Annotated in this window: 83 protein-coding genes and 1 tRNA gene (1 of these 84 cut by a window edge); 46 read left to right on the forward strand and 38 right to left on the reverse strand. The window is 62.1% G+C overall.

The window, feature by feature from the left end:
* From rfbD to ACE3PP_RS20455, 7 genes are all read left to right on the forward strand, one after another.
* Nucleotides 1–573, forward strand: partial view of a dTDP-4-dehydrorhamnose reductase gene (rfbD, locus tag ACE3PP_RS20425; protein ID WP_374385142.1) — the 3' portion only. It extends 321 nt beyond the left edge of the window; the window shows 573 of its 894 coding nt (coding positions 322–894); its start codon lies off the left edge, out of view; it ends in the stop codon at nt 571–573.
* A complete protein-coding gene (gene rfbA, locus ACE3PP_RS20430; RefSeq protein ID WP_374385143.1) occupies nt 570–1,487 on the forward strand; it encodes a glucose-1-phosphate thymidylyltransferase RfbA in 918 nt (305 codons plus the stop codon). Before rfbD ends, rfbA begins: the two co-directional genes overlap by 4 nt.
* Nucleotides 1,488–1,687: 200 nt before the next feature.
* Nucleotides 1,688–3,220 (forward strand): DUF6212 domain-containing protein, encoded by a 1,533-nt coding sequence (locus ACE3PP_RS20435; protein ID WP_374385144.1) that lies wholly within the window; start codon nt 1,688–1,690, stop codon nt 3,218–3,220.
* Complete coding sequence (locus ACE3PP_RS20440) at nt 3,220–5,946, forward strand: glycosyltransferase (RefSeq protein WP_374385145.1); 2,727 nt, start codon at nt 3,220–3,222, stop codon at nt 5,944–5,946. Before ACE3PP_RS20435 ends, ACE3PP_RS20440 begins: the two co-directional genes overlap by 1 nt.
* Nucleotides 5,943–7,064, forward strand: coding sequence for a hypothetical protein (locus tag ACE3PP_RS20445; RefSeq protein WP_374385146.1), 1,122 nt, complete (start codon nt 5,943–5,945; stop codon nt 7,062–7,064). The genes ACE3PP_RS20440 and ACE3PP_RS20445 overlap by 4 nt, the downstream gene beginning before the upstream one ends.
* A gap of 60 nt (nt 7,065–7,124) precedes the next feature.
* The gene (locus ACE3PP_RS20450; protein ID WP_374385147.1) at nt 7,125–8,330 is read left to right on the forward strand and encodes a polysaccharide pyruvyl transferase family protein; all 1,206 of its coding nucleotides are present in this window, start codon (nt 7,125–7,127) and stop codon (nt 8,328–8,330) included.
* Nucleotides 8,331–8,332: 2 nt separating this feature from the next.
* The gene (locus ACE3PP_RS20455; protein WP_374385148.1) at nt 8,333–9,487 is read left to right on the forward strand and encodes an SGNH/GDSL hydrolase family protein; all 1,155 of its coding nucleotides are present in this window, start codon (nt 8,333–8,335) and stop codon (nt 9,485–9,487) included.
* Nucleotides 9,488–9,595: 108 nt separating this feature from the next.
* On the opposite strand, the gene ACE3PP_RS20460 is transcribed toward ACE3PP_RS20455, so the two are convergent.
* Complete coding sequence (locus ACE3PP_RS20460) at nt 9,596–11,596, reverse strand: sensor histidine kinase (RefSeq protein WP_374385149.1); 2,001 nt, start codon at nt 11,594–11,596, stop codon at nt 9,596–9,598.
* Between the two features lie 108 nt (nt 11,597–11,704).
* The gene (locus ACE3PP_RS20465) at nt 11,705–12,256 is read right to left on the reverse strand and encodes a regulatory protein RecX (RefSeq protein WP_374385150.1); all 552 of its coding nucleotides are present in this window, start codon (nt 12,254–12,256) and stop codon (nt 11,705–11,707) included.
* A gap of 143 nt (nt 12,257–12,399) precedes the next feature.
* On the opposite strand from ACE3PP_RS20465, the gene ACE3PP_RS20470 reads away from it, so the two are divergent.
* Nucleotides 12,400–13,698, forward strand: a complete 1,299-nt coding sequence (locus tag ACE3PP_RS20470; protein WP_374385151.1) for an NAD(P)/FAD-dependent oxidoreductase — start codon at nt 12,400–12,402, stop codon at nt 13,696–13,698.
* On the opposite strand, the gene ACE3PP_RS20475 is transcribed toward ACE3PP_RS20470, so the two are convergent.
* Nucleotides 13,695–14,165 carry a nucleoside deaminase gene (locus ACE3PP_RS20475; protein WP_374385152.1) on the reverse strand — a complete coding sequence of 157 codons (471 nt, stop codon included), beginning with the start codon at nt 14,163–14,165 and terminating at the stop codon, nt 13,695–13,697. The genes ACE3PP_RS20470 and ACE3PP_RS20475 overlap by 4 nt on opposite strands.
* A gap of 149 nt (nt 14,166–14,314) precedes the next feature.
* On the opposite strand from ACE3PP_RS20475, the gene ACE3PP_RS20480 reads away from it, so the two are divergent.
* The 3 genes from ACE3PP_RS20480 to rsmD are packed head-to-tail and all read left to right on the forward strand — an operon-like array spanning nt 14,315 to nt 16,989.
* Entirely contained in the window at nt 14,315–15,031 is a 717-nt protein-coding gene (locus ACE3PP_RS20480) for a gamma-glutamyl-gamma-aminobutyrate hydrolase family protein (RefSeq protein WP_374385153.1), read from the forward strand.
* A gap of 4 nt (nt 15,032–15,035) precedes the next feature.
* A complete protein-coding gene (locus ACE3PP_RS20485; RefSeq protein ID WP_374385154.1) occupies nt 15,036–16,445 on the forward strand; it encodes a pseudouridine synthase in 1,410 nt (469 codons plus the stop codon).
* A complete protein-coding gene (gene rsmD / locus ACE3PP_RS20490) occupies nt 16,426–16,989 on the forward strand; it encodes a 16S rRNA (guanine(966)-N(2))-methyltransferase RsmD (protein ID WP_374385155.1) in 564 nt (187 codons plus the stop codon). Before ACE3PP_RS20485 ends, rsmD begins: the two co-directional genes overlap by 20 nt.
* On the opposite strand, the gene ACE3PP_RS20495 is transcribed toward rsmD, so the two are convergent.
* Both ACE3PP_RS20495 and mutL read right to left on the reverse strand, forming a co-directional pair.
* A complete protein-coding gene (locus ACE3PP_RS20495) occupies nt 16,986–18,140 on the reverse strand; it encodes an MFS transporter (protein WP_374385156.1) in 1,155 nt (384 codons plus the stop codon). The two genes, rsmD and ACE3PP_RS20495, sit on opposite strands and share 4 nt — an antisense overlap.
* A gap of 24 nt (nt 18,141–18,164) precedes the next feature.
* Nucleotides 18,165–19,979 carry a DNA mismatch repair endonuclease MutL gene (gene mutL / locus ACE3PP_RS20500; RefSeq protein WP_374385157.1) on the reverse strand — a complete coding sequence of 605 codons (1,815 nt, stop codon included), beginning with the start codon at nt 19,977–19,979 and terminating at the stop codon, nt 18,165–18,167.
* Nucleotides 19,980–20,092: 113 nt separating this feature from the next.
* On the opposite strand from mutL, the gene ACE3PP_RS20505 reads away from it, so the two are divergent.
* Nucleotides 20,093–20,551 carry a VOC family protein gene (locus ACE3PP_RS20505; RefSeq protein ID WP_374385158.1) on the forward strand — a complete coding sequence of 153 codons (459 nt, stop codon included), beginning with the start codon at nt 20,093–20,095 and terminating at the stop codon, nt 20,549–20,551.
* Here ACE3PP_RS20505 and ACE3PP_RS20510 read toward each other — a convergent pair.
* Both ACE3PP_RS20510 and ACE3PP_RS20515 read right to left on the reverse strand, forming a co-directional pair.
* Nucleotides 20,548–21,528 carry an NAD-dependent epimerase/dehydratase family protein gene (locus ACE3PP_RS20510; RefSeq protein ID WP_374385159.1) on the reverse strand — a complete coding sequence of 327 codons (981 nt, stop codon included), beginning with the start codon at nt 21,526–21,528 and terminating at the stop codon, nt 20,548–20,550. The genes ACE3PP_RS20505 and ACE3PP_RS20510 overlap by 4 nt on opposite strands.
* Nucleotides 21,529–21,534: 6 nt before the next feature.
* A complete protein-coding gene (locus ACE3PP_RS20515; RefSeq protein ID WP_374385160.1) occupies nt 21,535–22,896 on the reverse strand; it encodes a nucleotide sugar dehydrogenase in 1,362 nt (453 codons plus the stop codon).
* Nucleotides 22,897–23,031: 135 nt separating this feature from the next.
* Between ACE3PP_RS20515 and ACE3PP_RS20520 the strand changes: the two genes are divergently transcribed.
* Together ACE3PP_RS20520 and cueR are read left to right on the forward strand one after the other, a co-directional pair.
* Nucleotides 23,032–25,182 carry a heavy metal translocating P-type ATPase gene (locus ACE3PP_RS20520; RefSeq protein WP_374385161.1) on the forward strand — a complete coding sequence of 717 codons (2,151 nt, stop codon included), beginning with the start codon at nt 23,032–23,034 and terminating at the stop codon, nt 25,180–25,182.
* Nucleotides 25,179–25,604: a Cu(I)-responsive transcriptional regulator gene (cueR, locus tag ACE3PP_RS20525; protein ID WP_374385162.1), complete on the forward strand. Its 426-nt coding sequence runs from the start codon at nt 25,179–25,181 to the stop codon at nt 25,602–25,604. Before ACE3PP_RS20520 ends, cueR begins: the two co-directional genes overlap by 4 nt.
* Before the next feature lie 6 nt (nt 25,605–25,610).
* On the opposite strand, the gene ACE3PP_RS20530 is transcribed toward cueR, so the two are convergent.
* Nucleotides 25,611–26,300, reverse strand: coding sequence for a hypothetical protein (locus tag ACE3PP_RS20530; RefSeq protein WP_374385163.1), 690 nt, complete (start codon nt 26,298–26,300; stop codon nt 25,611–25,613).
* Nucleotides 26,301–26,636: 336 nt separating this feature from the next.
* On the opposite strand from ACE3PP_RS20530, the gene ACE3PP_RS20535 reads away from it, so the two are divergent.
* The 6 genes from ACE3PP_RS20535 (at nt 26,637) to ACE3PP_RS20560 (ending at nt 32,392) form a co-directional block, all read left to right on the forward strand.
* On the forward strand, nt 26,637–27,746 hold the full coding sequence (locus tag ACE3PP_RS20535) for a PotD/PotF family extracellular solute-binding protein (RefSeq protein WP_374385164.1): 1,110 nt from the start codon (nt 26,637–26,639) through the stop codon (nt 27,744–27,746).
* 71 nt (nt 27,747–27,817) lie between these two features.
* A complete protein-coding gene (locus ACE3PP_RS20540; RefSeq protein WP_374385165.1) occupies nt 27,818–28,729 on the forward strand; it encodes an ABC transporter permease in 912 nt (303 codons plus the stop codon).
* 5 nt (nt 28,730–28,734) lie between these two features.
* A complete protein-coding gene (locus ACE3PP_RS20545; protein WP_374385166.1) occupies nt 28,735–29,547 on the forward strand; it encodes an ABC transporter permease in 813 nt (270 codons plus the stop codon).
* 18 nt (nt 29,548–29,565) lie between these two features.
* Entirely contained in the window at nt 29,566–30,660 is a 1,095-nt protein-coding gene (locus ACE3PP_RS20550; protein WP_374385167.1) for an ABC transporter ATP-binding protein, read from the forward strand.
* 56 nt (nt 30,661–30,716) lie between these two features.
* A complete protein-coding gene (locus tag ACE3PP_RS20555; RefSeq protein WP_374385168.1) occupies nt 30,717–31,946 on the forward strand; it encodes a polyhydroxyalkanoate depolymerase in 1,230 nt (409 codons plus the stop codon).
* The gene (locus ACE3PP_RS20560) at nt 31,943–32,392 is read left to right on the forward strand and encodes a YcgN family cysteine cluster protein (RefSeq protein ID WP_374385169.1); all 450 of its coding nucleotides are present in this window, start codon (nt 31,943–31,945) and stop codon (nt 32,390–32,392) included. Before ACE3PP_RS20555 ends, ACE3PP_RS20560 begins: the two co-directional genes overlap by 4 nt.
* Before the next feature lie 21 nt (nt 32,393–32,413).
* On the opposite strand, the gene ACE3PP_RS20565 is transcribed toward ACE3PP_RS20560, so the two are convergent.
* On the reverse strand, nt 32,414–32,836 hold the full coding sequence (locus tag ACE3PP_RS20565) for a DUF1178 family protein (RefSeq protein ID WP_374385170.1): 423 nt from the start codon (nt 32,834–32,836) through the stop codon (nt 32,414–32,416).
* A 240-nt stretch (nt 32,837–33,076) separates the two neighbouring features.
* Here ACE3PP_RS20565 and ACE3PP_RS20570 point away from each other — a divergent pair, with 240 nt between their 5' ends.
* Nucleotides 33,077–33,490, forward strand: a complete 414-nt coding sequence (locus ACE3PP_RS20570) for an SAM-dependent methyltransferase (RefSeq protein ID WP_374385171.1) — start codon at nt 33,077–33,079, stop codon at nt 33,488–33,490.
* Here the strand turns inward: ACE3PP_RS20570 and ACE3PP_RS20575 are convergent.
* Together ACE3PP_RS20575 and ACE3PP_RS20580 are read right to left on the reverse strand one after the other, a co-directional pair.
* Nucleotides 33,477–33,770 carry a SemiSWEET family sugar transporter gene (locus tag ACE3PP_RS20575; protein ID WP_374385172.1) on the reverse strand — a complete coding sequence of 98 codons (294 nt, stop codon included), beginning with the start codon at nt 33,768–33,770 and terminating at the stop codon, nt 33,477–33,479. The two genes, ACE3PP_RS20570 and ACE3PP_RS20575, sit on opposite strands and share 14 nt — an antisense overlap.
* Before the next feature lie 7 nt (nt 33,771–33,777).
* Nucleotides 33,778–34,188 (reverse strand): DUF4170 domain-containing protein, encoded by a 411-nt coding sequence (locus ACE3PP_RS20580; RefSeq protein ID WP_374385173.1) that lies wholly within the window; start codon nt 34,186–34,188, stop codon nt 33,778–33,780.
* A 153-nt stretch (nt 34,189–34,341) separates the two neighbouring features.
* On the opposite strand from ACE3PP_RS20580, the gene ACE3PP_RS20585 reads away from it, so the two are divergent.
* From ACE3PP_RS20585 to ACE3PP_RS20615, 7 genes are all read left to right on the forward strand, one after another.
* Nucleotides 34,342–35,079 (forward strand): hypothetical protein, encoded by a 738-nt coding sequence (locus ACE3PP_RS20585; protein ID WP_374385174.1) that lies wholly within the window; start codon nt 34,342–34,344, stop codon nt 35,077–35,079.
* A 6-nt stretch (nt 35,080–35,085) separates the two neighbouring features.
* Complete coding sequence (locus ACE3PP_RS20590; RefSeq protein ID WP_374385175.1) at nt 35,086–35,580, forward strand: DinB family protein; 495 nt, start codon at nt 35,086–35,088, stop codon at nt 35,578–35,580.
* 88 nt (nt 35,581–35,668) lie between these two features.
* Complete coding sequence (locus ACE3PP_RS20595) at nt 35,669–37,654, forward strand: FAD-dependent oxidoreductase (RefSeq protein WP_374385176.1); 1,986 nt, start codon at nt 35,669–35,671, stop codon at nt 37,652–37,654.
* Between the two features lie 9 nt (nt 37,655–37,663).
* Nucleotides 37,664–38,605: an ornithine cyclodeaminase family protein gene (locus ACE3PP_RS20600; RefSeq protein WP_374385177.1), complete on the forward strand. Its 942-nt coding sequence runs from the start codon at nt 37,664–37,666 to the stop codon at nt 38,603–38,605.
* A 180-nt stretch (nt 38,606–38,785) separates the two neighbouring features.
* Complete coding sequence (locus ACE3PP_RS20605; protein ID WP_374385178.1) at nt 38,786–39,727, forward strand: ABC transporter permease; 942 nt, start codon at nt 38,786–38,788, stop codon at nt 39,725–39,727.
* Between the two features lie 12 nt (nt 39,728–39,739).
* A complete protein-coding gene (locus ACE3PP_RS20610) occupies nt 39,740–40,588 on the forward strand; it encodes an ABC transporter permease (RefSeq protein WP_374385179.1) in 849 nt (282 codons plus the stop codon).
* A 68-nt stretch (nt 40,589–40,656) separates the two neighbouring features.
* Nucleotides 40,657–42,750, forward strand: a complete 2,094-nt coding sequence (locus ACE3PP_RS20615) for a dipeptide ABC transporter ATP-binding protein (protein ID WP_374385180.1) — start codon at nt 40,657–40,659, stop codon at nt 42,748–42,750.
* Between the two features lie 138 nt (nt 42,751–42,888).
* Here ACE3PP_RS20615 and putA read toward each other — a convergent pair whose 3' ends face one another.
* The gene (putA, locus tag ACE3PP_RS20620) at nt 42,889–46,047 is read right to left on the reverse strand and encodes a bifunctional proline dehydrogenase/L-glutamate gamma-semialdehyde dehydrogenase PutA (RefSeq protein ID WP_374385181.1); all 3,159 of its coding nucleotides are present in this window, start codon (nt 46,045–46,047) and stop codon (nt 42,889–42,891) included.
* Between the two features lie 167 nt (nt 46,048–46,214).
* On the opposite strand from putA, the gene ACE3PP_RS20625 reads away from it, so the two are divergent.
* Nucleotides 46,215–47,090, forward strand: a complete 876-nt coding sequence (locus ACE3PP_RS20625; protein ID WP_374385182.1) for an alpha/beta fold hydrolase — start codon at nt 46,215–46,217, stop codon at nt 47,088–47,090.
* 12 nt (nt 47,091–47,102) lie between these two features.
* Here the strand turns inward: ACE3PP_RS20625 and ACE3PP_RS20630 are convergent, their stop codons facing one another.
* From ACE3PP_RS20630 to ACE3PP_RS20675, 10 genes are all read right to left on the reverse strand, one after another.
* Nucleotides 47,103–47,456, reverse strand: coding sequence for a hypothetical protein (locus ACE3PP_RS20630; RefSeq protein WP_374385183.1), 354 nt, complete (start codon nt 47,454–47,456; stop codon nt 47,103–47,105).
* Nucleotides 47,453–47,863, reverse strand: coding sequence for a hypothetical protein (locus ACE3PP_RS20635; protein WP_374385184.1), 411 nt, complete (start codon nt 47,861–47,863; stop codon nt 47,453–47,455). The genes ACE3PP_RS20630 and ACE3PP_RS20635 overlap by 4 nt, the downstream gene beginning before the upstream one ends.
* Nucleotides 47,864–47,960: 97 nt before the next feature.
* Nucleotides 47,961–48,773, reverse strand: a complete 813-nt coding sequence (locus ACE3PP_RS20640) for a creatininase family protein (protein ID WP_374385185.1) — start codon at nt 48,771–48,773, stop codon at nt 47,961–47,963.
* Nucleotides 48,770–49,780 (reverse strand): sterol desaturase family protein, encoded by a 1,011-nt coding sequence (locus tag ACE3PP_RS20645; protein WP_374385186.1) that lies wholly within the window; start codon nt 49,778–49,780, stop codon nt 48,770–48,772. The genes ACE3PP_RS20640 and ACE3PP_RS20645 overlap by 4 nt, the downstream gene beginning before the upstream one ends.
* Nucleotides 49,781–49,877: 97 nt before the next feature.
* Nucleotides 49,878–50,894 (reverse strand): hypothetical protein, encoded by a 1,017-nt coding sequence (locus tag ACE3PP_RS20650; RefSeq protein ID WP_374385187.1) that lies wholly within the window; start codon nt 50,892–50,894, stop codon nt 49,878–49,880.
* 124 nt (nt 50,895–51,018) lie between these two features.
* Nucleotides 51,019–52,482, reverse strand: a complete 1,464-nt coding sequence (gene gatB / locus ACE3PP_RS20655; RefSeq protein WP_374385188.1) for an Asp-tRNA(Asn)/Glu-tRNA(Gln) amidotransferase subunit GatB — start codon at nt 52,480–52,482, stop codon at nt 51,019–51,021.
* Between the two features lie 4 nt (nt 52,483–52,486).
* Nucleotides 52,487–53,959: an Asp-tRNA(Asn)/Glu-tRNA(Gln) amidotransferase subunit GatA gene (gene gatA / locus ACE3PP_RS20660; protein WP_374385189.1), complete on the reverse strand. Its 1,473-nt coding sequence runs from the start codon at nt 53,957–53,959 to the stop codon at nt 52,487–52,489.
* Nucleotides 53,960–53,970: 11 nt separating this feature from the next.
* Nucleotides 53,971–54,258, reverse strand: a complete 288-nt coding sequence (gene gatC, locus ACE3PP_RS20665) for an Asp-tRNA(Asn)/Glu-tRNA(Gln) amidotransferase subunit GatC (protein WP_374385190.1) — start codon at nt 54,256–54,258, stop codon at nt 53,971–53,973.
* 97 nt (nt 54,259–54,355) lie between these two features.
* Nucleotides 54,356–55,024, reverse strand: coding sequence for a LysE family translocator (locus ACE3PP_RS20670; RefSeq protein WP_374385191.1), 669 nt, complete (start codon nt 55,022–55,024; stop codon nt 54,356–54,358).
* 2 nt (nt 55,025–55,026) lie between these two features.
* A complete protein-coding gene (locus tag ACE3PP_RS20675) occupies nt 55,027–55,497 on the reverse strand; it encodes an Lrp/AsnC family transcriptional regulator (protein WP_374385192.1) in 471 nt (156 codons plus the stop codon).
* A 172-nt stretch (nt 55,498–55,669) separates the two neighbouring features.
* On the opposite strand from ACE3PP_RS20675, the gene ACE3PP_RS20680 reads away from it, so the two are divergent.
* Both ACE3PP_RS20680 and ACE3PP_RS20685 read left to right on the forward strand, forming a co-directional pair.
* Complete coding sequence (locus ACE3PP_RS20680) at nt 55,670–56,191, forward strand: hypothetical protein (RefSeq protein ID WP_374385193.1); 522 nt, start codon at nt 55,670–55,672, stop codon at nt 56,189–56,191.
* Between the two features lie 237 nt (nt 56,192–56,428).
* Nucleotides 56,429–59,461 carry a PAS domain-containing protein gene (locus tag ACE3PP_RS20685; protein ID WP_374385194.1) on the forward strand — a complete coding sequence of 1,011 codons (3,033 nt, stop codon included), beginning with the start codon at nt 56,429–56,431 and terminating at the stop codon, nt 59,459–59,461.
* On the opposite strand, the gene ftsH is transcribed toward ACE3PP_RS20685, so the two are convergent.
* From ftsH to glmU, 3 genes are all read right to left on the reverse strand, one after another.
* Nucleotides 59,458–61,275 carry an ATP-dependent zinc metalloprotease FtsH gene (ftsH, locus tag ACE3PP_RS20690; RefSeq protein ID WP_374385195.1) on the reverse strand — a complete coding sequence of 606 codons (1,818 nt, stop codon included), beginning with the start codon at nt 61,273–61,275 and terminating at the stop codon, nt 59,458–59,460. The two genes, ACE3PP_RS20685 and ftsH, sit on opposite strands and share 4 nt — an antisense overlap.
* Before the next feature lie 78 nt (nt 61,276–61,353).
* Nucleotides 61,354–63,174 carry a glutamine--fructose-6-phosphate transaminase (isomerizing) gene (gene glmS / locus ACE3PP_RS20695; protein ID WP_374385196.1) on the reverse strand — a complete coding sequence of 607 codons (1,821 nt, stop codon included), beginning with the start codon at nt 63,172–63,174 and terminating at the stop codon, nt 61,354–61,356.
* A 26-nt stretch (nt 63,175–63,200) separates the two neighbouring features.
* On the reverse strand, nt 63,201–64,565 hold the full coding sequence (gene glmU / locus ACE3PP_RS20700; protein ID WP_374385197.1) for a bifunctional UDP-N-acetylglucosamine diphosphorylase/glucosamine-1-phosphate N-acetyltransferase GlmU: 1,365 nt from the start codon (nt 64,563–64,565) through the stop codon (nt 63,201–63,203).
* A 168-nt stretch (nt 64,566–64,733) separates the two neighbouring features.
* Here glmU and gph point away from each other — a divergent pair, with 168 nt between their 5' ends.
* Nucleotides 64,734–65,390 carry a phosphoglycolate phosphatase gene (gene gph / locus ACE3PP_RS20705; RefSeq protein WP_374385198.1) on the forward strand — a complete coding sequence of 219 codons (657 nt, stop codon included), beginning with the start codon at nt 64,734–64,736 and terminating at the stop codon, nt 65,388–65,390.
* Here the strand turns inward: gph and ACE3PP_RS20710 are convergent.
* The gene (locus ACE3PP_RS20710; RefSeq protein ID WP_374385199.1) at nt 65,381–66,166 is read right to left on the reverse strand and encodes a DUF3108 domain-containing protein; all 786 of its coding nucleotides are present in this window, start codon (nt 66,164–66,166) and stop codon (nt 65,381–65,383) included. The two genes, gph and ACE3PP_RS20710, sit on opposite strands and share 10 nt — an antisense overlap.
* Nucleotides 66,167–66,425: 259 nt before the next feature.
* Between ACE3PP_RS20710 and ACE3PP_RS20715 the strand changes: the two genes are divergently transcribed.
* Nucleotides 66,426–66,500 (forward strand) — tRNA-Val (locus ACE3PP_RS20715).
* 160 nt (nt 66,501–66,660) lie between these two features.
* On the opposite strand, the gene ACE3PP_RS20720 is transcribed toward ACE3PP_RS20715, so the two are convergent.
* Nucleotides 66,661–70,011, reverse strand: a complete 3,351-nt coding sequence (locus ACE3PP_RS20720) for an Ig-like domain-containing protein (protein ID WP_374385200.1) — start codon at nt 70,009–70,011, stop codon at nt 66,661–66,663.
* Nucleotides 70,012–70,344: 333 nt separating this feature from the next.
* Here ACE3PP_RS20720 and ACE3PP_RS20725 point away from each other — a divergent pair, with 333 nt between their 5' ends.
* Nucleotides 70,345–71,205 (forward strand): LysR family transcriptional regulator, encoded by an 861-nt coding sequence (locus tag ACE3PP_RS20725; RefSeq protein ID WP_374385201.1) that lies wholly within the window; start codon nt 70,345–70,347, stop codon nt 71,203–71,205.
* Nucleotides 71,206–71,379: 174 nt separating this feature from the next.
* On the opposite strand, the gene ACE3PP_RS20730 is transcribed toward ACE3PP_RS20725, so the two are convergent.
* Entirely contained in the window at nt 71,380–71,595 is a 216-nt protein-coding gene (locus ACE3PP_RS20730; RefSeq protein WP_374385202.1) for a CsbD family protein, read from the reverse strand.
* A gap of 60 nt (nt 71,596–71,655) precedes the next feature.
* Nucleotides 71,656–72,225, reverse strand: coding sequence for a Dps family protein (locus ACE3PP_RS20735; protein WP_374385203.1), 570 nt, complete (start codon nt 72,223–72,225; stop codon nt 71,656–71,658).
* 286 nt (nt 72,226–72,511) lie between these two features.
* Here ACE3PP_RS20735 and zwf point away from each other — a divergent pair, with 286 nt between their 5' ends.
* The 6 genes from zwf to ACE3PP_RS20765 are packed head-to-tail and all read left to right on the forward strand — an operon-like array spanning nt 72,512 to nt 78,643.
* The gene (gene zwf / locus ACE3PP_RS20740) at nt 72,512–74,005 is read left to right on the forward strand and encodes a glucose-6-phosphate dehydrogenase (RefSeq protein WP_374385204.1); all 1,494 of its coding nucleotides are present in this window, start codon (nt 72,512–72,514) and stop codon (nt 74,003–74,005) included.
* Nucleotides 74,005–74,703, forward strand: coding sequence for a 6-phosphogluconolactonase (gene pgl / locus ACE3PP_RS20745; RefSeq protein ID WP_374385206.1), 699 nt, complete (start codon nt 74,005–74,007; stop codon nt 74,701–74,703). Before zwf ends, pgl begins: the two co-directional genes overlap by 1 nt.
* An 8-nt stretch (nt 74,704–74,711) precedes the next feature.
* Nucleotides 74,712–76,526, forward strand: coding sequence for a phosphogluconate dehydratase (edd, locus tag ACE3PP_RS20750; protein ID WP_374385208.1), 1,815 nt, complete (start codon nt 74,712–74,714; stop codon nt 76,524–76,526).
* Complete coding sequence (gene glk / locus ACE3PP_RS20755) at nt 76,523–77,485, forward strand: glucokinase (RefSeq protein ID WP_374385210.1); 963 nt, start codon at nt 76,523–76,525, stop codon at nt 77,483–77,485. The genes edd and glk overlap by 4 nt, the downstream gene beginning before the upstream one ends.
* Nucleotides 77,482–78,114, forward strand: coding sequence for a bifunctional 4-hydroxy-2-oxoglutarate aldolase/2-dehydro-3-deoxy-phosphogluconate aldolase (eda, locus tag ACE3PP_RS20760; RefSeq protein ID WP_374385211.1), 633 nt, complete (start codon nt 77,482–77,484; stop codon nt 78,112–78,114). The genes glk and eda overlap by 4 nt, the downstream gene beginning before the upstream one ends.
* A 49-nt stretch (nt 78,115–78,163) precedes the next feature.
* Nucleotides 78,164–78,643: a PAS domain-containing protein gene (locus ACE3PP_RS20765; protein WP_374385212.1), complete on the forward strand. Its 480-nt coding sequence runs from the start codon at nt 78,164–78,166 to the stop codon at nt 78,641–78,643.
* A gap of 8 nt (nt 78,644–78,651) precedes the next feature.
* On the opposite strand, the gene ACE3PP_RS20770 is transcribed toward ACE3PP_RS20765, so the two are convergent.
* Genes ACE3PP_RS20770 through ACE3PP_RS20780 form a run of 3 tightly spaced genes read right to left on the reverse strand, consistent with a single transcriptional unit; the run spans nt 78,652 to nt 83,051 of the window.
* Nucleotides 78,652–79,302 carry an outer membrane lipoprotein carrier protein LolA gene (locus tag ACE3PP_RS20770; RefSeq protein WP_374385213.1) on the reverse strand — a complete coding sequence of 217 codons (651 nt, stop codon included), beginning with the start codon at nt 79,300–79,302 and terminating at the stop codon, nt 78,652–78,654.
* 18 nt (nt 79,303–79,320) lie between these two features.
* The gene (locus ACE3PP_RS20775) at nt 79,321–81,807 is read right to left on the reverse strand and encodes a DNA translocase FtsK 4TM domain-containing protein (protein ID WP_374385214.1); all 2,487 of its coding nucleotides are present in this window, start codon (nt 81,805–81,807) and stop codon (nt 79,321–79,323) included.
* Between the two features lie 2 nt (nt 81,808–81,809).
* The gene (locus ACE3PP_RS20780; protein ID WP_374385215.1) at nt 81,810–83,051 is read right to left on the reverse strand and encodes an aminotransferase class I/II-fold pyridoxal phosphate-dependent enzyme; all 1,242 of its coding nucleotides are present in this window, start codon (nt 83,049–83,051) and stop codon (nt 81,810–81,812) included.
* Nucleotides 83,052–83,376: 325 nt separating this feature from the next.
* On the opposite strand from ACE3PP_RS20780, the gene ACE3PP_RS20785 reads away from it, so the two are divergent.
* Together ACE3PP_RS20785 and ACE3PP_RS20790 are read left to right on the forward strand one after the other, a co-directional pair.
* Complete coding sequence (locus tag ACE3PP_RS20785) at nt 83,377–84,300, forward strand: sugar kinase (RefSeq protein ID WP_374385216.1); 924 nt, start codon at nt 83,377–83,379, stop codon at nt 84,298–84,300.
* A 64-nt stretch (nt 84,301–84,364) separates the two neighbouring features.
* Nucleotides 84,365–85,213, forward strand: a complete 849-nt coding sequence (locus ACE3PP_RS20790; RefSeq protein ID WP_374385217.1) for a lysophospholipid acyltransferase family protein — start codon at nt 84,365–84,367, stop codon at nt 85,211–85,213.
* A gap of 13 nt (nt 85,214–85,226) precedes the next feature.
* Here ACE3PP_RS20790 and ACE3PP_RS20795 read toward each other — a convergent pair whose 3' ends face one another.
* The 6 genes from ACE3PP_RS20795 to recA form a co-directional block, all read right to left on the reverse strand.
* The gene (locus tag ACE3PP_RS20795; RefSeq protein ID WP_374385218.1) at nt 85,227–86,513 is read right to left on the reverse strand and encodes an FAD-dependent oxidoreductase; all 1,287 of its coding nucleotides are present in this window, start codon (nt 86,511–86,513) and stop codon (nt 85,227–85,229) included.
* Nucleotides 86,510–87,439 carry a 3-hydroxyacyl-CoA dehydrogenase family protein gene (locus ACE3PP_RS20800; protein WP_374385219.1) on the reverse strand — a complete coding sequence of 310 codons (930 nt, stop codon included), beginning with the start codon at nt 87,437–87,439 and terminating at the stop codon, nt 86,510–86,512. The genes ACE3PP_RS20795 and ACE3PP_RS20800 overlap by 4 nt, the downstream gene beginning before the upstream one ends.
* 71 nt (nt 87,440–87,510) lie before the next feature.
* On the reverse strand, nt 87,511–89,700 hold the full coding sequence (locus ACE3PP_RS20805) for a methyl-accepting chemotaxis protein (RefSeq protein WP_374385220.1): 2,190 nt from the start codon (nt 89,698–89,700) through the stop codon (nt 87,511–87,513).
* A 123-nt stretch (nt 89,701–89,823) separates the two neighbouring features.
* Nucleotides 89,824–91,206, reverse strand: coding sequence for a hypothetical protein (locus ACE3PP_RS20810; protein WP_374385222.1), 1,383 nt, complete (start codon nt 91,204–91,206; stop codon nt 89,824–89,826).
* Nucleotides 91,207–91,247: 41 nt separating this feature from the next.
* Nucleotides 91,248–91,910, reverse strand: coding sequence for a molybdenum cofactor guanylyltransferase MobA (gene mobA, locus ACE3PP_RS20815; RefSeq protein WP_374385223.1), 663 nt, complete (start codon nt 91,908–91,910; stop codon nt 91,248–91,250).
* Nucleotides 91,911–92,068: 158 nt separating this feature from the next.
* Entirely contained in the window at nt 92,069–93,151 is a 1,083-nt protein-coding gene (recA, locus tag ACE3PP_RS20820; RefSeq protein ID WP_374385225.1) for a recombinase RecA, read from the reverse strand.
* 384 nt (nt 93,152–93,535) lie between these two features.
* Between recA and efp the strand changes: the two genes are divergently transcribed.
* From efp to ACE3PP_RS20840, 4 genes are all read left to right on the forward strand, one after another.
* Nucleotides 93,536–94,102 (forward strand): elongation factor P, encoded by a 567-nt coding sequence (gene efp / locus ACE3PP_RS20825; protein ID WP_374385226.1) that lies wholly within the window; start codon nt 93,536–93,538, stop codon nt 94,100–94,102.
* Between the two features lie 8 nt (nt 94,103–94,110).
* Entirely contained in the window at nt 94,111–94,899 is a 789-nt protein-coding gene (locus tag ACE3PP_RS20830) for an inositol monophosphatase family protein (RefSeq protein ID WP_374385227.1), read from the forward strand.
* Between the two features lie 141 nt (nt 94,900–95,040).
* Entirely contained in the window at nt 95,041–96,291 is a 1,251-nt protein-coding gene (locus ACE3PP_RS20835; RefSeq protein WP_374385229.1) for an OmpA family protein, read from the forward strand.
* Nucleotides 96,292–96,347: 56 nt separating this feature from the next.
* Nucleotides 96,348–97,358: MotA/TolQ/ExbB proton channel family protein (locus tag ACE3PP_RS20840; protein WP_374385230.1), on the forward strand; the 1,011-nt coding region annotated here is incomplete at its 3' end.

Consider the following 97,358-nt stretch of genomic DNA (forward strand, 5'->3'; position numbering starts at 1 on the left):
GGCGCGGCCGGCCGGCCCTACCGAGAGGATGATGAGACGGCGCCTTTGTCGGTCTATGGCCAGACGAAGATGGCGGGTGAGCGCGCCGTGGCGGCCAGCGGCGCCCGTGCCGTCACCGTACGGAGTGCCAGCCTGTTCGGCCGGCACGGCCAGAACTTCCTCAAAGCGATTTTGGCGAAGGCCGCCGTGCCCGGCACCGAAATACACATGGTGGCGGATCAAGTCTGCTCGCCGACACCGGCTGCCGATCTTGCGCGCCTGATTGCGGCCGTTGCCCTGGATCTCACCGCCGGTCGCCGCTTGCCGGCCTGTCTTCACGTCGCCGGCGGCCCAGCGGTGAGCTGGTTCGACTTCACCGGCGCCATCCTTGATGTTGGTCAAGACCTGGGCATGCACCTGCGGCCAGCGCTGACGCCAGCGAAGCTTGCCGATCTGTCGCGTCCGGCGCCGCGTCCGCTCAACAGCGCGCTGGATTGCAGGTTTGCCGCCAGTTTGGGCTACCTGGCTCCAGATTGGCGAGCGGCCCTTCCTGGCCTCGTCAACGCACTTCGCAACCGAAGGGAAGCCGCATGAAAGGCATCATTCTCGCGGGCGGCACCGGTTCCCGTCTTTATCCGATGACGGCATCGGTGACGAAGCAACTGCTGCCGATCCACGACAAGCCGATGATCTATTATCCGCTGGCAACCCTCATGCTGGCCGGCATCCGCGATATAATGCTGATATCGACCCCCCGCGACATCGATCGCTATGTCGATATGTTTGGGGACGGGCATCGCTGGGGATTGAATATCACCTATGCCCTGCAACCTCGCCCGGAAGGCATTGCCCAGGCGTTCCTGATCGGCAAGCAGTTCCTGAACGGTGAACCATCGGCACTCATCCTCGGCGATAACCTCTATTTCGGCAGCGGCCTCAGCGAGCGTCTGCAACGCGCCGCAGAGCTAACCCACGGCGCACATATCTTTGCGTGCCGTGTCGACGATCCGCAGCGCTATGGCGTCGTTGAATTGGACGCGGAACAGCGTCCTCTTTCCATCGTGGAGAAGCCGCGCCGGCCCAAATCCAATTGGGCGGTTACGGGTCTCTACTTCTACGATGGGCGCGTGAGCGACATCGCCGCCGAACTGACGCCGTCCGCGCGCGGCGAGCTGGAGATCACCGACATCAATGCCCGCTATCTATCGGCAGGGACACTTGCCGTCGAACGACTCGGTCGTGGCTTTGCCTGGCTCGACACGGGTACGCCGGAGACGCTGATGGCCGCAACGCAGTTCGTTTGCGCATTGGAAAGCCGTCAGGGCATCAAGATCGCATGCCTTGAGGAAATCGCGCTGACCCAAGGCTTCATCGACGCCAACAGTTTTGCAAAGCTCGCGGCAACAGCCCCCGACAGCGCCTATGGCCGGTACCTCAAGACCTTGTTGAGCGAACTGCAGATCGATGTTGCGCCTGCACAGCTGCGGGTCGTCGGCGCTCGGAGATAATCGATAATATTTCTGGGACATTTTCTCAAAGTGATCACAATACAATCACGTTTATATTTGATTTTAAACAATAGTAATCACGACTCACGGTCTTTTTTACTTATGCTTTTCTTGATCGCATCTTCGATCGCTGGTAATATTGCACCGCAAGATCGATCTGGCCGATGCACAACTGAAACTTTCCGGGAAAGGGCGCGCGCGTGATCAGTGCTGCCACCGTTCGCAATCAGGACGTCCATTTCATCGACCAAGCCAAGCGAGGCTATCTACGGCGCCCGACCATCCTGTTCTGCGGACAAGCGAGTGAAGCCGTCCGCGCGATGGTCGGCGAAAATTATGCCCTGCTGAAGATCAAGCGGGTGGCCGACGATCATCTGCTGCTGCGCGATCCTGCAGGCGCCGATTTGCGCATCAGCGAAGCCCCTGCCCTGGTTGTCGCCATCATCGCCTTCGCGCCGAGCGACATTGAAATGGCGACGCGGGCCGTGGAATGGCTGACCAAGCGCAGCCACGCCAGCATACCGGAGATTTTCCAGACCAGCGCAGAAGACGTCGTGGCCGTTGCCGGGCATCTGCTTGCGCAGGCCGAGCAGCTTGCCAACCGGCACGCCACGATGACGACATCGCTCTTTCGGCAATTGGCCGATGCGCGTCAAGCCAATGAAGATCTGCAGAATCGGTTCGCCGCCTTGGAAGCCTTCATCGATCGCGCCGGGCTGCAGCCGTTCGATCTAGCCTTCATCAACCCGCCATTGGATGACGAAGCGGAGCCGAATGTCCTCGGGACAGCCGGCGCCGGTGGCGTGAGCCAGATTCTGCCCGTTGCCAGCACCGGTGTGAGCGCCATTGGCCTGCACGTGGCCCGGGCCGCGCCGCGCAGCGACGGCATTCTGCATGCCGCCTTGCAGACGGTCGAAGACGGACGGCTTGTCGAGACCTGGTCGCTGCCGATCGCCGAAATCGGTGTCGGCTGGTTGACACTGGGCCTGCAAAAATCGCTGGCAGGGCTGCGGCGAACGCTGCGCCTCATCATCTCGGTCGACGATCCGCGTGCCAACCTTCCGTCCTTTTCCCTGGGCAATGCACAGCCCTTGCCGCTGTTCCGGGTCCAGGACGCGGATCTCCGGCAATCCATCTCCAGCGCCAGTTTGGCGATGCAGGTTTATGTCGGCTTGCCGGGCGTGGTGCCGCCGGGTCAGGGCGCCTTTGCTGGCGGCAAGGGGCAGGAGAAAGGCGAACCGGGCCTGCGCGAATTCGCCCTGCCGGCGGGCCTTCTCGGCACGACGCGGCAGGTCAATCTGGATTCGGAATCGAGCGGCTTCGAAGGCGTCTCCTATCTCGATGGCGAAAGAATCGTTTCGTGCCACCCACCCGCCTTCGGCAGCACGATTGCGAAGATTGCCGGCGGTTGCCCGGAAGGTGCGGTCCGGGTATCCGCCAATCTGCTGGTCGCTCATGAAAAGGCCCGCGACGTCGAGTTCGCCTTGGTCGTGAGCCGCGATGAAGGGCGTGTCGTCAATCTTCTGGCCGGCGCCGCGGATCCGCAGCCGGGCGAAGGCTTCTCCGGCTGGGTGCGTGTCCCGGCGCAGCAACCGCGCTTCGCAAGCCTTTTCCTTGATGCGCCCGCGCGCGAGAAGGGCGACCTCTACCTCGTCACCCGCATGGTGACGCCGGGCAACCATGATTTCGCCTGGGCGCGTTTCCTCAATCTTCATGCCTTGGTGCAGGGCTGATGTCAGTCAGGTCGCGCAAGATGCAGCGGATTGCGAATGTACCGGGCGAAGCTGTTCCGGCAGCGGCGCCCGTGCCGGGCGAGCCGCGCATCGCCATCGTCATTCCAGTCTACAAGCATTCGATCCTGCTGACCGAGGCGATCGAATCGGCCCTCGCACAGCAAGCTGATTTCGGCATTGCGATCATTGTCGTCGATGATGGTTGCCCCTTCCCCGAAACGGAGTTGATCGGCGCCGCCTATGCCTCGGCTCACGCCAATGTCTATTATGTGCGCAAGACCAATGGCGGCCTGAGCTCGGCCCGCAATTACGGTGTGGCGTTCGCGCTCGACCTCTTCCCCGCCCTTGAAGCTGTCTACTTCCTTGATGCCGACAACCGCATCACACCTACGGCGATGCAGGACGTGTTCGACTTCCTGCTTAGCCGGCCGGAGATAGCCTGGGTCTATCCCAACATCGATAAATTCGGCATCGCCTGGAACGGTTCCTACCAAGCACCCTATTCGCGCCTGCTGCACCTCACCTTCGACAATATCTGCGAAGCCGGTTCCATGGTGGCGCGGCGCGTCTTCGATGCCGGCATCCGTTTCGACGAGAGCATGAAGGCGGGTTTCGAGGATTGGGACTTCTGGCTGCAGTGCATTTCCAACGGCTTTACCGGCGCCAACTACCCCTTCTTCGGGTTCGACTATCGTCAGCGCGCCGAAAGCATGTTGCGCGATTCGCATCGCACCAAGGCCGCGATCATGTCGTATATCCGGGAGAAGCATAAGAAGCTCTTCCAGCCGGACACCTTGCTGCAATGGGAGCATGCCGAGGCACCGCGCTATGCAGCGATTGCGCCCGGCACCTACGCCGTCTCGCTCTTCACCGATCCAGTGGCGCCGCATGGACGGATCGACCTCGAGACCTATATCGATCGCTATTGGGCCTCGCTCGCCGAGCCGGACGCACACGGTATCCCGCCCTTCATGATGTGGATGGCACCAGCTCATCTGGAGGCCCTGCGCAAGCTGGGCGTCCTCCACAATGTGCTGTGGCATGCCGAGCGGCTGGCGGAGAAGCATCATCTGGTTGCCATCCGATTGGAGCACGATGCCGGCCGGGTGGAACTGAAACAGCTTGAGGCCGGGGCCCCGGACTATATGGCGCGCAAGCCATTGGCCTGGATGTGCTCTGTCGATCTCTTCAAGGCCTGCGTCGAGGATATCTCCGACGAATGGATCAGCTCGATCCGCTCGCGCCGGCCATCACCGGATACGGTCGAACTGGTCATTCGCGGCCCCTTCCGCGCCTTCGACCTCGACCGCACCGTCCTGTCGGCGACAAACGGCCTTCTCTCGACGCTGGGCGTCTTCAGGGACTCCGCCTATCGCCGCGCCGCGAGCCAGCGCTGGACCTGGCGCGGCGGCTATTTCCCACCGATCCGGTCGCATTACCGGTTGCTGCGGGAGGCCCTGGGGGCGACCCCGGTGACGCCGCGCATCGCGCAAGCGGACCAGGCCCCGCGCATCGGGTTCCTGTTGCCGATCGCCTCCTTCGGCGGGGTCGAAAAGGTCGCCTATGCCATGGCGCGCGAGCTTTCACGGCTCGGCTACGAAACGCATCTTTATGTCCTCGGCAAACCCGCCTGCGAACTGGTCTTCGACCCGGCGGATTTCGCCAGCATCAATTTCCTCATGGACGACTATCCTCTCTGGGGCGGACCGCATCACTTCGCCGGCCATGACATCATGATGGCGCAGGATGACGGTGCGCGCATCGACCGGCTGGTCGGTCTGCTCTCGGGCCTCGACGTCGTCGTCAATTGCCAGGTTGCGCCGGTCAATGCGATCCTCGGCGAACTGCGCCGACGCGGCGTCAAGATTCTCGACCATGTCCACGTCCTCGATCAGACACGTTCGGGTCGGGCGGCAGGGCATCCCTATGTCGCCCTCGCCTACGAGCATATCTACGACCTCATCCTCACCTGCTCGCAGCAGATGGTCGATTGGTTCCACGGCATGGGCGTGCCGCAGGCCAAGCTGATGCATATCCGCAACGCGCCCAGTTTCGAGATGCGCGATGCCGAGGTGCGGACGATCCTGCGCCAGCGTCAGCGGCGCGGCCTGGGAGAGCGGCTGAAGGCACTTTTCATCGGCCGGTTGGATTCGCAGAAAGGGATCGAGCGCCTCTATGCTGCCGCCCGTTTGATCAAGCGCCGGAACCTGCCGATCGATATCCGCCTGGTCGGTGGCGAAGTCCTCAATGAACAGGGGCGCGGCGCCTGGACGGAACGTTTTGCCGAACTCGGCATCAAGCTCGAGCCGGCCATCTATTCCTCGAAAGGGCTGGCCGATGCCTTTGCCGAGGCTGACGTCCTGCTGCTGACTTCCCGCTGGGAAGGCGCGCCGCTCACCATTCTCGAAGCGCAGCGCGTCGGCTGCGTGCCTGTTTCCACCGCCGTCGGCGCCGTTGCCGAACTCATCGAGCATGATGCAGACGGTATTTTGATCGATGCCACGGACGATACCGCCGTGGCGCAAGAACTGGTGAGTGCTCTCGAGCGGCTGGCCGCCGATCCTCACCTGCACAACCGGCTCTCGACACGTGGCGCGGAAATCGTCGCCGCGCGTTCCTGGGCCGCAAACCTGTCGCCGCTCATCCAACGGCTCGAGGCTTGGTTTCCATTCAGGTCGGAGGAAATCGAGCTACGCCGAACCGTAACCTCGGGTCCGGGTCGATGAGCGGCGGCAACCCTATTCCGGGCTGGTACTTTCCCGGCTGGCGTCATGCCCTGCTAGCGGCAATCTGCATGGTGGCTGCTGGCGCGGTCCAAGCGAGCGAAGCGCAACCCAGGGGTACCGAAATCGGCATCGCCACGGCCAACATCGCCTGGACGCCTCCCAGCGACATGGCGGCGACCTTTGAGGAGATTCGGCAAAGCGGCTTTACCAGCGTCCGCATCGGATTGAAGGAACCGCGGGCGCGCGCCTATGCTGCCTTCGCCGCCGCCAAGCAGGCGGGGCTCGGCATTGTCGTGACTGTGCCGCTCATCGATGGCGCGGTCGCAACAAAGGATGCCACACCACGCGCGAAGGCCGGATCATTCTTCCCGGCCTATGGACTTTCGCAGATCGACCTCGAGCGCCTCCGCGCGCGCATTGACGATCTCTTGGCCTATGCCGCGGACGCGCAAATCGATCTTCTCGGCATCGAACTGGGGAACGAAATCAATTGGTCCGGCTACAACGGCGATCTGCCGCTTGTGGCCGGCGGCAATGTGATCGAGCGCGCAGACGGTCTCCCGAATCGTTTCATTGCCGGGCTCGACCTTTATGGCCGTGCGATATCCCTGGTGCGCGAACGCCTCGCCGCCGACGCAGCTTTCAAAAATGTCACACTGGTCACAGCGGGCCTGGCAGACATCAATGCCGGGTTCATCAAGCACAGCAACGCGACCTATATCGCCCCGGACGTCATGGAAGAAGCCCTGGCCGCACGCGGCATCTATCAGGCCGCCGGTGCCGTCGGCATCCATCTCTATGAACCGTTGCGGCGCGCCAATAAAGGCGACCGGCGGACCTTGATCGAGCAGCAGCTTGATTCGTGTGGCGCACCGGCGTTTGCGGGCCGCCCCTGCTGGATCACGGAATTTGGCAGCGCGCTGGCACCGACTGCCTGCCCCGTGACGGATCCGCGCGACGATCTGTTGCAGCCTTTGCTTGCCCACTTGGCGCGCGCCGGCGATGCCGTTCCCCGCGCCTACTACTATGACTGGAACGCCGACAAAGGCTTCGCACTGGAACGCTGCGGCAAGCTCAGCGATCTCGTTCACGATTTGGCACCGACCACCTTGCAGTAAAGACCACCCTGAGACCGACACTCAGGTCGATTCAACTCGTTCGGGAGAAGGAATATTGTGATGAAAAGACTTTGCTTTGGCCGACAGCCGGCGGACACGCGCTATCGCTATCATCCGGGCATGCCCTTCTCGGAAGGTTTGCCGCGCTCGAACAGCGCCACCTTCAGCACCATGTCGCGCAATTTCTATCTGACCTCGAACAAGGGCAATATGCTGATCGGCGAGGGTTCCGCGCGCATTTTCGAATATGACCGGAACTACTCGTGCATGTTGTCCGTCCATGTCCTCTACGATGCCTACAAAGGCTCGAAGGAGGCGATGGATTTGCTCAACAACAATTTCGACGCCCTCGTCCTGCCGATGGCCAACGAAATCCGCCCCAACCTCAATCACGCCTCGCTGCTCAAAGTTCTCGAGCAGATCAAGATTCCCGTCGTCGTGCTCGGCATGGGCATGCAGAACGACATTGAGGATCTGAGCGGACTGGAACCGGCCACCGTCGACCTGCTGCGCTGGATCGACGAACGCGCGCTCGTCTTCGGCGTGCGCGGCACCTATACCGAGGCGTGGCTGAAGAAGATGGGCTTCAAGAACCCCACCGCGCTCGGCTGCCCCAGCATGATGCTCTATCCGGAGAACATCCTGGGCATCAAGGCACCGACGAAGAAGCCGGAGGATTACCGCTTCGCGACCGCCGGCTATCTGCAGAAGAAGTCCGTTCGCGGACGTCAGCTTGCCGACTTTTTCAAGGGACAGAAATGCTCCTATGTCTTCCAGGATGAGATCTTCCTCTTCAAGGATGAGCTCCAGGGACGTCATTTCTTCGACGACGCGCGCAACCAGCTGCTGCAGAACGTGATCGGGCCGCTGGTCAACGAGGCGATCGGCACCGAGGCGCCATTCGATCGCTATTTCTACTTCGATAGCGTCGATGCCTGGCGCCAATGCTATGGCTGGCACGACGTCTTCATCGGCGATCGCTTCCACGGCGGCGTTGCGGCTCTCCAGGTCGGCCTGCCGACTGCCATTCTCTTCAAGGACCTACGCGTCCGCGAACTGGCCGAGTTTTTCGGTGTGCCGCACACGACCGTCGACAAAGCCGCCACCATGGGCATCGAAGCCTTCATGGCCGAATTCCTGTCTCAGGCGCGCATCGATGCGTTCCTCGATACTTATCGCCTGCGCCTGCGCAACTTCCACCGCCACCTCACCGAGGCTGGCCTCAACATGACGGAGAATTACCAGACCATGCTGCAGGCCGCCTGAACATGGCAGTGAGCCTCAGGACGACGATCATCGGCGGCTCCAACACGGTGATGGAGCCGGGCTATCTTGGCCAGATGCTCGCCGCCACCAGTGCCCGCGGGGTCGAACTCGACATCGTCGAGAATCTGGCCGTCGGAGGAACAACCAGCGCCTATGGGTTGTTTCGGCTCAAGGCGACTGATGCCCTCGACCGATCGGACCTGCTCATCATCGAGTATGCGCTCAATGACGCGTTCATCTATGGTGACGAACGTCGCCAGTTCCGCCATTGGGCGCGGCTCTATGAGGGCATTCTCCGCTATGCCCTAGCGCGCAATCCGGCGCTGAAAATCTGTACCCTGGTCTTCGGAGCGCGAAACGGTTCGTGGCTGACCAGTGTACCCGCCATCGATTCCGGTATCCGCTATCTCAGCGATTGGTATGGGACCGGCATCGTCGACATCTCCCGTTCCTTGATGCGTCGGTTTGGCCGTCAGGTCGTCAGTGACCCGGCCTTCTATGTCGATCAGGGTCATTATGCGCGGCCGATTGCCACCGCCATGGTGGCGGACCTGGCGGCCGAGGGGCTCATAGACTGCCTCAACGCGCAAAAAGCGGCATCGATTCCCGTGCCGGTCGATCCGGATCATTTCGGGGATGCCGAGATTATAGACAGCACGGAGATATTCACTCAGGCCGACAGCGTTCCTTTGGCGGAATTCCATAACCGCCGCTTTGCCTTCAGCGCCGCCGATCTTGCCGGACACAAACTGTCCCTCGATATCGTGGGCGGGAAGCTGCTGGCGGTCTTCCATATGAGTTCACCCGATGTGGCGACTCTTGCCCTTCGCAGGAACGACACCCTTCATCATTGTTCGTTGCTGAAGGGCGGTGTCCGTGACGGGAAGTTCAAGTTCCTGGGCGCCATGTTGCCGTGCGAGTTCCTTTATGGCGCCGATCTGCTGACGCCAACTGCGAACGAGCACTACGAATTGTCTCGCGCAGTCACCGATCCCTCGGCCAAGATCCATTTGGCCAAGGACAATGTCGCCACGGGCACGCCATCGCCAACTGAACATCTGCCCATTCTCGGCCTGCTGCATACCGGCACGCGCCGATCTTTCCGTGTCGAGAACGTCACGCCCGCACCCCGCCTACGCGCGGCGAATTCCGCCTGACACGCAGTGAACGCGGCCTCGAGGTCTGCTGCCGGCGGATAGATTTGTTTCTTGTGATCTCCGACCGGATCGCCTTGCTCCGCTGACAAGCAGGGAACGAGGACGATGTCAGGTCGCGTTGCTTTCTTTTTGGCGGCCGACGCTCAAAGGTATGACCAGACGCACCGTCGTCCCAACATTCTCTTTGCTTTCCAAATAGATGGAAAGGTGCAGTCGATCGCACAGCATCTTGGTGATGGGCAGGCCGAGACCTACGCCGCTATTGGCGGCGACATAGGGGTTCCGCAGCGAGCGCGAGAAGGGAACGAAGGCATTGCGCAATTCGTCGGGATCCATGCCAATCCCCGTATCCGTGACGACAATCTCCGTCGATCCGTCTTCGAGTAAGCCTGCGGCCACCTGAATGCTGCCCTTGGGCCGCGTGTATTTCACCGCATTGGTCAGGAGATTGGTCAATATCTGACGCAGGGCCGTTTCGTCGACCCGCACCTCAAGAGCCGGTGGCACCGCGCTTTGCCAGCTGATCTGCTTGCTGGCGCATTGCTGGGCGAGAAGCCGGCGAATACCATCGGCAATGGCATGGACGCTGACAGGTGGAGCTTCGCTGCCCTGCCCGGATCCCTCGAGGCGCGCGAACTCCAGCACCTGTTCGATCAGGTGCTGCAGATGCCGGCCAAGCCCAATGACATCGGCGAGATAGGAGCGTTCCCGCTCGCTCAGCTTTTCCGCCACGTTCATTTCAAGAAGTTCGGAGAAGCCGATGATGCCGTTGAGTGGTGTGCGCAACTCATGGCTCATATGCGCCAGGAACTCCGATTTGATCTGACCGGCCCTGATCGCTTCGTCGAGTGCCAGTTGCGTCGCCTGCATCTGTGATTCGAGATTGTGCGCCATATCAATCAGCGCGATCTCGGTCTCACGAATCTCACGCAGGCCCGCGACGGGCGCCACGAGTTGCCCAAAATCACCACCACGCAGTTTGACAGCATTCCGCTCCAGCCGCTTCAAGCCGGAGACGATCGGTTGCGACAAGGCCATTGCCGACAGGATGGTCACCAGGGCGATACCGAGAACCATCCAGACCACAGCATCGCGCACGCCGACGAACCAGCCGAGCGGGCCTGAGCGCGGCACAGCCACGCCGACCAGCCAGGAAAGTCCGTGAAAATCGATCGGCGCCAGCTCAGCAAGGTATTCTTGATGATCGTAGGAGAGCGCCCTGAAGCCGATTGGATGGGTTCCGGCCGGCGACATGGCAGCCTTCCAGACGGCATCCAAAAGCGACGATCCGATCTCTCCCACCTCCGGCAGGGCCCGCGCGCGATTGCGCATCAGCTTGCGGCTAACTTCCCCGCCCGTCATTTCGGAAGCGGCGATGACTCGCCCCCGATCCGTCAGCAAAAATGCGCGACCGCCGATCTCATGTTCCAGGGTGCCAAAGAACTGGGAGAGGTCAGCCAGGGTTATATCGACGCCGACGACACAAGTTGCGGCGGCGCATTTGGCTGCTCGCGCCACACTGATGCCGGGCTGCTTTGTCGTCCAGAAAATATACGGTTCAGTCCAGCCATCATTGAGACGCCGCTGTGCCGCCGTGTACCAGGGGCGCAAACGTGGGTCAAAACCATCGATCATGCCGGCTTCCGGAATGATCACCTGATAGTAGGCATCGCGCCAAGTCACGGTGGTGTCTCTAGCACGGCGCTGCACATCGATCGTCTTGAACATGAATTGATCGCCGGCGATGGTGCCGATGCGCATGACGTAGGTGAAGCTGCCATCCTCATAGCCGACATACATGCCGGAGAGGCTGGGCCTGGCCATCAACTGCTGCCACATATAGCGCACCAGGGTCGGCCGATCCTGCGGCAGCGTTCCATCGCTGATAAGCTGCGCGGTCACTTCGGCCGCGCGCTCCGCCTCGGTTAGAAATCCGGTCGTCCGGGAAATGATATGCCCATTGGCGCTGCGCATCAGCACGCGCGCAGCGGAATCGCTGCCACGCTGTGCGATCAGGATACCGCCAGCCATGATGGCCAGAGCGGACAGCCCCACCAGCAACGGCAAGGCGACGAGCAGCGCCTTGCGAACAGACCAGAACGGTCGCATTTTGAGGACAATGCTCCTCAAAGCCTGAAATGATCGGATAAACTCCCCGACGCGACCTTACATGAGCCAGTTACGCCTGCAACCATAAAGCAGGTGGAAAGAAGCTTGTCAGTCTGCTTCGATGTCGAGTTCGGCGCCTAGCACGCGCCGAGCGAGGTCGAAGCCGAAGCCGGCACGCGCCATTGCGGCCAGATCTCGCTTTTCCTGTTCCGTCCGCTGTGCACCGGCTATGTGCCGTGCACGATAGGGGCCGAGGCGCCGGCGTTTAGCATATGCAATAGCGGCAGCCTCCTCGGCATTGCCGAACTCGTCAGCCAATCCCCCCAGCGCTTTGCTGCGATCATCCGGATTGATGCCGAGGTGAGCGAGTTTTGCCGCCACCTTCTGGCGCGACGTCCCTCGTCGCGTGAGACTTGCAGCTTTCATACCCGCAAAGGAAGCATCATCCAAAAAACGCTGCCGCTGCAGCTTGGCGATGATTTCGGGAATGGCGGCCAACAGCGGCGCCGGGTCGTCGCCGTGGAAATGCGCAGATTTGCGGATACGCCGTGTCAGCATATCTTCGACACGCTTCCGGCTTGTGGCGAAGCGCGCGAGATAGTCGAGGGCGATCTGATCGAGATCACCGACCGCAAGGCGGCGGGGTCGCCTATCGCTCATTCCAATGGCCGTGGCTCTTGTCATTCCTTCACGCCACCATTGCAGATTCCGCTGGGCTAGACAAATTGCCCGCCCTGGAAAGCGGCGCCGATACCGTCTATCAATTTGCGCCTGCAGGGGTGCGCTTTGGGGGAACAATCGATATGACCGAGTCTATTTTTGCCGCCGGCTATAAGAATGAGTCCTTCTGGTGGGAGGATGCACCCCGGCCGGAGCGCCGTGCCCAGACGCTGCCGGCCAAGGTGGATGTGCTGGTGATTGGTTCCGGCTATACCGGCCTGATGGCGGCACGCGAAACGGCCAAAGGCGGTCGTTCGACCTTGGTTCTCGATGCCGAAGCGGCCGGATTCGGCTGCTCCAGCCGCAATGGCGGCCAGGTATCGACCAGCATCAAGCCCACCTTCGGCGAACTTTCCGGCCGCCACAATGAGCAGATCGCCCACGGCATCCGCCGCGAAGGCCTCAACGCCCTTGGCTATATCGGCGACCTCATCACCAGCGAGAAGCTGGATTGCGATTGGGCCGTGAGCGGCCGCTTCCATGCAGCGCACAATCCGAAACAATATGAGGCGCTTGGGAAAAGCCTGGCCGGCCAACCCAAGGACCTTGCCAGCCCCTATTTCATGGTGCCGAAGGCGGAACAGGCCAAGGAGATCGACAGCCCATTCTATCATGGCGGCGCGGTCTATCCGACGCACGGCGCGCTGCATCCCGGCAAGTATCATCTGGAACTGCTGCGCTTGGCCGAGGCTGCCGGCGCCCAGGTGGTGGCCTATTGCCCGGTCAAAGGTCTTGAGAAGGACGGCGGCGGCTTCACCGTCAGCACAGCGCTGGGTAAGGTGCAGGCGCGCGATGTGATCGTTGCCACCAATGGCTATACCGGGCCACTGACGCCGTGGCACCGCCGCCGGGTCATTCCGATCGGTTCCTATATCATCGCGACCGAGGAGCTACCGCTCGATGTGACGGCCCGCCTCATGCCGACGAACCGCATGATCTCGGACACGCGCAAGCTCGTCTTCTATTACCGCCTGTCACCGGACAAGAAGCGCATCCTGTTCGGTGGTCGTGTCGCCTATAAAGAGAACGACCCGAAGGTGAGCGCGCCGCGCCTCCACTATTGGATGTCGCTGATCTTCCCGGAACTGCAATCGGTCAAGGTCACACACAGCTGGATGGGTTATGTCGCCTACACGTTCGACACGCTGCCGCATATCGGCCGGCAGGACGGGCTGTGGTATGCGATGGGCTATTGCGGCTCCGGCGTGTCGCTGGCGACCTATTTCGGCATGAAGATCGGCCAGCAGGTCCTGGGCAAGGCAGAAGGCCAGAGCCCGCTCGACAATGTGCGCTTCCAGACCCGACCGCTCTACGAGGGCAATCCCTGGTTCCTGGCGCCGTCGATCTTCTATTACCGGATCAAGGATTCGCTGCCGATCTAACGGCGCGCCCGGAAGAAGCGCCGCAACAGGTCGGCACTCCGTTCTTCGCCACTGCCGCCCACCACTTGTGGGCGGTGATGGCAAGTCGGAAGCGTGTAGAGCCTGGGGCCGCTGTCGATACCACCGCCCTTCGGATCCGGCGCGCCATAAATCACCCGGCGCAGACGCGCGAACGAGATCGCGGTCGCACACATCGGGCAGGGTTCCAGCGTCACATAGAGATCGGCGAAGGGCAGCCGCTTCTCGCGCCGGCTGGTGGCGACGGCCTGGATCACCAGCATTTCGGCATGTGCGGTCGGGTCATGCCGTTCCTCGACCCGGTTATGGTCGGCGGCCAAGACCTCGCCGCTGGTCGGATCGACCAGCACGGCGCCAATCGGCACTTCCCCGCGCTCGAATGCCGCTTCGGCCTGGCGGAAGGCCAGATCCATGAAATTGATGGGGGGATGGGGGTGGATTTCAGTCATGGGCGGAGTGTCCCCGCCCCACCCCTGGCGGTCAAGCATAACGGCGCGGCTGAACGGCTATGCGGTAGCCGCTCTTGTTTCGCCCCAGCGAGTGTGAAATAGCTCTTCCTGCCGCCGAGAGGCGCCACCAGCCATTTTCCGGAGATCCCATGACTGCCCCCCTGATCGGTTTGACCCTTGATGTGGACGCGCCCCGCGGCCTTGCCAAGGCACCGCACTACTCCTTGCGCGCAACCTATACCCAGGCGGTCAGCAACGCGGGCGGCTTGCCCATCTGCCTGCCGCATCAGCCGGAGATGATCGACGCCTATGCCGACACGATCGCCGGCCTCGTCGTCACGGGCGGCGGCTTCGACGTCAATCCTGCCCTTTACGGTGAAAACACCAAGCACGAAACGGTGACGACCAAGGAAGGGCGCACCCATTTCGAGCTCGGCATCGTCAAGGCCATGCTGAAGCGCAACAAGCCGGTTCTCGGCATCTGCGGCGGCCAGCAGCTGATCAATGTCATCCTCGGCGGGACCCTCATCCAGCATATCGAGGACGAGGTCACGAATTCCCTGCTCCACGAGCAACCGAACCCGCGGACGGAACCCGGCCACAAGGTCAAGCTGACAGCCGGCTCACTGCTGCAGCGGATCGTCGGCGGCAACGAACTGCCGGTGAACAGCGCACATCACCAGGCGGTGAAGTCGGTCGGTGCCGGTGTCGTCGTCAATGCGGTCGCAGCCGATGGCGTCATCGAGGGTATCGAGGATCCACGCTACAAATTCTGTCTTGGCGTACAGTGGCACCCGGAACTGCATGTCAGCGACGGCGACGGCCGGATCATCAGTGCCTTTGTCGATGCGGCAAAGGCGGCCTGACATCATGGAAAAGAAAAAAGACGATACCGGCGGCGAGCGAATTGCCAAGGTGATGGCGCGCGCCGGTCTCTGCTCGCGCCGCGATGCCGAGGCCTGGATCGAAAACGGCCGGGTCAGCGTCAACGGCAAGATACTGACCAGTGCCGCGATCAATGTGTCGCGCAAGGATACTATCCTGGTCGACGGCAAGCCGCTGCCTGAAAAGCAACTGACGCGCGTCTGGCTCTATTACAAGCCCAAGGGGCTGATGACGACGGCATACGATCCGGAAGGCCGTGCCACGGTGTTCGACAATCTGCCGGTCGACATGCCGCGCGTCATTTCCGTGGGCCGTCTCGACTTGAATTCCGAAGGGTTGCTGCTGCTCACCAATGACGGTGAACTGGCGCGCAAGCTCGAATTGCCGGCGACGGCCTGGATCCGCCGCTACCGCGTACGCGTCAACGGCCGCTTCGATCCCAAATTGCTCGATGGCCTGAAGAACGGCATCGAGATCGACGGCGTGCGCTATGGCTCGATCGACGCTGCGTTTGAGCGCCAACAGGGGGCCAATGCCTGGCTGACCATGGCACTGACCGAAGGCAAGAACCGCGAAATCCGCCGTATCTGCCAGCATTTCGGCTGGCCGGTGAGCCGCCTCATCCGTGTCGGGTATGGTCCCTTCCAGCTCGGCGAGATGGAACCGGGGCAGGTGCAGGAAGTGAAGGGCAAGCTGCTGCAGACGCAGTTGCGCTTCGGCAATGACTGGCGCCCCGACAAAGCCGCTGAAGTGGACGAAGCCCCTTCTCGCCCCGTCTTCAACCGCGGGCCGGACAAGCGCACGCGCGACAAGATGCGCGACGAGCGACCCAAGGCCGAGGCAAGGCCCGGCAAGCCGGATCGCCGCCCGGCACGGCCACTCGAAGAAGAAGATGCGCAGCGTCCGCGCCGCCTGCAGCGCGCCGACCTGCCGCGTTGGTCCGAGCGGTCACGCGGCGAGGAAGCGACGCAAGATGAGCGCCCGCAGCACCGCAAACCCGACACCAAGGCAAAGACCCGCCCGGAGCAGCGCCGACCCGAGAAGACCCGGCGTGACAGTGAGGGCGAGCGCTCCGAGAAATCCGGCTTCAAGTCCGGCTGGGCCAAGAACAAACCCAAGAAGGCGCAGCCGGGCAGCCATCATGGCTTCAAACATCAGCACCGCGACACGGAAGACGGCGGTGAAGAGCGTCGGCGCAAGCCCAAGGCGGCGGCCAGGTACGAACCGCAACCGCGCGACAACGCCCCGTCGCGTGAATCAGGCAAGCCTCAGAGCCCAGGCAAGCCGCAGGGCAATGCCAAGCCGCGTGGGCGCGATGACAAACGCGGGCCGGATGGGCCGCGGGACAAGCCGCGCGGCAAGCCGGGTTCGGGTCATGCGCGTCGATTCCGGTAGTCATCGCGGCACCAAGCTCGTGGTGCCCGAAGGCAAGGATGTGCGCCCGACCTCCGACCGGGCGCGGCAGGCGATCTTCAACATCCTGGTTCATGGCCATGACGCCGTGTCGGATGCCAAGGTGCTGGATGTTTTTGCCGGCTCCGGCGCCTTGGGCCTCGAAGCCCTGTCGCGCGGCGCGCAATCGCTGGCCGCCTTCGAAAAAGACCGCGCTGCTGCCGATTGCATCAAGCGCAACGCCGCAGCGTGTCACGAGACCGAACGCACGGCGATCGTCCTCGGCGATATCATGAGCGCGCCGGATGCGCATCGCTACAAGCGCTTCTCGCCGGCCGACCTCGTCTTCCTAGATCCGCCCTACGGGCAGGACCTCGTTGCCCCGGCTCTCACCGCTCTCGACGGTCGCGGGTGGATCGCCGGCAATGCCCTCATCGTTGCCGAGATGGCGCACAACGACCCCTTCACGCCTCCGCCCGGCTTCGTGCCGGTCGACGAACGACGCTACGGCAAGGCGCGGATCGTGATGCTGCGCAAAGGCGACTAGACTTTTCGCGGCAGCAGAAAAAGAACGAGCCCCAGCACGTTGACAGCCGCGGCCAGAGCGAACGCAATGCCGGCACCCAGCTGATCCCAGGCATAACCCATCGCCGCCGAACCGACGAAGATGGCGATGCCGGCCGACAGATTGAACACACCGAACGCCGTGCCGCGGAGGTGCGCCGGTGCATGATCGGCGACGAGGGCCGAGAAGATGCCTTGGGTGAGCGCCAGATGCACACCCCAGATCGCGGCTCCCACCCAAACCAAAGCCGGCCCCGCCGCCAAGGCCATCGCGACATGGGATGCGATCAATAGCAGGAAGCCAAGCCCGATCACCTTGTTGCGCCCAACCTTGTCAGACCAGCTCCCCGCGAGCGGCGTCAGCGGCACGGAAACAAGGTTCATAACGACCAGCGCCATCGGCGCCCAGGCGGCACTGACACCCACATCCTGCGCGCGCAGGATCTGGAAGGCTTCGGAAAAACGCGGCAGCAGCAGGATGAACAGGAAGCCCATCGCCAGCCAGAACGCCCGGCCAAGCTGCTTCAATTCACTAAGACGCAGCGGAAAGGGGCGTTTGACACGCGCCTCATGCGTCTGCGCTTCCTCGACACCGATCATCATCACCGAGACGGAAAGCAGCGCCGGCACCACGGCCCACCACAGGACCGGCGTCACGTCACCGGCATAAAGCTGCAGCAGCAGGATGGCGAGCAAGGGGCCGATGACGGCTCCCATATTGTCCATCGACTGGCGGACGCCATAGGCATAGCCGCGATGTTCCGGCGCCACCCAATCGGCGACCAGCGCATCGCGCGGTGCCCCGCGAATCCCTTTCCCCAGACGGTCCGCAAAGCGGCCGAAAAAGACCGCAAGCGGCGTGGCAGCGATCGGAAAAAGTGCCTTTGAGCAGGCGGAAAGCGCATAACCGAAAGCAGCGATCCATTTACGGCTCTGCCAATGATCGCTTACGGCACCGGAGAATATTTTGGTGATGGAGGCGGTGGCTTCCGCAAGACCGTCGATGATCCCGACCAGAAAAATGCTGCTGCCGAGACCATTGACCAGCAGCAGCGGCAGCACGGCATGGACGATCTCGCTCGATCCGTCCATCAACAGACTGGTGAGGCCGAGCATCCAGATGGTTCGGGGCAACTTTGGGCGCATATCTTTTCAGACCTAGCGGCGCCCGAACAGACGTTCGATATCGGAGAGCTTCAGCTCCACATAAGTGGGCCGACCGTGGTTGCATTGACCGGAATGCGGTGTCGCCTCCATCTGGCGCAGCAATGCATCCATCTCGGCAGGCAGCAATTGGCGGCCGGCACGCACCGATCCGTGGCAGGCCATCGTGCCGCAAATGTCTTCCAGTTTTTCCTTGAGGCTGAAGGCGGCCCCCAATTCGAAGATCTCTTCCGCAAGGTCGCGGACCAGACCTTTGACATCGCTCTGCCCCAGCATTGCCGGAACTTCCCGCACCGCCACCGCATCATTGCCGAAGGGCTCAATGGCAAGGCCGAGTTCTTCAAGCTCCTGGGCACGAGCCAGCAAGGCGCCCACGAGGCGCGCCGGCAATTCGACAATCTCCGGGATCAGCAAAGCCTGGCGTTTGACACCCGTGCCGGCCAGCGATTCCTTCATCCGCTCCAACACCAGCCGCTCATGGGCGGCATGCTGGTCGACGATGACCATACCGTCCTTGGTCTGGGCGACGATATAGGTACCGAAGATCTGTGCCCGCGCGACACCCAGCGGATAATCCTGGACTGGGGTCTCCGATATCGGTGCCGGAGCGACTCCGCTCGGCCGCGCCAGCTCGCTCGATAGCGGCGCAAAGGCCGCCATCGCCTGCTGAACGACCCCAGCATTGAAGGATCGCGACGGCATCGCCTGATAGACGGACGGACCTGCCGGTGCCGCCAACCCGCTCATGCCCCCAAAGGAAGCCAGAGCGGCGCCTGCGACCGTGGTCGATGCGCGGTGCCCTGCTGCATCGAGGGCACGCCGAATGGCACCGACGATCAAGCCACGCACCAAGGCGGGATCCTGGAAGCGTACTTCAGCCTTGGCCGGATGGACGTTGACGTCGACCAGTTCCGGCGGGCTTTCCAGGAACAGGGCCACCAGCGGATGCCGATCACGGGCCAGAAAATCCTGATAGGCGCCACGAATGGCACCCTGCAAAAGGCGGTCGCGCACTGGGCGACCGTTGACAAAGAGATATTGCGCGGAAGCCGTCGCCCGGTTGAGGGTCGGCAGGCCCGCAAACCCGGTGAGCAGGATGCCCTCGCGCTCGACCGACAGAGCCACGGCATTGTCCGCAAAATCACGTCCCATGACATCGCCCAAGCGCTTCAGGCGGGCCGCATCGGGACTGTCCATCAATCCGGCCTGGGCCGCATCCAGACGCAGGACGTTCCGTCCATCGTCCGAAAGCGAGATTGCGACCTCGGGGTGCGCCATGGCGATGCGCTCCAGCACCTCGACCACGGCATTCTGCTCGGACCGCGCGGTCTTCAGAAATTTGAGGCGTGCAGGAACGGCAAAGAAGAGGTCGCGCAATTCGACCCGGGTCCCCTGCCCCAGTGCAGCTGGCTCTGGTCCGGCCCTCTCGCCGCCTTCGACCCGTATCTGCCAAGCCTGGTCCGCATCCCGCGCACGGCTGGTGATGCTCAGTCGGCCGACCGCGCCGATGGATGGCAGTGCCTCGCCGCGAAAGCCGAAGAAGCCGATATGAACCAGATCGTCATCCGGCAGCTTTGACGTGGCGTGCCGCTCGATGGCGAGCAGCAATTCGTCCCGTGACATACCCTTGCCGTCGTCGGTGACGCTGATGAAGCTCTTGCCACCTTCGCGCAGTTCGACGACGACGCGGCTCGCGCCGGCATCGATGCTGTTCTCGACCAATTCCTTGACCACCGAGGCAGGTCGTTCGATGACCTCGCCGGCGGCGATCTGGTTGACAAGATTAGGGGGCAGGAGACGAATCGACATGGGGGCTAGTCTAGCACTCCTCCGGCACCCAATTGTACGGGGACAAGCCCCCGCTTGCGGCAGGGTCTGGCCGGTGTTTGAATGGCGCCGGATCAACACGTTAAGGGTCGAAAATGAGCGGCGGCGAGCGCGATTTCCCCAGTGGCGAGGATTATGGCCGGTCCCTCAAAGGGTTCGGGCTCAACCTGCTGGTACGTGACGTTCTGCGGACGGTGGACTTTTCCCGTGACATCCTGCGCGCCGAGGTCGCGACGGCCGACAAGGATTTTGCCGTTCTGCGGCACCGCGTGAATGGCCAAGTGCTGGCCGAATGGATGCTTCACGCCGACGGCACCTATCACAGCAACCCGTTGCCGAGCCTCATACCGGCCGACCATCCACGTGGCGCTGGTGCGGAGTTGCGGCTCTATCATGTAGATCCGGATGCAGCGGTCGAACGCGCCCGACAATCGGGCTACGTGGTCCTTGCCGACGCCGCCGACAAGCCGCATGGCATGCGCGAAGCCTATATCCTGGATCCAGACGGCTATTGCTGGGTGGTCAGCCTGCCGCTGCCAAAGAATACGGCCTAGTTGCTCTTATAGGCACGATACCAGGCGACGAATTTCTCGATCCCTTCGGCCAATGACGTTTTTGGCTCATAGCCGAGATCGGCCTTGCTGAGACTGAGATCAGCCCAGGTCGCCTTCACATCGCCCGCCGCGGGTGGGAAGATATTGCGTTCCGCCTTCTTCCCGCACGCTTTTTCCACCAGGTCGATCAAATGATTGAGGCTGACCGGCCGGTCGCTACCGAGATTGTAGAGCCGGTGCGGCATCGCCTGGTCCGTCGCGGGAGGGCGGTCGAGCGCCGCGATCACACCGTCGACAATATCGTCGATATAGGTGAAATCGCGTTCGACACTGCCGTCGCCGAAGACTTCGATCTTCTCACCGGCCAGGATCGCCTCGGTAAAGCGGTAATAGGCCATATCCGGGCGACCCCAGGGGCCGAAAACGGTAAAGAATCGGAGCCCCGTGAGCGGCAGCTTGTAGAGCTGCGCGTAGGAGATGCTCATCAACTCATCCGCCCGCTTGGTCGCGGCATAAAGCGAGGTCGGCGTATCGACGGGATCGTCGATGGCGAACGGAATACGCCGACTGTTGCCATAGACGGAGCTGGAACTGGCATAAACCATATGCTTCAGCTGCGGTGCGTGCCGGCCGACTTCCAAGATATTGAGGTGGCCTGAAAGATTGGGACCGACATAATCGGTCGGATGATCGATCGAATGCCGCACACCCGCTTGGGCCGCCAGATGGATGATCCCGGTCAGGTCACCCAGCCGCTTATGGACAGCAGCGTTCAGCGCCTGGGCGCGGCCGAGATCGGCAAAGACATAGGCGAAATGTGGATGCCGCTCCAGTCGATGCAATCGTGATTGCTTCAGCTTCGTGTCGTAATAGCTGTTCATGTTGTCGATGCCCAGCACGCGTTCGCCGCGTGCCAGCAGCGCCTCGGCAACATGGTAACCGATAAAACCGGCTACACCGGTTACAAGGATGGTCATGGACGATCAGGCCTTGATGACGTTGCGGCCGCGCCAGCCGGCGCGCGCCATCTTGTTGCGGGTATCGATGATGAGCTTCGCGTTCCTGCCGATTTCCTTGAAATCGATCGCATCGTGATCGGTCACGATGAGAACGGCATCGGCGCGCTTCAGATTGGCGGCAGAGAGTTTGACGGAGCGGCGTCCGGCAAGGTGCGGGTGTTCCCGCGACGGCTTGATCGCCGCGATGATCGGATCGTGATAGTCGACTTTGGCGCCCTGCGCTTCCAGAAGGTCGATCAAGGTCAATGCCGGGCTTTCGCGCATGTCATCGACATTCTTCTTATAGGCAAGGCCGATGATCAAAATGCGCGCGCCCTTGAGCGCCTTGCCGGCCCGCTCACTGAGCGCCGTCACCAGCCGGTCGATGACATAGCGCGGCATCGCCGTGTTGATTTCGCCCGCCAGTTCGATGAAGCGGGTTGCAATCCCGAACTCCCGCGCCTTCCAGGTGAGATAAAAGGGGTCGATCGGGATGCAATGTCCACCCAGGCCGGGACCTGGATAAAAGGGCATGAAACCGAAGGGTTTGGTTTTCGCGGCGTCGATCACCTCCCAGACATCGATCCCCATCGCGTCGAAGATGACCTTGAGCTCGTTGACCAAGGCAATATTCACCGAACGGAAGATGTTTTCGGTCAGCTTGACCGCCTCGGCGGTGGCCGGGCTCGTTGCGGGTACGGTCTTTACGACGACTGAATCATAGAGCGCCAGCGCCAGATCGCGCGCCGCCTCGCCATCGCCACCGACCACTTTCGGGATCGCCGCCGTACCATAGGTCTCATTGCCCGGGTCCTCGCGCTCGGGCGAATAGGCCAGAAAGAAGTCGCGCCGGCTGCGGAGCTTCCCGGCCTCCAGCGCCGGTCGCACCACTTCGTCTGTGGTGCCCGGATAGGTCGAGGATTCGAGCACGACCAATTGTCCGGTCTTCAAGTGCCGCGCGATCTCGATCGCCGTGTCGGCGACAAAGCTCAGATCCGGCTCGCGCTGCTTCGAGAGCGGCGTCGGCACGCAGATGATGATGCAATCCATCGCTTTGAGGCGGCGGAAATCGGCGCTGGCCACGAGCTTGCCGGCATTGACCAGGGGCGCGATGCGCCGCCCGGGAATGTGCCGGATGTAGGAGCGGCCGGCGTTGAGCTTGTCGGTCTTGCCCGCATCGACATCGAAGCCGGTGACGGCGAACCCCTTTTCGGCAAAGAGGCACGCGAGCGGCAGGCCGACATAGCCCAGCCCGATAATGCCGATTTTCGCCTTCCGCGCTGCGATGCGCGCCATCAAGAGTTTGGCCGACTTGCTGGTGACGGTCGAATTTCGTTTCTGTGCCATGACGTTAGCTGCTTCCCATTGATCGCCGGCACCCTAGCAAAGCACGCATTTGACGTCACATCTTGTTTCGCCTTGACCTTCCCATGATTGGAAGGACCATATCTCAGTGGCATCCAGAATCGTCCGGAGCCGAAAATGACTGCCAGCACCACCGAATATCGCTTGGGAATCAGCGGGATGACCTGCGCCGCCTGCGCAACCCGCATCGAGAAGGTGCTGCGCAGACTGCCCGGCGTGACCACGGCGGATGTCAACCTCGCCAGTGAGGAAGCGGTCGTGACAGGCAGTGACGCCGTCACCCGCACTGCGATCCAGCAGGCCGTCGAGAAAGCCGGCTACGGCATCCGCGCCGAGGCCGGCAAACAGGAAGTCGACCGGGAGGCTTGGTGGTTGCTTCTCGGTGCGGCCCTCACCCTGCCGCTGCTGGTGCCGATGGTGCTGGAAGTGACGATGGGCGGCATGTGGATGATCGACCCGCGCCTGCAGCTTGCCCTGGCGCTGCCTGTCCAATTTGGGCTCGGTCTCCCCTTCTATATTGGTGCCTGGCGCGCCCTGCGCGGTTTCAGCGGAAACATGGATTTGCTGGTCGCGATCGGCACCAGCGCCGCCTTCGGTCTCAGCCTGTTCATGATGTGGAGCAATCCGCACCATCTCTATTTCGAATCCGCGGCCGTCATCATCGTCCTGGTGCGGCTCGGCAAGTGGCTGGAGAAGCGCGCCAAGAAGCGGACCCTCTCGGCGCTGAGCGCCCTCAACGCCTTGTGGCCGGCCAAGGCGCGGGTGCGCCGTGACGGTATGGAGAGCGAAATTCCGTTGCAGCAACTGACGGCCGGCGATGTCGTCATCGTCCGGGCAGGCGAGCGCATTCCGGCGGACGGCAAAATCCTGGTCGGGGAAAGCGAGATTGACGAGGCGCTCATCACTGGTGAAAGCCGCCCGCGCCCCGTCTCCATCGGTGACAAGGCGATCGGCGGCTCGGTCAATGGCATGGGCGCGCTGGAGATCGCCATTTCCGCCGTCGGTGCAGAAACAATGCTGGCCCGTATCATTCGCATGGTGACGGCGGCCCAAGGCGCCAAAGCGCCGATTCAGCGCCTCGCCGATCAGGTTTCAGCCGTCTTCGTGCCCGTAGTCCTGGCCATCGCGGCGATAACGCTTGCCGGCTGGCTGCTGGCCGGCGCCGGCATCGAAGCCGCGCTCATCAATGCAGTCGCCGTTCTGGTCATCGCCTGCCCCTGCGCCCTGGGGCTCGCGACGCCGGCAGCAATCATGGTCGGCGTCGGTACCGGCGCTCGGCGCGGCATTCTCATCCGCGATGCGGCGGCACTTGAAACAGCCGGCGACATCACTTTGGTCGCCTTCGACAAGACCGGTACCCTGACCGAAGGCAAACCGCGCGTCAGCCATGTCCGCACGATGCCGGGCTGGAGCGAGCGGGATGTCATCGCGATTGCGGCGGCCCTGCAGGCCGGCAGCACCCATGCCCTGGCGGACGCTCTCCGCCAGGCCGCGACCGGCATCGACCTGCCGACCGCACGCGAAGCCTGGGTCATTGCCGGGCGCGGTGTCGCCGCCGAGATCAGCGGCACCCGCTTCATCCTGGGCACGCCGAAGATGATCGAGGAACATGGCATCCCATCGGCACCGCTGGCCGAACCGGCGGCACAATTCGCCGCCGAAGGGGCCAGCGTCTCCTATCTTGCCGAAATTGCCCCGCAGCCTCGGTTGCTCGCCATCTTTGGCTTTGCCGACCGCCTGAAGGAGAGCGCCGCCCCGGCCATCAAGGCCCTGCACGGGCTCGGCATCCGTTCCGTCATGCTGACCGGCGACAACAAGGGTGCCGCGACGAAGATCGGCGCGGAACTCGGTCTTGACGATATCCGCGCCGAATTGCTGCCGGATGACAAGACACGCATCGTCGACGAACTGCAGGCGGGCGGCGCCAAGATTGCGATGGTGGGCGATGGCGTCAACGATGCGCCGGCATTGGCTGCGGCGGATCTGGGCTTGGCCATGGCGACCGGCACCGACGTCGCCATCGAAACCGCCGGCATCGCGCTGATGCGCGGCGACCCGGGCCTGGTGCCGCAGGCGATCGCCCTGGCGCGCGCCACCAAGCGCAAGATCAAGGAAAACCTGGCCTGGGCCTTCGTCTTCAACCTGCTCGGCATTCCGTTGGCGGCTCTCGGCTATTTGAGCCCGATCATTGCCGGCGGGGCTATGGCGCTCTCCTCCGTTGCCGTCATCACCAATGCCCTTACCCTCAACCGCTGGAGGTTCCGGTGAATCAAACACTCAGCATCGGTGCTGCGGCCAAGGCAAGCGGCGTCTCCGCCAAGATGATCCGCCACTATGAGAGCATCGGCCTGCTGCCGATGGCCGAGCGCAGCAACGGCAATTACCGACTTTACGGTCAGCAGGACGTGCACAATCTGCGCTTCATTCAGCGTGCGCGATCGCTCGGCTTTCCCTTGGAGACCATTCGGGAACTGCTGGCCCTCTGGCGCAATCGCCAGCGATCAAGCGCCCAGGTGAAGAAGCTGGCGATGAGCCATGTGACGACGCTGGAAGCGAAGATCGCCGAGATGCAGGAAATGGCCGGCGCGTTGCGGCACTTGGCCGAACATTGCCACGGGGATGACCGGCCCGACTGCCCAATCCTGGATGGTCTGGCGAGCGGCAATCCCGCTGCGGGCCACTGCCATTGAGATCCGCTAGCTCGCCAGGCGGATGATGCGTTTGAGGAGCTTCAGCGGCGCGTCGGTCGCATCCTTGCCGATACGGAAGATGACCTTCCTGCCGTCGGCCGAAACCTCGTAGACACCGCCGGCATCAAGCGGCTTTTGTCCAACGCCGAGTTCGGCAACCCCGTCCTTCAGCCGCACCGACCATCTGCGTTCCGGATGACGCAGATCGACAATCTGGGCGACAGCGATCCCGGGCGCCACCAGCAAGGGCCGGCGCGTATCCATCATGAAGGCGGCCCGCTCCGCGATCGGATCACCCGCTATCTTGTCGGGTTGGCGAAAGACGATCGCGGCACTTTGGTTAGCCTGTTCCGGGCTGAGCGCCAGAGCCACGGGATCGCACGCCAATTGCTCGCGCACGATCTCCCCGTTGTCGACAGTCGATTGCTCCGTACCGATCGTGATCGTCCCGCCGCGAATATTCTCACGCCGGCAGGAATCGAGATAGGAGACGATCATGGTCGCCTTGGGTGGCAGCACAATCTTGCGACCGGCACGCAGCAGATCCAAGGCCGCCACCCCCGGCACGGAACCATTTGTGTCTTCAACAATCGCCACTGGCTTGTCGCCAGCCATCGCCGGCGCTGCGCAAGGCAGGATGAGGACGATCGCCAGGCAAACGGCCACGTGTCGCGGGAGAATTAGGTAGCTCAACATGGGATATTGCACCCGATAGTCGCTGAGAAAGTATGACTGCAACCACTCCATCTAGACGAGAGCGGGAGAAATGCGAAGTGACGACGCTCACCAGCCACGCCATCAGTCGAACCCTGACCGTCCGGATAGACTTGTCGCTACAGCATCATTTCAACGACTTGTGAACAACAGATCGATCCAGCTCAGCAGAAGATTAGCGCAATTCATCAATTCGCGGCGATGGAGAGTTGCGGGGCGTGAGGAGCGATGGCAAGATTACCTGTACACAGGAATAATAAGCAGCCGCGCAAGACGGCGCCAATAACGATAACGAATGCACAGGGACAGGAGGAAGACGTGACGGAAGCTCGGGATTTTCAGAACGCGCTCAAATCGGGCCGCATGTCGCGGCGCGACATTCTTCAGGTGTTGGCGGCGGCCGGCCTGACCATGACCATGCTGCCGGTCGGTCGCGCCAAGGCCACCGACGGAGAAGTCATCTATTTCACTTGGGAAGGCTATAACGATCCCGGTTTCCATCCGGGCTATACGGCCAAGTACAATGCCGAGCCCGAAGGTCCCGTCTTCGGCGATGTTGAGGAAGCGCTGACCAAGGTGCGGAGCGGCTTCAAGGTCGATATCGTGCATCCCTGCAACCTCGACCTGAAGCGCTGGCGCGAGGCCGATGTCCTGCAGCCGATCGACACCAGCCGTCTCAAGAATTTTGCCGACCTCTTCCCCGGCCTTACCAAGCTGCCCTATGCCCAGGGCGACAATGGCGAACAATTCTTTATCCCGGTGGATTGGGGCAATACCTCGATCCTCTATCGGCCGGACCTCTTCGATGTGAAGGAAGAATCCTGGTCCATGCTGTGGGATGAGCGCTATGCCGGCCAGATTTCGATGTCCGCAGATGCGACCGAAGCCGTTTCGATTGCCGGCATCGTCGCCGGCGCCAAAGATCCGTTCAATATGACCGACGAAGAATTGGCCAAGGCCAAGGAACTGCTGGTCAAGCAGAAGCCACTCATTCGATTCTACTGGGATAGCAATTCCGCAGTGGAGCAGGCGCTGGCATCCGGCGAACTCATCGCCTCGACGGGCTGGAACAGCTCCGTCGTCGCTCTCTCCGGCCAGGGCGTCAACATCAAGTTCGCCAATCCCAAGGAAGGCATCATGAGCTATTGCTGCGGCCTTGTCCTCACCAAGGACGCGCCGCATGTCGACAAGGCCTATGACCTCATCGATGCCATGACGGCACCGGAAGGCGGTAAATGGCTGATCGAAGCAATGGGTTATGGCCATTCGAACAAGAAGACGTTCGATCTGGTTGACGACAAGACCTTGGCCGATCGCGGCCTGCCGAGAGATCCGACCGTCTTCTTCTCAAAGGGCATCATCCAGCAGCCGATCAACGATACCGAGCGGGTGCAGAAGCTGTTTGAAGAAGTAAAGGCCGGCGCCTAATCAGCGATTCGGATAGCGGCGGCTGGTCGCATAGGCCAGCCGCCGCCTTCTTTCTTCCGAGTGAAAAACTAATGACCGCGCAGGCCGCTACCAGCACGCGACACGATCTTGCCACAGCCAAGCCGGAATGGCTGGATGGCCTTTGGCTGATTTTGCCCACCTTGCTGATCGTCCTCGGCATGATGGTGGTGCCGCTCATCGGCATCATCGTCGTCAGTTTCTGGACACAGACCGGATTCGACATCAACGCCGATTGGAACCTCGACAATTACCGGATCCTCTTTACAGAGGAAGGTAAGCTCTATCGCATTCTCGTCGCCAAATCATTGTGGATGTCTTTTTCGGCGACCGTCGCCGTGGTCCTGCTTGCCTACCCGATGGCCTATTTCATGGCCTTCCGCATCGAGAAATCGAAGCTGGTTTGGATCATTCTTCTGACCGTCCCCTTCTGGACCAGCTACCTGCTGCGCATCTTTGCCTGGAAGGTCATCCTCGGATTCAACGGTGTCATCAATTCCGGTCTTAAGGTCGTTGGAATCATCGACAAGCCGCTGGAATTCCTGCTCTACAACCCGGTGGCCGTCACGATTACACTAGCCCATGCTTGGGCAGCCTATGCCGTCCTGCCCATTTATGTGAGCCTCGAAAAGATCGACCGATCCTATCTGGAAGCGGCGCAGGATCTTGGCGATACCAGATGGAAACGATTCTGGCGCATCACCTTCCCGCTGTCGCTGCCGGGGACGATCGCCGCGACATTGCTCGTCTTCATCCCGACGGTGGGCGATTACATCACGCCGACACTTGTCGGCGGCACGTCCGGCATCATGATCGGCAATTCGATCGTCACCCAATTCGGCAAGGCGAACAACGCGCCCCTGGGGGCGGCCCTATCCTGCGTCATGATGCTGGCCATCACTCTCGCGGTCTGCGCTTTTCTTGCCGTCATCGGGCGCAAACGCCTGAAGGCCGCGGACCTTTGACCATCATGGAAACGATCCGCAAGCATCTCAATCTGTTATCGCTGTTCGCAGTCTGCTACCTCGCCTTCCTCTATGTCCCGGTTCTGCTGCTGCCGCTCTTCTCATTCAACGACAATATCTACGTGACCCTTCCCTTCAAGGGCTTCACCTTGAAATGGTATCAGAACCTCGCTGCCAACTCGGCGTTGCAAGATGCGCTCTGGGCCAGCGTCAAGGTCGGCATCGGTGTCGCCTTCCTCAGCACATTCCTCGGCCTCCTCGCCGCCCGCGCGATGACGCGCTATCGTTTGCCGTTCCGCCGCTCCATCTACGCCCTGATCATGCTGCCGCTGGTCATCCCTTATATGGTGATCGGCGTTTCCACCCTGGTCATCCTGCGGCGCGGCCTCGATCTCGACCTGTCGCTCTGGACGGTCGGCGCCTCGCACATTCTCATTACCGTGCCGCTTGCCATGCTGGTCCTGATGGCGCGCATGGAGGGCTTCGACCGCAGCCTTGAAGAAGCATCACGCGATCTTGGCGACAGCGCCTGGCGCAGCTTCCGGCGCGTGACATTGCCCCTGGTCATGCCCGGCATCGTTTCCAGCTTGTTGCTGTGCTTCATCACCTCATTCGACGAATATTTGCTGGCCTTCTTCTTGGCCGGCAGTCAATCCACCCTGCCCGTCTTCATCTTCAGCAGCCTGCGCTTCCCGTCCAAAATCCCGGACGTTCTCGCGCTGGGCTCGCTTATCTTGATGGTGTCCATCGTTCTCGTCGTCTTTGCCGAATGGCTGCGGCGGCGCGGCGTTTCGGGCAGCGATTCATCTGTTATCTGAAGGACCAAGGCCGTTTCGATGACCCAACCGATGATTTCCCTGCGCTCGGTAAGCAAACGGTTCGGCACCTTTGCCGCCGTCGATGCCGCAACCTTCGACATCGCGCCAGGCGAGTTCTTTTCGCTGCTGGGGCCATCCGGCTGCGGCAAGACCACCTTGCTGCGCATGATCGGCGGTTTCGAGCGGCAGACGGAAGGCGATATCCTCATCGATGGCGAGCCGATGGGTGTTCGCCCACCCAATCTTCGCCCCACCAACATGGTGTTTCAAAGTTACGCGATCTTCCCGCATCTCGACATCGCCGAGAACATCGCCTACGGGCTCATCAATCGCGGTCTCGACAAGACCAGCATCGCGAAGAAGGTCGATCAGGCGCTTGAGATGGTGCGCCTGACCGGCCTCGGCGGGCGGCGTGCCAATCAACTGTCCGGCGGTCAGCGCCAGCGCGTGGCCCTGGCACGCGCCATCGTCTGCGAACCAAAGGTCCTGCTCCTCGACGAGCCGCTTGGCGCACTCGATAAGAAGTTGCGCGAGGAAATGCAGATCGAGTTGCGGCAGTTGCAGAAATCGCTCGGCATCACCTTCATCTTCGTGACCCACGACCAGGAGGAGGCCTTGTCGCTCTCCGACCGTATTGCCGTCATGGCGCGGGGCAAGGTGCTGCAGATCGATACCGCGACGGCGCTCTACGAGCGGCCCAATTGCCGCGAGGTCGCGGGCTTCATCGGCAACATGAACTTCTTCGAAGGCCGGATCAGCAGCATCGCCGGCGGTACTGCCGCCATCGAGATCGCCCCCGGCCAGCATGTCCGGGTCTCAGCGACCGAAGGCGCGGCCCCCGGTCAGGCGGCCATCGTGGCCGTCCGGCCCGAGAAGATAGACGTGGCCACTGCGTCCCCTTCCGGTATGCAGAATGCAATCAAGGCGCGCCCCCTTGCTGGCTCCTACCTCGGCGACAGAAGCCTTCTTCTGGCTGAGTGGCGCGAGGGAACTCCGCCGATTTCGGTCTCGCTTCAAAACCGAACGACCGCGATTGGCCCCGAAACCTTTGGCAGCGGCTCATCTTTATGGTTAACATGGCCGGTCGAGGCTGGTGTGCTTCTTCACAGTTAAGACATCTTTTCCGGCTTATGGTTGCTTTATGTCGCACCGCACCGTAAAGAAGTAATATGCTTTACCATGCCATCGAGGCCCAATACCTTGCGCTGACACCCTTCCGGATTGCGGCCGACACATGGCGCAATCTTCTGGCGCATCCCCATAATCCGCTGTCTGAAACCACCTTGCTTCGGGCAGGTGCGGCAGCTTGCGAAATCCTGGGGCGCGCGACGCGACGCCACGGCCGGCCGGAGTTCGGCATTAATGCCGTGACCGTCGATGGCGAAAAGGTCGAGGTGCGGGAGAAGATCATCCACGGCGAAGCCTTCTGCCGCCTGATCCAGTTTGAACGCGTGCTGACCAAGCCGCGCAATGATCCGAAGATCCTCCTCGTCGCCCCGCTTTCGGGTCATTTCGCGACTCTCGTGCGCGATACGATCGAAACCCTGCTCTCCTCCCACGACGTCTACGTGACCGATTGGCAGGATGCGCGTGAAGTGCCGTTGAGCGAAGGCCGGTTCGGCTTCGACGATTATGTCGATGTGCTGCATCGCTGCCTCCGCCATATCGGCCCGGGGGCCAACGTGTTGGCAATCTGCCAGCCAGCGCCGGCATCGATCGTCGCGACATCGCTGCTCGCCGAGGCCAAGGACCCGGTAACGCCGCGCAATCTCATCATCATGGGCGGCCCGGTCGATACGCGCGTCGGCACGACAGAAGTGACCCGCCTTGCACAATCGCATTCGATCTCGACCTTCGAGGCGGCTGCCGTTCACAATGTGCCCCCGATGCACCCCGGCAGTGGTCGCCGCGTCTACCCGGGCCTGCTGCAGCTTACCGGCTTCATGTCGCTCAATCCGGATCGGCACCTGAAGGCGCATCTCGATTTCCTCTGGGCTCACGCCAAGGGCGACGACCAGTTCGCGCGCGCGCATCGCCGCTTCTACGAGGAATATCTGGCCGTCATGGATCTCGATGCGCAATTCTACCTCGACACCGTCAGCATCGTGTTCCAGGAACATGCGCTGATGAAGGGGCGCCTCAAGCATCGCGGCCAGTTGGTCAATCCGAAGGCGATCCGCAATGTCGGCCTGATGACTGTCGAAGGCGGTCGCGACGATATTACCGGCGCGGGCCAATGCCACGCGGCGCAAGCTCTTTGCTCCAGCATTCCGGACAAGCTGCGCCGCGAAGTGACCGAGGCCAAGGTTGGGCACTACGGCCTCTTCAGCGGCCGTTCCTGGCGTGAGCGCATCAGCCCGGCCATTGCCGACTTCATTCGCGGGAACAAGGTTTCGTGACGAAGGCTGCCAACAAGCAGCCCTTCTGGAAAACGACGCCCCTATCCAAGATGACGCCGTCGCAATGGGAAAGCCTGTGCGATGGCTGCGGCAAGTGTTGCTTGGTCAAGCTGCGCGACGCCGACACCAACCAGGTGATCTTCACCAACGTCGCCTGCAAGCAACTCGACCTTCGCTCCTGCCAGTGCAAGGACTATAAGAACCGCAAGCAGATCGTGCCCGACTGCGTTCAGCTTGGCCCACGTAATATCGGCCGCATCGACTGGCTGCCGGAAACGTGCGCCTACAAGCTGGTACATCGCGGAGCGGATCTGCCTTGGTGGCATCCGCTGATCTCAGGCGATCCCCGCACGGTTCATCAGGCGGGTATCTCGGTGCGCAAGAAAGCTATCTCGGAAACGAAGGCCGGAGAGCCGGAAGAACACATCGTCGATTGGATTTCCTGACAGATCGGCTTTCGTCAGGGCTCAGGCGTCGTCGCGCGGCAGCCAGGGAACGCGCGCAACCTCGATCCCCTCTTCGCTCAATTCCTTATGCTGTTCTTCGCTCGCCTCGCCGAATATGCCGCGGGCATCCGTCTCGCCGTAATGGATCTTCCGCGCTTCCTCGGCAAACTTGTCGCCAACGTAATCGCAATTGGCCTCGATCTGGCGCCGCACCTCGACCAACTGCTCACGCATCTGCTTGGCCATGACCGTCATGCTCGCAGCCGGACTCTTTTCCGATTTTGAGGAAATCCGAGGTGCCATCAGGGCCTTCGCCACCTTTCGGTCACCGCAATCGGGACATTCCACCAAGCCACGCGCCAATTGGCGGTCGGCGCTGGCGCCGTCCTTGAACCAAATGTCGAAGTTGTGGCCCTTGCCACAATTGAGCTGAAAAACGATCATTCCCGAGCTGCTCACCACGATAACGATCCTTCGAGGATCGCCGAATTGAGTTAAGAATATAGGGGCCATCGGTGAAAATGCCAGCTTCCAGCGTCTTCCCATGACGCCTCTTTGACAAAAGCGTGTGATTTGACGGATTCCTCACCTCCCTCACCCTGGGTCGTAGCACACGCCCCTCTAATTGCGCCGGGCGGACTGGTCCTGGATCTCGCGGCCGGGGGCGGACGGCATACCCATTTCTTGGCTGGCTCCGGACATCCCGTTGTCGCCCTGGATCGCGATGTGACGGCGCTCAAGCAGAGGGAGTGGCGCGGCAAGGTCGAGATTTGTCCCGCCGATCTGGAAGACGGCTCACCCTGGCCGCTTCCTGGGCGCCGATTTGCCGGAATCGTGGTCACGAACTATCTCCACCGTCCGCTCTTTCCGCGCCTCATTGAGAGTTTGGTGCCAGGAGGGACGCTGATCTACGAAACCTTCGGGCTCGGCAACGAGCGCTTCGGCCGGCCGAGCAATCCCGATTTTCTGCTGCGCCCCGGGGAATTGCTGGCCTTGGCCGAAACGGCAGGGCTCACGGTATATGGCTATTTCTGCGGTGAGGTTGGCCAGCCGAGGCCGGCCGTGGTGCAAAAACTCGCTGCCGTCAGTCGGCTTTGACAGCGGCAACGCGGACGTCGCGCAGTTTCAGCAGCAGCACCGAGCCCACCAGGACAAGCGCGCTCACATTGGAGAAGATGAGCGAGGCGGAGCCGATGACAGCCCCATAAGTCAGCCACATGACCTGGCCGACGAACATCATCAGATACATGGTGAGCGAGACGTCACGCGCCGAGCCGAGGCGCCAGATGCGCAGGGCCTGCGGCAGGAAGCTCAGGGTCGTCAGACAGGCGGCTATGATGCCGATCGTCTCGACCCAGAAGTCGCCGGGACTACCCATGGGCCGGTCAGTGCGACTTGCCGGATTTGGGATGTTCGCCCTTCACCAGCTTTTCGATGCGGTAGCGGCACATGGCGTCGTCGACGGTCGACCAGGCATGGCGCGACCATGCGGTCTTGGCTTCGTCGTAGGTATCAAAGGGGCCGAACCATTGCTCGCCGCCGCCCGGCGCCGGTTCGCTGAAGGTCGTGTCACAATAGGGGCCGCCGACCACCCAGAAACAGATTTCTCCGCCCTCTTCCTCGATCCGGTAGCGGGCATTGGCTTGGTCGACCGTCTCCCAGGCGCGCTTTTGCCACGCGGCCTTCGCTTCCTCGTAGCTGGAAAAAGGGCCGATCCGCTCTTCCTTGCCGCCGCCTTGTATGCGGTCGAAATTCGTGTCGGCATAGGCTCCGCCGATCACCCAGAAACGCGTCATGATGGCTTCGTTTTCCTCGCTCGCAGAAAGGGTCCGGAGCCGCTGCAAGATCGGCCCTAACTTGCTCATTCTTAACTGGATTTCGAGTCGGCGGCAAAGCATAAATCATGGTGAACACGACGTTAGCGACTCGATTCTCGAAAGCAGGGCGACATGACCGGGGATATGCGACCGACCGATTTCAAGAAGGTCTATGACCGTTTCCAGGCGAACGTGTCCCGCTTCGATTGCGGCCGCTTCTGTTCGCCGCTCAATAACGGCCAGCCGGTCTGCTGCGACACCAACCACGCCATTCCCGTGGTCGACAAGCCGGAATTCGAGCTCTTGAAGAGCCGCACCGATCTGTGGCGCCGCTTCAAACCCTATGACTTCACCTCGAAGAAGATCGTGGCCGAGCTGCACAAGGGCTGTGTCGCGGTCGAATGCAAGGGCGCCCGCTTTTGCGAGCGCGACAACCGCACCCTCGCCTGCCGGGCCTTCCCTTTCTACCCCTATTTCAACCGAGAAGGCGAACTCCTCGGCCTCAGCACCTATTGGATCTTCGCCGACCGCTGCTGGCTCATTTCCAACATGCAGGTGGTGGAGCGCGACTTCATCGATGAGTTCGTCGCGGCCTACGAATACGTGTTCGAACGCGATGAGGAGGAGCGGGATGCGATGAAGCGCCATTCCGCCAGCCACCGGCGCCTGGCCACGCGCACCAACCAGCCGATTCTTCTCATCGGCCGCAAGGGCGGCTTCCTCAAGATCATGCCGCGCACCCATGAAGTCCGCCCGGCGACGGCGAAGGATCTGGTCAAGACCGGCCCCTACAAGAACCCGCGGGCCTATGCCCGTGCGGTCAAGGAAGCGGAAGGCGAAATGCCGGCGCAATCTCCCTTCATCGACTGACCGGTCATGGATCTGCTGCCGCACAATCTCAACGCGCTGCGCAGCTTCCCGGACGCGTTGCGCGACCTCATGTCCGGCATTCCGGATGCGGCCCTGGATTGGCGTCCGGCCAGTTGGGAGGGCATCCCCAGCGAAAGCCTCACCATCCGGCAGCAGATCTGCCATCTGCGCGACATCGAGGCCGACGGCTACACACTCCGCATCCAGCGCCTCCTCACCGAAAGCAACCCGTTCCTCGAATCGATCGACGGCTATGCGCTGGTCGAGGCGCGCGAATATGACCGCACGACACCGTCGAATGCCCTCGATGCCTTTGCCACCGCGCGCGAGCGCACCATGGCGCTCCTCGACCGGGCCAATGCCGCGGCGCTGGCGCGGCGCGGCACTTTCGAGGGGTACGGGCCGGTGACGGTGCGCGGCCTCATCCACTTCCTGTGCAGCCACGACCAGCAGCATCTCGCCGGCATCCAATGGCTGCTTGGCATGAGGGAAGCGAGCTGAACCATTCCTTCCGCGCGGGTTGACACGGGGGCGCGCGGCCAATCACTCTCAGCGGCGTCGTTCCAGCCAGCCGATGGTGAGCCAGCCGATGTCGCAAGCCTTCCCGCACCTCTTCCAGCCGCTCACCCTGCGCCACAAGACGCTCAAGAACCGCATCGTCTTCGGCGCACATACCGCGAATATGAGCGAGGGCGGCTGGCCCGGCGAACGGCATCTCGGCTATTACCGCGAGCGCGCCCGGGGTGGCGCTGCGATGATCGTCGTCGAGCCCGTGCCGGTGAACGCCCAGGCGGTGCTGACGCGCGGCAATTTCCGCTGGGGCGACGATGCCGTCATTCCGCACTTCCGCCGCATCACCGATGCCTGCCACGAGCACGGCACCGTCATGATTCAGCAGATGTACCATGTCGGCGCCCACGGCGACTGGGACAATTCCTTCGAGGCGAGCCATTCGCCTTCCGGCCAGGCCTCGATGCACGATACCGATGGCAGCCACCGCATGACGGTGGGCGAGATCGAGAGCACCATCGACGCCTTCGTGGCAGCAGCCGTGCGCGCCAAGGCCGCCGGCTATGACGGTGTCGAGATGATGGCCGCCTATAACGCCATCATCGAGCAATTCTGGTCGCCACTCGCCAACCGGCGCGACGATTCCTACGGCGGAACGTTCGAAAAGCGCATGAAATTTTCGCACGATCTTCTCGCCGCGATGCGGCGCAAAGTGGGCGAGGATTTCATCATCGGCATGGCGATCAGCCTCGATCCCGGCAGCCCCGCCGCCCTCACCATCGAGCAACAGATCGAGATCGCCCAGTGGCACGAGAAACTCGGCCTCTACGACTACACGACGCTCGGCACCGGCAGCTATTTCGACTTCACCAAGATCATCCCGCCCTTCGTCTATGAGGACAAGATGGGCGCCCCCTTCGCCGAGGCGATGAAGGCGGCCCTGAAACATATCCGCGTCCAGGCGGAAAGCCATATCCGCACGCCGGAGAATGCCGATTACGTCATCGCCTCCGGCCAGGCGGATACAGTCAGCATCGTGCGCGGCCAGATCGCCGATCCGCATTTGGCCAACAAGGCCAAGGCCGGCCGGCCTGAGGATGTACGCGGCTGCATCTCGTGCAACCAGATGTGCTGGGGCCGGCGCTCGCGCGACTATTGGATCTCGTGCCTCATCAATCCCTCGTCGGGCCGCGAGTTCGAGTGGGGCGGCGACACCTTCACCCCGGCAACCAAGCCGAAGAAGGTGCTGGTCGTCGGCGGTGGTCCCGCCGGTCTCGAAGCGGCCCGCGTCGCCGCCGAACGCGGCCATCATGTGATTCTCGCCGAGGCGACGGGCGAGCTTGGCGGTCAGTTCCGCTTGGCCGGCTTGCAGCCGCGCCGCGGCCAGATCACCGACCTCATCGCCTGGTATGAAGGCCAGCTTACCAAGCTGCAGGTCGAAATCCGGACCAACACCTATCTCGAAAAGGCCGATATCGACGCGATCGGCGCGGACGAAATCGTGCTCGCGACCGGCTCGCAGCCCGGCATGACCGGCTGGCAGCGCGTGCTGGCGCATCGCGACAGCCTGCCCGGCATCGACCGGCCGAACGTCTGGTCGGTCGAGGATGTGATGCGCCGCGAAGCACGGCTCGGCAAGCGCGTGCTGCTGCTCGACGATGCCGGCAATTGGCGCGGCCCCGGCACCGCTTGGCATCTGGCCGAGAAGGAACATCAGGTGACATTGCTGACCGGCGACGCCTATGTCGGGCGCGATCTCGCGCGCACCGCCGCCGATTTCCCGATGCGCTCGCGCCTGAAGCGCCTCGGCGTCACCTTCATCACCGATTCCGCGCTCATCGAATGGCACGGCGATGCCGCCACCATCCGCGATCTCTCGACGGGGGAGGAGCAGCGCGCGCCCTTCGATTCCCTCGTCCTCGCCATGACCAATGTCGCCGATGCCGCCTTGCAGGATGACATGCAGGCAGCCGGCACGCCCTATCACGCGATCGGCGATTGCCTGGCGCCGCGACAGGCAGCCGCCGCCATCTTCGAGGGCCGCCGCCTCGGCCTCACGCTTTAGGACCCGCACATGCTGCATCTCGACGCCGACCAGATTCACGGGCTGACCAGCTATCCCGGCCTCGTCGACACGCTGTGCCGCATGAACCGCCAGGGCGTCGATCGCATCGACCGCATGCTATTGAGCCAGCCCACCGCTGCCGACGCGCAGAATGACTGGCTGTTGCTGCCGGCCTGGAGTTTCGGCAGCTATTTCGGCATCAAGCTGGTGAGCGTCTTTCCGGAAAATCCCCGCCGCGACCTGCCTGCCGTCCAGGGCCTCTATGCCCTGTTTGAAGGCAAGACCGGCGCCGCCATTGCGACACTCGATGGCGCCGCCCTGACACTCGTCAAGACGGCCGCCAATTCGGCGATGGCATCGCACCTGTTGAGTCGTGCCGATTCCAGCACGCTGCTCGTCTGTGGCGGTGGCGCGCTGGCGCCGCATCTTATCGCCGCGCATTGCGCCGTCAGGCCCATCCGGCGCGTCCTCTGGTGGAACCGCCGTCCCGATGCGATCGACCCGGCGCCGTTGCAGGCTCTTGGCCTGCCGGTCGAGATCACGCATGACCTTGCCGGCGCCTGCCGCGGTGCCGATATCGTTTCCACGGCGACACGCGCCACGGTGCCGATCATCGAGGGTGCCTGGCTCAAGCCCGGCGCCCATCTCGATCTGGTCGGCGGCTATCTGCCGGAGATGCGCGAGGCCGATGATGAAGCGTTCCGCCGTGCGGCACGCCATTATGTCGATGCGCGCCTCACCACCGTCGGGGTCGCGGGCGATGTCTGCGCACCGCTCGCAGCGGGCCTTATCGAGGAAAATGAACTTATCGATATGTTCCAGCTAAACCGCGGCGAACGACCTGGGCGCGGCAACGATGCGGAGATCACCTGGTTCAAATCCGGTGGCGGCGGCCATGAGGATTTGGCCGTGGCACAGTACCTTTACGAACGGCACCGTGACGCAAATTGAAGGTTTTGGCCGCTTTTCGTCTATTCCGGCATTGCAGGCCTGTTATGCTGTTATTAGATAAAGGTGACTGGCAAGAGCACGAGAATGTGCTTTAGTGAGCGCTATTGAGCCACTTGCACCCGGCATGAACCGGACCGGCGTTTTTGACCGGAGTGGCTCCAGGGATGGCTGAGGGGGACAATGCTGGCATTTCTGTCCAAGCGAATAGCTTTGCTTGCCTTCACGATGCTCGTGGTGTCGGCGCTGGTCTTCGCGGCGTTCGAATTCACGCCCGGCCAGGTGGCGCGCAAGGTATTGGGTCCCTTCGCGACCCAGGATCAGGTCGACCGCCTCAACGAGGAAATGGGCCTCAACCGCCCCGTCGTCGTGCGCTATGGGGAATGGCTCGGCAAGACGCTGAGCGGCGACCTCGGCTATTCGACGCTCTATAAAACCAACGTCAACGACATCATCTGGGACCGTCTCGGCAATACGCTGCTCCTCGCCGGCGTCGCCTTCGCCATCATCGTGCCGCTCTCCATCATCCTCGGCATCAGTGCCGGCATGCGGGAAGGCTCCATCCTCGACCGAAGTATCTCGGTGGCGAGTATCGTCACCACCTCCGTGCCCGAATTTGCCTCCGGCGTGTTCCTCGCCAGCATCTTCGTCATCTGGCTGGGCTGGCTGCCGGGCACGTCACCGCTCGAAAGCGGGACCGAATGGTCGATCTGGCAGCAATTGGTTCTGCCGGTTTCGGTGATGGTGCTCTACGACCTCGGCTATGTCGTGCGCATGGTGCGTGCCTCGATGGTCGAGGTGATGACCAGGCCCTATATCCGCACGGCCATCCTGAAGGGGATGAGCTTCAAGGCCGTGATCCTGAAGCACGCGCTGCGCAATGCGATGATCGCGCCGTTCACCGTCATCCTGCTGCAGATCAACTACCTCGTGACCGGGGTCGTCGTGGTCGAGGCGGTCTTCGCCTATCCCGGCTTCGGCCGCATGCTGCTCGAGGCGGCCCTGGCACAGGATGTCGCCGTGGTCGAAGCCGGCGCCCTCTTCGCCGTCCTCATCTCGGTCGGCACGCAGATTGCCGGCGACCTCGGCTACATGATGCTCAACCCGCGCATTCGTTTCTCCTGAGGCAGGATCGACATGTCGAACGATGGCGTCTTTGCCCTGACCTGGAACCGGATCCGACTGCTGAAGGAATCGCCCGTCGGCATGGTGGGCGCGTTCCTGGTGCTGTTCTGGATCTTCGTGGCGATCCTGGCGCCCTGGCTCGCGCCCTATGATCCCAATGCCAATGACATGGAAGCCCTGATGTCGCCGCCGACGGTGGCACATTGGCTGGGGACCGACAATTCCGGCCGCGACATTCTCTCGCGCATCATGTGGGGTTCGCGCACGGTGTTCAAGGTCGCCCCCTTCGCCGTCTTCTGCGCCTACGTGATCGGCTGCCTGTTGGGGTTGATGGCCGGCTATTATCGCGGCTGGGTCGACAGTCTGGTGAACCGCGTCGCCGATGTCTTGCTCTCCTTCCCGGCCATCGTCCTCTACATCATCGTCATCATGCGCCTCGGCGCCTCGGCCACCAACATCGTCTTTGCCGTCATCTTCATCTCTTCGCCGCAGATCATCCGCATCGTGCGCGGCATGACGCTGGAACTGCGCGAACGCGAATATGTGGCGGCGGCCAAGATGCGCGGCGAATCCGCCCTCTACATCATGCTGGTCGAAATTCTGCCCAACGCGCGTGGACCGCTCATCGTCGATGCCTGCCTGCGCATGGGCTACACCACCATCGCCATCGGCGTCCTCGGCTTCTTGGGGCTGGGCCTGCCGCCGCCCGATCCCGATTGGGGCGGCATGGTGAAGGAAACCTATGCCATGATGTCGGTATTCCCGCACATGTCGCTGTTCCCGGCAATCGCCATCTCGTCGCTGGTCGTGGGCCTCAGCCTGCTCGCCGACGGTATGCGCGAGATCAGCCTGCGCGACTGACGGAACGACGGCACCCAGGCCAACAGGACGGGCCAACAGGACGGGCCAACAGGAAAGGTGACAGTGAGATGAGCAGCGCCGCGACATTGGAACGCTCCGCCGCCACGGCCGAGACCAGGAAGCCCATCCTGGAACTCCGCAATGTCTCCATCTCCTATTTCGTCCGCGCCGGCGAACTCAAGGTCGTCCCCAATATCAGCCTGACCCTCTATGAGGGCGAAGCTCTGGGGCTGGTCGGCGAGTCCGGCTGCGGCAAGTCGACGGTCGCCTTCGCCATCATGAAGTATCTGGGTGGCGCCGGTCGCGTCACTGGCGGCGAGATCCTCTTCGAGGGCCGCGACATGACCAAGATGACCGAGGCCGAGCTCCGCGACATTCGCGGCAGCCGCATGGCGATGGTCTATCAAGACCCGATGAGCAGCCTCAACCCGGTCATCCCGGTCGGCAGGCAGCTGATGGAAGTGCCGCTCATCCATTCCAATGCCGGCCAGAAGGAAGCCTATGACCGCGCCGTGCAGATGCTGCGCGAGGTCAATCTGCCGGACCCCGAGCGCATCATGACGCGCTATCCGCACCAATTGTCGGGCGGCCAGCAGCAACGCGTCGTCATCGCTATGGCGCTGATGTCGGAACCCTCGCTCCTCGTGATGGACGAGCCCACGACCGGCCTTGATGTGACCGTCGAGGCCGCGGTTCTCGACCTCGTGGCGCAACTCCGGAAGAAGCACAACAGCGCCATCGTCTTCATCAGCCACAATCTGGGCACCGTCGTGCGCATCTGCGACCGCATCGGCGTCATGTATGCCGGTGAGCTGGTCGAGGAAGGCCCGATCGGCGAGGTCTTCCGCGACCCGCGCCATCCCTACACGCGCGGTTTGCTCAACTGCATCCCGACCCTCAATGCCGACAAGCGCTCGCGCCCCCTCTCGGCCATTCCGGGCCAGGTGCCGCCGATCCTCAACCGGCCCAAGGGCTGCATCTTCGCCCCGCGTTGTCCGCATGTGGTGGCCGAGCGGTGTACAAGTGCCGCCGTGCCGACGCTGATTCACGGCGAGACCGGCTTGCACCGGGTGAAATGCGTGCGCCTTGAGGAGCTGCCGAAGCACGAACGGCCGGGCGCCGGCCAAGTGCCGAACCTCAACGCCGCCAATGACCGGGCCGAAGCAGTCCTCACCCTCGACGGCCTCAAGAAGACCTATCACCAGGCGATCGGCATGTTCGGCAGCACTGGCTATGATGTTCATGCCGTCGACAATATCGACCTTGCGGCCGAGCGCGCCGAGACCCTCGCTATCGTCGGCGAATCCGGTTGCGGCAAGTCCACGCTCGCCAAGGTTCTGACCGGCATCGAGCAGGCAACTGGCGGCAAGGTGACGCTGGCCGGCGCCGACATTGGCGACACGCCGGTCGAAAAGCGCGCCGCCGACACCAAGCGCGCCATCCAGATGGTGTTCCAGAACCCGGAAAGCACGCTCAATCCCAGCCATTCGATCGGCTACATCATGGAGCGCGCGATCTCCAAGCTGAAGCGGATCGGCGGCCGCGAGGCCCGCGCCCAAGTCAACGAATTGTTGTCCACGGTCAACCTGCCGGTTGAGTTCGCCAATCGGAAGTCGCGCCAGCTCTCGGGCGGCCAGAAGCAGCGCGTCGCCATCGCCCGCGCCCTTGCCGGCGAGCCGGAACTGATCCTCGCCGACGAGCCCGTCTCGGCACTCGACGTCTCCGTGCAGGCGGCGATCATCAACCTGCTGGTCGATATCCAGAGGAAGCGCGGCTCGACGCTGCTCTTCATCAGCCATGATTTGTCGGTCGTGCGCTATCTCGCCGACCATGTCGCCGTCATGTATCTCGGCAAGATCATGGAATATGGCTCGGTGACCGACGTCTACGCGCCGCCCTATCATCCCTATACCGAAGCCCTGATGTCGGCGGTGCCGATCGCCGATCCGGATGTGCATCAGACGCGCATCATCCTCGAAGGCAATGTGCCGAGCCCGCAGAACCGGCCCAAGGGCTGCCCCTTCGCCACCCGCTGCCCGCGCAAAGTCGGCAGCATCTGCGACGACACCCCGCCGCCCGAACAGGTGTCGGCGAGCGGCCACCGCATCGCCTGCCACATCCCGATGGATGAACTGGCCAAGGCAACGCAGGTGGTGTTCTAGGGACGAGACGCCAACCTTTCTGTCATGGCCCGCGCAGGCGGGCCATCCACGAATTCGACCGCGACTGAAAGATGGTAGGTCGTGGATCCCCCGCCTGAAGCGGGGGATGACAAATGTTCCGGGCGGACTAACTCAATCTCACTCTTCTTCCAAGCTGAGCAGGCTGGCATTGCCGCCGGCCGCCGTCGTGTCGATGGTGAGCGTGCGTTCCGTCGCGAAGCGGTGCAGGTAATGCGGACCGCCGGCCTTGGGACCGGTGCCGGAGAGGCCTTCGCCGCCGAAGGGCTGCACGCCGACAACGGCACCGATCATGTTGCGATTGACATAGGTGTTGCCGACCCGCAGCCGCTCGGCAATGTACTTCACCTTGCCGTCGATGCGGCTGTGGATGCCCAGCGTCAGGCCATAGCCGGTATCGTTCACCGCAGTCAGGACGTCGTCGAGCTTGTCAGCGGCGTAATGGATCACGTGCAGGACAGGGCCGAAGACTTCGCGTTGCAGTCGGTTGAGGCCGTCGATCCGGTAGGCGACGGGGGCGAAGAAATGGCCGCGCGATGCCGTCCCGTTGAGCGGCGTGCGGTAGATCAGCTTGCCTTCGCGGTCCATGCGCTGGACATGCGCCTCGAGCACCGATTTCGCCTCGGCATCGATCACCGGGCCGATATCGTTCTTGAGCTCCGCCGGGTTGCCAATCTTCAGTTCCGCCATGGCACCGGACAGCATCTCCTCAAGCTTCGCGCCGATATCCTGCTGCACGAAGAGGACGCGCAGGGCCGAGCAGCGCTGCCCGGCACTCTGGAACGAGGAGATAAGCACATCGCGCACCACCTGTTCGGGAAGCGCCGATGAATCGACGATCATCGCATTCTGCCCACCGGTCTCGGCGATGAGCGGGACAATCGGCCCGTCCTTGGCGGCAAGCGTGCGATTGATGAGGCGCGCCGTCTCGGTGGAGCCCGTGAACGCAACGCCGGCAATGCGCGGGTCGCGCGTCAAGGGCGCGCCGACAGTCGGCCCGTCGCCCGGCAGCAGATGCAGGACATCGCCGGGGATCCCTGCCTGATGCAGGATCTTGACCGCGGCGGCGGCAATGAGCGGCGTCTGCTCGGCGGGCTTGGCGATGACACAATTGCCGGCGACAAGGGCGGCACTCACCTGCCCCATGAAGATCGCCAGCGGAAAGTTCCAGGGGCTGATGCAGGCGAAGACGCCACGACCCTGCATGATCAGCTGATTGCGCTCGCCGGTCGGGCCGGGAAGCGGCAGCGGGGCAGAAAAATCGGCCCGGGCGCGCGCCGCGTAATAGCGGCAGAAATCCACCGCCTCGCGCAGTTCGGCGACCGCATCGCCGATCGTTTTGCCGGCTTCACGGATGCAGAGCCCCAGCAATTCGCCGCGCCTTGCTTCCATGAGGTCCGCCGCCTTGTCGAGACAGGCAGCGCGGCTTGCGGCCGGGGTCGCGGCCCAGGCGGCGAAAGCACGGCTCGCGCGCGAGATGGCTTCATCGACGTCGGCCTGGGTGGCGAGCACGACGCGCCCCACCGTCTCGGCGATGTCGGCGGGATTGCGGATATCCTCGGCCTTTCCGCTCTTCTCAACACCACCGATGATGGGGCCCGCCTGCACGGCACCGGACGCGGCACCGATCTCAGCCGACAGTTTCTGCATCCCTTCGGCATCGGTCAAATCGATCCCGGCCGAATTCTGGCGTTCGGCGCCATAGAGGTTGCGCGGCAACGGGATACCCGGATGCGGCTTCGTCTTCAGCTTGCGGACCTGGATCATGGGGTCGGCGACGATCGCGTCGAGCGGCGCTTTCTCGTCGACGATGCGATTGACGAACGACGTGTTGGCGCCATTCTCGAGCAGGCGCCGCACCAGATAGGCGAGCAGATCCTCATGGCTGCCGACCGGGGCATAGACGCGGCAGGGAATGCCCATCGCATCGGTGGGCGTCACCTGATCGTAGAGCGGCTCGCCCATGCCGTGCAGGCGCTGGAATTCCAGCTTCTCGCGCGCCGCTGCCTCGCCGCCCGCCATCTCGATAACGGCGGCCAGCGTGTGCGCGTTGTGTGTCGCAAACATCGGGAAGAAGGCCTGCCCGTCGGAAAGGAGGCGCCGCGCGCAGGCGAGATAAGAGACGTCGGTCGAAACCTTGCGCGTGAAGACCGGATAGTCGGGCAAGCCCCGCTCCTGGCTCCATTTCACCTCGCTGTCCCAATAGGCACCCTTTACCAGGCGCACCATCAGGCGGCGGCGGTTGCGGCGCGCACAATCGGCCAGCCAATCGATGAGCGGCAGGCAGCGCTTCTGATAGGCCTGGATGGCGAGGCCCAGCCCGTCCCAATCCTTCAAGGACGGATCGGCCGCCACCGCTTCGATGATGTCGAGCGAGATGTCGAGGCGTTCGGCCTCCTCCGCATCGATCGTGCAGCCGATACCGGCCTGCTTCGACGCCTGAGCGAGCGCGATCACCTGCGGGACCAGTTCCTTCATCACCCGTTCGCTCTGGGCGAACTCATAGCGCGGATGAAGGGCCGACAGTTTGATCGAGATACCGGGGCCGGCGATGACGCCCTTCCCCTTCGACGCCTTGCCGATCACCCGGATCGCGTTCTGGTACGAGGCGAAATAGCGCTCGGCATCCTTCATGGTGCGGGCGGCTTCGCCCAGCATGTCGTAGGAATAGCGATAGCCGCGCTTCTCGGCGGCTTCGGCGCGGTCGACCGCCTCATCGATATCGCGGCCCATGACGAACTGGCGCCCCAGGATCTTCATCGCTTGCGTCACGGCTTGGCGAATGACCGGCTCGCCGCTCCGTGCCACCAGGCGCTTCAAGACGCCCTTCAAATCGCTGCTCGACTTATCGAGCTGCATGATGCGGCCGGTCAGCATCAACGCCCAGGTCGAGGCGTTGACGAACATCGAATCCGATTCACCCAGATGCTGGCCGAAATCGGCATCCTTCAGCTTGTCGCGGATGAGCTGGTTGGCCGTCTCGCTGTCCGGAATGCGCAGCAGGGCCTCGGCGAGGCACATCAGCACGACACCTTCCTTCGAGGACAGCTCATAGGCATGCATGAAGGCGTCGATGCCGCCTTGGCCCACCCGGTTGCGCCGCACTTCCTCGACCAGCTTGCGCGCCCGTGCCGCAATCCGGTCCTGCATCTCCGCCGGCAGGTCCGCCTGCCCCAGCAGCATTTCGACGATGCCGGTTTCGTCGGCGCGGTAGTGGGTCCGCAGGCGTTGGCGCAAGGAGGTGGGTTCGCTGGGGGACGAGGGCAGGATGAGCGTCATGGTGTTTGGCTAAAGCCTTGAAAGAGCCCAGAAAAACCAATCTGTGACAGAGGTCCTGGGAGGGGTTGACCGAGAATCGCGGGGCACAGTCTAATCCCTCCGGAATCGCCCTGAAAAGCGGCCTTTGGACTACCGAAAACACCCGTTTCCAAGGGGAGTGGATAGAGATGTTCGACGGCTTCAGCCGCTGGCAGGTCCAACTCAACGACCTCAGCTTCAAAGTGATCAAGGGTGGCGAAGGCACCCCGGTCGTGCTTCTCCACGGCTATCCCCAGACCCATATCATCTGGCGGCACATCGCGCCGCTCCTCGCCCGCTCGATGTCGGTGGTCTGCCTCGACCTCAAAGGCTATGGCGACAGTGCGGCCCCTGCGCCGCTGCCCGATTCCAGTAACTATTCCAAGCGGCAGCTGGCGGCTGAAGTCGTTGAAATCATGAAGATGCTGGGCCATGAGCGCTTTTCGGTCATCGGCCACGACCGCGGTGCCCGCGTCGCCTATCGCCTGGCGCTCGACTATCCGGACCGGGTCAACCGCCTGGTGCCGCTCGATATTGTCCCGACGGCTACCTATTGGGAGCAGGCCGACAAGAAATTCGCCATCGGCACCTTCCACTGGGGATTCCTCGCCCAGCCCGGCGGCCTGCCGGAACGCATGATCGGCGCCGATCCGGATTACTGGCTGGAATGGATCATCCGCCACTGGGCCGGCGATATGGCGGCCTTCCCCGACGACATCATGGCGGAATACAAGCGCTGCTTCCGCCGCCCGGAAGTCATCGCCGCGACCTGCGCCGATTACCGCGCCGGGGCCACGATCGATGACAGTCACGATCAAGCGGACCTGAAGCAGGGACGGATGATCGAATGCCCGACGCTGGCGCTCTATTCGGGGACTTTCGTCGATGAGAAGCGCGACCCGCAGAAGCAATGGCAGCGCTGGTGCAAGAAGGTGACGGCCGAGCGCGTCCAGTCGGGGCATTTCATCCCCGAAGAAATACCGGATCAGGTCGTTGGCAAGGTACGGCAGTTCCTGCTGTCGTAAGCAGGCTGCGGCTCAGCAACCCTTCTTGTCGGCCAGTTCGATGAGCCGTGCATTGCGGGCGCGCAGCACGTGCATCTCCTTCTCCGGCTGATCGCGGAGATCAAGGGTCAGCATCGCGGGCGGGAACATCACGCCATCGACGACGGTATAATGGATATTGCGCCGATGCACCTGATCGTCGCGATCGACGAGGCGGGCGATCGCCAGATCGTTTTCACCGGTTTCGCGCAGCAGGTCCATGCAGCTCATGTCGCTATCGGTCGGCCGGATCACCTGGACCAGTTGCGGCACCTCGCCACCACAGGCCGAGACGGCGAGCCCGGCAAGAAGAGTGAGGCGGGAGAGCATGTTCATCGGCGCGCTCACGAGGCAGGGCTCCAGACGGACGGATCAGGCCAGCAGCCCTGATCCTTGGCGATGGCTATGATGTGGCGATTGCGGGCACCGAGCGCCAGCGTTTCACGTTCCTGCGGCGCCTCCGGGAAATCGCCCTCAACCGTCTGATCGACGGCGAACCAGCCGGGCGGGAAGGCCAGCGACAGACCCATGATCATGTCGTTCTTTTCCTTGGCCCAGGCTTCCTCGCGCGCGAGGCTCGACTGCTCTGCGTAATTCGCGGCGACTTCCTTGCGGATGTCGTCGCAGCTCATATAGCGGTCATAGATGGAGACTTCCGGTGTCGGATTGGCCATGCGCCCGCCGCAGCCGGCCAATAGGCCCAGCCCGACACACGCGATGACGCGCACGATTCCAGTCGGCACGAGATGGTGCATGGTGTGTCCCCTTCCCCGGAAAGAACGAACGGGGATATCGTTAATTCCCCATTCTACGCCAGAAATTAGTTAACACAACCTTATCAAGGCTTCGCAATCAAGGCGTTATGGCCATTAGCTGACGGATCTGACGCAGGGCCGCGTCGATTTTGAGCTCAAGCAGGGCCCGCCCCCGCTCGGCACTGGCATGGTCCGGCCGTCCGCTGGCTCCGAGGCCCGCCCAATCCGTGCCGGGCGCCAGCATGTCCGATCGGACGGTATCCGGGGCGATCGCCAGCAGTTCGGAGGTTTCCCGAATGCCGGCATGGGTGCCGATATCCGCCTCGGTCTCGCCGGCCTGCGCCAGCCATTCGACCTGGCCATTGGCCGCGTAATAGGCATCAACCGCAAAGACGTGAACGCCCTTGGGGGCGAATTCGGCATCGAGCCTGGCTGCCGTGTCGGCCTGCATCGCCTGATTGCCGCCGGAATCGCCGATGAGGAGCACGGTCTTGAACCCTTCGGCGATGAAGCTGCGCGCGGCGGATTCAAGCACGGCACCAAAAATCGGCTCGGGCAGGCTGATGGTGCCGGGATAGCGCATATGACCCTGCGGCGGGTCGATCTCACCTTCCGGGACATAGGCGATGACCGGCGCCACCAAAGTCGAACCAAGGCGGCGCGCGATCTCGGCACTGGTGTAGCGGACGATGATGTTGTGCTTGCCCAGGACCAACTGCGGACCGTTCTGCTCGGTTCCACCGGTCGGAATGATGATGGTCGTATATCCCTCCGCCAGCAGGTCGCGCACCTCAGGGCTGGTCAATTGCTCAAGCTCGACCGATGTGGGTGCGGCCAGCGCCACGCTGCCCAGCAACAACAACCCGGCCAGTGCGAATGACGCCAGAAGAACGCGCTGACGACCCATCATGAGTGCTTGCTGGGCCCCGCCGACGACACCGGGCGAGCGAAGCGCGCAGCGATGTTGCGGAACGGGCGCACATAGAGGGCGATCGCCGAATGGAAACGCGGCGCCTCGCCGGTATCGAGGCCGATCGCAAAGGTCTCGCCGGGCTTCGGAACGTAGAGCGTCCCGAACATCCAGTCCCAGAATGCGAAGATGAAGCCCATATTCTTGTCGAGGTGCCGCTTTTCGCGGGAATGATGCACTTGGTGCATCCAGGGGCTGACGAGAATGTGGCTGAGACCCGGCGGATAAGCCATCGGCACATGCGAATGGCGCAAGGTGAAGCCGAACACCAGGAAGACGAAAGTGATGATGTCGACGCCGAGTACTGAGAGGACTGCGTAGGAATCCATCGTCAGATAGCGGAACAGGCCGAACACAATCCCGCTCGCGAAGCCGGTGAGGTTGTAATTGATGATGATCTCCACCGGGTGCATGCGGTAGGCGGTGATCGGCGTCATCACTTCGGCCGAATGGTGGACTTTGTGGAACTCCCACAGAACCGGGATCCGATGATGCAGCAGATGAACCAACCACAGGGTGAAATCAATCGCGAGGGCAGAGACGATGGTGATAACAAGATTCGTGGTTAGGCCCGGCGACATGATTGCCGATGTCGGGGTGCCGAAGGCCCAGGTGAGCAACGCAAAGACAGGCTGCGCCACGGCCGGAACGAGAATGATGAAATAAGGCAGGAACAGGAAGGAGAGAACCCGGTCGATCAGGAAGAAGCGATAGTCGGCCTTGGCCGAGGGGTGCAGATAGATGCTCTTTGGAAAGAGGTACTTCAAGAAGCCGCGCGGTGCATGGGCTGGATCGCGACGCAGGGCCAACAGAAAGACAAAGAGCGCGCAGACAAGACCGCTCACCAGGTAAAGGACGAAGAGCCGCTCGGTCGGATCGACAAAGTAGCGCAAGGGCTCGAAGACGGAGCGCCGGATGTTGTCTATGAAGCCCTGAGGTTCGTTCATGGGCCCAGATTAGGCCAGCGCCGTGAATAAAGTGCAAACGGCGATTTGCCGCGAATTCCTCAAATTGTAGAGATAGTTGACGTCGCCGATCCGGGTGTCAGACGACCATTTGCATGCCGGTTTCGGTATAGATCGACGCGCTGACGCTGATTTCGAGGGAGATATCGACCTCGCTGATCGAACTGATCAGTTCGCCCTCGCTGCCCTCCGCTGGGGCCAGCAATTGGCCCAATGCTTCGCGCTGGCCGGCATCGACATCATGCAGGGCGCCGTCGGCGATCTCCTGCAGATTGCGGAAATAGCGATCATCGTCATCGTCCTGGCCACGGCGGCGCGAACGCGCGATCTGGGCCGCCAGCGAGATGATGCCCTTGGCCTGAATAATCGCGTTGCGGGCATCGCTGGTCAGTTCATGCAGCGCCTTGAAGGATTGTGACCGCTCATCGCCCGCCTGCGCGTCGCTCGCCAGCGGCGACGAGGCGGCAACGGGGGCCGCGTTTGGAGTTGCTGCCGGTGTGCTTCCACTGTCGGCCGTGGCATTGCCGGCCGGAACCGGGTCACTTCCTGATGTACTGTTGGCGGCGGCATTCGCCGCACTGGCCGTGGCTTGCGCGCTGGCCGCGTCGCCCGACGTCGTTGCGCCAGAGCCACTAGAGCCGCTGCCGATACCTTGCGCCAGTGACCGCGCCGCAGCGCCGATCTCTCGCGCCAATTGTGCCGCTTCCGACGCGATGCGGCGCAGTTGTTTCACGTCGCCGGTCGCCGCCAGCATCTGCAATTGCCGGCGCAGCCCTTCGAGCTTCGACTTCGCCTGACGCATCTTTTCGGCGGTGATATCGCTGTTGTTGCCATCGGCGAGCTTTTCGAGCCGCTTCACGATATCGACAGTCGGCGCGTTCTTGGCGGCACTTTCCGGGGCCAAGCGCCAGAAGGCCGCCACGGCACTTTCGTTCTTCCGGAGCGTCCAGGAAGTCGGGTTAAGGCCGGCACTGTCGTCTGCCGCACTCTTCTGGATCAGCGATTTCTGGGTTTGGGTGACGCGCAGGGTCGCGCTCGCCGTCACACTGAGTTGACTGCGCTGGATGATGTTGAAGATGCCACCTGCGACACCCATCGATCCCGCCCGCAAGACGTGTAGCAATGATTAGAAATGTCTCACGGAAGGATATGCCGGGTAAATCGGCAAGATTTACCCGGCACCCGGCAATAATTGCCCAGACAGCACCGTTTTCGGGGATTTAGGCGGAAAGTTTTGCCTTGAGGCGCTCGTTCAGCATGGCCGGGTTGGCCTTGCCGCCCATGGCGCGCATGACCTGACCGACGAAGAAGCCGAACAGCTTGTCCTTGCCGGACCGGTATTCCGCGACCTTGTCGGCATTGGCCGCCATGATCTTGTCGATCTCGGCATCGATGGCGCCGGTATCGAGGACCTGGCGCAGCCCCTTGGCCTCAACGATCTCGCCCGCCGACTTGCCGGTTTCGAACATCTCGGTGAAGACGTCCTTGGCGATACGGCCGGAGATCGTGTTGTCGGAGATGAGACCGACGAGCTCGCCCAGCGCCTTCGCCGAAACCGGGCTCTCCGTGATCGACTTGCCGGCGGCATTGAGCTTGCCGAAGAGTTCCGAGGTCAGCCAGTTGGCGACGAGCTTCGCATCGCGGCCATTGGCGGCTTCTTCGTAGAAATCGGCCGATTCCTTTTCCGCCACCAGCACGCCGGCATCGTAATCGGAAAGGCCCAGCTTCTCGGTGAAGCGCTTGCGCTTGGCATCGGGGAGTTCCGGCAGACCCGCCTTCAACCCTTCGACCCATTTCGGATCGAGGTTGAGCGGCAACAGGTCAGGGTCGGGGAAATAGCGGTAATCGTGCGCATGCTCCTTGGAGCGCATCGAGCGCGTCACACCCTTGCCCGGATCCCAGAGGCGCGTTTCCTGGCGGATCGTGCCGCCCTCCTCGATCACTTCGATCTGGCGGCGCGCTTCATATTCAATGGCCTGCGCGACGTAGCGGATCGAGTTCACATTCTTGATCTCGCAGCGCGTGCCAAGGGGATCGCCAGGCTTACGGACTGAGACGTTGACGTCGCAGCGCATGGAACCTTCATCCATGTTGCCGTCGCAGGTCTCGAGATAGCGCAGGATCGAACGCAGCTTCTTGAGATATGCGGCAGCTTCGTCGGACGAGCGCATATCCGGCTCGGAGACGATCTCCATCAGCGCCACGCCAGCGCGGTTGAGATCGACATAGGTCTTGGTCGGATGCTGGTCATGGAGGCTCTTGCCCGCGTCCTGCTCCAAGTGCAGGCGCGTGATGCCGACCTCGCGGTGCGACCCATCGGGCAGGTCGAGCACGATCGTGCCCTTGCCGACGATCGGCTGGGTGAACTGGCTGATCTGATAGCCGTTCGGCAGATCGGCGTAGAAATAGTTCTTCCGGTCGAAGACGGATTTCAGGTTGATCTCGGCCTGCAAGCCAAGACCGGTCTTTACCGCCTGCTCGACGCAGACCTGGTTGATGACGGGCAGCATGCCGGGAAAGCCGGCATCGACCAGACTCACCTGCGTGTTGGGTTCCGCACCGAACGCGGTGGCGGCCCCTGAAAACAGTTTCGACTTGGAAATGACCTGGGCGTGGACTTCGAGCCCGAGGATCACTTCCCACTTGCCGGTACGGCCTTCGATCAGATTCTTTTCGTCAGTCATCGTCTTACACTCCCGCCGGCAGGGCGGTGAAATTGGCGGCACCTTCGAGCGCCTGGGCCGAGCGCAGCAGCGTCTCCTCGTCGAAAGCGCGGCCGATCAGCTGCAGGCCCAAGGGCAGGCCCTTGGCATCGAGACCGGCGGGCACCGAGATGCCCGGCAGCCCGGCGAGGTTCACGGTCACGGTGAACACGTCCTGCAGATACATCTGCACCGGATCGCCCTCATTCTCGTGGAAGCCGAAGGCCGCCGACGGGGTCGAGGGGGTGAGGATCACATCGACATCCTTGAAGGCGTCGGTGAAGTCCTTGAGGATCAGCGCCCTCACCTTCTGCGCTTGCAGGTAATAGGCATCGTAATAACCGGCCGAGAGGACGTAGGTGCCGATCAGGATGCGGCGCTTCACTTCCTTGCCGAAGCCGGCGGCGCGCGTCAGCTCGTACATCTCGTCGAGGCTGTTGCCCGGCACGCGCAGGCCGAAGCGCACGCCGTCATAGCGGGCGAGGTTCGAGGAGGCTTCCGCTGGCGCGATGATGTAATAGGTCGGCAGCGCGTATTTGGTATGCGGCAGCGAGATCTCCTTGATCTCGGCGCCCTGGGCTTTGAGCCATTCGGCGCCCTTGGCCCAGAGATCGCTGATCTCCTGCGACATGCCGTCGACACGGTATTCCTTGGGAATACCGACGCGGAGCCCCTTGATGTTGCCGGTGAGCGCCTTCCTGAAATCCGGCACGGCCATTTCGACCGAGGTCGAATCCTTGGGGTCATGCCCGGCCATCGCCCCCAGCATGATCGCGCAATCCTCAACCGAGCGGGCGATCGGACCTGCCTGATCGAGCGAGGAGGCGAAGGCGACGATGCCCCAGCGCGAGCAGCGGCCATAGGTCGGCTTGATGCCGACGGTGCCGGTCAGCGCTGCCGGCTGGCGGATCGAACCGCCCGTGTCGGTGCCGGTCGCGGCCATCGCAATGCGGGCTGCAACGGCGGCGGAGGAGCCGCCCGACGAACCACCTGGCACCAGGTCGGTATCATCGCCCTGGCGTTTCCACGGGTTGATGACGTTGCCGTAGTAAGAGGTCTTGTTGCTGGAGCCCATCGCGAATTCGTCGAGATTGAGCTTGCCCAGCATGACGGCGCCGGCGTCGAAGAGGTTCTTCGTCACCGTCGATTCATAGGTCGGCTTGAAGCCTTCGAGAATGTGCGACCCGGCGGTCGTCTGCACGCCCTCGGTGCAGAAGAGATCCTTGATACCGAGCGGGATGCCGTCGAGGGCGCCGAGCTTGCCTCCAGCGGCACGGCGCTTGTCGGAGGCGTCGGCCTGGGCGCGGGCGACGTCCGGCGTCTCGGTGATATAGGCGTTGAGCTTCTTCAGCGAAGCCATCTTGGCAAGATGTGCGTCGGCAAGTTCGCGCGCCGAGAATTTCTTGGCGGCGAGGCCGTCGAGGGCGGCAGCGATGGTGAGGTGGGTCAAATCGGTCATGGCAGCCTCCCTCACTCGACCACTTTGGGGACGGTGAAGAAGCCGTGCGCGGGTTCGGGCGCATTGGCCAGCACCTTGTTGGGATCGCCGCCGTCATTCACCACGTCAACGCGGCGCGGCAGGTCGCGCGCGAGCACGCCCGCCATCGGCTCGACACCCTTGGTATTGACCTCATTCAATTGCTCGATCCAGGTCATGATGCCGGATAGCTCGTCCGCCAAACCGGCGAGGTCGGCTTCCGGCACGCGGATGCGTGCCAAGGTGGCGATATGGGCGACTGTCTTGCTGTCCAATGACATGGCGGTCGATCTGTCCAATCTGCTCGGAAAAGGGTCGAAAATCGGGCCGGAAACTAGCATCCGGGCCCCGCCCGGGGCAACCCGGCCGGAAGCCCCCTCAGTTGCCTTGGAAATAGGTCCCGGCGAGGTGCATGAGGGTATAGAAGCCGAAAGCGACCAACAGGCCGCCGGCAATCCGGTTGAGCCAGACAAAGACCTCGTACGAGATCATGTGCCGGATGAGGCCGACCCCGACGGCGAGGGTCAACCACCAGCCGGCCGACCCCACGAAGACACCCAGGGTCAGGAGCGGCAGCGTCTCAAGATCTATCCGCGCCATGCCGGGCAGGCCGGCAAATATGGCGATGAAGGACAGGATCGTCGTCGGATTGGCCAGCGTCAGTGCCAAGGTCTTGGCGAAATCGGCCAGCAGTGTCTGTGGCACGTCTTCATCCGCATTGGTGATGACGGGCCTTTTGAGGCCGAGATGAACCCCAAAGGCAATGAGGAAGATGCCGCCGCCCAGTTCGAACCAGGTGCGATAGGCCTCGATCCCGCCGCCACCCGCTGTGAGACCGAAGGCGCCGATGATCGCAAAGGCACCGACGGCAGCAAACAGCGTGTCGGCGACGGCCGCGCCCAAACCACCGCAAAAGCCCGCCAGACGGCCCTTTTCCAGCGTCAGGCGAATGCACAGCATGCCGATGGGACCAACCGGTGCGGCCACCGCAAAGCCGATGCCGATCCCTTTCGAGAGAAGGATGATCTCGCGCAGGAGCAGGTCCATGATCAATCGGCCTCCCGCCCCATCGCGGTCGGCAGAACACGACTGTCCTTGGCGCTGGAAAGGGCAATGAGGCTCTGGGTGCGCCGGATCCCCGCCAGGGATTTGAGATGGTGGTCGAGAAATGCCTCATAGGCTGCCGTCGAAGCGACGCGCACCTTGAGCAGATAGGAGAACTCGCCCGCGATGTGGTGGCATTCCAGAACGGGCGGCGCCGCCTGCATCGCCGCGATGAACGCCTGCTCCTCGGCCCGGCCGCCCAGTTCGACCAGCACGAAGACCATGAGGTCGAGCCCCAGCGCATGCGGGTCGATCTCGGCGCGCACGCCCCGGATGGCGCCCTTGGCCCGCAGCCGCTTCAGCCGGTCATTGATGCTGGATGCGGACAAGCCGACGCGCTCGCCCAAATCGGCATAGGCAAGGGTCGCATCAACCTGCATCGAGGCAAGGATATTGCGGTCAATCTCGTCCAGCACTTGCATTCATCCGGTAGAATTTCATATTTTCCGTATTTAGTTCGGCAAAAACCGCTTGTCAACCGGACAACATACGACGGGATAGGCTTCAGTGCCTGAAATATGCCAAACTGGCGCCGCATTCACCGACGACAACATGTCGACGCTAGTACGAGCCCCGCGGAGAGACTACGTGACCAACCGCCTCGCCATCCGGATACGCCAGACCCTGCAGATCTGCGTCTTCGCCCAGACGCTCTTGGCGGCAGTTGCTGCGCCGCTGGTGCCCCTCCGCGCGGAAACCACCGATAAAACCCCGAAACCCGATGCGCTGGCGCCGGATGCGGTCCCCGTCACGGACCCGGCGGAAATCAAGAAGAAGCTCAGCGAGCTCACCATCTATGGCCGCTATTACGATGGCGAGGATTGGATCGAGTACCATCTGGGGGACGGGCGCACGGCCTATTTCGAAAAGGGCTGCACCTATCCGGGGAAATGGTGGGTCGATCATGGCCAAGTCTGTTACGCCTATCCCAATTATCGGGATGGGGCGCCCAATTGTTTCATGATGTTCGTCAGGCCCGATGGCGGCATCCAGTTCGTCGCCTTCTCGGCCGACGATTCACCCTACCTCGCTTCCTCCTCGATCAGGACGGCACCGGGCAATGATGCCCACCTGCCGATCACAGGCCTCAGTCCCTGTCTCAGCGTCTGATTTTATATCTAGCTGATTCAATTCAATAATTTATATTGATAGCAGCATTGCGTCGGATCCACCGCGCTCATCCTTCGGACGTGACAGCGCGTGCATTTCCACTGAATCCACAAATTCGACTCAAATCGTGTGCGTTCTCATCAGGAATGTCTTGGTTAATAGAAAGTTAAGATGATAGGTTTGCTGTTAGGAATTTAAATGTGAGGGGAACGGGGACGCGCGACCCAGCCAGCTGGCGTGCGTTGGGACCTGGAATTCTCGACCAAGGGGCGGGGCTGTGCCACCGAAGCAGTTTTGACGGAATTCGCGCCCGGATCGGCGGAATCCTGGCTGGGTAAGCGGTCAGGCATCGGACGGAGCCTGGGAGCCCTGCTCCTGGGTGGAACAACAGTGGCGGGGCTGGGATGGCTCGGCCTTTCCGGCCATATCTCAGGCCCTGGTGTCTTGGCCATCGGCGCCGTGGCCGCCAGCGGATTTCTCGGCCTCTCGCTCGCTGCAAGGCAGCGTGGCGCACCGGCGATCCTGGCCGATGCCATCATCGAACGGGCACCCACCCTTCTCATCGTCACCGACCCCAAAGGACGGGTCCTGCGCTTCAACCGCGCCTGTGCCGACCTCACCGGCTATTCGCCGGCAGAGCTCGATGACAATGCGCTCTGGGGACGACTGGTGCCCGCGGAGGAGCAGAATGCCGTCGCCCGCGCCGTCGACGCTCGCTCAACCGCCCCATTCCCCCGCATCAACGAGAATCACTGGATCACCAAGTCCGGCGAGCGGCGCCTGCTCCGCTGGACCTGCTCGGATATCCGCGATCGGCAAGGCCGGCTCAGTGCGATCATCGCAGCGGGTGTCGACGTCACCGACCTTCGGCGCTCGGAAGCGACGAATGCCCGCGCCACTCTCGCCCTGAAGCGCGCCCAGCGTATCGCGCGCCTGGCGCATTGGAGCTGGGTCCCCGCGGCACCGAGCGAAACGCGCATCACCGACGATCGGTCGGGACGCTATATCTATGCACCGGAAGCTGCCGACATCTTCGACGTCTCAGTCGAACGGCTCGATCGCGGTGACGACGACGGCTATGCCGCCCTCATCCATCCCGCGGACCGCACCCATGCGATGCGGATCTATCGCGACTTCCTCGCCTCGGACCGCGATCAGCTCAGCCAGGACTACCGCGTTCGCCGCGCGGACGGCGACTTCCGCCATATTCGCGTGATTTCGGAGAAGCTGCGCAACGCCGCCGGCCAAATTACCGAACTGGTCGGCACGGTGCAGGACCTCACCGCCATCCGCCGCGCCGAGTTTGCTGCCCAACAAGTGCAGACGATTCTTTCCGCCGCGCACAAGCTGGCCGGCATCGGCTATTGGTTCCGCGACGAGGCCGGCTTCGATCTGGCGCGCGAGGTGCCGGAAACCCGTTTCCACTATTCCGCCGAAGCGCAGGCGGTGAGCGGCGTCAGCGAAGCGGATATGCGCGCCATGTCGGTCGACGAATTCGTCGATCGTTTCGTGCATGTTGCCGATCGGACCCAGGTGCGCCGGGCCTTGCAGCGCTTCCGTGACGGCGAGACCGATCATTACACCGCCGAATACACCTATCTGCACCCACAGCATGGCGAGCGGGTATTGCGCGCCATCGCCATACGCGAGCGCGATGGCGATGGCCGGCCGCTCCACGCCACGGGCCTTATCCAGGACATCACGAATATCCGCCGCGGCGAAATCGCCCTGCGCGATTCTGAACGCCAGTTGGAGGCTGCGCACCATCTGGCCCGCCTTGGCTATTGGTCGTGGCTGAAGGATGCCGATAGCGGCACCTTGAAAAGCGCTATCTGGTCGAAGGAAGCCGCCAGCATCACGGGCATCGATAGTGCCACAGCGGAAGCGGCCATGCTCGACGGCACGTTCGAACATCGCTTCCCGCATCCCGACGACAGGCTGCGCCTGATGCGGGCGATCAGCGAATTGCATGACGGCAAGCGCAACGGCTACGATCTCGACTACCGTCTGCGCCGTGCCGACGGGCGCGAAATCTGGCTGCGCTCACTCGCCGAAACGCTGAAGGATGATGAGGGGCGAACGATCGGGGCTTTTGGCGTCCTGCAAGACATTACCGAGCGCAAGAATGCCGAAGCCGATCTGCGGCGCGCCCATCTCAGCCTTGCCAATGCCCAGCGCATCGCCCATGTCGGCAACTGGTCGCGCAGCATGGCGACCAACGAGGTCGCCTGCTCGGACGAAGTCTACCGCATTTTCGGGCTGGAACCAGGCAGTACCCCCTTCACGGTCGACTTGATGCTGTCGCTGGTGCATCCCGACGACCGCGCCAAGCTGATGCGCGATATCGGCAACACGATTGCCAATCCGGCACCCTTCCTCAGCGAGCATCGCATCATTCTGCCCAATGGCGCGGTCAAGACAGTGCGCCAGCAGGGCGAAGCGCTGCTCGATAGTGACGGGCGACTGGTCCGTCTCGAAGGCATCGTCCTCGACATTTCCGATATCAAGGCGCGTGAGGAAGCGCTCAACCAGGCGCGCATTCGCGCCGAGATGGCCGATCGGGCCAAAACCGAATTCCTCGCCAATATGAGCCACGAGTTGAGGACGCCGCTCAACGCCGTCATCGGCTTCTCGGACGTTCTGGCGCAGCAGATCATGGGACCGATACCTTCCGTCTATACGGAAAGCATCGACGCCATTCGCACCAGCGCACGACATCTTCTTGAAATCATCAGCGACCTTTTGGAAATGTCGCGGATCGAAAGCGGCGAACGCCATCTACAGGAATTCCCGTTTGACGTACGCAATGCCATCCACGAATGCGGCCGCCATTTTTCCGCCCAAGCGCAACGCGATGGCATCATCTTGTCCATCGACGACACGGGGCGCCTGCCCGCACTTATCGGTGAAGAGCGAGCCTTCAAGCAGGTTCTCGGCAATCTGCTGTCGAACGCCCTCAAATTCACGCCGCGCAATGGCCGCGTGACCATTACGGCAACCAATGACCCGGATGCCGGCTTGCTGGTCGCCGTCAGTGACACGGGGAGCGGCATCGCTCCGAAGCTGCTGCCGAAATTGGGGCGCCCGTTCGCCCAGGGCGAAACGAGCCTCACGCGCCGCTATGGCGGCGTCGGCCTTGGCCTTGCCATCAGCCGGCGATTGATGGACCTGCACGACGGACGATTGGAGATTACGAGCGCCCCGGGCGCCGGCACGCGGGTCATCATGATCTTCCCACCCGAACGCGTTTTGTCAGAAAACACCCGTTAGCCGGCCGCAGCAACCTCGCGCCGCAAATCCTCACCGACCAGAGTCTCTTTTTCAAGAAGCTGTTGCGCCAGCCGTTCAAGAAGCGCCCGCTTTTCTGCGAGGAGCTGCGCGGCGCGTTGGGAGGCTCTATCGACGATCGTCCGCACGGCTATATCGATCTCGCGCGCCGTCTCTTCGCTGTATTGACGCGCTGGCGCAAATGGTTGCTGGGCTGGAGCAAGAAAACCCTGCGGCGCTTCATCCAGCGCCACTTGTCCGATCCCCTCATGCATGCCAAATCGCGTCACCATACTGCGCGCAATATCGGTCGCTTTCGCGAGGTCATCGGCGGCACCCGTCGACACGATGTTGAAGATCAGCCGTTCAGCCTCTCGACCACCGAGAAGGACAACCATGCGGTTCTCAAGTTCCTCGCGCGTCATCAGATAGCGATCTTCGGTAGGCCGCTGGATCGTGTACCCCAGTGAGCCGATGCCACGCGGAATGATCGATACTTTGTGGACGCTGTCATTGCCGGGCAGTGACAAGGCGAGCAATGCATGACCGATTTCGTGATGGGCGACGATCTTCCTTTCCTGGGGGTTGAGCAGGCGATTGCGCTTCTCAAGTCCCGCGACAATGCGCTCGATTGCCGCCGTGAAGTCCGCCATCGTGACATTCTCTCCGCCACGACGAGTGGCCAGCAAAGTCGCCTCGTTGACCAGATTGGCCAAATCGGCCCCCGTAAAGCCAGGCGTCAGCGCCGCGATCTCATCAGCCGAAACCGATGCATCAAGCTTCGCCTTCCGAAGATGTACGTGGAGAATCTGCACGCGTCCCACGCGATCCGGCCGATCGACGAGGACCTGCCGATCAAAACGACCGGCGCGCAACAGGGCTGGATCGAGAATCTCCGGCCGATTGGTGGCACCCAACAGGACGAGACCCTGGGCCGGATCAAAACCGTCAAGCTCAGCCAACAATTGGTTGAGCGTCTGTTCCTTCTCGTCATGACCGCCGCCGAATGGAAAAGCGCCGCGCGCCCGTCCCAATGCATCCAGTTCGTCGATGAAAATGATGGCCGGGGCACTGGCCCTGGCCTGTTCGAAAAGATCGCGAACGCGGGCAGCACCGACACCCACAAACATTTCGACGAATTCAGAACCGCTGATCGAGAAGAAGGGGACGCCAGCCTCGCCGGCGACAGCCCGGGCCAGCAGCGTCTTGCCCGTACCCGGCGGCCCAACAAGGAGAATGCCTTTCGGCATGCGGCCGCCAAGCCGCCCATATTTTGCTGGGTCCTTCAGGAAATTCACAATTTCCTCAAGCTCGGCCTTGGCTTCGTCAACGCCCGCCACATCCGCAAACGTCACCTTCGTATCCGTTTCGACGAATACCTTGGCGCGGCTTTTGCCGATCGTCATGAAACCGCCACCGAACCCAGCCTTGTCGGCAAAGCGGCGAAAGACCAAGGCCCAGATACCGAAGAAGATCAGCACGGGCGCAACCCAAGAAATGATCGAACGCAGCAGCGTGTCTTCTGTCGCGCCCGTCACTTGCACGCCTTGCGCGGTCAGTTCAGCAGCAATGGCCGGATCGACGCGGGTCGTAACGAATGTGCGCACCTTGCCGGTCGGGTCTGGCTTTAGGTTTCCCTGAATGTGATTTTCCGTGACGGTTACTTCGGCGATTTGCCCATCGCGCAACAGCTTCTGAAACTCGCTGTATGGCAGGATTTCGGTCGCCAGAAATTGTGCCAGGAAATATTGCAGAGCAAAGACGCCAAGGACGGCGACGACCACATACCACGTATGCAGTTGGGCTTTCTTATCCATGATCCCGACCCGATCTGAGCGATACCAGGGCGCAGCATGCTGCCCAGAAGTCGCACGGTCAAGCCAGGGTCACCCGCCTTACTCGACAGTTACGCTCTTGGCGAGATTGCGCGGCTGATCGACATCGGTGCCCTTGGCAATCGCCGCATGATAAGCGATGAGCTGAACGGGAATCGTGTAGAGGATCGGGGCAACATAGGGGTCGACCTTGGGCAGTTCGACCGCCGCCATCGCCTGATGGCCGAGTTTTCGCACACCATCCGCATCCGACAGAAAGACGACACGCCCACCGCGCGCCATCACTTCCTGCAGGTTGGAAAAAGTCTTGTCGAAAAGATCGTCACTGGGCGCCACGACGATGACTGGAACATTTTCGTCGATGAGAGCGATCGGCCCATGCTTCATTTCGCCGGCAGCATAGCCTTCGGCGTGAATATAGGAGATCTCCTTGAGCTTCAGCGCGCCCTCGAGTGCGACCGGATAAGCCGTACCGCGACCAAGGAACAACACGTCCCTGGCTTCGGCCACCTTGAGCGCGATTTCCTTGAGATGAGCATCGTGATTCAGGATTTCAGCGACACGGGCCGGCACTTCGGTCAGCGCGGTTGAGAGTTCCGCCTCGCGCGCTGCATCAATGGCACCGCGCGCGCGTGCCGTCGCCAAAGCCAAGCAAGCCAAGACGACAAGCTGCGTCGAGAAAGCCTTCGTCGAGGCAACGCCGATTTCAGGCCCCGCCAGCGTATGCAGAACGACATCGCTCTCACGCCCGATTGTGCTTTCGGGCACGTTGAGGACGGCAATGATCTTCTGCCCCTGCGACTTGCCATAGCGCATGGCCGCCAACGTGTCCGCTGTTTCACCGGATTGCGAGATCACCAGCATCGCGCCATTGGGGTCCATGGGCGCCTGGCGATAGCGGAACTCGGACGCGACATCCAGTTCGACCGGCAGGCGCGCAACACTTTCCAGCCAATATTTGGCAACGAAGCCGGCAAGATAGGCCGTACCGCAGGCAACAATGGTCAAGCGGCTGATCTTCGCGAGATCGACCGGCAGAGGCGGCAGTTCGATGCGCCGCTCCAACGGATTCATGAAGGCCTGGAGCGTGTCGCCGATGACCGTCGGCTGCTCGGCAATTTCCTTCATCATGAAGTGGCGATAGTTGCCCTTGCCAATCAGGGCACCGGATAGTGCCGTTTGCTTGACCTCGCGATTGACGCGGCGCCCATCATTATAGACCACGGCACCATCAAGAGAGAGAACCGCCCAATCGTCTTCCTCGAGATAGCAGATCCGGTTGGTAAAGGGCGCCAGCGCCATCGCATCCGAGCCCAAGAACATTTCGCCGTCGCCATAGCCGACAGCCAGCGGTGAGCCACGGCGGGCGCCGACCAGAATGTCCGGCCGGTCGGCGAAGAGGATCGCCAGGGAGAAGGCACCATGCAGGCGACCCATCGCCCTTTCCATTGCCTGTTCCGGGCTGTGGCCATGTTCCAGATAGTGCGTGAGAAGATGGGCTACGACTTCAGTGTCGGTGTCGGTGGTGAACTTCTTGCCAAGCTGCGTCAGTTCATCGCGCAATTCCTGGAAATTCTCGATGATGCCGTTATGGACGATCGCGACCTTATCAGTCGCGTGCGGATGCGCATTCTTTTCCGAAGGCCGGCCGTGGGTCGCCCAGCGCGTATGCCCGATGCCGATCGTGCCGCTGAGCGGCTGCTGATCCAAAATGGCGCCGAGATTGCCGAGCTTGCCTTCTGCGCGGCGCCGGTCGATGCGCCCGTCGACGAGTGTCGCAATGCCCGCGGAATCGTAGCCGCGATATTCCAGGCGCTTCAGCCCGTCGAACAGCAGAGGAGCCACCTCGGCCTTGCCGATAATGCCGACGATTCCGCACATAGTTCCCGAACTCCTCGATCAGCCGCTTACTTGCGGGCCTTGTCTTGTTTCAGTTTCTGTCGCTGGGCGCGGAAGTCCCGCGCCCGCCCGGCCCGCGCGACCTGTTCACCGCGCGCGACTGCGATCGCATCCGCGTCGACATCACGGGTAATGACGCTGCCGGCGCCGACGATGGCGCCGTCGCCAATGCGCACAGGAGCAACCAATGCCGAATTGGACCCGATGAAGGCGTTTTCCCCGATCACTGTCCGCGCTTTCAGATAGCCGTCGTAATTGCAGGTGATGGTACCGGCGCCGATATTCGACTTGGCGCCGATATCGGCATCGCCCAGATAGCTCAGATGATTGGCCTTGGCGCCAGCACCGACGATGCTGTTCTTTACTTCGACAAAATTGCCGATGTGCGCATCGGGCCCAATCTCGGCGCCGGGACGCAGTCGGGCAAATGGACCGATGACGGCACCGCGCGCGATCTTTGTCCCTTCGATATGGCAGAAGGAGCGAATTTCAACGTCGTCAGCCACCTCAACGCCGGCCCCGAACACCACATTCGGCCCGATGACGACATCGCGGCCAAGGCGCGTGTCGGCCGCGAAGAAGACTGATTTCGGGTCGATGAGTGTCGCCCCCTCGTCCATCGCGGCCAACCGGCGTTGGTCCTGATAGAGCGCCTCGGCGATCGCCAGTTCGGCGCGGCTGTTGACACCCATGAGCTCGCCTTCCGGCGCCTCGACAACGGCACAGGATCGTCCATCGCGCCGCGCGAATTCGACGATGTCGGTGAGATAATATTCGCCCTTGGCATTCTTGTTGTCGATGCGATCGATCAGCGGCCATAAGGCCTTCCCATCGATCGCCATCACGCCGGAATTACACAGGGTGACGGCGCGTTCTTCGGCATTGGCTTCCTTCCACTCGACGATCCGGTCGAGATGACCGGCGGCGTCGAGGATGAGACGGCCATATTTCGCCGGATCGGCCGGGCGCATGCCGAGAACAACGACGGCCGGATTGTCGGCTTGGGACCGGCGGGCAACCAGAGCCTCCAGTGTCGCCGTCGAAATGAAGGGGCTGTCGCCATAGAGGACCAGGACGGTTCCGTTGAACGTCCCCAGTGCCTCCCTGGCGCAGCCGACGGCATGGCCGGTCCCCAACTGCTCATGCTGGACCGCCGTCGACAGGGGGGCCACCTCCCGTGCCACCTGATCCATCCCAGGTGCAATGACCACAACTTTCGACGCGCTGCCGAGGGGTGCCAAATTGGCCAAGACATGCCCGACCATCGTGCGCCCGGCGATGCGGTGCATCACCTTGGGCAGAGCCGATTTCATGCGGGTGCCCTTGCCGGCGGCAAGAATGATGGCGGCGGTTGGCTGAGAAGCTACGGACATGAACGCGTCGTTCCTAATTTTGCCGGCCGCCGATGGCACCGGCCCCCACTTGCGATGCCCGGGAAAATGCCATATCCACCCGCAGCAATCCAACCCCTTCCGGCGGGGCGAGCCTCGCCTGAAAATACGGGCGAAATGGGCGGAATTATGGCGTGGCGACGATTTATTGTGTTTGATCTGGACGGCACGCTGATCGACTCGGCCCCGGATATCGCCGATGCGGTCAACGGCCTGCTGGCAGAGCTGGGCAAGCCCGCCCTGGCCCTTGGCGCCATCAAAGGAATGATCGGTGACGGGGCGCCGGTACTGTTGGCCCGGGCACTCGCGGCTTCGGACATCGGCACGGCCGCCGCCGAACTGATGCCACGCTTCAGGACTTTCTATGAAGCAGCCTCGACCCGGCGGACGACGCTCTACCCGATGGTGCGGGAAACGTTGGAAGGTCTGCACCGGGCCGGGCGACACTTGGCTCTTTGCACCAACAAGCCCAGCGCCGCGACGCGCCTGGTCATGGACCATTTCGGCCTGTCGCCCCTGTTCCGCTGCATCATCGGCGGCGATTCCATCGCGGAACGAAAACCGGCGAAAGAGCCGCTGCTGGCCGCCATCGCCGGCGCCGGCGGCGATCCCGCTCAGGCACCGTCAGAAGCCATTATGGTGGGTGACAGCCATACGGACCTGATGACGGCAATAGCCGGCAATGTGCCAGCGGTGATCATCCCATCAGGCTATGGCCGCCATGCGGAACTCAGCGACGGCCCCTTTCAGCAGATCGGCCGCTTCGCCGATCTGCCGGCAACCTTGCGTCAACTCGATCAGAACTGAACGTCAACCAGATCGAGCACCATCAGCCCCAGCGCATTCTGCGCCTCAATACGAACCGGAATGGCCGGCAACCCAGTCACCGCCGGCGCCAACCACAGGCGCGCCGATTGCGGATAGAATTGCGACTGCTGTGCCGCATTCGAAAAGCCGTTGATCAGTTGCGGCTCAGCCCGGCATTCCGTGGCCGAGCCGTCGTAATAGGATTGCTGCAGCGGATTGAGGTCGACGAAACCGGCCTGCGCCAGCGTCAGGTCATAGCGGCGCACACCGTCGAACAACTTGTAGGTTCCGTTGCACTGGTGCGTCTTGGCAAAATTCGCCACCATCGCCACGATGGCACTCGCTGGATCCATCGTGCCGTTGGCAAAACCTTGCGCCGATGCCTCCTGCGCCTGCCTAGTGAGCGGACGCGCATCGATACCGACCTTGCCACCCGCGCCATAGGTAAGGGTTACCGCTTCCTGCCGCCCCATGACGTGGGAGACCGAGCTGAACTGATTGGGTGCCGCCTTCTGGTTCTTCAGGGCCCCACTCGCAGCAATGTTCGCGGCGTAAGGGTAAAGGAGCTTGAAATTCCCGGCCGTCGCCCCGTTCGCAGAGATGCTGTAGGCACCGTTGCCGGGAACAGCGCCCGCCGGCAATGTCACGGTCGTGCTGAGCGTAAAGACGGGAAGGCCTGCCATGTAGCCGGCATAGGTCAGCTGTACGGGTTTGGCCGCCCGGGCCGGTCCCGGATCACCCGCCAGCGAGACCAGGGCGGCGGCAATCAGTCCCATTAAGGCCCAGCGACGGCAGAGAGCGGCAGTTCGGCAAATCATTGGGGTACCTCGGATATCCATTCAGGCGGTTAACCATCAACTCGACCGCTTGCCACGTCCTGTCAAGGGCTTGAAGCCGGCGCTCACGCCACAGTGAACCGGCCGGGGATTGGCGACGGTTGGGCAGCGGTTTGAATTGACACCGCCCGGCGCGGCAGCTAAACAACGCGCCCAGACGCCAGCGGCCAGCTCTCGACCGGCCGCAAATCGCAACGGCGGGTGCGTAGCTCAGCGGGAGAGCACTACCTTCACACGGTAGGGGTCACAGGTTCAATCCCTGTCGCACCCACCATTCCCAGCGCAGATATCCTCCCCATTTGCGGGCCTTTCAATAGTTCGCAACCAGAACAAATCGCCAATCGGCGCGGGCAAGGGCCCGCGAACGAAACGGGGACGCCCTTTCGGACGCCCCCGTGCAGTCGATCTTCTTGTGCTGTCGAACCAGAGCAAGATCAGACGAAGCTGAAATTGTCCTGGTGCAGGGCCGCCAGCTTGGTGCCGATCAGGGTGACCTGATTGTCGCCATCGAGCGTGATGGTGACGTCGTCGTCAACCTGGGCAGCGTGAGCCATCACGTCGGCGAAGCCGGTGAAGACCCCGTCGGCAAACTCGATCACATCGGCGCCGTAATCGCCGAAGTCACTGATCGTGTCCTTGCCGAAGCCGGCGGCGAACACGAAGGTTTCGGCGCCGCGGCCACCGGTCAGCAGGTCGCTGCCGATGCCACCGTCGAGCACGTCGCTGCCGTAGCCGCCGTCGAGCACGTCGTCGCCGGCACCCGCAACCAGGCTGTCATTGCCATACCCGCCGCTGAGATCGTCGTCACCGGCTCCGCCATCGAGCGAGTCATTGCCATACCCGCCTTTGACGGTGTCGTCACCCGAGCCGCCGGCGAGGCTGTCATTGCCGTAGCCGCCGTCGAGCACGTCGTTCCCGGCCTTACCGGTCAGGACATCGTTGCCATAGCCGCCTTCCAGCAGATCGTCGCCGGCTCCACCATTGAGCGTATCCGCCCCTGAGCCGCCAACCTGATGCTGGTCGGGTGCCTCGCCCACAAAGGCGAAGGAATTCTCGCCGATGTCGCCGAGGTTCACACCGACCAGAGTGATGGCGTTCGCCCCGTCCAGGGTGATGACGACGTCGTCGCCCACCTGCTCGGCGTGATCCAGCACGTCCTCGGCATCGCCGAACAGCGACCGATCGAAGCTGAGCGTATCACCGGCCTGGAAGTCGGTGATCATGTCCGCGCCGAAGCCGCTCTGGTGATAGAGGAACACGTCGTCGCCAGCGCCGCCGGCGAGTTCGTCCTGACCCGCCCCACCGTCGAGAATGTCGGAAGCGTTGCCGCCGTCGAGGACGTCATCACCCTCGCCGCCGGCAAGATTGTCGATTCCCGCATCGCCCGCCAGCACGTCGTCGCCAAGACCGCCTGTCAGCGCATCATTGCCTTCGCCGCCGTCGAGAATGTCGTCACCCTCGCCGCCTTCGATGACATCAGCTCCGGCGGCGCCGTTGAGGATATCGTTGGCGCCGAGGCCCTGGATCAGATCGTTGCCGCCAGCACCCTCCAGCACATCGTCATCCGGCGTGCCGATGAGAACGAGGTCGCCCGTGCCGTTGTCCTCAACCGTGAAGTTCCAGGCAGTCGGATCGTCGATGCCCGCGAAGGGATTGCCGGTGCCGAGCCCATTATTGCTCGTCCCCTGGACGGCGATATTGTCGATGGCCCACCACCAATCGTTACCACCATCGATGACACCAAAGCTGATCACCGCGCTGGTGGCACCCGCGGGATTGTTAAGAGCGAAGGTGATGTTCTCGTTGGTCGCATCGGCCTTGAAATCCGGATCGGTGGGATCCGAGGTCCAGCGCATCAATTCGATCGGCGCGCCGCCGTCGAATGACACGGTCAGGACGGCCTTCTGGTTGTCTTCCCGCCGCCAGCTGGAGTCGAAGGTGACGGTAGCCGTGCCGGCCTGGATGCCGGTGAGGTCGATGGCTGGTGTCTTCATGTAGGCGTTGAACAGATTGGGATCGATATTGGTGGCACCGTCATCATATTCGTCGGGATCGGCCACCATGACCGTGCCGCTGGCATTGGTGAAGTTCGCCCGGCCCTGATTACCGGCCGAGTTGATCCAGGAGTTCTTGTCGAAGAAAGTCCAACCGTAGAACTCCACCGGACCGCCCGCGGGCGTCGTATTTTCATGGGTCCAGCCGACCGGCGGAGTCGCGGTGAAATCGGTGCCGTCGCCGCCGCTCTCGGTCGGGCTGACCAAGGGCTGCAGGGTAAGTCCTTCGAAATCCTCAGTGAAAAGCGTGACGCGCTGGGCGGTATCGCGCAAGGCGCCCGGCTCGATCGCAACATAATACTCGACACCCGGCTCCAGGTCGGCCACCGGATCGATGGTCACGATCTTGCCGTTGATCGTGACATGGTTCGACGTCACATCGATGGTCTCGGCGATGCTGCCATCGTCGACCCGCTTGATCAGAATGTTACCGGTACCGGCCAGCACATTCTCGTTGAACTCGATCACCAGATTGCTGTCGGGGGTCACATCGACGGCGCCGTCGACCGGTTGCAGGGCGACAATTTCCGGCGCCGTGGTATCGGCATCGGTCGTGAAATTCCACGTCGTCTTGTCCGAGATGCCCTCGAAGGCATTGACGCCATCGGTGAAGGCGCCCGGCTCGATCACGACGTAGTAGTTCGTTTCCGGCGCGAGATTTGCCGGCAAGTCAATAGTCGCGACATCGCCGGAAATGGTCACATGGGCCGAATTCACGTCGACCGTCGCGACCACGCTGTCGTCCGACGTCAGTTTGACGATGATGTTACCGGCGCCTTTATGCATATCCTCGCTGAACCGCAACGACAGGTTGGAATCGATGTCGATGCCCGCAGCGTCATCGACCGGCGACAGAATCGCCTCAAGTACCGGGGGAATCGGATCGGGGGCGCCCTGCAGAAGGGAGCCGCTCTCCAGCCCATTCGGCGACAGCGAGAAGGGGATGTCGAGGTGATCCAAGATCGTCGCGACGATGGAGGTCTGCGGCACCGGGTCGTCGAAAGTCGCCAGATCTTTGTTCGCCGCGATAAATATCCGACGCTCCGACGTGGTCTGCCCGCCATGCGAGCTGCCGGTCAAGGGATCGCGGCCATGATCGGTGGAGACGATGATCAGCCAATCCTCGTTCGGATTTGCCGCTTCGCGCGCAGCGACAGCGGCCATGATCTCACCTACTTGGTTAGAAGCGGTGATCAGCGCATTGTCATAGGCATCACCGAAGCCGGAGGAATGGCCGGCACCGTCCACATTGTCGAGCTGCACGAAAGTGAAGTCGGGCGCTTCGTTGTTGATGAGGTTGACGACCGTGTCGGTGACGGCCTGGTCCGAAAGGCCACTCGACACATAATCCACGATCGCGGGATCGTCCAGCAGGCCCATTTCACGGGCAAAATGACCCGTGTTGATCGGTGCCCAATGGACGACAGAGGCCATCGTCGCATCGGGAGAGGCATTGTTGATGTACTCAAAAATGCTGGTCACGTCGCTGGCGATCGGCTGGTTGTTGTTGCTCGAAACGCCGTGCTGATCGTCCCACACACCGGTCAGCAGGGTCGACCAGCCGGGACCGCTCGACGTGCTCTGCTCCGCCTCCGTTCCCTGGACCCCGCCCGCATATCCTTCCACGATGTCGAGGCCGAGGATTTCTTCCGCTTCACCCTTCAGACCCAGGAGCATCATCTGCTCCAATTGCACACCATCGATCCCGATAAAGATTGCCTTCTGTACCATGACTTCCTCCTTGCCTGAAACTCGCCGCCGGCGAGCGAACTCTTCGCCCCGCGATGCGGTAGGCCGGGATGCTAGGAAGCGTCGATGACAGGTCACCTACGTGCGCGCTGCATAAGCCATTGAAACTTGCGATGCCCGGTATCTCGCGCAGAGATAGCGGGCCGTTCGTGATCTTGGTTCGGTTGGCACTGGCAAGCGAAAGGCATTTGGAACCGTCACGTTGCCGCAACCGAACGGAGACACAATACGATTATATTCTGGACATGAGAGCCACGAGTGCGCTCCGCGCCGGAGAAGGGCGAAGCCTGGAAGTGGGAGACCTGAACCTTGTCAATGATTCAGCTTCGCGCTTTCCACTTCGTCGCGGTAGCCGGCGGATTTTCGCGGGCGGCCCGCGAAATGGCCGTCAGCCAATCCTCACTTTCCGCCCAGGTTCGACAGTTGGAGGCAAGCTCCGGATTGAGTTTATTCAGGCGAAAGCCGCTTGGGGTCGACTTGACGCCGGATGGCCATATCCTTTTCGACGTGACCAAGCGCCTGTTCGCGGCTGAAGCAGAGGCGCGCGCGATCCTGCGCAGTCGCCGCCAGGGAGGCGGCCACCTTCGCGTGGCTGCCGACGCAGCATTCCATTCCGTCCAGATTCTTGCCAGCCTGAAATCCAGCCGACCCGACCTGACCTTCACACTTTCAATCGGCAATTCAGGCCATGTGATCGAGCAGTTGGTGAACCATCGCGCCGACGTCGGCATAACAGCACGGCGACCGCCAGATCCGCAGTTGCACGTCCGGCCGATCTTGTCGATGCGGATCGGGATATTTGTCCCAGCCGGTCACGAATGGAGCGCACGAGACGAGATATCCACCGCGGATCTCGCTGGCCGCACAATCGTCCTCCGCGAAAAGGGGTCCGTCACTCGTGAAACCTTTGAGTCTACCCTGGCCGACCATCGTGTGGCACCTGGGAGCATGATCGAGGTTTCGTCGCGAGAAGCAGTCTGCGAAGTCGTTGCGGCTGGCCTCGGCATTGGCATCATCGCTGATCGCGAGATCGGCCATGACTCCCGTCTCCGATTTCTACCGCTATCGGACAGCGACCGGACGGTCGACGAGTATGCAGTCTGTTTCGTAGAGCGATGTCGCATGCCAATTGTGCGCGATTTTCTCATGAGCGTTTCGGCATTATCGCATGCGTAGTGAGCATCGAGCCGAAGTCGGACAAACAGCCAAGAAGATGTGCCCGACGGCAACCACCAAGCTGGTGCTCCCATACTGATCGCACCCAGGTCAGTCGTGGCCGTCTGCTACCGTTCGATATAAATGGAACGGCCCGCGCAAAGCGCGGGCCGTTCTGCTTTCCGGCGATCCAGGTCAGTTCGGCCAGAGATCTTTGTTGGCGGCGCGGAATGTATTGATCTGCTTCTGCGCCTCTTCGCGGGCAATGCCATAGCGTTCTTGAATCCGGCCCACCAGCTGGTCCTGATGACCCTCCAAGGTCGTGATGTCGTCGTCAGTGAGCTTGCCCCACTGCTCCTTCATCTTGCCCTTGAGCTGCTTCCAATTGCCGGCGATCTGGTCTTGGTTCATGGTCATCTCCTCGATAAGTGGCAGATGCTGACTAAACCCGCTGTCGCGGAAACAGTTCCGTCAATCCAGCAAAGCGCGCAGCATCCAAACAGCCTTTTCATGCTGATGCAGGCGGCTCGTCAGCAGATCCGCGGTCGCAGCATCACCGGCCGCATCGGCCGTCTCAATCAGTTCACGAAAAGACCGGGATACGGTTTCGTGGTCAGCGATCAGCTCTTCGATCATCGCTTCACCCGACTTCGCCCCTTCGCTGTCCGGAATTTGGCTCAGGGCCGAGAATTGACGAAAGCTAGCCGGTGCAGGGAACCCCAAGGCCCTGATGCGCTCGGCGATGACGTCCACCGCGTCGCCAAGTTCTTCGTATTGCGCTTCGGTCAGCTTGTGCAGGCCATAGAAATGAGCGCCGACGACATTCCAATGAAAGCCCTGCGTCTTGAGATATAGCGCGTATGTGTCGGCGAGGGCGCGGGCCGTGCCATCTGCCACCGCCTTGCGGTCGGCATTCTGGATTCCGGTCTGAACGTTTTCGAGATGGGCTGTCGCCTGCAGCGCTTTTGCACTCATGATGGAACTCCCTTTTCGGATGAAAAAACCTCGTCGGCGAAATAGCGACGACGATATGTGGATCAATGGGACCGCTTCATCCGAGTTCCCAACGCTCTGGGGGACACCTCCCTGCCTGGAGAGAAACCGAGGCCGGCCAGCGGTGTTTACCTCCGCAAGAACGGGACAATCATGCACGGTCGCGAAATGCGGGATTTTCTTCCAGGAAGCAGCTGTCGGCGAACAAAATGCCGAAGGGGAGGCAAAAATCTCTCTTGGCAATGGCTGTAACGCTGGCATTGCCAAAATAGTCGGGGCAAAATGACAGCGTTAACATTCCAGCCAGCCCTGGGCGCATCGCATACAGGTCCCCATGCAACGTACAACGCTTATTTCACAACCGTTCGACATGATCGTTTTCGGCGGACGGGGCGATCTCGCCCGCCGCAAGCTGATTCCGGCGCTTTATCACTTGGCGCGTGAGCAGCGGCTGCCGGACGATGGCCGGATCATTGCCGTTTCGCGGGGCGCGATGGAGCGCGATGCGTTCGTCAAAATGATGCACGACGATTGCATCACGCACTCTGGCAATGGCGCCGACGACACGCAGTTCGACGAGGCGTCCTGGGCGCGATTTGCTGAGCGGCTCACTTATATCGGTATCGACGCGACGGATGCCAAAAGCTATGGCGCGCTGATCGATCTTCTCAAAGGCCGCGAAGACGTCGTCCGCTCATTCTATCTTGCGACGGCGCCTGACCTGTTCGGGCCGATCGCGGCCAATTTGAAGGCGCTCAATCTTGTGACCCCAGCGTCGCGGCTGGTGCTCGAAAAGCCACTGGGCAAGGATCTGGCCTCGGCGCACGAGATCAATGCCGCCGTGGCGAGGGCATTTTCCGAGCCTCAGACCTATCGGATCGATCACTATCTCGGCAAGGAGACGGTGCAGAATCTGATGGTGCTGCGGTTTGCCAATGCTCTGTTCGAACCGCTGTGGAACCGAACCCATATCGATCACGTACAGATCTCTGTCGCCGAAACCGTCGGTGTCGGCGGGCGCTGGCGGTACTATAATGAATCCGGCGCTTTGCGCGACATGGTGCAGAACCATTTGCTGCAGCTCATCTGCCTCACCGCGATGGAGCCGCCCAGCACACTTGATGCCGACATGATCCGCGACGAAAAGCTCAAAGTTCTCCGCGCTCTGCATCCGGTTCAGGCCGATGAGGTGGCCGCCGCCACCGTGCGCGGTCAATACCGGGCGGGAACGGTCGATGGCAATGCCGTGCCCGGCTATCTCGAGGAATCCGATGCGGATTCGCGCAGCGATACCGAGACGTTCGTCGCCATCAAGATCGGCATCGACAATTGGCGCTGGGCGGGCGTGCCCTTTTATATCCGGACGGGCAAGCGGCTGCCGCAGCGCTCGTCCGAAATTGTCGTTCAGTTCAAGACGCCGCCGCATTCGCCCTACCCCGCTTCGGCGGGAACGATCCACCCCAACAAGTTGGTCATGCGCCTGCAGCCAGATGAAGGCATCCGCCTGATCATGCTGAACAAGGGGCGCGGCCCGGGCGAACTCAAGCTGCGGCAGACGGCTCTCGACCTCTCATTCGCCGAAACATTCGGCGGGCGGTCGCCGGATGCCTATGAACGCCTGCTCCTGGATGTCATCCGCGGCCGCCCTGCCCTGTTCATGCGCCTTGATGAATTGGAAGCTGCGTGGCGCTGGACAGACGGCATCTTGCAGGGCTGGTCCGATACCGGTCTTGCTCCCAAGCCATATGCCGCCGGCAGCTGGGGTCCCAATGCGGCGATCGCCTTGATCGAGCGCGATGGCCGCACTTGGCACGAGGACGATATTTAGTGCCCTACCGACCTGTCGAATGCGCCGATCGCGCGACGATGGCCGGGAGGGTTGCCCAAGCAATCGTCGACGATCTGCAATCCGCGATCGAGTTGCAGGATCGAGCAAGCCTCATCGTACCGGGCGGAACGACACCGGTCGCTGTCTTCGAGCAGCTTGCGGAGGTCCCGCTGCCCTGGAACAAAGTCACGATCATCCCTTGTGATGAACGTTGGGTTCCCCTCGATCATCCGGACAGCAACGAAGGATTGATCCGGCGCCATCTCTGCCGGGATGGGGCGCAAGGTGCGTCGATTCTGAGCCTCTATCGCAATGGGCTCGAACCGGCGACGGCGGTGGCGCAAGTGTCGGCTGTTCTCGCTGCGGTCCCTCGGCCCTTTTCAAGTGTTTTCTTAGGCATGGGCGAAGACGGGCATTTCGCCTCGCTCTTTCCGGGCCGGCCCGAGACACAAACCGCCCTGTCCCCGACCGGGACTGCGGAAATCATGACTCTGTCTGAACCTGCCAAGGGCCATCAGCGGATCGGTTTGACGCTAGCCGCACTTTTGCAGTGCCGCAGAATCCTCTTGGCAGTGAGCGGCCAGGAAAAACGGATGGCGCTCAACCGGGCCATCGACAATATCAACACGGATACCTTTCCGGTTTCGGCGCTGTTACGCCAGCAGCGGACACCGGTCGAAATCTTTCTAGGCGCATGAGGCCCAACATGCATCCCATCATCGAAGCGGTGACTGACCGCATCCGCGCGCGCAGCAAAGCAAGCCGTGCCCGCTACCTGAAGCAGATCGATGCCGCCCGCGGCAAGACGGTCAAACGCGCGCATCTTTCCTGTGGTAACCTGGCGCACGGTTTTGCCGCCTGCTCCGCCACGGAAAAGGACGCGCTGGCCGGTTCGACACTTCCCAATCTCGGCATCGTTTCCGCCTATAACGACATGCTGTCGGCCCATCAGCCGCTCAAGGACTATCCCGAGATCATCAAGGAAGCTGTTTCCGGTCACGCGACGGCACAATTTGCGGGTGGCGTGCCGGCCATGTGCGACGGCATCACGCAGGGCCAGACCGGCATGGAACTGTCTTTGTTCAGCCGCGACGTAATTGCCATGGCAACGGCCGTATCGCTGTCGCATGACATGTTCGATGCGGCCCTGATGCTGGGTGTCTGCGACAAGATCGTGCCCGGTCTGCTGATCGGCGCGCTCAGTTTTGGGCACCTACCCACTGTCTTCGTCCCCGCCGGCCCAATGCCCAGCGGACTCCCCAATGCCGAAAAGTCCCGCATCCGCCAGCTTTACGCCGAAGGCAAGGTTGGGCGGAAGGAATTGCTGGCGGCGGAATCAGCCTCCTATCACGCGCCCGGCACCTGCACGTTCTACGGAACGGCCAACAGCAATCAGATGCTGATGGAGTTGATGGGGCTGCACATGCCTGGCGCCGCCTTCGTCAATCCCGGCACGCCGTTGCGTGCCGCATTGACGGCAGCAGCAGCTAAACGCGTCGCCGCTGCGACCGCCCTTGGCAATGACTACCGGCCCATCGGCGAGATCGTCGATGAAAAGGCGCTGGTCAACGCCATCGTCGGACTGGTGGCAACGGGTGGATCGACCAATCACACCATTCACCTGATTGCCGTGGCTGCTGCGGCAGGCGTGCGCCTCAACTGGCAGGATATATCCGACATCTCTGCCGTGGTGCCGCTTCTATGCCGCATCTATCCGAACGGCCAGGCCGACGTGAATCATTTTCAGGCCGCCGGCGGCTTCGGGTTTCTGGTGCGTCAGCTTCTTTCCGCTGGACTCCTCCACCGCGATGTCAAGACTTTGGTCGGCGACGACCTCGGCGCCTATGCCCAGGAGCCCTATCTTGAGGGCGATCAGCTGCGCTGGCGCGAAGCGCCGGCCCAATCGCTTGACCGCGATGTCCTGCGTGCCGCCGACGATCCCTTCGCGCCGGACGGCGGCATCCGCGTCCTCGAAGGCAATCTGGGCCAGTCCATCATCAAAGTATCAGCGGTGAAGCCAGCCCATAGGGTGATCGAAGCCCCGGCGATGGTTTTCGCCTCGCAAGGCGATGTGCAAAAGGCCTTCAAAGAAGGGAAGCTGCACAAGGATGTCGTCGTGGTCGTCAAGGGTCAGGGTCCGCGCGCCAACGGTATGCCGGAACTGCATCAATTGACGCCGGCACTGGGCGTGCTGCTCGATCTGGGTTACAAGGTCGCCTTGATCACCGACGGGCGCATGTCGGGCGCATCGGGCAAGGTGCCGGCTGCGATCCATCTGTCGCCGGAAGCCGTTGCCGACGGACCGATCGCGCGCATCCGTGACGGTGACATCATTCGCCTGGACGCGGAGAACAATCAGTTGACGGTAAAGGCAGACGATTTCGCGGCCCGAAAAGGTGAGATACCCGACGTGACCGACTATCAAGCTGGATGCGGGCGGGAATTGTTCGCCGGATTCCGGGCCTTGGTCGGCGGTGCCGAGAACGGCGCGGCGAGCTTCGGCTGGGATGCAATTGTATGACCGAACCGATTTCATTGGTTGCCGATATCGGCGGCACCAATGCGCGCTTTGCCTTGCGGCGTGGCGGCGCTGTCGGTGTCGAGCACATGAAGACACTGTCGGCGCGCGATTTTCCGGACATCTCGGCGGCGATCCGCGCCTATTTGGCCGAAGTCGGCGCCCAGCCCGTCGAAGCCTGCTTTGCCGTCGCCTGCCCGGCGCGACACGATTTCATCGAATTCACCAATTCTCCCTGGCGTTTCTCCCGCGGTGAAACAGCGCTTGCCTTCGGTTGGCGGCGTTTCGTCACGATCAATGATTTCGAGGCGCTGGCGCTCGGCGTGCCGCATGCGCAGCCGACAAGCCTCCAGATGGTCCGCAAGGGCATTGCCGATCCCGCCGGCGCCCGCGCGGTCCTCGGCCCCGGCACCGGGCTGGGTGTTTCCGGATTGGTCTGCGATGGGCATGGAGGCTGGATCGCCCTGGCTGGTGAAGGCGGCCATGTGGGCTTTGCCCCGCAAGATGCGTTCGAGGTCGACCTGCTGCGCCATCTGCAGGCGAGATTTGGCCGCGTCTCGTGCGAGCGCCTCCTCTCCGGTGAGGGGCTGGTGAATATCTATGAATTCGCTTTGCTGCGTGCCGGCAAGGAAAGCGAACGTCCGACCCCGGCTGTCATCACCGCACGTGGCATCGAAGTGGGCGACCCCATCGCCGCCGAGGCATTGCAGCGCTTTTGCGCCATCCTCGGCTCCTGCGCGGGCGACCTTGCCCTCATTCTCGGGTCGACCGGCGGCGTCTATATCGGCGGCGGCATTGTGCCGCGCCTGCTCTCCCTCCTGCCTCGAACTCAGTTTGAAGAGCGATTTGCCAACAAAGGAAGGCTATCGTCACTTCTAAGTGACATGCCTATCTACGTCATCCTCGACAATACGCTGGCACTTCTCGGTGCGGCCGCCACTCTTTCGCAGGGGGAAGCATGACACCTATCGCACAATTGATCCGCCAGGCGCGGGCGATTCCCGTCATCGTCATTGACGATGTAGAGGATTCATTGCCGCTTGCCCGTGCCTTGCAGGCCGGCGGCCTTTCCAGCATGGAGATCACGTTGCGCACGGCCGCCGGTCTCCAAGCCGTCGCTCGCCTGCGCGGCGAAGTAGAAGGCCTGTCGGTCGGGGTCGGCACGGTGCTGTCGGTCGAGGATTTGAAGCGTGCCCATGCTGCCGGCGCAGATTTCGCCGTGAGTCCCGGCTTTGCCGAGGACCTAGTCAAATGCGCGCTGGATCTAGACCTGCCCTACCTGCCGGGTGCCGCGACGCCGGGCGAGGTCACGCGCGGTCGCATGCTGGGCCTCGATGCCTTCAAATTTTTCCCTGCCGCAACTTTGGGTGGGCCGGCGACGTTGAAGGCCTGGGGCGACGTGTTCCCCGACAATCATTTCTGTCCGACCGGCGGCGTCTCGCCTGACAATGCAGGTGACTATCTTGCACTGCCGCATGTGGCGGCGGTCGGTTCGTCCATGCCCGCGCCACGTAAAATGGTGCAGGAACGTAAGTGGGAAGAAATTCGCGCTCTATCCCATCAATTCGTCGCGTCGACACATCTGAAATGATCGCCTATGGTCTGTTTTCCCGAGGGTTGGGAATGGGATCGAGGGCACCTTGGCGGAGAATAGCGGCTACCAGCGCATTGTTGGGCTGGACTTCCTGAACATATGTACGCCACGAATTCGCCGTGCGTATGAGTATTGGGACAGCAAGCGGCACGGTCGCCGCATGCCTGCACGTGCCGATATCGACCCCAGCGAAATTCGCGACCTTCTGCCGGGGATCATTCTCATCGACGTTGCCTATGATCCGCTGCGCCTCACCTATCGGTTGGTCGGCACGGACGAAGTCGAGGCGCGCGGTTATGATCCAACCAGCAAGGACGTGCGCGAACATGTCTTTGCGGTCACACCGGATTTCGGCTTTGAAACCTATTCCACCGCAATCCGGGAACAAACCGTCGTCTTCGATCAGGAGCCCTGGTCGGCCCCCAATCCGCGCCTGTGCGAGGTTGGATCGCTGGTCATGCCGCTGTCGAACGACGACGAGACCGTGCACATGCTGATGGCCTTTTGCGACTATCGCCGGGCCTAGCCGATCCGTCAGTTCTTTTTCTTCGGCACGCGGAACAAGGTCTGCTCCAGATCCATGCCGAACTGGGCATCGAACAGGCCGACGCGAACCTGCTGGTTCTTCTGATCGACGACTGTCCATTGCCGCAACTCGAGCGGCTTGTCCCCCAACTCCAGGATAACCTTGCCCTCCTCGGCGTCGTCGGTCTGCCGGATGGTCAGTTCGAAGGCGGCCGGTGAGCGCTTGAAGGCCGTCACCGTGACATCGCCGCCCAGTTCCACATCGTTGCGCAGCAGGAACCAGAGCGGTGAGGAAGATACAGGCACTCGGTTGATCTGATCGAGCTCCGGGTCGTAATAGTGAAGAGAGACGCTGTCCGAGACGATCAGCATCGGTGAGGGCGGATCATATTCGATACGAATGAAGCCGGGCCGCTTCAGGTAGATGCTGCCGAAGGCGATCCCGCCATTCTCGGAATATTGCTGGAACTTGGCCCGCATCGTCGTGATGCCGTTAAGATAGTTCTGGATGCGGGCCAGGTCCGCTTCGTCCTGCGCCGTCAGATTGGCGGGAACGGCGCGTGCTGCCGCCGGACGCGCCAGGGCACCCAAAGCGGTCAGCAGTGCAACGGAGCCGGCCGCTGCCAGAAGTTGACGGCGTCCAATGATCGTATCAGTCAAGATATTCAAGCCTTTCGATTAGTCGTCCAGCCCGCGCGCAAGTACTTCGCGTTTGCCGACATGGTTGGCCTGGGAGACGACACCTTCCTTCTCCATCCGCTCGACGATGCGCGCGGCGCGGTTATAGCCGATCTGCAGGTGCCTCTGGACGAAACTCACCGACGCCTTCTTCTCACGCGTCACCACGGCAACAGCGCGGTCGTAGAGTTCGTCGCCCGAGCCGCCGCCCGGTTCACCGTCCAGATTGTCGAAACCGCCACTCTCTTCGTCATCCTGGGTCACTTCCTCAATATAGGCCGGCTCGCCCTGCTCTTTCAGGAAGCGGACGATCGATTCCACTTCGCGGTCGGATACGAACGGTCCATGAACACGGGTGATACGGCCACCATTTGCCATATAGAGCATGTCACCCTGTCCCAACAGTTGTTCCGCCCCCATTTCACCAAGAATTGTTCGGCTGTCGATTTTGGTCGTGACGTGGAAGCTGATGCGGGTGGGAAAATTCGCCTTGATCGTGCCGGTAATGACATCGACCGACGGTCGCTGCGTCGCCATGATGATATGAATGCCCGCTGCACGTGCCATCTGTGCCAAGCGCTGGATGGCCGCCTCGATCTCCTTGCCGGCGACCAGCATCAAGTCCGCCATTTCGTCGACCACCACGACGATGAACGGCAACGCCGTGAGGTCGAACGGTTCTTCCTCGTAGATAGGCTGCCCGGTTTCCGGATCGAAGCCGGTCTGGACCCGCCGGGTCAGCGTTTCACCGGCGGCCCGTGCCTGCTCAAGGCGCTGGTTGAAGCCGTCGATGTTGCGCACGCCGAGGCGCGACATGGCGCGATAGCGGTTTTCCATTTCACGGACGACCCATTTCAGCGCGACGATCGCCTTCTTGGGCTCGGTGACGACCGGCGAGAGGAGATGCGGAATGCCATCATAGACGGAAAGTTCCAGCATTTTCGGATCGATCATGATGAATTTGCACTGCTCCGGCGTCAGGCGATAGAGCAGTGACAAGATCATCGTGTTGATGGCGACGGACTTGCCCGAACCGGTCGTACCGGCGATGAGGAGGTGCGGCATGCGCGCGAGGTCGACCACGATCGGCGCGCCGCCGATATCTTTGCCGAGGACCAGCGCCAGCCGGCTCTGCGTTCCTTGATAGCTCTCATCTTCGATCAATTCGCGGAAGGCGACGACTTCCCGCTCGCGGTTCGGCAGCTCGATACCGATCACACTGCGGCCAGGCACGACGGCGATACGAACCGAGACCGCGCTCATCGACCGCGCGACATCATCGGCGAGGCTGACGACGCGGCTGGTCTTGGTACCCGGCGCCGGTTCGAGTTCGTAGAGAGTCACGACCGGGCCGGGGCGAACCTTGACGATCTCGCCTTTGACCCCGAAATCGTCGAGGACCGTCTCCAGGAGGCGGGCGTTCTTTTCCAGGCTCTCTTCATTGATCCGCTGCACGGCGAGATTGGCCGTGGGCAACGAGAGGATATCGACCGGCGGCAGTTCGAAGGCGCTCTCTTCCAGATCGAGTTTCGCCTGGCGCGTATCCTTGGATTTGGCCGGCTTCGGCTTTTCCTTTGCCTTGGCGGTTGGCGTCACGACCAGCTTCTCGGCATGATCGCGCCGCTCGTCCCTATCGGCATGGCGCGGGATCTCGATGGCAACGCGCGCGCGCTCGTTGGATTCACTGCCGAAGCGGGGCTCCCGGCGTTGGTGTTCGATTTCTTCGTCCGAATCCCGCTGCCGGCCAAAACGCGGCAGGGAGAATTTGAATGTGCGCGAAGTGCCGCCGAGGCCCGATCGGCCGCGATCGATCGCTTCGCCCATATTGCGGCCCATACGCGCAACGCCACGCCCGAACCGGACATAGCCGCCGATCCCGATGCCGAGGCTGAAATAGAGTGCCGTCAGGCCGACCGCGAGAAAACAAAGCGCCAGCAATCGACTGATCAACGCCGGATCGAGTCCAGCGAGATGGGCGACAATAGACGTAAGGCCACCGGCACCATCGGAACCCACCAATACCATATGACCCGCCAATCCACCCAGACCGGCGATCCAGGGCCATTCGCCGGTCCCCGGGAGTGCGGCAAAGGCCGTCGCCATCAGCAAGCTGGTGACGGGAAGCAACAGCAGCTTTACCCATGCCTTTCGCACCAGATGATCGCGCAGCAGCGCAACGCCCCAGGCCAGCAGAGCCGCCGGCGGCACCAAGGCAGCAAGGCCCAATCCCTGCAGCAGGAAGTCGGCGAAAACCGCACCCGGCGCGCCCAAGACATTGGCAACGGCCTGGTCGGTCGCCCGGTTGAGGCTCGGATCGGCACCATTCGCCGTGAGAAGTGCCAGCAGATAGAAGAGGCCGGCCAACACCAGCACGATCCCCAGCCCTTCCAGCAGCCGGCGCTGGATGAAGGCGGAAAATCCGCCCGACCCACCGAAGCCGAGGCCGCCCGAAACGGCGACGCCGCCGCGTGATGCGTTGGATGCCATGCTTATCGCCCCCTTGCCGATGCCAGCTTGTGGCCACCGGCATCAACCAATGACTTCAGGACTCCCGCCATGCGTTCCAACGCGCCGGCCAATTGCGCCGGTTCGTAGACGAGTGCGACGCGAATATAGGGCGCCCCGGGATTGCGGCCGGTCGCGTCGACACGTGCCATATAGCCACCCGGAAGAACCTTGATCGCCGCCTGGCGCCATAGTTCAAGGGCTGCCTTCTCGCCATCGCCGACATCGAGCCACAGGAAGAAACCGCCACCGGGCTTGACCTTGCCGAAGATCGGGCCCAGCGCTTTTTCAGCCAAGTCGAAGCTTGCCTGATAGCGCACACGGTTGGCCGTCACGTGCTCCTCGTCTGACCACAGCAAAGTCGATGCAGCAAGAACCGGCAGTGGCACAGCAACGCCACCATAGTTGATGAGCTGCGCCTGGCGCGAAATGTAGCGCGCGTCCCCCGCCACGAAGCCAGACCGCATGCCCGGTGCGCTGGAGCGCTTCGACAGCGAATGGAAGACCAGCAGATTGTCGCAAGAACCGCTCGCCTGGGCCGCTTCGATCGCGCCTGGCGGAGGTGCATCGGTATAGATTTCGGCATAGCACTCATCGGCAGCGATGAGGAAATCGTACTGCCGCGCCAGCTTAAGCCAGCGTTGCCAGAACTCCGCCGATGCCACGGATCCTTGCGGATTGGCCGGTGAACACAGATAGACCATCGCCGCTTCCCTCAACAGGTCGGCAGGAACGGCATCCGGATCGGGCAGGAACGAGGTTTCCGGACCGGCAGGCAAGAAGGCGGGCTCGCCGCCCGCCACCACCGCGGCCCCGGCATAGGTGTGATAGAAGGGGTTGGCCATCAGCACCTTCCCCTTGCCCTTCGGAGCGCCCCGCGCCACCGCGGACAGGGCGATGTGGAATAGCGCCTCGCGCGTCCCCGAAACAGGAACGATCATGCGCTCGGGGTCGACGAACCCAGGCTCGATGCCATAGCGGCGGACCAGCCAGTTGCGCACGGCATTGCGGAATTCGGCATTCCCCAGGGTCGGTGGGTATTTAGCCCACATCTCTTTGGCGTTCGCGATCGCGTCGGTGGCGAAGCTTGGCGGCTGGAATTGCGGCTCGCCCAGCGATAACAGCAAAGGCGTATTGCCACCCCCAGATTGAACCCCTTCGAGCAGCTTGTTGAGCCGGGTGAAGGGGTGAAATTGCGCGAGCGACTCGACGCGATCCTGATTCATTCTCGAAACCCTGGCCCGAAAGGGCAAAAATGCAAGCTACATCAATGGGCGACTCGGGCGCGACTCGGAAGCGACTCGCAGGAGTACAAACGGGCACAAGCCGGGAACGACACTAATCTCTGAAGAGTATACCATCAAGTCCTTGTATTCACGCAGATTCCAATCCACTAGGGCAAATGCCGTCGATGATCCTGATAGGTTCTCACTGCGTTCAATCTTCACTCAAAACGCAATTAACGTTGATTGTTTCACGTGAAATGAATATGCACTGTCTTTGCCCGCACCATGATACTGGGCCGGATCATTGCCGGAAGGGAGATTTTCCGTGCTGAGCGTTGCCGCCGTCGGTGAGTGCATGATCGAGTTCGCCCCGGACGGAAGGGGCGGCTGGCAGATGGGCTTTGCCGGCGACACTTTCAACACCCTGTGGACATTGCGCGCCCTCCTGCCGGGGGATGCCCAGGTCCAATATATCTCGGCTTTCGGTGATGACGATTTCTCGCGCCGTCAGATGGCGTTCTTCGGTGAGCATGGGATCGGCGTCGCGGAAAGCCCCTGCCTGCCCGGTGGCCGTCCGGGGCTCTATGCCATCTCGCTCAACGGTGCCGAGCGCAGCTTCACCTATTGGCGCAGCGATTCAGCAGCGCGCCATCTGGCCGACGATCGGGACCTGCTTGAAAGACGCCTCGTCGGTCGTCATCTCATCTACTTCTCAGGCATCACCCTTGCCATTCTGCCGCCGCCCAACCGCCCGCTGTTCACGGCCGCGATCGCCACGGCACGCGCATCAGGCGCGCGCATAGCGTTCGATCCGAACTATCGGGCCCGACTTTGGGAGACACCCGAAGCGGCAAAGTCCGAGATTGGCAACGCTGCCGCCCATGCAGACATCGTCCTCCCCACCTTCGACGATGAAAGAAACCTGTTCGGCGATCCTACGCCGGCACAGACGGCGGAACGGCTGACCGCCGCCGGCGTTCAGGAATGCGTTATCAAGAACGGCGCCCAACCGGCACTGCTCTGCGTGAACGGCAAGATTGACGCAGTGCCGGCCATTGCCGATGTGCAGGCCGTCGATACATCCGGCGCCGGTGATGCTTTCAACGGCGGTTATCTGGCGGCCCGGCTCCTTGGTCGAGAGCCGCCGGTAGCGGCCCGCCTTGCCCATCAGATTGCCGCTTCTGCGGTCGGAGTACGTGGCGCCCTAACGCCCGTAGAATTGTTGCGCAAGGCCTTTGCGACCGCTTAGGCCTGTCACAGCAACTTCATCGACTTGCGATGTGCCGGCAACAGGTGGGGGCTAGAGGTGCCATATGAGCAACCTTTCCCTTACCTACGCCAGCACCTTCGATTCGCCTCTGGCGCGCATGTCGATCCGGGCCGTCGAGATCATCACCGGTCAGCTACGTCTGAAGCGGCTATACGATCTCTATCAGGCCGAAATGGCTGGCTCGACTGACTTTTGGGAAGCCGCCATGCGCCTTCTCCAGCTGCAGCTCGACTATGATGCCGAGAAGCTCGCCCGGATACCGACGGACGGCCCACTGGTGATCGTCGCCAATCATCCCTTTGGCTTGGTCGACGGTTTGTTGATCGGCCACCTGGCCAATCGTGTCCGCAGCGATTTCAAGGTGTTGACCAACGCGCGGCTCTACCCGCCAGACGCCGACATCCAGCGATATATCCTGCCGATCGATTTCGATCCCGGCGCGGATGCCCAGGCGACGACCTTGAAGACCCGCGCCATCGCGCGCGAGCATCTGGCGCAGGGCGGCTGCCTGATCGTCTTCCCCGCCGGTGGCGTTGCGACCACGCCGACGCCGTTCGCCCGCCAGGCTGTCGACCTCGACTGGAAGCCTTTTACAGCGCGCCTCATTCACGGCGCCCGAGCGACCGTGGTCCCCATGTTCTTCCACGGGCAGAACAGCCGCCTCTTCCAGATCGCCAGCCATATCAGCATGACGGCACGCCTTGCCTTGTTACTGCACGAGGTTGCCAACAAGATCGGCAGCGACTTCCAGGTGACGATCGGCGAAGTCATCCCCTACGCAGAGCTCGCCCCCATGCGGGACCCGCAAGAACTCAGCCGCCATCTGCGCCAGCGCACCGAGTGGCTGGGGAACCCCGCCACCCGCCCAGGCGCCACCGGCATCATCGCCTGACGTTGCGCGGCTCTCACGCAGCCTGACGCTTGCCTTCCTTGCAATCGTAGTACCGCATCATCCACGGGACGAACCAATTGTTGCCGCGATAGAAGGGCACGGTCGGGAAGTCCCGGTCGGCAAAGACCGAGCGGACCGAGCCCGGCTTCAGGATGCGCTGGGCGAGGAGACGCCCGAAATGCGAGCCCATCGGCAAACCGGCGAAGCAATAGCCGGCGGCGAAATGGACTCCGTCATAGGTACCAAGATGCGGCAGCAGGTCGAAGCTCGCCGCACAGCGGCCGGTCCAGCTGTAGGACACGCCGAATTCTTTGAGATCCGGGAAGACGTCTTTCAGTTCCCCCATCAACCGGCGCGCCATCTCAGTCTCGTTGCTGCGCGTCCCGGTCTTCCCGGTATAGAGAATGCGTGACCCGTCCGGCGCCCGGCGGATCGCGTCAACGTTCATATAACTGTCGATATAGGTCCGGTCGTTCGGCAGCAATTGGTCGATGAGCGCACGGGGCAATGGATCGGTCGCCATCTGCCAGGCGTCAAAGGGTATGAGCCGGCGCTGCAACCAGGGCAGCAGCCCGTCCGTGTAACCGTTCGTCGCCAGGATCACGTCTCCCGCGGCAAAGCTGCCACGGGCTGTCGCGACATCAAACCCATGCCCATTGTTCTTCAACGCCGCGACGCGCGTGAAGGGATGCAGAGAGACGCCCGCCGCCAAAGCAGCCCGCACGAGTCCCGCGTGGTAGAGGCCGGGATGGATCGAGGCCAGATCAGGAAGCACAACTCCGCCGCAATAGCGCGGGCTGCCGATTTCCCGCGTCAGCGCGGGTTTGTCCAGAATCTCGAATGGCGAACCCAGATGCAGATAGCGCATTTCATATTCATGCTTCAGCGCCTCGAACTGCGCGGGCGTCTCGCCGACAACCAAGCGACCGTGTACCTTGAAGTCGCAATCGATTGCATACTCACGAACCGTGTCGGCAACGGCCTGGTACGCCGCCTGCATCTCGCGATAGGTGTCGATGGCCTGCGAGAGGCCCTTTGCCTTGACGAGATCTCCGAACGAGTATTTCAGCGTTCGACCGACAAAGCCTGAATTCCGGCTCGATGCACCAGAACCGATCGCGCCAGAATCAAAAACAGCCACCGAGCGCCCGGCTTCAACCAACTTAAGAGCAGCGATCAGACCGGTATAGCCCGACCCCACGATGGCAATATCGATCTTCGCCGGCAGTTCAGGCGCCTCGATGTCGGGGCGTGGTGCCGCTTCCCACCAATAGGGATCCGTCTTCATGAGTACGCTCACTTGCTGCTCCGTGCCTCCCGGTCAGCCTTCAGCCACCGGAATAGTTCCTCCATACGATCGGCGCGCAAGGCTGCGGCATCGCGTTTCGACCAATCATAGATTCCCGGCATGCCGCCTTTGTTCAGCAGGGCAGCCACTTTTTCCGGCGCCTGCTGCGCGGTCGAGAGATCCGGTATTAGCGAGTTGCCGAAGCTCACCATGGTGGCGAGCCCGCCGATATCGGCCGATTCAATCGGCCCGGTGATGTCGATCCGCCGACCGAACGAGGCTTTGACGACCGCATCGATCGCCTCGGCCGAGGCGATCCCATCCGCCCACAGCGCCCAGGCTTCGCGCAACAAAGCGAACTGCAGGCGATTGCCGATGAAGCCCTTCACTTCCTTTTCGATCACCACCGGTTCCTTGCCGGTACCGCGCACCAGCGCCACCGTGCGTTCCAGCACGTCGGGCGCGCAATGGGGCCCGCCGCAGATCTCGACCAGGGGAATGAGCTGGGGCGGATACCAAAAATGAGTGGCGATCACGCGCTGGCGATGTTTGACGTTGGCAACGAGCGCGCTTGCCGGCTGCCCGCTCGAAGAGGCGAGGATCGTCTCCGGCCCGCAAAGCGTATCAAGCTCGCCAAAGAGCTTGAGTTTGAGGGGGATATCTTCGGTGACCGCCTCGACGACCATCGCCGCATTCCGGGCCGCCTCAAGGCTCGTCCCGATGACAATCCGCCCGAGGGCCGCCTCAGCCTCGGTTGCCGTCAGCAATCCGTTGGCCGCGAATTCGGCGAGGCTAGCGGCAATCTTCTGCTTCGCGGCATCAAGGCTCGCCGCATTGCGCCCGATCATCGCCACCGGATGACCGGCAGCGGCAAAAATCTGCGCGACACCGTGACCGATGATCCCATTGCCAAGAACGGCAATCCGCTCCGAACCCATCCCCGCCTCCTGCTTCTTATTCGATTGTGCAGGAGGCTAGGATAGGTCGGTGCGTGCGGTCGAGCGGAATTTTAACTGGCGCGCACTTCCGAGATGAAGCCCTCGACCTCACGGTTGAGCGACTTCGCCTGCTCGGCCATCATTTCAGCGGCATTGAGCACGCCAGCCGCCGTATCGCGCGCCGACCGGACGGCATCTTCGACGCCATTGATGTTGTGCCGCACGGATTGCGTGCCGCCCGACGCCTGTTGTGCATTGCCCGAGATTTCCCGTGTCGCAGCCGATTGCTCTTCGACCGCGGCGGCGATCGAACTTGAAATCTCATCGATGCGTTCGATCGTGCTGGTGACGGTCGCCATCGCCTTCGCGACGTTCTCCGTCGATCCTTGAATCGCTTGGATTTCGACCGAAATCCCCTCGGTTGCCTTGGTCGTCTGGCTGGCGAGCGCTTTCACCTCGTTGGCAACCACGGCGAAGCCCTTTCCCGCTTCACCGGCACGCGCCGCCTCGATCGTGGCGTTGAGTGCCAGCAAATTGGTCTGCTCGGCAATCGCCGTGATAAGCTTCACCACCTCGCCAATGCGCTCCGACACGACGACGAGATTCTTCATTGTGTCGTTGGCCTTGCCGATCTCGCTCACGGCTGTCCGCGCCACTTCGGAGGAACTCGCCACCTGGCGGCTGATTTCGCTGATCGAGGCGGAGAGCTGTTCCGCGGCGGCCGCCACGGCGTCGACGCTGCCTGACGCATTGTCGGTGGCACCCGAAGCCTCGCCGATGCGCTGCGTGGCACCTTCCGCCACCTCGGTCATCGATTTGGCATGGGTCTGCAATTGCTGAGCAGATTGGGTGACGCTGTCGACCACGCCCTTGACCGAACGTTCGAAATTGTCGGCGAGAGATTTCATCGCCGCCTTCTTTTCCACTTCCGCGCGCTCGGCAGTGCGCTTTTGATCTTCTTCGAGCTTCAGCTTGTCTTGCTGTCCCTGTTTCAGCACGTCGACCGATCGCGCCAGTTCGCCGATCTCGTCGCCGCGCTCGACACCTGTCACGGCCGCCGCAAAATCGCCGTGTGCGACGTCGGAGGTCACTTTGGCGAGCGCCACGATGGGCTTGGCAATGCGGTTTCCGACCCAGGCGAACATGATGGCACCAAGGATCAGGGCGACGATGACGATGGCGACAATCGTGTAGATGAGATCATTGGCCTGCTTGAGAACCGTCGCAATGGGCACTTCGACGATCAGAGTCCAAATCTCGGTCGGCCCGACGAAGCTGATCGGTGCGAAGACGTAGAAATTGCCGCTGGCTGCATCCTGCACCAAGGTGGGCACGGTCGATTTGCTGGCAATGAAGGCGTCATACATCGCCTTCAAGCCCGTCTCAGGAGCAAAATCTTCCGTTTTGGGGACATCGGCGCCGCTGGCATCCTTGACCATCACGGGCACATCTTTGCCTTCGGCATTCTTCTCGGTCACGACCTGCACGGCGACAGTCTGCCCAAGGCGACTTGCATCAGGGACCGCTGCCCAGATGCCGTTGTCAGACAGCAGCATGACGCGGCCGGTCTCCATCGGCTTGATGGCGCCGAGAGTCTCCGTCAACTTCGTCAAGCGCATGTCGATCGTGGCTATGCCGAAACCTTTACCATCGGCCACCATCGGCACGCTGATCGTCGACATCAGCACGTCTTCGCCTTCGACCGGGTAGATATAGGGCGGCGTCAAAGTCGTGCGGTTGTTTTTCATCGGCGTCAGGTACCAGCCCTCGATCCCTGCCTCGATCGTCATGATGAGCGGATCGACGCCGACCGTCCCGTCTTTCTTGTTGTAATAGTATGGAACAAAGCGACCTTCGGCGTCCTGCTCCGGCGCGATACCCTTAAAGGCGGCGTCGTTGTTGTCATAGCCGTTCGGTTCGAAGGCAATTGTGGTACCGACAAAATTCTGGTGCGCATGGATAATGGGAACGGCCAACCCTTGAATTGCCGTGCGCGGCAACCCAGTTGCCTTGCCGCCTTCCATGGCGCGAGCGATGGTTTCCGCAATGTCGATGGCCGGTTGAATATTTCCGGTGACTTGCCGCGCTGTCCCTTCGGCGATGGCCGTGAGGTTGGCTGCCGCATCGCTCTTGGCTTGGTCGTATGCCATCCATCCAGCAACGCCACCGGCACCCAGGATGCCGATCAGCAGGACGACAATACCCGACAGCAGGACGCGCGCGCGCAAGCCCATGCCGCCGCTCTTCTTCGATGTCGACATGAACTTCCCCCCCAAACGATGGATGTCGCAAGTTTCGGAGGAGATGCTTAATCGAGAGTTAATATGATTTTTGCCGCGCCGCAGCAGCTTCGTTTGTCACACAAGATTCATGACCGGGATCGGTCAGTTTAGATCCAGTTGATGACTATCGCCTGAATACTCACACACGCCGCCCGGCGCGCCGGACTCGTCCTGGGAGTTGTGCCAGATAGAAGGCAGAAACAACGGCTTGTTCTTCTCGATCGGCGCTGTCGAAATGAGGCGCACCTGTTTGCCGTCCTGCGCCTGCGAGTAGACGATACCGAGACCGTAGATGAGTGCTGCTTCTTCGGGCCAAGTCAGTCGCAAGACCGTCACATCACGCTGCTGTTCATCCTTGCCGCTCCAACGGGTAACGGCCGGGAGAATGGCAGGCTTGCCAGCACCGACATTTACCTTGCCCTCCAGACTGACGCCGATCTGGTAGTAGATCTTTTCCGGCCCCTGTTCAGCATCGCCCTCGGGCAACTCCCCTTCGGCCGCAGTCCAGATTTCGACATGCGGTTCCTTGATCCAGGATTTACCGACGGCAGCCTGCTGCGCTGCCTTGGCGAGCGGGTCCCGAATCTGGATGAGGATGGATCGATTTGTCTCGGCTATGACCCGCATCTCCGCCGTCTCGGCATCATTCGACGGCTTGCCATAGATCAGGAATCCGTTGTTGCCGGCGCCGTTCAAGGCGAGGCCACAGCTTCCCAGCGTGGTGCCTTCGGACAGTGGGGATGGATCGACATCGAACGGCATCGGTACGGCATAGGCGGCGACCACGTCCGGCGTCGGGCGCGACTGAAGTGGCTGTGCAAAATCGGCCTCCACGGTGGGACAGCCAATCTCCGCGTCGCTCCAATCCTGGCGCGGCGCCGGTGCGAATGCACGAGCTTCGAGCTTGTTGCGGTCGACGATCGTCAGTTCAGCGGTCGATGGCGAGGCGCTGTGGTAGGAGCAGTCGCTTTCACCAATGAGGCGCAATGGCGACAATTGGAAGGTCTTGGAAGAATCCCAGCGCCACGCCGACCCACCTGACTGTGTATGTGTGAGGCGATTGTCGGCAATGGCGATGTCATCGTACCCAACCATGGCCGAGCCGTATCCGTCATTGCAGAGCGGCAACAGCTTGACCGGCTGCTCGCCATCGGCCAGCAGCCAGATCTCGCGACCACCGTCGCGCTTGTCTTCACTCCCCTCAAGCGCCGCGTCGGTGGACATGCAACCTTCTTCCGGAAAATATGCGGGCCTGTCTTCCATGCCGAGGACCAGATCTGCAATCCGCAATCGCTGCCCCTTGTCGCCCTTGCCGGCATCTGTGATCGATGTGATCTGGCAAGTGGCCCGGTCATAACACACAACCTTCTTCTCCTCCGGCGACAGGTCGGCAGCTGCCGCAGCGACGCAGAAAGGCGCCAGCATCAAGAAGGAGGTGCCAGCCGTGAGGAGAATGGCTTGTGCCGCTTGAAGGGTCTTGGTCACGATAACGATCCTGGGTTTCGGTTATGGGCTGAAATCATTTTTCAGGAAGAATGCTGCAGGAGGCCTTCCGCGACCGCCAAATCTTCCGGTGTATTTGTGTTGAAAAATGGGTCGACGACCCCGCCCGGAAGGTTCACCACGCTGCCGAAATTTACCGTCCGGGTGCGATGCCGGTCACAAAAGGCCTCGACCTTCCGAATGTTTTCGAGACCCAGAGCCCGGCGCAGATCCTTGCGCAGAGCGACGCGCCAGACCGCCACCACCGGATGCTTGCGGGCGTTGCTGGCGGCAATCGCAATTTGTGCACCCTCCTTCACCGCATCGAGCAGCCGCGCCGCGAGATCGGTTGGCAGGAACGGGCAGTCTGTCGAGACGGTCAGGATGTATTCCGTCCCCGGCCTTTGCACCGCCGCCCAATCCATGCCGGCCAGGATGCCGGCAAGGGGACCCGGCTGGCCGCCAATTTCATCGGCGATGACCGGCAGGCCGAATTTGGCAAAACGTCCAGGATCGCCGTTGGCATTGAGAATGAGTTCGCGAACCTGCGGTTTCAGTCCCTGAATGATGTGGCTTATCAGCGGTCGACCTGCCAGCAGACGCAGGCACTTGTCACCACCGCCCATCCGGGATGCCCGGCCGCCTGCCAGCAGGATAGCGATGAGATCGGTCGCGGGGCGCGCATATTTTGATATCTGGTCGCTCATGCCCCGGCATCATGGCGTGGCACGGGCGCGCTGAACAGGGTCAAGTCGGCTCGACGCAACGCCAAAACGACGAAGCGCGCCGACCCGAAGCGTTAACTTGGATCGGCGCGCTTGCCGGAGAGAAGCATGGGCCACCGGGCGTGCCGGCGGCGGAACCTTTAATCTTCCGAATCTTCCTTTTCGCCGCCCGCATCCATCATCGCACCCGCGACGAGGCCGGCATTGGCGCGGATCTTCTGCTCGATCTCCTTGGCGATCGGTGCATTGTCGCGCAGGAACTGCTTGGCGTTCTCGCGACCCTGGCCGATACGCTGGCCACTGTAGGAGAACCAGGCACCGGACTTCTCGACCACGCCGGCAGCAACGCCGAGGTCGATCAACTCGCCCATTTTCGAGATGCCTTCGCCATACATGATATCGAATTCGACCACGCGGAAGGGCGGGGCCAGCTTGTTCTTGACCACCTTCACCTTGGTCTGGTTGCCGACCACGGTTTCCTTGTCCTTGATGGCACCGATGCGGCGGATGTCGAGGCGCACCGAGGCATAGAATTTCAGGGCATTGCCACCGGTTGTCGTTTCCGGATTGCCGAACATGACGCCGATCTTCATACGGATCTGGTTGATGAAGATCACCATTGTCTTCGAGCGGCTGATCGAACCGGTCAGCTTGCGCAGCGCTTGGCTCATCAGTCGGGCGTGAAGGCCGACATGGCTGTCGCCCATTTCGCCTTCGAGTTCGGCGCGCGGCACCAGGGCCGCCACTGAGTCGACGACCAGGATGTCGATGGCGCCGGAACGGACCAGCGTATCTGCGATTTCGAGCGCCTGCTCGCCGGCATCCGGCTGCGACACGAGCAGATCGCCGACATTGACGCCGAGCTTGGCGGCATAAGACGGGTCGAGAGCGTGCTCGGCATCGACATAGGCGCAGGTGCCACCGGCTTTCTGGGCCTCGGCGCAGACCTGAAGGGCCAACGTCGTCTTGCCGGAGCTTTCCGGACCATAGATTTCAACTATTCGGCCGCGCGGCAGGCCACCGATACCCAGCGCAATGTCCAGGCCCAACGAACCCGTTGAAACGACTTCCGTTTCCACGGCCTGCTCATTGGAGCCCAAGCGCATGATCGAGCCCTTACCGAAAGCCCGTTCGATCTGCGACAGCGCGGCATCCAGCGCTTTGTTCTTATCCATATTGTCCTTGCCGTCCCTGTCCGTAATCCGCACGACGTTCTGCGACATCAGTGTCTCTCCCACCTTAGATCACAGCACCCGAACAGTGACAATTCGGCGCCGAATGAGCCTATATGTACATTCTTTGTTCCATCTGTAAAGGATTTAGATCGAAAAGAGAACGATTTCTCGATTTTTATTCTATAACAACAAGATATGGGATGCGCTATTCTATCGTATCAACAAGATCAGCCAATCGCACCGGTTTGCGGCGGACTGCCCACCTCATGCCGAATCGACCTGAGGCCAAGGCAGCTTTCCCCCACCAAGGCGCCCCGGAAAAGGCGCGACGCCTCGGTTTAAGGGCGGTCCCGGTTTACTATCCCCCCCTCACCTGCTAGAAACCGCGCGCTTTTCCAGCAACCATTTTCAAAAAATGACCAGGTTGACGCCATGAAGATCAACGGCAATGCCATTCGCCCCGGCAACATCATCGAACATCAGGGCCGCCTCTGGCGCGCCGTGAAGACCCAGCACGTGAAGCCGGGCAAGGGCGGCGCCTTCCTGCAGGTCGAGTTGAAGGACATCCGCGACGGCACCAAGCTCAACGAGCGCTTCCGTTCGGCCGACATCGTCGACCGCGTCCGCCTCGACGAGCATGAATACCAGTTCCTGTTCTCCTCGGGCGACGACTACACCTTCATGGACAGCAACACTTTCGAGCAGCTGACGCTGAATGCCGACATGATCGGCGAACCGGCGGTTTATCTGACCGAAGGCATGGTGGTGACGGTCGAAAGCTACGAAGGTTCGCCGATCTCCGTGACCCTCCCCGAGACCGTGGTCTGCCTCATCGTTGAGGCCGACGCTGTGGTCAAGGGCCAGACGGCTTCCTCGTCCTATAAGCCTGCCGTGCTCGAGAACGGTGTGCGCGTCATGGTGCCGCCGCATGTCGGCTCAGGCACCAAGATCGTCGTCCGCACGGCCGATTCCGAATATATGGAACGCGCGAAGGACTGATAGCGAAGATGGCCATCCGCTCCGCCCTTATCAACGTCATGTGCAAGGCGGCCGACAAGGCCGCCAGATCCCTGCGCCGCGATTTCGGCGAGGTGGAGCAGCTCCAGGTATCGCAGAAGGGTCCGGCCGATTTCGTCAGCACGGCTGATCACAAGGCCGAAAAGCTGATCAAGGAAGAATTGAAGAAGGGCCGCCCCAGCTTCGGCTTCCTCATGGAGGAAAGCGGCGAGGAGACGGGTTCCGATACCGATTCCCGCTGGATCGTGGATCCGCTCGACGGCACCAGCAACTTTCTCCACGGGATCCCGCACTTCTGCATCTCGATCGGCCTCGAAGTGAAGGGCGAGATCACGGCTGCCGTGGTCTTCGACCCGATCAAGGACGAACTCTTCTATGCCGAGAAGGGTGCCGGCGCGTTCCTCAACGATCGCCGCATCCGCGTTTCGGGCCGCAAGAACCTCAACGAAAGCCTGCTCGCGACCGGTATTCCCTTCCGCGGCCACGGCCATATCGACCGTTTCCAGAAGCAGATGGAAAAGGTGATGCGCGAAACCGCGGGAGTCCGTCGTTTCGGCGCCGCGGCGCTCGACCTCGCCTATGTGGCCTGTGGCCGATACGAAGGCTTCTGGGAGGAATTTCTCTCGCCCTGGGATATCGCTGCGGGAATCCTGCTGGTCAAGGAAGCGGGCGGCTATGTCAGCGACTTCAAGGGCAAGCCGGTCATCCTCGCCACGGGCGAGGTTTTGGCCACGAACAACACCCTCCACGCCCCGATTCAGAACCTGATTGGCCACTGAGTCCCGGCCGCAGCGCGGGCGGAGTCGGCCATTCTCCTGCTAACCACTTATAGCCACATGCTAAAGTGCTGGTTGTAGGGAGAAAATCGGATCGGCTATAGTCCTCGCCAAATTGACCCCATTTTTCGAGCGTGGCAGGCAATGATGAGCAAGAGAGCGCCCTCGGGTTTTAACCGATTTCTCCTGGCCGGCGTGGCGGCCATCGGCTGCTTCTATCTGCAACCGGCCCAGGCCCAGCAGGCCTACTATCTGCCACAGGCCAGCTCCTCGCAGGTAACGGTCAATTACGGTGCCCTCACCCCCTATGGCGGAGCGGCCTCGCCGACCACGCCGGGTGGCTTCCAGCCCTATGGCTATACCCAGGGCACGCGGTTGAGTTCGGCGCCGAAATCGGTCTTCACGCCCTATGGCCAGCCCGCCCCTGTGCAAGGCTTCGCGGTGCCGTCCTATGGCTACGCGGCGGCGCCGACGGTGGCGCCCTTCGTGGCCCCTTACGCCAATCCGGCCTTTGCCCCGGGCTATGCCGGCAACCGCACCGGCCTTCCCGCCAGCACGCCGACCTCGAACGGGTATCCGCAAAGCTATTTGAACGTCCCGGGCGCCCAGAAATATGCTGACGCCCAGCCGACCAAGAAAAAGCGGAAGAAGAAGAAATCGGCCGCCCCGGCCGCTATGCCGCCGTCGACACCCACCGCGACCGAAGAGGCAGCCGCCGCCAAGGTCGCCGCTGCCGAAGCTGTGTTGGAATCGGCGCCCGCCGCCGCACCTGCACCCGCCGCAACACCTGCACCCGCGCCGGAACCGCAGCCGGCCGCTGCCGCCCCGGCCGAGCCCGTGCCGGCACCGACCCCGCCGGCCGAGCCCGACTCGGTCCCGGCCAGTGTTCCTTCGCCTGCCCAAAATGCCCCTGCCACGACGACGCAGGCGGCAACTGAGCAGCCTGCCACCGAATCCACTGGGACTGAATCGACCGGCACCGACGCAGCCGCCACCGAAGCGCCAGCTGGCGAGCAGCAGACGGCCAGCGCCGAAGCACCGGCTGCAACCGCGCCGGATACCGGCGGCAACGCCGCTCTGCCGTCCGGGGCTACCCGGATCGTGTTTGAACCGGGCGCCGACGAGCTGCCACAGGGCGCCACCGCCAATCTCGATGCCCTGGCCGAGAAAATGCAGGCTGATCAGAATCTCAAGGTTCAGGTTCTGGCCTACAGCAGCGGCACGCCGGACGCCGAGAGCCAGGCCCGCCGCAAGGCGCTGGCGCGTGGCCTTGAGGTACGCAAATACCTCATCGGCAAGGGTGTCCGGTCGAACCGGATCGACGTTCGTGCCCTCGGCACCAAGGCCGAAGGCAGCCCGGCCGACCGCGTCGACATCGTTCCGTCCGCCAGCTGATGCGGTCCCTCGGGGCCGCCGCTCGCTTCGTCCAAAACTCGCTGAAGGGTGCCTGAATGAGCCGCCCGATCATGCAGTTGCTGGCAATGCTGGTCGGCCTCCTGGCCGCTATTGCCGTGACTGTGCTGCTGTGGGGTCCGATCTCCGTCGCCTACTCCCACAATCCAGCACTTAATACCGGCATTCTGGTGGTGCTCCTGTTTGGTATCGTCTTCACGATCTGGCAGGTCGTCCGGCTATACAGCGATATCGCCTGGATCGAGGACTTCCGCACTGGTGGATTTGCTCAAAGCTACAACCAGCCCCGCCTGCTGGCGCCGCTGGCGGCGATGCTGAAGGACAAGACGGGTCGCCTCAGCCTCAATGCCTCGACCCTGCGCTCGATCCTCGATGGCGTTCAGTCTCGGCTCGATGACAGCCGCGAACTGACACGCTACCTCACGTCGCTGCTCATCTTCCTCGGCCTCCTCGGCACGTTCTGGGGTCTTCTTGGAACGGTGAAAGGCGTCGCCGACGCGATCACGAACCTCCAGGTGTCGGGTGGCCAGGATGCAACGGTCATGTTCGACGCATTGAAGCAGAGCTTGGCCAAGCCGCTCTCCGGCATGGGCATCGCGTTCTCCTCGTCGCTTTTCGGCCTCGCTGGCTCGCTCATCGTCGGCTTCTTGGAACTGCAGGCAAGTCAGGCGCAAAACCGCTTCTTCAACGAAGTCGAGGATTGGCTGTCCGGCCAGACGCGCCTTGGTTCTGCTGGGACCGGTTCTTTTGCCGAGGTGGGCGATCAGCCGATCCCTGCCTATATCCAAGCTCTCCTTGAGCAGAACGCGGAAAGCATCAACGAATTGCAGCGCGTCCTGCAGCGTGGCGAGGACAATCGTGGTACCTCGGCCGGTGGTTTCAAACAGCTATCGGATCAACTCGCCGTCCTCAACGACCAGCTTCGCGCCCAGCAGCAGGTCACGGCGCGGCTGGCCGAACTGGCGGCCGCAGGCGGCTTCGGCATCGACGCCAACAGCCGCAACCATCTGCGCAATCTCGATGCGCATTTGACGCGCCTGTCGGATGAA

Source organism: Dongia sp. (genome assembly GCF_041910485.1).
GTDB lineage: Bacteria > Pseudomonadota > Alphaproteobacteria > Dongiales > Dongiaceae > Dongia.

Coding starts and splice junctions, on each gene's coding strand:
- rfbA (WP_374385143.1), top strand. CDS start 570: ATGAAAGGCATCATTCTCGCGGGCGGCACCGGTTCCCGTCTTTATCCG.
- ACE3PP_RS20440 (WP_374385145.1), top strand. CDS start 3,220: ATGTCAGTCAGGTCGCGCAAGATGCAGCGGATTGCGAATGTACCGGGC.
- ACE3PP_RS20445 (WP_374385146.1), top strand. CDS start 5,943: ATGAGCGGCGGCAACCCTATTCCGGGCTGGTACTTTCCCGGCTGGCGT.
- ACE3PP_RS20450 (WP_374385147.1), top strand. CDS start 7,125: ATGAAAAGACTTTGCTTTGGCCGACAGCCGGCGGACACGCGCTATCGC.
- ACE3PP_RS20455 (WP_374385148.1), top strand. CDS start 8,333: ATGGCAGTGAGCCTCAGGACGACGATCATCGGCGGCTCCAACACGGTG.
- ACE3PP_RS20460 (WP_374385149.1), bottom strand. CDS start 11,596: ATGCGACCGTTCTGGTCTGTTCGCAAGGCGCTGCTCGTCGCCTTGCCG.
- ACE3PP_RS20465 (WP_374385150.1), bottom strand. CDS start 12,256: ATGAGCGATAGGCGACCCCGCCGCCTTGCGGTCGGTGATCTCGATCAG.
- ACE3PP_RS20470 (WP_374385151.1), top strand. CDS start 12,400: ATGACCGAGTCTATTTTTGCCGCCGGCTATAAGAATGAGTCCTTCTGG.
- ACE3PP_RS20475 (WP_374385152.1), bottom strand. CDS start 14,165: ATGACTGAAATCCACCCCCATCCCCCCATCAATTTCATGGATCTGGCC.
- ACE3PP_RS20480 (WP_374385153.1), top strand. CDS start 14,315: ATGACTGCCCCCCTGATCGGTTTGACCCTTGATGTGGACGCGCCCCGC.
- ACE3PP_RS20485 (WP_374385154.1), top strand. CDS start 15,036: ATGGAAAAGAAAAAAGACGATACCGGCGGCGAGCGAATTGCCAAGGTG.
- rsmD (WP_374385155.1), top strand. CDS start 16,426: ATGCGCGTCGATTCCGGTAGTCATCGCGGCACCAAGCTCGTGGTGCCC.
- mutL (WP_374385157.1), bottom strand. CDS start 19,979: ATGTCGATTCGTCTCCTGCCCCCTAATCTTGTCAACCAGATCGCCGCC.
- ACE3PP_RS20505 (WP_374385158.1), top strand. CDS start 20,093: ATGAGCGGCGGCGAGCGCGATTTCCCCAGTGGCGAGGATTATGGCCGG.
- ACE3PP_RS20510 (WP_374385159.1), bottom strand. CDS start 21,528: ATGACCATCCTTGTAACCGGTGTAGCCGGTTTTATCGGTTACCATGTT.
- ACE3PP_RS20515 (WP_374385160.1), bottom strand. CDS start 22,896: ATGGCACAGAAACGAAATTCGACCGTCACCAGCAAGTCGGCCAAACTC.
- ACE3PP_RS20520 (WP_374385161.1), top strand. CDS start 23,032: ATGACTGCCAGCACCACCGAATATCGCTTGGGAATCAGCGGGATGACC.
- ACE3PP_RS20530 (WP_374385163.1), bottom strand. CDS start 26,300: ATGTTGAGCTACCTAATTCTCCCGCGACACGTGGCCGTTTGCCTGGCG.
- ACE3PP_RS20540 (WP_374385165.1), top strand. CDS start 27,818: ATGACCGCGCAGGCCGCTACCAGCACGCGACACGATCTTGCCACAGCC.
- ACE3PP_RS20545 (WP_374385166.1), top strand. CDS start 28,735: ATGGAAACGATCCGCAAGCATCTCAATCTGTTATCGCTGTTCGCAGTC.
- ACE3PP_RS20550 (WP_374385167.1), top strand. CDS start 29,566: ATGACCCAACCGATGATTTCCCTGCGCTCGGTAAGCAAACGGTTCGGC.
- ACE3PP_RS20555 (WP_374385168.1), top strand. CDS start 30,717: ATGCTTTACCATGCCATCGAGGCCCAATACCTTGCGCTGACACCCTTC.
- ACE3PP_RS20565 (WP_374385170.1), bottom strand. CDS start 32,836: ATGATCGTTTTTCAGCTCAATTGTGGCAAGGGCCACAACTTCGACATT.
- ACE3PP_RS20575 (WP_374385172.1), bottom strand. CDS start 33,770: ATGGGTAGTCCCGGCGACTTCTGGGTCGAGACGATCGGCATCATAGCC.
- ACE3PP_RS20580 (WP_374385173.1), bottom strand. CDS start 34,188: ATGACGCGTTTCTGGGTGATCGGCGGAGCCTATGCCGACACGAATTTC.
- ACE3PP_RS20585 (WP_374385174.1), top strand. CDS start 34,342: ATGACCGGGGATATGCGACCGACCGATTTCAAGAAGGTCTATGACCGT.
- ACE3PP_RS20590 (WP_374385175.1), top strand. CDS start 35,086: ATGGATCTGCTGCCGCACAATCTCAACGCGCTGCGCAGCTTCCCGGAC.
- ACE3PP_RS20595 (WP_374385176.1), top strand. CDS start 35,669: ATGTCGCAAGCCTTCCCGCACCTCTTCCAGCCGCTCACCCTGCGCCAC.
- ACE3PP_RS20600 (WP_374385177.1), top strand. CDS start 37,664: ATGCTGCATCTCGACGCCGACCAGATTCACGGGCTGACCAGCTATCCC.
- ACE3PP_RS20605 (WP_374385178.1), top strand. CDS start 38,786: ATGCTGGCATTTCTGTCCAAGCGAATAGCTTTGCTTGCCTTCACGATG.
- ACE3PP_RS20610 (WP_374385179.1), top strand. CDS start 39,740: ATGTCGAACGATGGCGTCTTTGCCCTGACCTGGAACCGGATCCGACTG.
- ACE3PP_RS20615 (WP_374385180.1), top strand. CDS start 40,657: ATGAGCAGCGCCGCGACATTGGAACGCTCCGCCGCCACGGCCGAGACC.
- putA (WP_374385181.1), bottom strand. CDS start 46,047: ATGACGCTCATCCTGCCCTCGTCCCCCAGCGAACCCACCTCCTTGCGC.
- ACE3PP_RS20625 (WP_374385182.1), top strand. CDS start 46,215: ATGTTCGACGGCTTCAGCCGCTGGCAGGTCCAACTCAACGACCTCAGC.
- ACE3PP_RS20635 (WP_374385184.1), bottom strand. CDS start 47,863: ATGCACCATCTCGTGCCGACTGGAATCGTGCGCGTCATCGCGTGTGTC.
- ACE3PP_RS20640 (WP_374385185.1), bottom strand. CDS start 48,773: ATGATGGGTCGTCAGCGCGTTCTTCTGGCGTCATTCGCACTGGCCGGG.
- ACE3PP_RS20645 (WP_374385186.1), bottom strand. CDS start 49,780: ATGAACGAACCTCAGGGCTTCATAGACAACATCCGGCGCTCCGTCTTC.
- ACE3PP_RS20650 (WP_374385187.1), bottom strand. CDS start 50,894: ATGGGTGTCGCAGGTGGCATCTTCAACATCATCCAGCGCAGTCAACTC.
- gatB (WP_374385188.1), bottom strand. CDS start 52,482: ATGACTGACGAAAAGAATCTGATCGAAGGCCGTACCGGCAAGTGGGAA.
- gatA (WP_374385189.1), bottom strand. CDS start 53,959: ATGACCGATTTGACCCACCTCACCATCGCTGCCGCCCTCGACGGCCTC.
- gatC (WP_374385190.1), bottom strand. CDS start 54,258: ATGTCATTGGACAGCAAGACAGTCGCCCATATCGCCACCTTGGCACGC.
- ACE3PP_RS20670 (WP_374385191.1), bottom strand. CDS start 55,024: ATGGACCTGCTCCTGCGCGAGATCATCCTTCTCTCGAAAGGGATCGGC.
- ftsH (WP_374385195.1), bottom strand. CDS start 61,275: ATGGATAAGAAAGCCCAACTGCATACGTGGTATGTGGTCGTCGCCGTC.
- glmS (WP_374385196.1), bottom strand. CDS start 63,174: ATGTGCGGAATCGTCGGCATTATCGGCAAGGCCGAGGTGGCTCCTCTG.
- glmU (WP_374385197.1), bottom strand. CDS start 64,565: ATGTCCGTAGCTTCTCAGCCAACCGCCGCCATCATTCTTGCCGCCGGC.
- ACE3PP_RS20710 (WP_374385199.1), bottom strand. CDS start 66,166: ATGGGACTGATTGCCGCCGCCCTGGTCTCGCTGGCGGGTGATCCGGGA.
- ACE3PP_RS20720 (WP_374385200.1), bottom strand. CDS start 70,011: ATGGTACAGAAGGCAATCTTTATCGGGATCGATGGTGTGCAATTGGAG.
- ACE3PP_RS20725 (WP_374385201.1), top strand. CDS start 70,345: ATGATTCAGCTTCGCGCTTTCCACTTCGTCGCGGTAGCCGGCGGATTT.
- ACE3PP_RS20730 (WP_374385202.1), bottom strand. CDS start 71,595: ATGAACCAAGACCAGATCGCCGGCAATTGGAAGCAGCTCAAGGGCAAG.
- zwf (WP_374385204.1), top strand. CDS start 72,512: ATGCAACGTACAACGCTTATTTCACAACCGTTCGACATGATCGTTTTC.
- edd (WP_374385208.1), top strand. CDS start 74,712: ATGCATCCCATCATCGAAGCGGTGACTGACCGCATCCGCGCGCGCAGC.
- glk (WP_374385210.1), top strand. CDS start 76,523: ATGACCGAACCGATTTCATTGGTTGCCGATATCGGCGGCACCAATGCG.
- eda (WP_374385211.1), top strand. CDS start 77,482: ATGACACCTATCGCACAATTGATCCGCCAGGCGCGGGCGATTCCCGTC.
- ACE3PP_RS20775 (WP_374385214.1), bottom strand. CDS start 81,807: ATGGCATCCAACGCATCACGCGGCGGCGTCGCCGTTTCGGGCGGCCTC.
- ACE3PP_RS20780 (WP_374385215.1), bottom strand. CDS start 83,051: ATGAATCAGGATCGCGTCGAGTCGCTCGCGCAATTTCACCCCTTCACC.
- ACE3PP_RS20790 (WP_374385217.1), top strand. CDS start 84,365: ATGAGCAACCTTTCCCTTACCTACGCCAGCACCTTCGATTCGCCTCTG.
- ACE3PP_RS20800 (WP_374385219.1), bottom strand. CDS start 87,439: ATGGGTTCGGAGCGGATTGCCGTTCTTGGCAATGGGATCATCGGTCAC.
- ACE3PP_RS20805 (WP_374385220.1), bottom strand. CDS start 89,700: ATGTCGACATCGAAGAAGAGCGGCGGCATGGGCTTGCGCGCGCGCGTC.
- mobA (WP_374385223.1), bottom strand. CDS start 91,910: ATGAGCGACCAGATATCAAAATATGCGCGCCCCGCGACCGATCTCATC.
- recA (WP_374385225.1), bottom strand. CDS start 93,151: ATGTCGCAGAACGTCGTGCGGATTACGGACAGGGACGGCAAGGACAAT.
- efp (WP_374385226.1), top strand. CDS start 93,536: ATGAAGATCAACGGCAATGCCATTCGCCCCGGCAACATCATCGAACAT.
- ACE3PP_RS20830 (WP_374385227.1), top strand. CDS start 94,111: ATGGCCATCCGCTCCGCCCTTATCAACGTCATGTGCAAGGCGGCCGAC.
- ACE3PP_RS20835 (WP_374385229.1), top strand. CDS start 95,041: ATGATGAGCAAGAGAGCGCCCTCGGGTTTTAACCGATTTCTCCTGGCC.